Annotated in this window: 97 protein-coding genes and 3 pseudogenes (2 of these 100 running past the window's edge); 28 read left to right on the forward strand and 72 right to left on the reverse strand. The window is 45.7% G+C overall.

All coding sequences use genetic code 11. The features are described 5' to 3' along the window. Positions 1–1091: the 5' portion of an MFS transporter gene (locus H1230_RS22900; RefSeq protein WP_239712174.1), read on the reverse strand. Its footprint begins 85 nt before the window's first position; only the first 1091 of its 1176 coding nucleotides appear in the window; its start codon is at positions 1089–1091; its stop codon lies off the left edge, out of view. 101 nt (positions 1092–1192) lie between these two features. Here H1230_RS22900 and H1230_RS22905 point away from each other — a divergent pair, with 101 nt between their 5' ends. Next, positions 1193–1945, forward strand: coding sequence for a G1 family glutamic endopeptidase (locus H1230_RS22905; protein WP_239712175.1), 753 nt, complete (start codon positions 1193–1195; stop codon positions 1943–1945). A gap of 140 nt (positions 1946–2085) precedes the next feature. Here the strand turns inward: H1230_RS22905 and pyk are convergent, their stop codons facing one another. The 6 genes from pyk to H1230_RS22935 form a co-directional block, all read right to left on the reverse strand. Further along, positions 2086–3504 carry a pyruvate kinase gene (gene pyk / locus H1230_RS22910; RefSeq protein ID WP_239712176.1) on the reverse strand — a complete coding sequence of 473 codons (1419 nt, stop codon included), beginning with the start codon at positions 3502–3504 and terminating at the stop codon, positions 2086–2088. 331 nt (positions 3505–3835) lie between these two features. Beyond that, positions 3836–4837, reverse strand: coding sequence for an acetyl-CoA carboxylase carboxyltransferase subunit alpha (locus H1230_RS22915; protein WP_239712177.1), 1002 nt, complete (start codon positions 4835–4837; stop codon positions 3836–3838). A gap of 1 nt (position 4838) precedes the next feature. Next, positions 4839–5732, reverse strand: coding sequence for an acetyl-CoA carboxylase, carboxyltransferase subunit beta (gene accD / locus H1230_RS22920; RefSeq protein ID WP_239712178.1), 894 nt, complete (start codon positions 5730–5732; stop codon positions 4839–4841). A 77-nt stretch (positions 5733–5809) separates the two neighbouring features. Then, the gene (locus tag H1230_RS22925) at positions 5810–5998 is read right to left on the reverse strand and encodes a glutamate decarboxylase (RefSeq protein ID WP_239712179.1); all 189 of its coding nucleotides are present in this window, start codon (positions 5996–5998) and stop codon (positions 5810–5812) included. A 231-nt stretch (positions 5999–6229) separates the two neighbouring features. Beyond that, positions 6230–6730 carry a phosphatidylglycerophosphatase A family protein gene (locus tag H1230_RS22930; protein ID WP_239712180.1) on the reverse strand — a complete coding sequence of 167 codons (501 nt, stop codon included), beginning with the start codon at positions 6728–6730 and terminating at the stop codon, positions 6230–6232. 73 nt (positions 6731–6803) lie between these two features. Continuing rightward, positions 6804–10532 (reverse strand): DNA polymerase III subunit alpha, encoded by a 3729-nt coding sequence (locus H1230_RS22935; protein ID WP_239712181.1) that lies wholly within the window; start codon positions 10530–10532, stop codon positions 6804–6806. A gap of 146 nt (positions 10533–10678) precedes the next feature. Here H1230_RS22935 and H1230_RS22940 point away from each other — a divergent pair, with 146 nt between their 5' ends. The 3 genes from H1230_RS22940 to H1230_RS22950 all read left to right on the forward strand — a co-directional run bounded on the left by H1230_RS22940 (position 10679) and on the right by H1230_RS22950 (position 11924). Continuing rightward, positions 10679–11002: a YtrH family sporulation protein gene (locus H1230_RS22940; RefSeq protein WP_239712182.1), complete on the forward strand. Its 324-nt coding sequence runs from the start codon at positions 10679–10681 to the stop codon at positions 11000–11002. A gap of 5 nt (positions 11003–11007) precedes the next feature. Beyond that, the gene (locus H1230_RS22945; RefSeq protein ID WP_239712183.1) at positions 11008–11511 is read left to right on the forward strand and encodes a sporulation membrane protein YtrI; all 504 of its coding nucleotides are present in this window, start codon (positions 11008–11010) and stop codon (positions 11509–11511) included. Between the two features lie 101 nt (positions 11512–11612). Next, positions 11613–11924 (forward strand): YtpI family protein, encoded by a 312-nt coding sequence (locus tag H1230_RS22950; protein ID WP_239712184.1) that lies wholly within the window; start codon positions 11613–11615, stop codon positions 11922–11924. Positions 11925–12043: 119 nt separating this feature from the next. Here the strand turns inward: H1230_RS22950 and H1230_RS22955 are convergent, their stop codons facing one another. Further along, complete coding sequence (locus H1230_RS22955) at positions 12044–13378, reverse strand: DRTGG domain-containing protein (protein WP_239712185.1); 1335 nt, start codon at positions 13376–13378, stop codon at positions 12044–12046. A 172-nt stretch (positions 13379–13550) separates the two neighbouring features. Continuing rightward, entirely contained in the window at positions 13551–13832 is a 282-nt protein-coding gene (locus H1230_RS22960; protein WP_239712186.1) for a hypothetical protein, read from the reverse strand. Between the two features lie 207 nt (positions 13833–14039). On the opposite strand from H1230_RS22960, the gene H1230_RS22965 reads away from it, so the two are divergent. Beyond that, positions 14040–14615, forward strand: a complete 576-nt coding sequence (locus H1230_RS22965; RefSeq protein ID WP_239712187.1) for an LURP-one-related family protein — start codon at positions 14040–14042, stop codon at positions 14613–14615. Positions 14616–15094: 479 nt separating this feature from the next. Here the strand turns inward: H1230_RS22965 and H1230_RS22970 are convergent, their stop codons facing one another. Then, on the reverse strand, positions 15095–15436 hold the full coding sequence (locus H1230_RS22970; protein WP_154117975.1) for a YlbF/YmcA family competence regulator: 342 nt from the start codon (positions 15434–15436) through the stop codon (positions 15095–15097). A 323-nt stretch (positions 15437–15759) separates the two neighbouring features. Between H1230_RS22970 and H1230_RS22975 the strand changes: the two genes are divergently transcribed. The 6 genes from H1230_RS22975 to H1230_RS23000 are packed head-to-tail and all read left to right on the forward strand — an operon-like array spanning position 15760 to position 22449. After that, entirely contained in the window at positions 15760–17127 is a 1368-nt protein-coding gene (locus tag H1230_RS22975; protein WP_239712188.1) for a YheC/YheD family endospore coat-associated protein, read from the forward strand. 10 nt (positions 17128–17137) lie between these two features. After that, complete coding sequence (locus H1230_RS22980; RefSeq protein ID WP_239712189.1) at positions 17138–18304, forward strand: YheC/YheD family endospore coat-associated protein; 1167 nt, start codon at positions 17138–17140, stop codon at positions 18302–18304. A 13-nt stretch (positions 18305–18317) separates the two neighbouring features. Then, entirely contained in the window at positions 18318–19691 is a 1374-nt protein-coding gene (locus H1230_RS22985) for a YheC/YheD family endospore coat-associated protein (RefSeq protein WP_239712190.1), read from the forward strand. Next, positions 19688–20800, forward strand: coding sequence for a YheC/YheD family endospore coat-associated protein (locus H1230_RS22990; RefSeq protein ID WP_239712191.1), 1113 nt, complete (start codon positions 19688–19690; stop codon positions 20798–20800). The genes H1230_RS22985 and H1230_RS22990 overlap by 4 nt, the downstream gene beginning before the upstream one ends. Before the next feature lie 24 nt (positions 20801–20824). Next, positions 20825–21337 (forward strand): GNAT family N-acetyltransferase, encoded by a 513-nt coding sequence (locus H1230_RS22995; protein ID WP_239712192.1) that lies wholly within the window; start codon positions 20825–20827, stop codon positions 21335–21337. Continuing rightward, positions 21319–22449 carry a YheC/YheD family endospore coat-associated protein gene (locus H1230_RS23000; RefSeq protein WP_239712193.1) on the forward strand — a complete coding sequence of 377 codons (1131 nt, stop codon included), beginning with the start codon at positions 21319–21321 and terminating at the stop codon, positions 22447–22449. Before H1230_RS22995 ends, H1230_RS23000 begins: the two co-directional genes overlap by 19 nt. An 88-nt stretch (positions 22450–22537) precedes the next feature. Here H1230_RS23000 and H1230_RS23005 read toward each other — a convergent pair whose 3' ends face one another. From H1230_RS23005 to H1230_RS23055, 11 genes are all read right to left on the reverse strand, one after another. After that, positions 22538–24256 (reverse strand): type 2 periplasmic-binding domain-containing protein, encoded by a 1719-nt coding sequence (locus H1230_RS23005; protein WP_239712194.1) that lies wholly within the window; start codon positions 24254–24256, stop codon positions 22538–22540. A 63-nt stretch (positions 24257–24319) separates the two neighbouring features. After that, positions 24320–25198 (reverse strand): carbohydrate ABC transporter permease, encoded by an 879-nt coding sequence (locus H1230_RS23010; RefSeq protein ID WP_239712195.1) that lies wholly within the window; start codon positions 25196–25198, stop codon positions 24320–24322. A gap of 13 nt (positions 25199–25211) precedes the next feature. Further along, positions 25212–26132, reverse strand: a complete 921-nt coding sequence (locus H1230_RS23015) for an ABC transporter permease (RefSeq protein WP_239712196.1) — start codon at positions 26130–26132, stop codon at positions 25212–25214. 248 nt (positions 26133–26380) lie between these two features. Continuing rightward, positions 26381–28012 carry a response regulator transcription factor gene (locus H1230_RS23020; RefSeq protein ID WP_239712197.1) on the reverse strand — a complete coding sequence of 544 codons (1632 nt, stop codon included), beginning with the start codon at positions 28010–28012 and terminating at the stop codon, positions 26381–26383. After that, positions 28005–29732, reverse strand: coding sequence for a sensor histidine kinase (locus H1230_RS23025; protein ID WP_239717499.1), 1728 nt, complete (start codon positions 29730–29732; stop codon positions 28005–28007). Before H1230_RS23025 ends, H1230_RS23020 begins: the two co-directional genes overlap by 8 nt. A gap of 164 nt (positions 29733–29896) precedes the next feature. Next, entirely contained in the window at positions 29897–31885 is a 1989-nt protein-coding gene (locus H1230_RS23030) for a Na+/H+ antiporter (RefSeq protein ID WP_239712198.1), read from the reverse strand. 139 nt (positions 31886–32024) lie between these two features. Continuing rightward, complete coding sequence (locus H1230_RS23035) at positions 32025–32414, reverse strand: rhodanese-like domain-containing protein (RefSeq protein WP_239712199.1); 390 nt, start codon at positions 32412–32414, stop codon at positions 32025–32027. Between the two features lie 40 nt (positions 32415–32454). After that, positions 32455–32772 (reverse strand): rhodanese-like domain-containing protein, encoded by a 318-nt coding sequence (locus H1230_RS23040; protein WP_239712200.1) that lies wholly within the window; start codon positions 32770–32772, stop codon positions 32455–32457. Positions 32773–32810: 38 nt separating this feature from the next. Next, positions 32811–35294, reverse strand: a complete 2484-nt coding sequence (locus H1230_RS23045; protein WP_239712201.1) for an FAD-dependent oxidoreductase — start codon at positions 35292–35294, stop codon at positions 32811–32813. Further along, positions 35287–35583 (reverse strand): ArsR/SmtB family transcription factor, encoded by a 297-nt coding sequence (locus tag H1230_RS23050; protein WP_239712202.1) that lies wholly within the window; start codon positions 35581–35583, stop codon positions 35287–35289. Before H1230_RS23050 ends, H1230_RS23045 begins: the two co-directional genes overlap by 8 nt. Before the next feature lie 139 nt (positions 35584–35722). Continuing rightward, entirely contained in the window at positions 35723–36430 is a 708-nt protein-coding gene (locus tag H1230_RS23055) for a glycosyltransferase (protein ID WP_481857090.1), read from the reverse strand. A gap of 188 nt (positions 36431–36618) precedes the next feature. On the opposite strand from H1230_RS23055, the gene H1230_RS23060 reads away from it, so the two are divergent. The 3 genes from H1230_RS23060 (at position 36619) to H1230_RS23070 (ending at position 40646) form a co-directional block, all read left to right on the forward strand. Continuing rightward, on the forward strand, positions 36619–37686 hold the full coding sequence (locus H1230_RS23060; protein WP_239712204.1) for a glycosyltransferase family 4 protein: 1068 nt from the start codon (positions 36619–36621) through the stop codon (positions 37684–37686). Between the two features lie 42 nt (positions 37687–37728). Next, complete coding sequence (locus tag H1230_RS23065; RefSeq protein WP_239712205.1) at positions 37729–38496, forward strand: glycosyltransferase family 2 protein; 768 nt, start codon at positions 37729–37731, stop codon at positions 38494–38496. 146 nt (positions 38497–38642) lie between these two features. Then, positions 38643–40646, forward strand: a complete 2004-nt coding sequence (locus tag H1230_RS23070) for a glycosyltransferase family 4 protein (protein ID WP_239712206.1) — start codon at positions 38643–38645, stop codon at positions 40644–40646. A gap of 72 nt (positions 40647–40718) precedes the next feature. On the opposite strand, the gene H1230_RS23075 is transcribed toward H1230_RS23070, so the two are convergent. Then, positions 40719–41402 (reverse strand): HAD family hydrolase, encoded by a 684-nt coding sequence (locus H1230_RS23075; protein WP_239712207.1) that lies wholly within the window; start codon positions 41400–41402, stop codon positions 40719–40721. A gap of 230 nt (positions 41403–41632) precedes the next feature. Here H1230_RS23075 and H1230_RS23080 point away from each other — a divergent pair, with 230 nt between their 5' ends. From H1230_RS23080 to H1230_RS23090, 3 genes are all read left to right on the forward strand, one after another. After that, complete coding sequence (locus H1230_RS23080; protein ID WP_239712208.1) at positions 41633–42790, forward strand: YhgE/Pip domain-containing protein; 1158 nt, start codon at positions 41633–41635, stop codon at positions 42788–42790. A gap of 102 nt (positions 42791–42892) precedes the next feature. Continuing rightward, the gene (locus H1230_RS23085) at positions 42893–43408 is read left to right on the forward strand and encodes a PadR family transcriptional regulator (RefSeq protein WP_239712209.1); all 516 of its coding nucleotides are present in this window, start codon (positions 42893–42895) and stop codon (positions 43406–43408) included. A gap of 98 nt (positions 43409–43506) precedes the next feature. Then, on the forward strand, positions 43507–44898 hold the full coding sequence (locus H1230_RS23090; RefSeq protein WP_239712210.1) for an aldehyde dehydrogenase: 1392 nt from the start codon (positions 43507–43509) through the stop codon (positions 44896–44898). 211 nt (positions 44899–45109) lie between these two features. Here H1230_RS23090 and H1230_RS23095 read toward each other — a convergent pair whose 3' ends face one another. The 5 genes from H1230_RS23095 to H1230_RS23115 all read right to left on the reverse strand — a co-directional run bounded on the left by H1230_RS23095 (position 45110) and on the right by H1230_RS23115 (position 52962). Beyond that, complete coding sequence (locus tag H1230_RS23095; RefSeq protein WP_173138500.1) at positions 45110–45367, reverse strand: AbrB/MazE/SpoVT family DNA-binding domain-containing protein; 258 nt, start codon at positions 45365–45367, stop codon at positions 45110–45112. Positions 45368–45853: 486 nt separating this feature from the next. Then, a complete protein-coding gene (locus H1230_RS23100; RefSeq protein WP_239712211.1) occupies positions 45854–47950 on the reverse strand; it encodes a glycoside hydrolase family 36 protein in 2097 nt (698 codons plus the stop codon). Positions 47951–48069: 119 nt separating this feature from the next. Continuing rightward, positions 48070–49401, reverse strand: coding sequence for an ABC transporter substrate-binding protein (locus H1230_RS23105; RefSeq protein WP_239712212.1), 1332 nt, complete (start codon positions 49399–49401; stop codon positions 48070–48072). Between the two features lie 122 nt (positions 49402–49523). Next, the gene (locus H1230_RS23110) at positions 49524–51170 is read right to left on the reverse strand and encodes a response regulator (RefSeq protein ID WP_239712213.1); all 1647 of its coding nucleotides are present in this window, start codon (positions 51168–51170) and stop codon (positions 49524–49526) included. Next, positions 51163–52962 carry a sensor histidine kinase gene (locus H1230_RS23115; RefSeq protein ID WP_481857091.1) on the reverse strand — a complete coding sequence of 600 codons (1800 nt, stop codon included), beginning with the start codon at positions 52960–52962 and terminating at the stop codon, positions 51163–51165. The genes H1230_RS23110 and H1230_RS23115 overlap by 8 nt, the downstream gene beginning before the upstream one ends. A gap of 215 nt (positions 52963–53177) precedes the next feature. Between H1230_RS23115 and H1230_RS23120 the strand changes: the two genes are divergently transcribed. Both H1230_RS23120 and H1230_RS23125 read left to right on the forward strand, forming a co-directional pair. Beyond that, positions 53178–54068, forward strand: coding sequence for a carbohydrate ABC transporter permease (locus tag H1230_RS23120; protein ID WP_239712214.1), 891 nt, complete (start codon positions 53178–53180; stop codon positions 54066–54068). Further along, on the forward strand, positions 54068–54904 hold the full coding sequence (locus H1230_RS23125; protein ID WP_239712215.1) for a carbohydrate ABC transporter permease: 837 nt from the start codon (positions 54068–54070) through the stop codon (positions 54902–54904). Before H1230_RS23120 ends, H1230_RS23125 begins: the two co-directional genes overlap by 1 nt. 517 nt (positions 54905–55421) lie before the next feature. Here the strand turns inward: H1230_RS23125 and H1230_RS23130 are convergent. The 6 genes from H1230_RS23130 to H1230_RS23155 form a co-directional block, all read right to left on the reverse strand. Then, entirely contained in the window at positions 55422–56459 is a 1038-nt protein-coding gene (locus H1230_RS23130; RefSeq protein ID WP_239717506.1) for a CapA family protein, read from the reverse strand. 11 nt (positions 56460–56470) lie between these two features. After that, the gene (locus tag H1230_RS23135; RefSeq protein WP_239712216.1) at positions 56471–56935 is read right to left on the reverse strand and encodes a YfbM family protein; all 465 of its coding nucleotides are present in this window, start codon (positions 56933–56935) and stop codon (positions 56471–56473) included. Between the two features lie 86 nt (positions 56936–57021). Then, positions 57022–57681, reverse strand: a complete 660-nt coding sequence (locus H1230_RS23140) for a class I SAM-dependent methyltransferase (protein ID WP_239712217.1) — start codon at positions 57679–57681, stop codon at positions 57022–57024. A gap of 167 nt (positions 57682–57848) precedes the next feature. After that, a complete protein-coding gene (locus tag H1230_RS23145) occupies positions 57849–58871 on the reverse strand; it encodes an SDR family oxidoreductase (protein ID WP_239712218.1) in 1023 nt (340 codons plus the stop codon). After that, positions 58868–59725 carry an NAD-dependent epimerase/dehydratase family protein gene (locus H1230_RS23150; protein WP_239712219.1) on the reverse strand — a complete coding sequence of 286 codons (858 nt, stop codon included), beginning with the start codon at positions 59723–59725 and terminating at the stop codon, positions 58868–58870. Before H1230_RS23150 ends, H1230_RS23145 begins: the two co-directional genes overlap by 4 nt. 28 nt (positions 59726–59753) lie before the next feature. Further along, positions 59754–60692, reverse strand: a complete 939-nt coding sequence (locus H1230_RS23155) for an aldo/keto reductase family protein (RefSeq protein ID WP_239712220.1) — start codon at positions 60690–60692, stop codon at positions 59754–59756. 173 nt (positions 60693–60865) lie between these two features. Between H1230_RS23155 and H1230_RS23160 the strand changes: the two genes are divergently transcribed. Beyond that, a complete protein-coding gene (locus H1230_RS23160; protein ID WP_239712221.1) occupies positions 60866–61210 on the forward strand; it encodes a winged helix-turn-helix transcriptional regulator in 345 nt (114 codons plus the stop codon). 111 nt (positions 61211–61321) lie between these two features. Here the strand turns inward: H1230_RS23160 and H1230_RS23165 are convergent, their stop codons facing one another. The 15 genes and pseudogenes from H1230_RS23165 to H1230_RS23240 all read right to left on the reverse strand — a co-directional run bounded on the left by H1230_RS23165 (position 61322) and on the right by H1230_RS23240 (position 84632). Beyond that, positions 61322–61597, reverse strand: a complete 276-nt coding sequence (locus H1230_RS23165) for a PqqD family protein (protein ID WP_239712222.1) — start codon at positions 61595–61597, stop codon at positions 61322–61324. 3 nt (positions 61598–61600) lie between these two features. Then, positions 61601–62416, reverse strand: a complete 816-nt coding sequence (locus tag H1230_RS23170; protein ID WP_239712223.1) for a hypothetical protein — start codon at positions 62414–62416, stop codon at positions 61601–61603. Between the two features lie 23 nt (positions 62417–62439). Further along, positions 62440–63231, reverse strand: a complete 792-nt coding sequence (locus tag H1230_RS23175) for an ABC transporter permease (RefSeq protein WP_239712224.1) — start codon at positions 63229–63231, stop codon at positions 62440–62442. Position 63232: 1 nt separating this feature from the next. Continuing rightward, positions 63233–64018 carry an ABC transporter permease gene (locus H1230_RS23180; RefSeq protein WP_239712225.1) on the reverse strand — a complete coding sequence of 262 codons (786 nt, stop codon included), beginning with the start codon at positions 64016–64018 and terminating at the stop codon, positions 63233–63235. Beyond that, entirely contained in the window at positions 64015–64992 is a 978-nt protein-coding gene (locus H1230_RS23185; RefSeq protein WP_239712226.1) for an ABC transporter ATP-binding protein, read from the reverse strand. The genes H1230_RS23180 and H1230_RS23185 overlap by 4 nt, the downstream gene beginning before the upstream one ends. Beyond that, positions 64992–65729, reverse strand: coding sequence for a CPBP family glutamic-type intramembrane protease (locus H1230_RS23190; protein WP_239712227.1), 738 nt, complete (start codon positions 65727–65729; stop codon positions 64992–64994). Before H1230_RS23190 ends, H1230_RS23185 begins: the two co-directional genes overlap by 1 nt. A gap of 135 nt (positions 65730–65864) precedes the next feature. After that, on the reverse strand, positions 65865–66908 hold the full coding sequence (locus tag H1230_RS23195; RefSeq protein WP_239712228.1) for a hypothetical protein: 1044 nt from the start codon (positions 66906–66908) through the stop codon (positions 65865–65867). Between the two features lie 25 nt (positions 66909–66933). After that, positions 66934–67935 carry a radical SAM protein gene (locus H1230_RS23200; protein WP_239712229.1) on the reverse strand — a complete coding sequence of 334 codons (1002 nt, stop codon included), beginning with the start codon at positions 67933–67935 and terminating at the stop codon, positions 66934–66936. After that, the gene (locus tag H1230_RS23205; RefSeq protein WP_239712230.1) at positions 67935–68552 is read right to left on the reverse strand and encodes a histidine phosphatase family protein; all 618 of its coding nucleotides are present in this window, start codon (positions 68550–68552) and stop codon (positions 67935–67937) included. The genes H1230_RS23200 and H1230_RS23205 overlap by 1 nt, the downstream gene beginning before the upstream one ends. Positions 68553–68891: 339 nt before the next feature. After that, a complete protein-coding gene (locus H1230_RS23210; protein WP_239712231.1) occupies positions 68892–71771 on the reverse strand; it encodes an S-layer homology domain-containing protein in 2880 nt (959 codons plus the stop codon). A 279-nt stretch (positions 71772–72050) separates the two neighbouring features. Continuing rightward, positions 72051–76373 carry an S-layer homology domain-containing protein gene (locus tag H1230_RS23215; protein ID WP_239712232.1) on the reverse strand — a complete coding sequence of 1441 codons (4323 nt, stop codon included), beginning with the start codon at positions 76371–76373 and terminating at the stop codon, positions 72051–72053. A 279-nt stretch (positions 76374–76652) separates the two neighbouring features. Then, complete coding sequence (locus tag H1230_RS23220) at positions 76653–80105, reverse strand: S-layer homology domain-containing protein (RefSeq protein WP_239712233.1); 3453 nt, start codon at positions 80103–80105, stop codon at positions 76653–76655. A gap of 159 nt (positions 80106–80264) precedes the next feature. After that, positions 80265–82835 (reverse strand): winged helix-turn-helix domain-containing protein, encoded by a 2571-nt coding sequence (locus H1230_RS23225; protein ID WP_239712234.1) that lies wholly within the window; start codon positions 82833–82835, stop codon positions 80265–80267. A 796-nt stretch (positions 82836–83631) separates the two neighbouring features. Then, a pseudogene (locus tag H1230_RS23235) lies at positions 83632–84017 on the reverse strand (manganese catalase family protein); the annotation flags it as partial. A gap of 72 nt (positions 84018–84089) precedes the next feature. Next, complete coding sequence (locus H1230_RS23240; protein ID WP_239712235.1) at positions 84090–84632, reverse strand: TetR/AcrR family transcriptional regulator C-terminal domain-containing protein; 543 nt, start codon at positions 84630–84632, stop codon at positions 84090–84092. A gap of 165 nt (positions 84633–84797) precedes the next feature. Between H1230_RS23240 and H1230_RS23245 the strand changes: the two genes are divergently transcribed. Beyond that, positions 84798–85715 (forward strand): alpha/beta hydrolase, encoded by a 918-nt coding sequence (locus H1230_RS23245; RefSeq protein WP_239712236.1) that lies wholly within the window; start codon positions 84798–84800, stop codon positions 85713–85715. A 222-nt stretch (positions 85716–85937) separates the two neighbouring features. Here H1230_RS23245 and H1230_RS23250 read toward each other — a convergent pair whose 3' ends face one another. The 8 genes from H1230_RS23250 to H1230_RS23285 all read right to left on the reverse strand — a co-directional run bounded on the left by H1230_RS23250 (position 85938) and on the right by H1230_RS23285 (position 93585). Beyond that, positions 85938–86507: a manganese catalase family protein gene (locus tag H1230_RS23250; RefSeq protein WP_154118042.1), complete on the reverse strand. Its 570-nt coding sequence runs from the start codon at positions 86505–86507 to the stop codon at positions 85938–85940. Between the two features lie 58 nt (positions 86508–86565). After that, positions 86566–86832, reverse strand: coding sequence for a spore coat protein CotJB (locus H1230_RS23255; protein ID WP_154118043.1), 267 nt, complete (start codon positions 86830–86832; stop codon positions 86566–86568). A 3-nt stretch (positions 86833–86835) separates the two neighbouring features. Beyond that, complete coding sequence (locus H1230_RS23260; protein WP_154118044.1) at positions 86836–87051, reverse strand: spore coat associated protein CotJA; 216 nt, start codon at positions 87049–87051, stop codon at positions 86836–86838. A gap of 186 nt (positions 87052–87237) precedes the next feature. Further along, positions 87238–88590 (reverse strand): hemolysin family protein, encoded by a 1353-nt coding sequence (locus H1230_RS23265; RefSeq protein ID WP_481857092.1) that lies wholly within the window; start codon positions 88588–88590, stop codon positions 87238–87240. An 18-nt stretch (positions 88591–88608) separates the two neighbouring features. Beyond that, positions 88609–89739, reverse strand: a complete 1131-nt coding sequence (gene yfkAB, locus H1230_RS23270; protein ID WP_239712237.1) for a radical SAM/CxCxxxxC motif protein YfkAB — start codon at positions 89737–89739, stop codon at positions 88609–88611. A 248-nt stretch (positions 89740–89987) separates the two neighbouring features. Further along, positions 89988–91091 (reverse strand): HD-GYP domain-containing protein, encoded by a 1104-nt coding sequence (locus tag H1230_RS23275; RefSeq protein WP_239712238.1) that lies wholly within the window; start codon positions 91089–91091, stop codon positions 89988–89990. 147 nt (positions 91092–91238) lie between these two features. Next, complete coding sequence (locus H1230_RS23280) at positions 91239–92066, reverse strand: undecaprenyl-diphosphate phosphatase (protein ID WP_239712239.1); 828 nt, start codon at positions 92064–92066, stop codon at positions 91239–91241. Positions 92067–92148: 82 nt separating this feature from the next. Then, positions 92149–93585 (reverse strand): bifunctional metallophosphatase/5'-nucleotidase, encoded by a 1437-nt coding sequence (locus H1230_RS23285; protein WP_239717512.1) that lies wholly within the window; start codon positions 93583–93585, stop codon positions 92149–92151. A 140-nt stretch (positions 93586–93725) separates the two neighbouring features. Here H1230_RS23285 and H1230_RS23290 point away from each other — a divergent pair, with 140 nt between their 5' ends. Together H1230_RS23290 and H1230_RS23295 are read left to right on the forward strand one after the other, a co-directional pair. Further along, a complete protein-coding gene (locus H1230_RS23290) occupies positions 93726–94454 on the forward strand; it encodes a molybdenum cofactor biosynthesis protein (RefSeq protein WP_239712240.1) in 729 nt (242 codons plus the stop codon). A gap of 64 nt (positions 94455–94518) precedes the next feature. Beyond that, entirely contained in the window at positions 94519–95559 is a 1041-nt protein-coding gene (locus tag H1230_RS23295; protein ID WP_239712241.1) for an HD-GYP domain-containing protein, read from the forward strand. A 239-nt stretch (positions 95560–95798) separates the two neighbouring features. Here H1230_RS23295 and H1230_RS23300 read toward each other — a convergent pair whose 3' ends face one another. The 4 genes and pseudogenes from H1230_RS23300 to H1230_RS23310 all read right to left on the reverse strand — a co-directional run. Continuing rightward, positions 95799–97256 carry a glycoside hydrolase family 1 protein gene (locus tag H1230_RS23300; protein WP_239717514.1) on the reverse strand — a complete coding sequence of 486 codons (1458 nt, stop codon included), beginning with the start codon at positions 97254–97256 and terminating at the stop codon, positions 95799–95801. Between the two features lie 58 nt (positions 97257–97314). Continuing rightward, a complete protein-coding gene (locus tag H1230_RS31545) occupies positions 97315–97908 on the reverse strand; it encodes a PTS sugar transporter subunit IIA (RefSeq protein ID WP_345773443.1) in 594 nt (197 codons plus the stop codon). A gap of 111 nt (positions 97909–98019) precedes the next feature. Further along, positions 98020–98652: pseudogene (locus H1230_RS31550) on the reverse strand (PTS transporter subunit EIIC); the annotation flags it as partial. A gap of 80 nt (positions 98653–98732) precedes the next feature. Then, positions 98733–99170 (reverse strand): annotated as a pseudogene (locus H1230_RS23310) (CAT RNA binding domain-containing protein); the annotation flags it as partial. Positions 99171–99475: 305 nt separating this feature from the next. Between H1230_RS23310 and H1230_RS23315 the strand changes: the two are divergent. After that, the gene (locus tag H1230_RS23315; protein WP_239712244.1) at positions 99476–99724 is read left to right on the forward strand and encodes a DUF7667 family protein; all 249 of its coding nucleotides are present in this window, start codon (positions 99476–99478) and stop codon (positions 99722–99724) included. A gap of 97 nt (positions 99725–99821) precedes the next feature. Here H1230_RS23315 and H1230_RS23320 read toward each other — a convergent pair whose 3' ends face one another. From H1230_RS23320 to H1230_RS23365, 10 genes are all read right to left on the reverse strand, one after another. Then, positions 99822–101681, reverse strand: coding sequence for an ABC transporter ATP-binding protein (locus tag H1230_RS23320; RefSeq protein WP_239712245.1), 1860 nt, complete (start codon positions 101679–101681; stop codon positions 99822–99824). A gap of 6 nt (positions 101682–101687) precedes the next feature. Further along, positions 101688–103448: an ABC transporter ATP-binding protein gene (locus H1230_RS23325; protein WP_239712246.1), complete on the reverse strand. Its 1761-nt coding sequence runs from the start codon at positions 103446–103448 to the stop codon at positions 101688–101690. A gap of 466 nt (positions 103449–103914) precedes the next feature. Continuing rightward, positions 103915–105312, reverse strand: coding sequence for a Fe-S cluster assembly protein SufB (gene sufB, locus H1230_RS23330; protein ID WP_154118054.1), 1398 nt, complete (start codon positions 105310–105312; stop codon positions 103915–103917). A 25-nt stretch (positions 105313–105337) separates the two neighbouring features. Next, positions 105338–105769, reverse strand: coding sequence for a Fe-S cluster assembly sulfur transfer protein SufU (gene sufU / locus H1230_RS23335; RefSeq protein ID WP_239712247.1), 432 nt, complete (start codon positions 105767–105769; stop codon positions 105338–105340). Further along, positions 105756–106982, reverse strand: a complete 1227-nt coding sequence (locus H1230_RS23340; RefSeq protein WP_239712248.1) for a cysteine desulfurase — start codon at positions 106980–106982, stop codon at positions 105756–105758. The genes sufU and H1230_RS23340 overlap by 14 nt, the downstream gene beginning before the upstream one ends. Next, on the reverse strand, positions 106979–108280 hold the full coding sequence (gene sufD, locus H1230_RS23345) for a Fe-S cluster assembly protein SufD (RefSeq protein WP_239712249.1): 1302 nt from the start codon (positions 108278–108280) through the stop codon (positions 106979–106981). The genes H1230_RS23340 and sufD overlap by 4 nt, the downstream gene beginning before the upstream one ends. A 26-nt stretch (positions 108281–108306) precedes the next feature. Next, positions 108307–109089 (reverse strand): Fe-S cluster assembly ATPase SufC, encoded by a 783-nt coding sequence (gene sufC, locus H1230_RS23350; RefSeq protein WP_239712250.1) that lies wholly within the window; start codon positions 109087–109089, stop codon positions 108307–108309. A 231-nt stretch (positions 109090–109320) separates the two neighbouring features. Continuing rightward, on the reverse strand, positions 109321–109893 hold the full coding sequence (locus H1230_RS23355) for a DUF1802 family protein (RefSeq protein ID WP_239712251.1): 573 nt from the start codon (positions 109891–109893) through the stop codon (positions 109321–109323). A gap of 203 nt (positions 109894–110096) precedes the next feature. Beyond that, entirely contained in the window at positions 110097–110558 is a 462-nt protein-coding gene (locus tag H1230_RS23360; protein WP_239712252.1) for a Dps family protein, read from the reverse strand. A gap of 284 nt (positions 110559–110842) precedes the next feature. Continuing rightward, positions 110843–111145 (reverse strand): YunC family protein, encoded by a 303-nt coding sequence (locus H1230_RS23365; RefSeq protein ID WP_239712253.1) that lies wholly within the window; start codon positions 111143–111145, stop codon positions 110843–110845. A gap of 213 nt (positions 111146–111358) precedes the next feature. Between H1230_RS23365 and H1230_RS23370 the strand changes: the two genes are divergently transcribed. Beyond that, positions 111359–111862 (forward strand): hypothetical protein, encoded by a 504-nt coding sequence (locus H1230_RS23370; RefSeq protein ID WP_239712254.1) that lies wholly within the window; start codon positions 111359–111361, stop codon positions 111860–111862. Positions 111863–111953: 91 nt separating this feature from the next. Here the strand turns inward: H1230_RS23370 and H1230_RS23375 are convergent, their stop codons facing one another. After that, positions 111954–112337 carry a DUF423 domain-containing protein gene (locus tag H1230_RS23375; protein WP_239712255.1) on the reverse strand — a complete coding sequence of 128 codons (384 nt, stop codon included), beginning with the start codon at positions 112335–112337 and terminating at the stop codon, positions 111954–111956. A 173-nt stretch (positions 112338–112510) separates the two neighbouring features. Here H1230_RS23375 and H1230_RS23380 point away from each other — a divergent pair, with 173 nt between their 5' ends. After that, positions 112511–112924 carry a hypothetical protein gene (locus tag H1230_RS23380; protein WP_239712256.1) on the forward strand — a complete coding sequence of 138 codons (414 nt, stop codon included), beginning with the start codon at positions 112511–112513 and terminating at the stop codon, positions 112922–112924. Positions 112925–113060: 136 nt separating this feature from the next. Here H1230_RS23380 and H1230_RS23385 read toward each other — a convergent pair whose 3' ends face one another. Beyond that, entirely contained in the window at positions 113061–113525 is a 465-nt protein-coding gene (locus H1230_RS23385) for a hypothetical protein (RefSeq protein WP_239712257.1), read from the reverse strand. A gap of 210 nt (positions 113526–113735) precedes the next feature. Between H1230_RS23385 and yhbH the strand changes: the two genes are divergently transcribed. Together yhbH and H1230_RS23395 are read left to right on the forward strand one after the other, a co-directional pair. Further along, positions 113736–114899, forward strand: a complete 1164-nt coding sequence (yhbH, locus tag H1230_RS23390; RefSeq protein ID WP_239717516.1) for a sporulation protein YhbH — start codon at positions 113736–113738, stop codon at positions 114897–114899. A gap of 216 nt (positions 114900–115115) precedes the next feature. Next, positions 115116–115343 carry the 5' portion of a PadR family transcriptional regulator gene (locus H1230_RS23395; RefSeq protein WP_239712258.1) on the forward strand. The gene runs 102 nt beyond the window's last position, so the window shows 228 of its 330 coding nt (coding positions 1–228); it begins with the start codon at positions 115116–115118; the stop codon falls past the right edge of the window.

The raw sequence follows: 115343 nt of genomic DNA on the forward strand, positions 1-115343 counted from the left end.
GCACTCAACATACAGGACAGATTCATGGCCCCTACGCCCCCTTGTTTAAACAAGAAACCGTTCAGTAAATTCCCGACAATCCCTGCGAAGCCGGAGAAAACCATATTGAATATGCTTTGGCCCGTTGCCTGCATCTCGGAGGAAGTGATCTGGGAGACGTATTCGACCGCTGCAATATAAAAGAATCCGAAGGATAACCCGTGCAACACCTGCACCCCAATCATCACTGACGGATACGGGAAGGCAACCTGAATTCCCCAGCGCAGGACATAGATGATTGCTCCGAGCAGCAATGTACGTTCTCTGCCCAGCTTTTTGATGACCTTAGAGGCGTAAAGCATGGAGGGTACGTTAGTCACGGATGCAATGAACAGCGCTATGCCGGCATAACGGGTAGAACCCCCCACAGACTGAAAAGCGAGTACAAAATACGTACCGAAGGCCGTCATCGTCTGATTTACAAGAAAGCTCCCACCCAAAAAGGCCAGAAAGATCCGATTACCCAGCAGTTGTTTCACACCTTGGCTGAGGGACTGGCTCATCATATGATTTTCTTCCGCCTGCTTAGGCAATGTCATAGCTATGACTACCGCCAGCAGATTGAAAAAGAGAAAAGGTATCCAAATCGATGAGACAGAGAAAGTCGATACGTACAAGCCACCCCCAAAGGACCCTACAGCCGCTCCAATGCTGAGCATAAGCCGAATGCTGCCATAAGTCGAACCTGCCTTCTTCGCTGCCGCTATGGCGTAAGAATCAGCGATAGGGGCCTGTGTTGACGAGAAGATCGTTGAGATCGTGAAGACCAGCAGCAGCACCAGGAAATATTCAGAGCGATAAAAGACAGCCAGCAGTGCTGGCACAGCCACACTTAGGATAAGCACCAAGCGAGTCTGATTATACCGATCGGAGATAATGCCCCACATTGGCTGGATACATAAAGCAATCAGCGTCCCTGTGGCCATCAGTATGCCGACCTGTCCAGCGTCGAGCCCATTGTTGACTAGCAACAGTGTTAGATAAGAGCCAAATGAGCCGCCTGCCAGTCCTAAAAAGAGATAAAAGCCGCGCAGCTTCACTATTTTTTCCATTTATACTAAAATTCCTCTCCATGCCTTTTTTTACAGAATACCCATACAGCTCATCCCTTTATCGCATTAAATACAACAGAAACAATAAAGGCGGTGAACTGATGAATTTAAACAATACTATTAAGTTACATCAACCATGCGTTACTGACAAATCTAATACAGGAAAAGCAAAGAGTTCCGGCTTCGGCTGGTCATCCGGGAACTGGAGTGGTTACGCAATCACCGGTAAAAAAGGAGCATTTCAGCGTATTTCCGGCGAGTGGCGTGTCCCTTATGTAAGACCCACCTCCAAATCAACCTATTCCTCTGCATGGATCGGGATCGACGGCTTTAAGAACAGCAGCCTAATTCAGACGGGAACAGGCCATGAATACGTAAATGGCAATGCCCGTTATTATGCCTGGTGGGAAATTCTACCTGCTGCTGAGACGGTTATTCGGCAAACCGTTTGTCCGGGAGATCTGATGCGGGCGTCGATCGTTAAGGTTAGCCGCTGCAAATGGTCAATTACAATCAGCAATCTAAGCCGGAAATGGACCTTCCGGACGCTGCAGAGTTACAGCGGACCCCAAGCCTCCGCTGAATGGATCATGGAAGCACCACAGATTGATGGCAGCATTGCCAAACTCGCCCGTGTGTCGCCGACCTACTTTAACCGCTGTCGGATTAACGGCAGGAGTCCAAAGCTTACACCCTCTAAGGGAGGTATTATGATTCAGAATTATGTTACGCTTGCTGTACCCTCTTATCCCAATGCTAACGGTGACGCGTTTGTGGTCAAGCGGTTATACTCTAAAATGCCACCTCTTGTATATTCTAGAAGCCCCATTCTGATTTCTCCTAACCACAAGTAATAACTTTCATTACAATAGCATATATGGATTTGTCAAAACGTTCAATCTTGATTTATCCATCAAAAAAAGCAATGGCAGATTACACCATTGCTTTTGGTCATGAATAAAAAATTCTATCATGTCATTCTTGAAAGCCTTTATTATGAGATAGTCTCAACTTTAATCAGGTTAGTCGAACCGGAACGGCCCAGTGGGATACCTGCAGTAATAATAACTAGATCTCCAGTAGTAACCAATCCGGAATCTTTACCGCCTTTAATTGCTGTTTCCAGCAATTCGTCTGTCGAAGAAGCTTCTAAACCGAATACTGGAGTTACGCCCCATACCAGCGCCAATTGACGCATAGTTCTTTCCTGAGTTGTTACTGCAATGATTTGGGCTTTAGGACGGTATTTGGAAACAACACGTGCAGTGTGACCCGTAACAGTCGAAGAAATAATCGCTTTAGCATTCAAATCCAGAGCGGAAATGGCAACGGATTGGCTGATTGCTTCAGTAACAGTAGTCTCTTGTGCGATTTGTTGCTTCATGAAGATTTCACGGTGGTTCAGTGCAGATTCAGCCTTCTCAGCAATGCGGGACATTGTCAGTACGGATTCAACTGGATATTTACCGGCAGCCGTTTCACCAGAAAGCATGATTGCATCTGTTCCGTCAAAAATAGCGTTAGCTACGTCACTCGCTTCAGCGCGGGTAGGACGCGGGTTGCGCTGCATGGAATCTAGCATTTGTGTAGCAGTGATAACCGGTTTGCCGGCGATATTACATTTTTCAATCATCATTTTTTGAGCCAATGGCACATCTTCAGCCGGGATTTCCACACCAAGGTCGCCACGTGCAACCATCATGCCATCGGAAACCGCCAAAATTTCATCAAGGTTATCAACACCTTGTTGGTTTTCGATTTTGGAAATGATTTGAATGTGGGATGCATTGTGTTTCTCCAGCAACTCACGAATTTCCAGAACGTCGCTAGCTTTACGAACGAAGGAAGCGGCGATAAAATCGATGTCCTGTTCGATCCCGAAAATGATATCGTTGGTGTCTTTTTCCGTAATGCCCGGTAAGGAGATGTGTACTCCTGGTACGTTAACGCCTTTCTTGCTCTTGATCGTACCGCCGTTAACAATGCGTGTCTTGATTTCTGTACCCTGAATGTCGACAACTGTCAGACCAATAAGGCCGTCATCGATAAGGATAGTTGAACCCACTTGAACATCATTAGGAAGATTGCTGTAAGTGATCGAAATACGGTTTGCATCACCAAGGATTTCTTCCGTAGTCAATGTCAAATACTCATCCTGAACCAGTTCAATCGGTTCCACTTCCAGCTTGCCAGTACGAATCTCAGGTCCTTTCGTATCGAGCAGGATTGCAACAGTTTTGTTCAATTCCTTCGATGCTTGACGGATCGTTGTGATCCGGGCACCATGCTCTTCGAAATCGCCGTGGGAGAAGTTCAGACGGGCTACATTCATACCGGCCAAAATCAATTTTTTGATATTCTCCAACGATTCACTAGCAGGACCAATCGTACATACAATTTTACTTTTCCGCATTAGGTTTTCCTCCGTTTTTTCGTTCTCTCTGTCTCACTTTTTCCAACTACAAAATCTACTATAAGGCTTAATGATTAAATAGGAACTTTATCACATACACCTTTATCTACACCCCTATGAATATTACTGCAACTTGGACACAAAATCAATGTTATAGCGACTTTTCACTCTAATTTCAAGTCGAATTTTGTGCCTGCACGTTCACAATAAAAATAACCCCGGTAGCTTATCGGGATTATTTTTATAGAAAAAAATGTATAATTAGCCCATTTTTGAAAATAGAGCTGAATGATATTGCTATATGTGTTAAAGTGCAAATGAATCGGCCTATTTACTCTTCGCTTACAGCCTCTTCTTCAGGAAGCGTTAGCTCCTGCTGGGTCTCGGCAAACTCACCAATTTTACGGAATTTACGGTAGCGATCTTCTTTAAGCTCCGCAGAATCCAAAGTGGACAGTTCCTGCAAATGACGCCATAGAACATCCTTGATATTCGCTGCTGTAGTCTCGTAATCCCGGTGTGCACCGCCCTTAGGCTCCGGAACGATCTCCTCGATCACTTCCATACCCAGCAAATCATCAGCAGTAATCTTCATAGCTTCTGCTGCCTGATCTGCCTTTGAGGCATCTTTCCACAAAATAGACGCGGCTCCATTAGGGGAAATTGCCGAATAAATCGCATGCTCAAGCATCAGCACACGATTGCCGACAGCCAGTGCCAAGGCACCACCACTTCCGCCTTCTCCGATTACCACGCAGATGACTGGAACACCAAGCTGGGACATCTCCCGCAAATTACGGGCGATCGCTTCAGATTGGCCTCTCTCCTCTGCTGTATTGCCAGGATAAGCACCCTTCGTATCGATAAAGGTTATAATCGGACGCCGGAACTTGTCCGCCTGCTGCATCAGACGAAGCGCCTTGCGGAAGCCCTCGGGATGCGCGCTGCCGAAGAAACGCAAAATATTCTCTTTAGTATCTTTACCGCGCTGCTGGCCGATCACTGTGACCGGAATGCCATTCAGCTTGCCGATGCCGCCTACAACTGCAAGATCATCGCCAAACAGGCGATCTCCATGCAGTTCAATAAAATCAGTGAAGATCAGTCCTATAAGATCAAGGGATGTCGGGCGTCCCTGATGACGGGCCAAATGCATTTTCTGAGATGGAGAAATGTTAGAGTACAGTTCTTCTTCCAATATGCGGTAGCGCTCCTCCAGCCGGGCGACCTCATCGCTGAAATCAATCCCCTTCTCTTCTCCGAACTGTTTCAGCTCGGCGATCTTCTTGCGCATTTCAACCAGAGGCATTTCAAAAGGCAACTCTCCTGCCAACCTAAAATCCCCCTTTCACGTCATGCAATTCCAAAATCTTGGTCAGTGTTGCCCGCAATTCCTTGCGGTGTACTACTAAATCCAGCTGTCCGTGCTGCAGATTAAACTCCGCGGTCTGAAAATCATCCGGCAGCTTCTGGCGAATGGTCTGCTCAATCACAATCCTTCCGGCAAAACCAAAAACTGCCCCAGGCTCAGCAATATTAATATCGCCCAGGCTGGCAAAGCTTGCCGAAACTCCGCCGGTTGTCGGATCCGTAATGACCGAAATGTATAGTCCTCCTGCTTCGTCAAAACGAGCCAACGCTGCGCTCGTCTTCGCCATCTGCATAAGACTAAGGATGCTCTCCTGCATTCTGGCTCCGCCCGAGGTTGAGAAAATCAGCATTGGAAGCCGTTTCTCCGTAGCCACCTCGACAGCGCGGGTAATCTTCTCTCCAACGACCGAGCCCATGCTTCCGGAGAAAAATTCAAAATTCATCACAGCAACGATAACTGGATGACCGCCGATACTTCCCTGTCCGGTAATCACAGCATCAAGTTGTCCAGTTTTCAGTTGCTGCTGTTCCAGCTTGGAAGCATAGCCAGGAAAATGCAGTGGGTCTACAGATGTCATCTCGCTGTCAAACTGGGTAAAACCTTCAGGGTCTAGCATCATTGCAATACGCTCCGTGGCGTTCAGGCGCATATGATAACCGCAGGACGGACATACCTTTAGATTCTTCTCCAGCTCTTTGCTGTACTGAATCGTTCCGCACTTGTTGCACTTATTCATAAGTCCTTCAGGAATCTCCCGTTTCGGGCGTTCCCCTTCCGCCGGTCCACCGCTCCGCTCCAGACGTTCTGAAGGAATAGTCGCGTACTTTCGTTTTTTCTGAAATAAATCTTTAAACACAACCGCACCTCTTCAGCCGTTTATTTGCGTTATGCAGCTTGCCGCTGTCATGACTGCTCTCTAGATGGAATTTAAATTCAGGGATGCAGAATCAGATTAAGGGCTTCCTGCACTTCCTCAAGCTCACCCGAAGGAACCAGAACCTCAAACTGCTGCTTGGACATATTGATTGGACGGCATTCTACCAGAAATCCTTCTTCCATCAGCTTGCTCTTAATCATATCCGCCACTCTGGCGGTCGGAGCAATATATATTACCGTCCACATGCCCTGCGAGGCCTCCCTCATCTTAATTCCTAGCCGTATCCCGTATAATGGAATCATGATAACACAGTTTTCTTTTTTCCCGCAACAGGAGTTACAGGAAGGAAGCAAGACCGGGGCAGGCTGCGCTAGAGCTATATTTCCATACTGACCAGAAACGCTTGAATACAGTATTCATCTCGAAATTAGCTCATGAAGAACTGTATAATTAGGAGGCTAAATCTGGTAGAACCCTTATTCCGTGCCTGTGATATGTGGGTATACTTTCGCCCCTTCATGCCGATGCGCAATTCTAGCAGAAGCCGCTGCCGCTACACTTGCAACCAGGTCGTCCAGAAATACATGAATGCTACTCTTATCATCGTTCAGTTTGCCAATGATTCCAAGCTTTATTTTATCCAGATAACCGAAGCCGGTTAGTCCAATCATCCCATATACCCCTGTGATCCCTAGCGCCAGAGTCTCGTCCGCCCCGTAAAGTGACTCATCCGCCTCCATAACCGCTTGCAGCGGCTGTGGCAGCAACCCCTTCTCCGCCAGCTCATCAAGGGCAATCCCCGTCATCAATGTATACTGCACCTCTCGTTTACCAAGAACTGCTTTGACACTAGAAAGACATTCCTCTTCGGATAAATCGGAATAATAGGCCGACTGCAAGATATAGACGATCTCTGCAATAGAAGTAAGCGATACTCCTCTTCGCTCCAGCAGTTCCACTGCCATTTGATAGGACATGATGTAATTCCCCTTTCCGCACAGGAAGAACCCTGTGGTTCCCTAATGTATGCGGAAAGTAGGCAAAATGTGCTTATTTTATTCTCACTGTGCCTGTCCCAAGCATTGCCTCGATAGACGCGAACAATTTCTCTGAAGGCTTGATCCTATAGCTATCGCTAAGCGCCAGCAGCTTCTGCTCCCGCTCGTAGAACAGCAGAGTGGCGGCAGCGCCGGGATGGCTCTGCAGCAGCTCCTTGAGGCGCGACAGCAGCGCCGCATTCTCGGTAGCAGGCGTGATCTTGATAAAGACACGCTGCGTGTTCTGCGCGGCGGGAGGAAGCCGATCCGCAGCGCTCGCATTGGCGGTGGAGGGGCGGCGCTGGCCGGAGGCCACAGCCCCAGACGCCGCTGGCGGGGTTGTGGCAGGCGCTGGCGCTGCTGCGCCGCCGGCGGTAGGGCGGGCGCCGCTGGTCCCGGCGGCGCTGTGGTTGGCGGCGCTAGTGCCAGCGCCACCAACCCGGCCAGCAGGAGCCGCGCCAGGCGCTCCTGCTGGCCCTGCGCGGCCCTGGCCGGATGGCCGGGCCGCAGCCGCACTGCGGCGCTGCAGCAAGCCGCGGACGGCGTCCGCGGCGAGCGGCGCCACCTCCTCGGCCAGCAGCTTGAAGCCTTCGTCTTCTTGCTGCACCTTGGCGCGCAGTGCCAAGAGCGCGCCCTTCTCGATCAGGCTGCGGCTTCGCTTCCACACCTCGGGAAAGAACACGACCTCGCAGCGCTCGATCTGGTCCTCCCATACCACGAAGGCCATGGCTTTGCCCTGCTTCGTGGTAATTTCCTTGACGGAGACAACCATGCCTGCCGTCACTGTCCCACTCTCATCTGCAGCCTCGCCAAGATCCATCAGCCGCTGCATGCCAGGTTCCTCCAGCAGTACGGCGCTATCATCCAGCGGATGGCCCGAAAGATACAGACCGAGCAGTTCACGCTCCAGCTCAAGCTGCTGCCCTACCGTGAATTTTGGGATTTCCGGATAACGAATTTCCCAGTTTGGAGTTTCAATCAGATCATCAAAGAGCTGAATTTGCAGCTCGTCCCGCTCCTTGCGCCATTTGACCGCAGCATCAACCGTCTCATCCAGCATGGCCAACAGTTGGGCCCGATGCCCCGGCAGACGATCAAAAGCTCCGGCCTGCAGCAAAGATTCCACCACCCGCTTATTGCAGACGCGCAGATCAACACGACGGCAGAAATCAAGCAGGCTATCGAACGGACGCTCCTTGCGGACAGCAATAATGTTATCAACAGCTAATATACCAACGTTCTTAACCGCAGCTAGGCCGAAACGGATATGGCCCGTAGCGGTACCTGGTACCGGAGTAAACAACACGCCACTCTCATTCACATCCGGCGGCAATACACCAATGCCCGTGCGGCGGCATTCCAGCACATATTCTGCCACCTTGCGGTGGGTTCCCATCACAGCTGTAAGCATGGAAGCCATAAACTGCACGGGGTAATGAGCCTTCAGATAAGCTGTCTGGAATGCCAGCACGCCGTAAGCTGCGGCATGAGCGCGCGGGAAGCCGTAATCAGCAAACCGTACAATCATATCGTAGACAGCATTTGCATCTGTTTCGGTGTATCCCTGCTGCAAGCTGCCTTGTACGAAGTGGCTGCGCTCCTTGTCCAGCGTCTCACGTTTCTTCTTCGAAACCGCCCGGCGCAGCAGATCCGCCTCACCTAATGAGAAGCCTGCCATCAGGGAAGCAATCTGCATTATCTGCTCCTGATAGACGATAATCCCATAGGTATCTGCCAAGATTGGCGCTAGATCAGGATGCGGATATTCGACCTCGATTAGTCCATGCTTGCCTCCGATATACTTGGAGATAAACTCCATCGGGCCTGGACGATACAGCGCAAGCACGGATACAATATCCTCAAATCCGGTAGGCTTCAAATCCTTCAGGACCCGCCTTACGCCTGCAGACTCCATTTGAAACACTCCAGCCGTTTCGCCGATCCCAAGCATCTCGTAAGTCATGGCATCATCATCGGGAACAATACGGAAATCCGGAACACTTCCGGTCATTTCCCTGATCGAATTCATGCAGCGCTCGATAATTGACAGCGTGCGCAGACCCAGAAAATCCATCTTCAGCAGTCCGACACTTTCCAGATGCTCCATCGAATACTGGGTCAGAGCCGTACTTTCATTTCCTTCCTGCAGCGGTACGGCATCGGTTAGAGGTCCTTTGGAAATGACGATCCCGGCAGCATGCGTCGAAGCATGGCGCGGCATACCCTCGACCTTCATTGCCATGTCCAGCAGCCCTTTTATCTTGGAATTATTGTCATACAGCGCTTGCAGCTCCGGTGTGCTCGTCAGCGCCCGGGCAATGCTGATCCCAAGCTGCCCCGGAATAAGCTTAGCCGCCTTATCTACCTCGTTGTACGGAAGATTCAGCGCCCGTCCGACGTCCCGCACAGCGGCTCGCGCAGCCATCGTTCCAAATGTAATAATCTGGGCTACATGCTCTCTTCCGTATTTCTCCACGACATAGGCAATAACCTCTTCACGCCGTTCGTCGCTGAAGTCAATATCAATATCAGGCATTGAGATCCGCTCCGGATTCAGAAACCGCTCGAAGAGCAGGTTATATCGGAGCGGGTCCACATCGGTAATCCGCAGGGCATAAGCCGTCAGACTGCCTGCAGAGGAGCCGCGACCTGGACCAACAGCAATCCCTTTACGATGAGCATAGGCGATAAAATCCCAAACGATCAGAAAATAATCGCAAAAGCCCATTTTTTCAATAACACCCAGCTCATAGGTCAGTCGCTGCTCCGCGGTCTCCCGCTCTTCTGGAGATGCCCATAACGGCGTGTCAGCGTAACGTTCCTCCAGCCCTCGCCAGCACAGCTCACGTAAATAGGCCGCAGAATCCATGCCTTCCGGAAGCGGTGCATAGGCTGGCAATATATGATTGCCAAAGGTAAGCTCCAGATTGCATTTCTCAGCGATCAAGAGCGTGTTCGCCAGCGCCTGTGGCACATGCGGGAATAAGGCCGCCATCTGCTCAGGACTCTTCATAAACAGCTGGTCTGTTCCAATCTTAAAGCGTTCCTCATCATCCACCGTTTTGCCCGTGCCAATGCAGATCAACACATCCTGAACTTCGGAATCCTCCTGCTGCAGATAATGGACATCATTGGTGGCAACCAAAGGAATGTCGCAGGCAGCGGCCAGAGCAATCAGCTTCGGATTAACTCTCTTCTGCTCCCCAATACCGTGGTCCTGCAGCTCCAGATAGAAATCCTCTCCAAAAATCTCCTTATAGCGCAGCGCCGCCTTGCGCGCCTCCTCATCCCGTCCATGCAGCAGGTGCTGCGGAACTTCTCCGCCGAGGCAGGCACTCAGGCAGATAATACCCTCCGAATGCGCAGCGAGAACCTCCATATCGATACGCGGCTTATAATGCTGGCCTTCCAGATGACCGATAGAGATCAGTTTCATCAGATTTCTATAACCGATCTGATTCTTGACGAGCAAGATCAAATGATAAATCGGTTGATCCTTGCGGCTGCCCCGTTCACGGCGCGAACCTGCGGTTAAATAGGCTTCGCAGCCAATAATCGGTTTAATGCCCTTCTCTATGCACGCTTTATAAAAGGGGATGGCCCCATACATGACTCCATGATCCGTTAGCGCCAGCGACTTCATGCCATATTCGCCGGCTCGGCGCACAAGATCGGTAATACGCGCCGCTCCGTCCAGTAAACTGTATTCGCTGTGCACATGCAAATGCACGAAAGAGCTCATAACCCCACTTCCTTCCACTTGAGAAATCAACCATAAGATGTAACTATTTTATCATATTAGAGGGGGAACCGCCCATACAATGGATTAAGAGCATAGCATAGGGACAGGCAGAGCTGGCAGATGCCTTGTCTAAGAAAGGGGCCTCTATGAACATTTTTTTAAGCAAGGCTGTCCTCGATTTTTTTATTGCCTGCGGGATTGTGCTTGGCGGATCGATGTTGGGCGGCATAGGTGCAGTACTTTCTCTGCAGCCGCCGACAGAGACCATGCTCGATGTTGCTGACCGGATCAAGATATGGGCGCTGGCCGCTGCAGTCGGCGGTACGATCGACCCCATGCGGGTCATTGAGAGCAATATGCTTGGCGGCAATCTTTCCCCGGCCATCAAGCAAATATTGTATCTCGTCTTCGCTTTTTTAGGTGCCCATATGGGCAGTGAGCTTGTCAAATGGGTGTGCGGCAGGGGGTAGTTCTATTGAGGGTTCCGCCATTTCACCGCTTCCGCCAGTTCTCTCAGATTTCAGCTATATTCGTCCTCGGGATGGTTGTGGGAAGCGTTGTATACAATGCTATTTTTCATATGGGGTATAACATGCTGTGGCTGCATAATCAGGATCTGCGCGTGCAGATCGAGCAATATCAGAAGGATATCAAAACGCTCAAGAAATATAATAATACCTCTACCGTGATCAGAGAGATTAAGATCCGTGCAGAAGAAAACAAGATTAAAGAGAGCACGAGCGCCATGGACCCTGTGATCGCAAAAGAAATCATCAGTGAAATGGGCACAGACCTTGAACCGATGCGCGGTCGCAGCATGTTCGACATCGACACAGATGGCAAGCTGGCCCGGCTGCTGCTAAACGACAAAATATACATGGTGCGTGAAAAGGAGTATGCCGTTAGAATACGAACGATGCTCGTCATGGAAGGTGTATTGCAAATTTGGGTCGAGATCCATCCTTACAGACGCAACTGACGTTAAACCATGCTACAATAATGGACAGGTAAGACTTTGAATCATAAATGTATTCGTCATTCTTAAGCTTTGCATGACATGCTATAAGGAGCCGCCTGCCCATGATTATGCTCATTAAGTATTTGCTGTTTATCTTGCTGGTGGTCTTTGTCATTGGGGCCGCCGTGTACAGCCTTTCCTCTCGCCGGGCCTCAAACCCCCGAGACAAAGGACTGAAGCGGTCTGTCATGAATGTACTACTCGGAGCTATGCTAGTCACCTTAGCACTGATGTCCATGTTCCTGTTTCACGGATCTACGGTTAATATTATTGTAGAAGCAGCATTCCTCGTGATCGGCGCATTCAATATCTTCTCAGGACTGCGCAGCTACGGTTATTACAGCCGGACGAAGCCCGGAACTGAAGTGAAGTGAAAGACGGCACATGTTTCTCATATAAATAGACTATCCTCACTTAGAAAAAGCAGAGGATAGTCTATTGGACAGGTGAAATTCAGGCGTACTGCAGCTTTGATCTTCCGCCAATAAAGTTGCTATCCGTGGTCAATGGACTGCAGCATTAATACGGACTTGCCCACCAGGGTATCCAGATGGCTGATTTCAATTTCCAGTTTACAAGTCCGACGGCTAATCTCAAGCAGCTTCGGCATGACAATGACCGAGTGCTCAATCTGAACAGGCCGGATGAAATAGGTAGACATATTGTCCAGCACATAATCGTTTCCTGTTAGATCCTTAGCCGCCTTGAAAGCAGCAAGAGTCATGAGCGTAGAAAGTACACCTTCTGAGATTGTCCCGAGGTCCGTCGCCATCTGTGGTGTAATGAAGCCGTGAAAGAATAACTTGCCATTCTCATCCCGTTCATCCGCGAAACCATTCCAGATCAGATGATCAAACGTCTCCCCCAACTGAGGCTGGTTGCGGACATCGCGCAGACTTTGCAGCACCTCTTTGCGTGTAAGTGAACCCACCAATTTCCGGTTGCGATCCACGATTGGCAGGAAATCAATACCTTCCCACATCATGATCTGGGCGGCCGAAGCAAGCGACGTCTGCAGGACGGCTGTAATTGGACTGCGAATCATCGCTTTTTCAATGCTCTGCCCCTCCATGAGATCCTCCACATCACGGCGGCCGATGATTCCAATGACCCGATTCCATTCATCCGTTACGGGGAAACGCTGCTCTCCGGTTTCTTGTGACAGCTGGCGCAGTTCTGCAACAGTGCTTGCTATTTTCAAAGTATTCATACGGGGCTTGCTATCGACAATATCCTCAACAAGCATAATTTTCTTCTTAATGAGCCGGTCAAAAATCGCCCGGTTAATCATAGAAGCTACTGTAAACGTATCGTGTCTTGAGGAGATGACTGGTAAATCCAGCTCATCTGCCAGCGTCTTTACATCACGGCTTGTACCAAACCCGCCCGTAACCAGAACACCAGCCCCCTGCTCCAGTGCAAGCGAGTGCACATCGTCACGGTTGCCCACAATTAACAGGCTGTCAGCATCTATATAACGGATCATAGCGTCAACCTTCATAGCCCCGATTACATATTTATGAAGATGTTTTGTCAGACCGTTGGCTCCACCCAGAACATGACCCTCAACAATGTCTACCACATCTCCAAATGTAAGCTGCTCTGAAATATTACGGGGCGTTTTCTCGACACGAACTGTCCCGATCCGTTCCTTCGTAATCACAATTCCGAGATTTTCTGCTTCTTTAACTGCTCGATAAGCAGTACCCTCACTGACTCCCATTTCTTTTGCCAGCTTGCGGACGGATATCTTGGTACTTACCTTAAGACTTTCAATGTGCTGCAGCAGTTGCTCATGTTTGGTAATCGTATCGACTTGACCTTCCAACTGTTACACCTCCATGCTCCGATCTGTACTATACTGTACTCATTATAACGGAGAGAATAGCTCAGTACAACAGATTATCAAGCCATATCAAGAGAAAATAAAGAAACCCTGATCCGCCAAAAAAGCAGCGAATTCAGGGATTATTTATGTTCTTGCCACATTGAGTGTCTGCTTATCTTTGCGTAACCCGACCTTCTTCACTCCACTTGCCCGGCCACTGCTCGAGCTTGTGTTTACGTACAGCTTCCAGCCGTTTGGCCTTCTCCTCATCCACACCGATAATGAAATGCAAATGGGCAGCAATTACCAGAAAAGCGAAGATCGACCAGACCACACCAAAACCAAATACCCAGCTCGGCCCATTCGCGAGTGACAGCTTTGGCATTGCATACAAGAGCATGGCCAGGGCCACCAGCAGATATACCCCATGCTTAAACTTATTTCTTTTTCTCATGTGGGACAGCTCCTTCTAAAAAAGTTGATTCATGTGGAATCTATATCTCTACTCTATGAACGTTGTTCTTGAAATATGAGACAAGTCCAACAAAATTATGAATCACATTTGGTATTTTAGAGCCTTGTTGTTCATTTACAGGCATTTATATGGAATATACTGCTTATATATGAGATGATTGGTTTATTCTAGGGAGGCGACTTTGAATTGAATAATGCATTTAATCATACTCAATATACAATCCGCAAAAAAGTATTCTCTGTTCTAGGAGCAAAGCTGCATATTTATGATAGTGCGGAGGAGCTTGTTCTCTATTCGCAAATGAAAGCTTTTAAACTAAAAGAGGATATTGCCTTGTTCACCGATGAGAGCATGAATAAAGAGCTGTTACGTATCAAGGCGCGTAGTATCATTGACTTTGGCGCTACTTATGATGTGGTAGATACGGAAACCGGGGAACATATCGGCGCTCTTCGCCGCAAAGGACTCAAATCGATTCTGGTAGATGAATGGATTATACTAGACAAAAATGATCTGGAAATTGGAAAAATAAAGGAAAATAATGTTGCGCTTGCTCTATTACGGCGCTTTATCAGCTTCATCCCCCAGAGCTATAAGGTGGAGATGAACGGAAACAGCATTCCGATCTTCAAACAGAACTTCAACCCGTTCGTCACCAAAATCATGGCCGACTTCTCCGAAGATCAGAAAAGACTGCTAGATCGGCGTCTGGGTCTGGCTGCTGGTATCCTGCTCTGCGTAATCGAAGGCAAGCAGGACTAGTAGAGCCGAGTTCCTTTACGAATACTCTTGCAATTCATTGTGCCAGCCCATGCTCTGATGAGTCGAGGGCTGGCATTTTTTGGGGTAGCATAACTTGTTCGTTTACTGATAACTTATACCTCACTTATAGATGACCAGCAATCGATAATCCAACTTAATTAGTTGTCACGGGCTAATTGTAAAAAGTACAATTAAAAACAACTTTTATTCTTCTTGAAAGAGTTTAATTGCAGTTTGTGCAATTATTCACATGAGTTTAGGCGAATAAAGCGTTCCTCCTATTTTTTAGTTGTATAGAGTGCAATTAAAGTCAAATCCACGAGGTCAATGCCTGATATAGCTGCACAAACTACAACTAAACTTCACCTAACCTATCTACTAATGATTATTTATCGTGTGTAACCTATAAGTTATCATCTTTCAAAAAAAGGTGTCTCTTAAGCCAAGTGGCTCAAGAAACACCTTCATTTGGTTTGTCTTTATTGATTGCCATACAGTTGGGACAGGCTATCCGTAATAATTTTGTTTACATCCTCGATAACTACACTTAAGCGGCGCTCCGCATCGAACAAGCGACGGATGCCAAGGTTCAGATTCAACACCTCGAACAGTTTCTCCATCTTTTCCATTTCCTCGGGCGGAGGCATCTCTCCAGTCATCATCTGCTGCTGCAGATCTAGCTGGCTCTGCCGGAAGTTGTCCAGCATCCGTTTGCTATCAGGATCGGCATCCACAAGCTTCATCGCGCTGGTAATATCCGCGACCTCACTGCTCTCTTTAATCGCCCGTGCCAAATCATGTGCTTTGTCATAAACATTCATTATGATTCCTCCTAAAAGTTTTGTGAGCATCTGCTCCACTGAGTTACTTCGGACAAAACTGGCTTCGTAAGCATACGCTTAAGTTTTGTGAGCATCTGCTCCACTGAGTTACTTCGGACAAAACTGCTTCGTAAGCATACGCTTAAGTTTTGTGAGCATCTGCTTCACTGAGTTACTTCAGATTGCTTGATTTAATTCGGCAGCACGTTTTTTTAAAATATAGGTCAATCACCAAGGGTCAGATGTCTCCATATGATGAATGATATGTAACCCTTAGCTATCAAATTGCCGGCATCATGCTGCCTACCGGAAGGAGATCCACGATGTCCCAATTCAAGATCCCGGTCCATACGGTCCACTCGGGCATCCTGCAGGAAAACGCCGTAATGCTTGGCGAACGATCCATGAAAAGACTCAAAATCCCGGCACACGGAACTGTACAGCTGGCGTTCGGCTCTTTCCGACAGGAGGTTACCGTCATCCCAGTTCCCAAATCCGAAAATCTGCGTGTAAGTGAGGGGCTGGCGCGGCGGATCGGCTGGAATCCCCGACAGACACTAGGCGTTTCCTATAGCTCAGGAAACCGTACTTTGCGGCTGGGCCCGTTAATTGGAGTGCTAGTAAGTCGCGACCATCCGAATAATCCCGACAGGCTATTTGGCCCGATCACCCTGTTTTGCCGGGAATTAACGAATGCCTGCCAGGTACAGGGCGCCTATGTATACTTCTTCACTCCGGAGGCGCTGGAGCAACGCAGCTCTTCCATTCAGGGGTGGGTATACAGTGAGGGCTGGCGGAAGCTGAGTTTACCTATTGCCGACGTCATCAACAATCGGCTCACAACACGCAAAATGGAGAACAAACCTAGCGTACAGCATTTTTTGGCGGATGTAAAATCACGCTACGGAACTCATTTCTTCAACGAAAAGTTTCTCGACAAGACAGAAGTATTCGAGGCATTGGGCCATGATCCTGCCCTGCAGCGGTATTTGCCGGAATCCCATGCCTTAAGCGGCTTCGCCATCCTAAAAAAAATGTGCAACCACTACCCGAGCGTATTCCTGAAGCCAGTACGCGGCAGTCTCGGCAAAGGCATCCTCCGCATTTCTAAGGACGAAGGTGGAAGCTATCGGCTGTTGTCTACTACGCCGCTCGGTACACGCAAGCAGATTTATCCTAGTCTCACTAAGCTCTTTCAGGCCATTACACCCAAGATGAAGACCAATCGTTATCAGATTCAACAGGGTTTGCCTCTGATGGAGTTGGGAAGGCGACCCGTAGATTTCCGGGCGCTCGTACAGAAGAACGGCAGCGGCAAATGGGGGGTTACCTCGATTGTTGCCCGCACGGCCGGAAGTAATCATTTCGTGTCGAATTTGGCCCGAGGCGGCACCTTAAGCACGGTTCGTGAAGCGATTGGTAAAAGCAGTCTTCCTCCCGGTACGAAGGAAAGTGTGCAGTTGCAGCTGCCACGTGCAGCCTTGGCCATTGCGCGTGGTGTTGAAACCTATATTCCTGCTCATTTCGGAGAGCTTGGGATCGATCTTGCACTGGACCAATCTGGCCGGATTTGGTTGTTGGAAGTTAATTCCAAACCATCAAAGAATGATAATACACCACTTAACGATCAAAAAATAAGGCCCTCGGTCAAGCAAATGATTCTGTATTGCCGCTATTTGGCCGGGTTATAGGGAGGACATTATGACGGAAGCAGCAATGGGGTTCCTCGGCATTATGACTGGACATCGCCATGGAAATCCGCCTATCACAGAACCAGTCTTCTGCAGTCATTTATGTCGGGCAGCCCCGCTGTACAACCTGGATGTCCTCGTATTTCACCCAGATGGGGTAGCGGCAGACGGAAAAACCATAACCGGTTATTGTTGGAAAGACGGGAGCTGGCAAAGCACCCTCTCCACTCCGCCTGACATAGTGTATAATCGCTGCTTTTACGAAAGTCCGAGAGAACGAAGAAAAGCTTCAGCAGCACTCGCCGCTCTTTCCGAGTCTTTGCCCTGGTCACGCGGATTGCCCGATAAATGGGGTGTCTATGAAATATTAAGGGAAAACCGCAGAGCAGCTGTGCTCCTGCCGGAAACTAAGCTCTATACTGGCAGCCGTATTCTGGACACCATGCTCGCGGAAAGAGAATACGGCATCTTTCTGAAGCCAACGGCTGGTTCACATGGCAAACGAACTCTGCACGTTATACTGCAGAACAAGAGCTCTGGAGGCGCAATGAGAATAAAAGGAAGAGATGGGGCTAATACGCCCTTTCAATATACATTCGACACTCTGGAGGAAGGATTAGAGTGGATTCAGAACTTCATCGGCTCACGCCACTATATTATCCAACCCTATCTGCACCTAACCAGCAGTGAAGGACAGCCGTTCGATGTCCGTGTATTGATGCAAAAAAACGGCCATGGTGCCTGGAGTCTCACCGGTATGGTTGTCAGACTTGGAAGTCACGGCTCGCTAACTTCGAACCTGCATGGAGGTGGAACGGCTGTTCCAGCCCTGGCTTTTCTGAGTGCCGAGTATGGCCCTACTGGAAAATACATTATGGAGGAGATTGCCACAGAAGCAGCACTTCTGCCTCCCCTGCTGGAGGCTAGATGCGGCAGATTAGGCGAGCTCGGTCTTGATTTCGGTCTCGATCGCGGGGGCCGAATTCATCTACTGGAGGCCAATTCCAAGCCAGGACGAACGGCGTTCCGACTGACAGGCGACCGCCGGGCGCTGCGACTGGCCAATGAGAATCCGCTGCGCTACGCGCGCCATTTGCTGCTCACGCACCGGCGGATACCGATCCTGCCTGCGGACAGTTTTTGTTACAAGCAGGAGAATGATAACAATGGTTCCTAAGGAGGATTCATCAATGGGTCTCACTTTTTGCAATGTGCATTTCACCAAGCAGCCTCAAAGAGTTGTATACGTATCGGGTTCGCTGATGAAAAGCTTGAAGCTATCCGGGAAGAAGAACATCCGGCTGCGTCTAGGTAAAGATACGATACCGGCAATGATTAAACCCATCAAACGTGCCGGCAAGCATATGTTTCTCGCTTCGGGTGTTAAACGAGCAATCAAGGTTCCAAATACCGGCGGTATCTATCTGCGCAACCTGCAGAATGACGAATTCCAGCTTGGACCGCTGGTTGGTGTGTTATCTGACGGGCCTGCGTCCTCAGCCCAGCCCTTCGGCTCCCGCACGGGCTTTATTAAACAGTTGCTGCAAGAAGGAAGTAACAAGTGTTATATTTTTGCATTTATGCCGCGCGACATTGACTGGCAGCAGGAGCAGATAAATGGCTATTTTCTGACCGGAAGCGGTAAGTTTGAACGTAAAATAGTCCCTCTGCCTGATGTTGTATATAACCGTCTACCCAGCCGAAGGGCGGAGACATCACCCTATATTAACCAGCTCCGCGAACGATTTATGCGTAAGAAGATTCCTTATTTCAACTGGAGCTTTTTCAATAAATCGGATATTTACCGGCTTCTGGAAAATGATGGTGTAGCCAATGGTTTTGTGCCTGAAACGATTAGCAATCCGAGCACTGATAAAATGCGAGATATGCTGGACCGCCATCATTTCGTCTATTACAAACCTTCGGCGGGCAGTCTTGGACATGGAATCTACCGGCTTACCTATTTGCCAAAAAAAGGATATTTCGCCCGTTATCGCCGGGATGGCAAGAATGTACTGCTGCGCTTTTCAAGCTTTGACAGCCTGATGCGTATGCTGCGGGGCCGGCATGGTCATAGTCTGCAGAATTACATTGTTCAACAAGGGATTAGGCTGATCGAAATTGATGGCTGCCCCATCGATTTCCGCTTCCATATGCATAAGAATGGCAGCAATCAATGGGTCGTTGTCGGCATCGGTGCCAAGAAGGCGGGCCGGGGCAGCGTCACTACTCATCTTAAAAATGGTGGAGCCCTGCTTACGCCACAGCAGGCGCTTGGTCGTGTATTCGGCGCCAGAGCTGATGAAGTACTGCAGCGAGCCAAAGTAACAGCCGTCAAGCTGGCAGAATCGCTGGAGATTCAGCATCGGCATTTGTTGGGTGAAATTGGCTTTGACCTTGGGATTGATCAGGATGAAGATATCTGGATGTTCGAAGCCAATGCTAAACCGGGACGCTCTATCTTCCGTCACCCTTCCCTGCGTGCTGAGGGCAAAGCTTCCATCGAGCATATTCTGGAGCATTGTCTGTACCTCAGCAAATTCCGCAGGAGGGATGACATGTGAATACCCGCATTCCTGACGGCAGCAAACCTGTGATCGCAATATTGACAACCAGTGATAAACAAAGGCAATTTTGCGGAAACCGTAATAATTTCCGCGATATCATCCGTACTGGCAAAGATTTGGGATACCTAGTGTATGTAGTCACGGTCCGCGATCTAAAGCTGGATGAGCGGATCGTGAACGGCTATGTCCCTTCGCCTAGCGGCAGGGTATGGTATAGCATCCCGGTACCGCTACCGCAAATTGTCTATAATCGGATTCCTACCCGGGAAAGAGAAGAGCGGGAACCTGTTGTCCGCAAAATAGCTCAATGTCTGGAGCATCCAGATATACATCTATACAATCCGTTCTTTTTCAATAAATGGGACTTATTTGAATGGCTGAAAGGTTCGCGTGCGACGACTAAACATATTCCCAAAACCAGACGTCTACGCAGTTCTAATACGCTCTTGACCATGTTAAAAAATCATACCAGTCTTTACTTGAAACCGGAGGACGGCAAAGCAGGCAAGGGGATTATGAGACTTAGGTACAGAGACGAGGTCAGCTTGCCCTACCGTTTGCAAATCCAAAGCGGCAAAAGAAATGTGACTTACAAGGCGGCCTCCATGGACCGCCTCTGGGCACGCATCGGCAAAGAAAAAGGGGCGACACACTATATCGTGCAACAAGCTATTGAGCTGGCAACACACCGTGGACGCCCATTCGACCTCCGTGTATTGCTGCAAAAGAACGGTAGAGGCGCCTGGGCCGTAACGGGCATCGGTGCACGGTTAGCCGGAGCCCGCAGCATCACTACCCATGTACCGCGAGGTGGCAGCATCGAGGAGCCCGCCAGCATGCTGGAAGGAACCTTTGGTCCCGAACGGGCTGCTACCATCCTGAAAAACGTCCCTACAACTGCCTTGCTGATCGCTCGACAGATCGAGCGCGCCTCTGATTCCATTCTCGGAGAGATGTCCATGGACCTTGGAGTAGATGAGGAAGGAGGCCTCTGGTTCTTTGAGGCCAACTCCCGACCAATGAAATTTGATGAGCCGGCTATCCGCAAATTGTCACTGGAACGAATTTTTCAATACAGCCAGCATTTAGCTCGCCAACCCAAGTAGAAACTGTAAAGGAAGTGACGACGCATGCAGATATCCTCCATCTATGATACGCAATTCAAGCAGTGGAAGTCTCGTTTGACTGAACTACTCGATTTCCTTAGGCAATATGGGGAAAGGCGAATTACGCTTCATGGGTGTAGGGTTCTGGCAGAGCTCACACCTGATCAGTTGGCCTTGCCAGGTGTCTCGCTGCTGGTGGCTACCGTTCGCGGCCAGAATGGCCGCCAGCTTGCAGGCGTCAGCTTCGTATCGAACTTCGGCAAGGAAACCTGCCTTGTAGCTGTCCATCCGCTATATCGAAGCAAACACATCGGCACTGCACTGCTCGCCGCACATTTGGAACGTCTCGGAGCGCTGGAATGCTGTGTAGCCTGTGACGACATAGCCAGCTTGAAGATGTGCTTCAATGCTGGCCTTGCTGCCGTTGCTCTGACAACGAGCCCCAAGCCAACCTTACTGCTTAGAGCTCTGCAAAGTACCATGAGCCCAACCATTTCTCCACAAGAAGGTGAATTACTGTGCCACAGCCCGTCTTAGGCATCCTCACCCTGTACTTAAATAATGCTAAGCAGCTTGAAGAACAAAGTGTATACCGGAGAATGATTATTGAAGGCCAGCGAATGGGGCTGGATGTTTTTGTGTTTACCCCTGCCGATGTGCATGCCAGCAAGGAACAGATCCATGCGCTTGTCTATGATGTAAAAAGCGGAACCTGGTCGCGCAAATGGCGCTCCTTCCCGAATATGATCTATGACCGCTGCCGGATTCAGCGCAGCGAACGCTTCCAGCAGCTACTGCGCTTCCGTTCCCGCTACAATCATCTGACCTTTCTGAATCGTCCGCTGCGCAACAAATGGACGATTCACCAAACCTTTTCCCAGAAGCCCCGCTTTCGGCAGCATCTGCCGGAGACACTGCTCTACCAGTCCTCTGCCGACCTGCAACGAATGCTGAAGCATAGCCCGGTGATCTATGTTAAACCTGCCAACGGCACCGGGGGACGCGGCATCCTGAGAATTGAACGGCTGAAAGGTACCCGCAATGTATTTGATATTCAAGGCCGCCGCCAGGACCGCCGAATTATCGCGCCGCGAAAGGTTTCACAATCTCGACTCGAGAGCATTATCCGGCAATGGTGCCTCGGAGGACGTTTCCTGGTGCAGCAGGGCATCCCGCTGCGTCTGCCTAGCGGACGTTTCCACGACTATCGCATGCTGGTTCAGAAGAATGGCCAGGGCGTCTGGGAGCTAACCGGCATGGCTGGGCGCGTGGGTGCTGCCCGTAGTGTCACCTCCAATCTGCATGGCGGCGGACACGCCATTCGTGCAGAAATATTGCTGAAGCAGTGGCTGGGCAGTGAGGAAAAGACGGAGAAGGTGATGAAAACTGCGGAGAAGCTCGGCCTCGAAGCCGCAGCTTTCCTTGAAGACAGCTTCGGCGCGTTATGCGAACTTGCCCTGGACCTCGCCATTGACCGTGAAGGAAAAATTTACGTGCTGGAGGTAAATCCCAAGCCCGCCCGCGAAGTATTCGCTCGGTCTGGAGACAGCAGTACTTATCGCAAAGCATTGGTGCGTCCGTTAGAATATGCGTTATGGATGTATAAGAACAAGAACACGCCGAGTTCGGCGAAGACGGTTGAGGAATAAATGTAACAAACACAAAAGAGGCAGACCCGAGCAACCCATTCATGGCTGCCCAGATCTGCCCTTTTATTGTATGCACCTGCCTATTATCTTATTGCACGCCCTTCTTCTGCATATCTTCCAGGTGGCGCTGGTACATGACTTTCTCAGCTTTCTCAGCACCGACTTTATCCATCTGACTGATGAAATCTTTGTAGGCACTGTCGAAATCAGCATCGGATTCAGACAGAATCAGCTTAGGAATGGTTTTGTTCCAGAGATCCTTAACTTTGCCGTTTATAACGCCTTCAGGTGAAGATCCGTCCGGCTCCAGATTGTCCATACCCAGGGAGTAGCTATCGAAATTATATTTCTCCAGCAGTTTGGCAGCGGCAAATTGTTCTGGCTGCTGTTCCTGGAAGTCACGTGCGGAGGCATCATCCCAGACTTTACCAGCACGCATCAAGAGTGTCGAATCATTGAAGCCGTATTGAGCGTTAAAGGCGTTGTTGTCTTTAAGCGACAAATCGATGATTTCCTGCTTGTATTTCGGCAGACCGTCAACCATGTCGTAAGTTTCGCCTTCTTTACCGTAACGTGCATCCATTTGTCCTTCATCAGACCAGGCATACTCGGCAAAACGGATAATGCGTTCCGGATCTTTCGCATTCTTGGTAATGAAGAAGCCCTGCCAGCCCATCAGACGTGAAGCAGCATATTTCGGATCCTGGCCATTGGCTTGAAGTCCGCCGATAATGGTGTATTTCTGATCCGCACCAAGCGTGCTCTCAATCTTAGGATTGTATTGGGTATACATATTATTCATGTATTGGGAAGCGGTTGCATATTGCGCACCGTACAGCTTCTCTTCATACTGTTCCTGCTTGTAGATAAGCAGCTGTGAATCGAACAGACCATTGCGGTACAGCTGATTCATGTAGCGGAAGGAATCAATAAAGCCTTTATTCCGCATAGGGTATTCAACGATCTGCTGATCATCTTTGATCCGTTCCTCCAGCAAATTCGGTGCGAAGGAGCTGATCAGGAAGTTCATCGATAAGCTGCCGCCGAAGCCGTTCTTGGCAACATCGAAGTTTTCTACCCCAACCGGACTGACATCGGGATATTTTTCTTTGGCCAGCTTGAGGGCGTTCATCAGATCATCCGTTGTTTTAAGTTCCGGACTGCCGATAGCCTTGTAAATATCCGAACGGAAGAACCAAGGACGAATCGGTGTAATCGGCACGCCGCTTGTCAGTCTGTCGGCTGTCTCAAACAGGTTCGGCAGATACCAGAGCTTGCCGTTGATCGAATGATATTTCACCATATCCGGATCAAGCATAGTCTTGAGTTCCGGAGCATATTTATCCATCAGCTCATCCATGGAATATACCATACCGTTGTTGATCAGCTTCATAACAGCAGGGTTGTTCCAGTCCAGCATGATCGTATCAGGCAGGTCACCGGAGGCAATCATCGTGTTCAGATAGTCATCATCGTTCCCAGTGGCCAGCTTGCGGTCAATGGTCACGCCTGTTTTTTCTGTAGCGAGCTTCATGGCAAATTGATCTTTCCACAGATAAGCAGAAGCCCAGTTGCCGTAGAAATATTGGGTGAATTTAAACGGCGATGTATCCTGCTTCCATGATGCTTGCGCTCCAGCCGTGTCTGTTCCTGTATTCGCAGGTTCCGCTGAAGCATTCGCAGCCGGAGTATTGCCAGTCGCATTGTTGTCAGCAGCATTGTTACCGGTATTATTAGAACTGCAGCCTGCCAGCAGAGTGACAGCGAGTAAAGCAGCAGCCATACCTTTTGTGCCTTTCTTTCTCATACATTGACCTCCCATAAAATGAAATCTATATACTTAAACAGCCGAAGCCGTTAAAGCCGTGTTTTATCCTTTGACCGAACCAATCATGACACCCTGCACAAAATATTTCTGTACGAAGGGATAAGTAAATACGATCGGCAGTGTGGTAATGACCATGGTGGCCAGTTTAAGCGATTGCGCGGATACTGAGCCCAGGCCCAGGTTGCTGGCCATCAGACTGACGTTGCTGTTGGAGCTGATGATCTGCATCAGGATCTGCTGCAGCGTGAGCAGGTGGTCATTCCCGAACAACATAGCATCATACCAGGAGTTCCAGTGGAACACTGCATTGTAGAGAGCCACAGTAGCAAGCACAGGCTTGGATACCGGCAGGACCAGCTGCCAGAAAATCCGCAAATCGTTGGCACCGTCTATTTTGGCCGATTCTTCAATTTCCTTGGGCAGGGCCCTGAAGAAGGTCAGCATGATAATGGCATTAAATACATTGAAGAGATTCGGGATAATGTAGACCAGAAAGCTCCCTTTAAGATGCAGATACTTGGCCACGACGAGATAATAAGGAATAATACCGCCGCTGAAATACATGGTGACAATAGCCATCATCAGGAAAATACTCCGTCCCATAAGCTCTGTCTTCGATACACCGTAAGCAAAGGCAGCTGTAAACAATACTGCAGTTGCTGTTCCGGCAATGGTTCTGGCGATGGTGACCAGAAAGGCATGGCCCATCCGGTCGTCCTGGAACACTACTTTATAATTCTCCATGGAGAACACGCGCGGCCAGAAGGCAATCCCTCCGCGTGCAGCATCCGTGGGATCGTTAAGCGAAGTAATTACAATATTATAAAATGGATAGAGTGTCATAATGCAGAGTGCCAGCAGGACCACAACATTTAGAATATCGAAGGCTCGCTCCGGCCAGCTTTTTGAATAAGTTAACATGATGTTCCGCCTCCTAGAACAAGCTCTCTTTGGTTATTTTGCGTGAAGAATAGTTAGCAATATACATAAGCACGAAGGCTACGATGGATTGGAACAGTCCAATGGCGGTACCGTAGGAGAATCTGCCTGTAACAAGCCCAGTCTTGTAAGAATACACGGACAGCACGTTTGCTGCATCCTGGGTCATCGAATTCTGCATCAGATACATCTGGTCAAAGTTCGAGTTGATGAGACCGCCCACAGAGAGAATCAACAAGATAATGATCGTCGGCTTCAGCGAAGGCAGTGTAATGTGCCAGATCCGCCGGAACCGGTTCGCTCCGTCCACAATTGCCGCTTCATACAGCTGAGGGTCGATCCCCGCAATCGCTGCCAGATAGATGATGGAATTCCAACCGATGTTCTTCCAAACTTCTGTGAATACAACCAGTGTGAGAAAGGTGTGTGGGCTGCCCATCATCATGGTATCGCTTCCAATAATGCCGGTACTTACCAGCATCTTGCTGACAATCCCGGTCTCCGGATCAAGCAGGGTGTACATTAAGCCGACTACCAGCACCCAGGATACGAAATATGGCAAATAGGTCAGGGACTGAACAATCCGCTTGAACCGTTTAAACACCAGCTCGTTCAGCAGGATCGACAGAATGATAGGTGCTGGGAAACCAAATACCAGCTTGGCAATACTGATCTTTAACGTATTGGTCAGCGATTCCATAAACGTCGGATCATTGAACAATTCTCTAAAATTCGCCAATCCCGTCCAGGGACTGTTGATAAACCCCTGAAAAGGTGTATATTCCTTGAAGGAAATAATCACACCATACATCGGGATATAGTTAAAAATAATCATCCACAATACAGCTGGCAGCGTTAACAACATGAGATACCTCTGATGCCAAAACCGCTTGGATAAGGCAGGCAAACTGCTCATAAGATACATCCTTTCTCTGCTCTCGCATTCTCTTTTCTCTCTATGTCTTATTATAGAATCCCGCATTCCAGGGTTATATATCAAAAATGAACGCGGGTATCAGAATCCCACGATTTTTGAAAGCGCTGTCTTCATGAGGTGGCATATTCCTCTCGGCCAGTTGAATATCCGGTGCACAGCATGCCAAAAAGCCCCAATCGCCTTCCTGGCGATTGAGGCAACACTCAAATTCCATGCATGTTCAACCCTTAGCGTTGTACGAATTCCCTGTACTCTCCGGGTGTCATTCCATATACCTGTTTATACAGAAGTCCGAAATACGATGCATTCGGAATACCGATCTGTTCAGCAACTACAGAGATACGCTGCTTGGTGGTACGCAGCATTTCCTCTGCCTGTTGAAGCCTGAATTCCTGAATATATTCACTCGGCGTCTTACCTGTCTTCTTCTTGAATATCATGCCTAGGTGGTTAGGGGAGACAAAGACCTCACCGGCTAAATAGGCAAGACTCAGATCCTGGTTCCCGTACTGTTCCTCGATTAGCACAATGACCCGATTAATCAGATAATCATCCTTGCGGTTCCGCTTCTCTTCCGGAAGCCGGGCCATCTCATCCATTACTTCTGCAGTATAAGTTCTCATTTCCTTGAGCTGCTTACATGCCAGCAGAGCCTCCATATGATCAGTAGCTGCAGCCGTTGCAGTTTTGGCTGCAGGCATTGCAATGGATGAACAGCTCTCGATTACACCGCTGAGCAAAGACGCGATATAGGATCTTCCTGCTCCGGGGTGAACGGCAAGGCAACTGAACAGCTCATCCATTACCGGTCCGCCTGGTTTTCCGCTTCCGAGGTCATACCTTAAACGCTTGGCAAGCTCACGGAAATGGCTGGTGAACACCTCAGACCCAAGACTGAACTGCTTCCTGGCGAACTGCTCCTCATCTGCGGTAATCACTCCATACAGATCATTAAACACTGCATAGTTAAATGTGTTCTGTGCATCCCGGAATGATTCATAGATGAATTCCAGCTGCTCTACCGAAGAGCCGGTGCCCAGTGTCCATCTGTCTGGCCCCTCCTTCTCCTGTGCGGATTCCGCCCTACCCGCCACGGACAGGTTCAGCACTTGGAGAAGCTTACCGGCTAGCTGTGCCTGCTCCCCGGTTTCTGCATGCTGCAAGGGGATGAGCAGAGTGAAGGACACCTGCTCCCCCTGTCCGACTGAATATACAAGAACCTGCCGCCCCAGAATCCTTCCGGCAAGCTGCTCCATCTGCTGGGTATCCAGCATCAGTGAGTTGACTGGCTGCGAACAAATCCATACGGAGAAGGCTTCTTCCTCGAGGTAACCGCTGCTCCGCAACTCGCTGATGGTTTCCCGTTTCGCCTCCTCGTCCCCACGGCCCAGCAGCAGATCCATCACCCGCTGCCGCAGCGAGATCTGGTGAACCGCATCTTTTTCCAGCAACAGAAGTTCCTGTTCCCTCTGCTTCGTGCGGATCTCCTTACAGCTCTGAACGACTTTGAGCATCGTGCTGAGCATTTCTTCTTCGCCTACCGGCTTAAGCACATAATCCACAGCGCCAAACCGCAACGCTTCCCGGGCATATTCGAAATCATCGTAACCGGTCAGCACTACAATCCGCACGTCACGAAGCTGCTCCATGATCAGTTTGGCCATTTCAATCCCGCTGCGGCCAGGCATTTGAATATCTGTAATGATAATATCCGGCTTCATCTCCAGGGCCTTGTCCATTCCCTCGATTCCGTCCGAAGCAGTCTCCACTACAGAGATGCCTAAGGATTCCCAATCCAGAAATATGGCCAGACCTTCCCTCTCCCAACGTTCATCCTCGACAATAAGCATTTTAAGCATTTTTTATCCCCCTGGCTGTAAAAGAAAGGGTGATCACCGTTCCAATCCCCTGTCTGCTGTAAAGTTCAATATGCTGGGATTCCCCATAATAAGCTTGAAGACGCCTTTTAATATTGGCAATAGCAAATCCGCTTCCTTTGGTATTAATGTTTCTCCCTTCTATCACATCCTGCCTCATATCCGGCGACATGCCTACACCATCGTCGATGATGCGGATGACAACGAGATCGTCCTCCAGGGCTGCTTTTATGATAATCGTCCCGTGTGAACGCTTGGGTTCAATGCCGTGGATCAGCGCATTCTCTACAAGCGGCTGCACAATATTCTTCAGTGTATAGCAGCTTCTGACCTGCTCATCCACCTCAAAAACAGCATCAAACCGGTCTTCGAACCTGAATTTCTGAATTGCCAGATAAGCACCCACCATATCCAGCTCGTTGGCTACCAAGGTCTCAGAATTCCCCTTGTTCAGTACCAGCCGATAGAATTTGGCCATGGAATCCGACAGCTTCACAATATCCGGCACCTTGGCTTTGCGGGCAACCCAGGATATTGTAGCAAGCGTGTTGTACAGAAAATGAGGATTAATCTGGGATTCCAGCGCTTTTAATTCGGCATCTTTTTCCAGCAGCTCGGATTTGTACACGGTTTCAACTAGATCATGGATTCTGCTCGTCATATGATTGAAGCTGAGCGCCATCTGGGTGAACTCGTCATTCCACACAACTGGAACGGATACATCAATCGACCCTTCACGCACCTGCTTCATCGCTTTGAGCAGCACTTTCATGCGGGACAGCAGCTTCACTGTCAAATAATATACCAGCAGGCTGAGGATAATAAGTGCAGCAATTAACACAATGAAGCTGGTCTGGATCGACTGGTTCACTTTATCCACGAAGTTGCTGACCGGGAAGACACCTACAAGGCGGAGGTCCGGACCGGTAAGCGGGATGGAGATCACAATGGATCTTACCCCTTCTATTGTTGCCAAGGTATTCAGCTTACTGTTATTTCCGGGCAGCACCGCTCTGAGCTGTTTGGTCGTCTCATCGGACAGCTGGGTAGTATTATTGGAGGCAACCCGGCTATTACTGTCCATAACGAGAACGCTTCCAACATCCGGGTTTGCATCCTCCAGCGGCTGGAACAGCACGCTTTGTGTTACTTCAATCTCGACCAGGCCGTTCACCTCGTTATTGCGTCCGGAGAGAATCTTCCTGTTATACGAGAAGACATCCGCTTTGGCTTCCACGTCAGGCCTCGTGGTCAGCAGTTTCTCTAAATGCAGCCCCCGCCAGTTTGTGGATTTCTGGGAATCATGCATGAAACTTGTATACTCTTCATCCCCGCGCATCCGCTTCATACTGTAGAATCCGTCATAAAGCTCGAAGATTTCAGGAATCGTTGGATTATTCATATATACATGAATCGAGTGAATGTACGTGTTCTGCCTCATAATGTTGTCTACGATCGGGGCAACGTTATAGCGGTAGTCCTGAAGCTGAAAGCTCTCATTGATAAACGCACTGTCCAGCAGCGTTTGAATCCTTGAGTCAAAGGCGATAATCTGCGAGATGTTCTCGATCATGCTCACTTTCTCATCTATGCTGGTTTTTGTTTGAAGAAGGTTCTGTTCCATCACACTTCGCGCCTGAGAAATGGCCGAATTGTAGGCCTGGAAATAAAGGATAACGCCTGTTATTGTAGAAGAAAGCATTAAAATCAAAACAAAGACCCCTACAAACTTTGAGGTCACACTCCAGTTGTGAAAGACTCGGGTGATGCGCTTCATGAACCATTAGACCCCCATTTGTCCAAACTCCACCCTATCGTATCATCGGACTTGAGAATAGTAAATCCACCCTTACTTTGAGACACCGCTTAACTCGACTCTTCTCTTAGATCATGTTCCATTAAGGCTATATTGCGCTTCATTTCCTTCATGCTTGGTCTTAGAATCCGCCCAGTTTCGAACATTAACTGAATATTATCTCTTTCCAATTGAATCCCGAGCCTCGCCAACTCTTGCAATTCTGTGTCGAATTCCTGTTTGGTAGCAGAGACAGCTTCGCTTCCCTTTAATCTCCTCAATCTTCCTTCGTAATGCAAAATAAACGTGCTGACGATCTCAATATCAAGTTCATCTCTAATCAATAAATCTCTTAGCTGCTGCAGCACATAAGTAATATTTAGAATTCTTAATTTATCCAGTTCCGCGCGTCTCTCATGGATAGATAATCTGAATTGTTGAACCATCCCCATTCCCTCTTGCCAATACGTAACCGGAAGAGAACCTCTTTTGTACTGATCCTCATGAGTGAGCCTAAATAAAAATCTATTGATCGAATTTAATTGCCGATAAGCCATGTATGGATGTACTTCTTTGCTCTTCATAACAGATAGTGTATTCTCTATTTCCCAATTTAGAGTAGAAACCCACATTAATTTCTCGGCGTTGTTCTTATGTTCATTTCCCTTAATCATTCGAATTCTATCATTATATGTATTAATGATTTTGCCCATAGCAAATCTGTTCTCATCCGTTTTTTGTTCACTTAATCCGACAATGACATTCCGAAGAATATCAATCTTCGCCTGAATTTCGTCTTCATTTCGCTCAGCCACCGTTTCTCTTCCTACTAAAACAGGCAATAGGTAGTTGGAAGCAAGCAGCGTCCATAATATTACACCAGCAGCTAAAAAGATGATCAGATCCCTTTGTGGAAATGGATTTCCATTATCCAAAAAAAACGGCAATGACATGGTACTAGCCAGTGTTACTGTTCCCCGCACACCCGCCAAACTAAGGATGAACGCCTTCTTCATTTTATCTCTCCATGTATCCAGCAAGTCCACGCTTCGAGGAATATCCATAATTAGAATCCAGATCAAACGTAACCCTAATACAGCTACAGTTAATAACAAGGTGTAGGTGATCACTTGAAAATGTCCTATATCTGAACTGCTCCATATGGTCTGGATAATGTCTGGCAGTTGTGTACCTAATAGCAAGAATACTAGTCCGTTCAATACAAAAATAATCACTGACCAGGTGCTTTTGGATACTATATTCAGTTTCGCAACCTCTGGATTCAATTTCTTATAGCCAAAAGAATGTGCAACCCCTGCACTAACTACTGCCAGGATACCGTTTACTCCTAACTCTTCAGCCGCTAAATAAATAGCAAAGGGTGTTAATACTTCAATCAGCATATGAAGGGTTACATTTTCCATGCCCAGCTTTCGCAGCCATTTAACGATTATATATTTAACTAGTGTCAATAGGAGACCTAATATAATACCCCCAAAGGAAATATACACAAAGCTCAAACTGGCAGATTTTAATGAAAACATACCGGTGACCATAGCTGCTACTGCGAACTGAAAAGATACCAAACCCGATGCGTCATTTATTAAGGACTCTCCCTCTAGAATTTGCATGGTTTGATGCGGGATCTCAACCTTTTCGGCCAGCGAACCGACTGCCACAGCATCCGTAGGGGCAAGCGCCGCCGCCAGAGCAAAAGCAGCTGCCAGTGGAATGATTGGAATGATCCAATTCAGAAAATAACCCAAGGCTACTACTGTCAAAAAGACCAATCCCAGCGCTAATAAAAGAATGGGTTTCTTTAAACCCCAAAGCGCCTCTTTATCTGCATGCTTCCCATCATTAAACAGCAGAGGGGCAAGAAATAATAATAAAAATAATTCAGGATTTAATGTTAATTCGTAGTGCAGAGGCAGTAGTGTAATAACCATCCCGAGCAGGATTTGAATGATGGGTACAGAAACAGAAGGAACAAATCGATTCACTAAATTTGATACTGAGATAGCCGCTAGCATAAGCAAAATGTACTCAAACAATTCCAAGCGGTCTTCCCCCAATCTCTATTAAACTTGTTGTCATAATAAAATTCTATCATATATTGACCTATTGTGATTTATGCAAAAAAAACAGAAACATAAAAGGGACGGCTGAGTTCGTCAGCCGTCCCTTTTATTACACCTTCTAGCTCCGTGTCAACTTACCACTCCACGTACTGACTCCGCCTTGCAAGTGAGCGAGTCGGGTATAACCGTTCTTCTGAAGAACCCGTGCCGCATTCTTACTACGCATCCCGCTTTGACAGTAGAGAAGAATATTTTGCTCCATCGGGATCTCTCCGAGTCGCTGCTCTAACTGGGATAACGGGATGTTCTTCGCACTAGGAATATATCCTCGCTTGTATTCATTCTGTTCCCGGACATCGAGCAGCAACCTGTTCTTGGATTGTTCTATTTCGCTCTTGAACTCATTCGACTTTAGTGTTATTAATCCCTTAGCTGGCCGAAGGCGGGAATAGCCAAACCAGACAAGAAGTACTAAGAGCGCAATATAAATAAATGTACCTATTTCCAATTACTATTCACCCTTTCACTTCTATTTCAGAGAGTGTTGCCTACTCCCACAGCGATTCATCCGTCCAAGCACTCAGTCCGCCGGTCATATTGACAACATTATAGCCTTTCTCACTCAGCATCTCACAGGCAAGGCCGCTCCTACTGCCACTTCTGCACATCACAAGAGTTTCACGCTTCGGGTCCAGCTCACCCAACCGTTCCATTAACTGTCCAAGCGGGATATGTTTGGCGCCAACAATATGTCCATCCATCCATTCTACAGGCTCACGAACGTCCACCATCATCAGGGACTCTCCTGTCTTGAGACGTTCCACAACCTGTTGAGGATTAATTTCTTTGGGTATCTTAAATGCCATCGTTGTTCACTCCTTAACCATTTAGTTTTATCCGTCTGTTATATAAAAAGATTAATGCCAGCTTGATCTGCCTTGCCGAGGTAATAGCCCACTCCACCGATTAGAACGCCGTCAATCAGTTCCTGCTCCTTAATTCCCATAACATCCATAGACATCTGACAGGCCACGATCTCGACGCCTTGACCAATAGCTGTATCGATCAGTTCTTCAAGGGAAAAAACATTATTGCTCTTCATGACACCACGAATCATCTTGGCGCCCATTCCCAGCATGTTCATTTTGGAGAGCGACAATTTGCGGCTGCCCCGAGGCATCATGGCACCAAACATATGTCCAACGAGGCTCTTGGAAACTGGAACTTTTGCGGACTTCCGTATAACATTCAAGCCCCAGAAGGTGAAGAACATCGTTACTTTTTTGCCACTTGCCGCCGCACCATTCGCAATAATAAAGGAAGCGATCGCCTTGTCGAGATCACCGCTGAAGACGACCATCGTACTGCCTTCAGGCGTTGAGAGCGTTGGTTTAGACGAATCCTTCAGCTCAGGCGGTTCCTTGCATAGATAGGCTTCAATAATGCCATTAGCCGCTTTGCTTACCTTAATCATTCGGTTTCTAGACATAACAGCCCACGACTGAATATCTTCGTAAAATCCCGGGTCGGATGCGCTCACGTGCAGCACCTGTCCTGCCTGCAGCTGATCCATCTTCTGCTTCACCTGAATCAGGGGTCCAGGGCAACATAGTCCACAAGCATCCAGCTCCGCATCGACTCGAAGTGCCAATTCATTCACTTTGGCGGTATCCAGCTTTGTTTCTGTGAGAGCGGGTTGGAGGACTTGTTTAGGTTCGATGGGTTGGTTCATATGGCTACCTGGCTTGTAAGCGGCCATTTGGTAGGTTTTGTAACCCCCTGTAAGATTTCGTACCTTATATCCTTTTTGAGTGAGAATTCTAGAAGCCGTATAGCCCCGTAGGCCTACTTGACAGTAGACCCAAATTTCTTTGGCAGGGTCCAATTCTTGCAATCTGTCGCGAAGCTCATCTACTGGAATAAGCAGCGAACCGGGGATATGCCCATTAGCATGCTCAATCTCCGAGCGAACGTCTACCAATTGCGTAGCTTCCTCATTTCGCGTCTCTAAATCCTGTGGGACGAATACTTCCGTTTTGCCTGTCAGGATATTTTCTGCCGTATAACCAGCCATATTAACTGGATCTTTGGCAGAAGAATACGGAGGAGCATAAGCCAACTCAAGTTCTGTCAAATCCGTGACCGTTCCCCGAAACCGGATGACAGTGGCGATATCATCAATTCGTTTGTCTACGCCATCAAAGCCGACGGCTTGCGCTCCCAGCACCGTTCCTGCGTCATTAAACAGCAGTTTAAGGGAAAGCGGCGTGGCTCCAGGATAGTAAGATGCATGGGAATTCGGATGAACGTAGGTTACATGATAAGGAATTTCCAGCCGCTGCAAGGTCTTCTCATTATTTCCTGTGGATGCGCCCGTTAAGCCGAATACCTTGATAATGGAAGTTCCCTGAGTCCCCTTATAAGTCGTCTCCAACCCACACACGTTGTCCGCTGCGATTCGCCCTTGTTTGTTGGCTGGGCCGGCCAGTGGGATAGCGGTTTTCTGGCCATTCACGAAATCTGTGACTTCTACTGCATCCCCAACGGCATACACATTGTTCAAGTTTGTTTCCAACTTGTCATTGACGATGATATGGCCGCGAGGGCCCAATTCCATTCCACTGTCTCTTAAAAAGGCTGTGTCCGGCGCTACGCCGATCGCTAGAATAACCATATCGCTGACTAGTACCCTACCGCTTGCTAGATACACTTCGATCTGATCATCTGTGTCTCGGAACGACTGTACACTTTGCGACAACAATAGATTAACGCCATTCTCTTCCAATTCTTTGGACAATGCGGAGGACATTTCAGCATCAAAGGGAGCCAAAATTTGCGGTCCTCCTTCGATCAAAGTCACATCCAAACCAATTTCCTTTAAGTTCTCGGCCATTTCCACACCGATAAAGCCTCCACCGATAACCACAGCTGAGCGCGTTTTTTCTTCTGTTACACGTTTTTTAATTCGGTCCGTGTCAGGGATGTTCCGAAGTGTGTGAATTCGGGTACTTTCAATGCCAGGCAAATTTGGGCGAAGCGGTTTAGCCCCAGGCGAAAGAATCAAGGAATCGTAGCTTTCCATATATTCGCCACGTTCCTTGCTGCGGACACGAACTTGTTTGTTCACCGGATCAATCCCCGTCACTTCACTTTCAATTCGAACATCAATGTTAAAGCGTTGGTACATACCTTCAGGTGTCTGCACCAGTAACTTCGAACGGTCTTTGATAGAATCCCCAATATAGTAAGGGAGCCCACAGTTGGCGAATGAAATATAGGGATCTCGCTCAAACATCACGATCTGTGCGTCCTCATCCAAGCGACGTAGTCTTGCTGCTGCCGATGCGCCACCGGCCACTCCACCGACGATCAGAACTTTGTTACTCATTATTTATTTCCTCCTTGAACATGATTTCTATGATCTGCTTGACTCTTTCGTTTGTGACTGAATAGTTAACCTCAAGACCCTTACGATCTGCTTCAACGATTCCCAGACTGCGCAGCTTCTGCAGATGTTGGGATACTGTAGATTGCGGCAGATCCAAACATTCCTGCATATAAGAAACATTGCAGGACGACTTCTCGATCAGTCCTCTTACAATGCACAACCGAACGGGGTGAGCCAAAGCTTTTAATATATCAGCGGCTTCATTGTAGGCTTTAAAATTATTATCCATGGAGCTGTTCACCTCTTCGCAAAGAATCCTTATATCGTAATATTACGTTATAACGATATAAAAAGCAAGTTCTAACTGCTAAAATAACCTCCAAGTCCGTCTTATATGGCGAAATCGGAGGTTTTCGGGTGTGATATTTTTAATAATTCGCTAATAATTCCTGAAACTGCGTGAAATAGCTGGCCTTCACTTTCGCAAGTTCAATTTGGATGCTTTCCAAATGCAGGATTGTCCCCATCTCTTCGTGCCTGCGATATGCAGTTAGTGGTTCATTCATGTAATACATATTCTCCTTCTCTAATAGCAACCGCACCCAAAAGTCATAATCATGGGTATAGGTGAGCGTTTCATTGAAATATCCAATTTTCTGGATAATCGAACTTTTCATCATGACTGTACACCCATTGATTGGACAGTAGTTCGTAAATGCTTCTATAAATGATTGAAACGTTTGAAATTTTGCCGTCGCATCGTGCTGGATGATTTGACTTCGTTCATTAATGACATGGTAATCTGTATAGCAGAATGCCGCCTTGCGTTGTTCCATGAACTCAACCTGACGCTTAATTTTATCTGGGTAAAATAAATCGTCCGAGCTAAGCCAGGCCACATACTCCCCGTTAGCCGTTTGAAGGCCACGATTCAGTGCACAAGCAGTTCCACCGTTCATCTGTCTTATACAATGAATCCGATCTAAATAGGGGAATAATTTCTCTGTATACAACGTAGAACCGTCATCTACCAGAATGATTTCTATATCCGAGAAGGTTTGTTTTAATACACTATCTATAGCCTGATCTACATATTTACAGTTATAAAACGGTATAATCACCGATACTTTTGCCAATCCGTACACCTCTCTTATTTATCAAGTCTTATAACATATGCATAGTGCAGTTTATAGTTGTGGACTCGTAGCTGCTTTTGGATAGGAAGTTAAGAGCAACTTCTTTCACTGTATTGGTTATCCGTACATCCAATTCTTCTTGCCGCCACATATGGTATGGAGAAGCAGTCTACTAAGGAGGGAGCAGATTGAAAGTTCTATTAAGCTATATACTACCGAGTGGTGGTATGGACACCCTGAATCGAACTCGGACGGAAGAATTACGGAAGCAAGGCATTGACTGTCATCTTTTATATGAACGTTATGGAGCAGGCCTGCAAAATATTGCGACTTGCCCGACACTTGTGACCGAAAATGATAACGAGATTCGCCAATTGCTGTCTACAGAATCGTTTCAAGCCGTAGTTGTCTCCTCCAATTTTCTGTTATTGGAAAAGTTTCGTCTATTGGGTTATACAGGCCCTTTAATCTATGAAGTCCAAGGGCTTGGAACATTGGAGCAGGCGGAGAATGTCATCACGGTGGCCACGCCCTATATTTTAGCGCACGCAGATGCCTTGTTATATCCCCCTACTTCTCATTTGATCCAATTGTTATCCAGATTTCCGACAAAGCTTCATTTTTGTTTTTCTAATTGTTTGGATACGACTAAATTTCAATACCGTGAGCACACCCCCACTCCCTATCCCATCATTGGCTGGGTTGGACGACTTGAGCCTAACAAGAATTGGCAAGAGTGTCTGGAAATTGTATATCGAATTTCCAGACAGGAGCCTCGACTTCGTCTATGGATCTTTGAAGATTCGAATCTATCGCTAGAGTCGGAGCGTCTCGCTTACCTCAATACAGTAAAACGCTTGGGATTACGCAAAAAAATCGATATCTTCTCCAATATCGCGCATGATCAAATGCCTGATTATTTATCCATCATTGGTGAATCTCATGGCTTTTTGTTATCCACCTCCATTATGGAAGGCTTCGGGTATGCGGTTGCTGAAGCAATCAGCTGCATGTGCCCTGTTCTCAGTACTGACTCCGATGGTGTACGTTCATTTATTTCCCATAATGTAACCGGGAAGTTTTATCCATTAGGCAATTTCGAACAGGCTGTTCAAGAAAGTCTTGAACTCATGAGAGGACCGCTTCGGGAGTCCATCCGAACTCAAGGCAGAGCACTAATGGAGACCTCTTTTAGTCCCCACACGTATGCAACAAATTTCATAGGCATGCTGAAATACCTCGGGGTGTCTGTTTAGGCGCTATGATCACAAATATAAAAATAAGGTTGGAGGGAGCAGATGTTAGTCAGTATTGTTATTTTGACGTTGAACAACTGGAACTTAACCGAACGATGTTTGCAAAGTATAACGAATTATACGGAGATTCCTTATGAAATCATCTGCGTCGATAATGGATCTTCCGATGGGACTCAGGCTCATTTAAGAAACCGTGAGGATCTGTACTTCATCGAGAACGAACAGAATTTGGGATTTGCCCGTGGTTGCAATCAAGGAATGGCCGCTTCTTCCGGAGATTTTATTCTTCTCCTGAATAACGACACTGTCGTCTCCCATCGCTGGCTCGGAAATTTAATAACTGTGCTCACAAGTTCACCTGAGGTGGGTATTGTAGGTCCCATGTCAAATCTGGTGATTCCACAGCAGCGATATCCCGCCTCTTATCCAACCTATGAAGAATATCATCGCTTTGCCGAAACCTTCAACCGGTCCAATGCCTCAATATGGCGGGATACTACAGCTATCAGCGGATTCTGCATGTTATTCCACCAGCAGTTGTATCATCAGATTGGAGGCTTGGACGAATCCTTCCTGCGTGGGGGCTATGAGGATATTGATTTCTGCTATCGAGCTTTGAAAGCTGGAAAGAGACTAGTGATTGCTAGCGACACCTATGTTCATCATGTAGGCAATGCAAGCTTTCTATCCAACTCCATTGATATGAACTCTCATGCGATGAACAATCGCCGGGTATTTTTAAGAAAATGGGGGTTTAACCCGGACCGATTGATTTATACATTGGATGAGAATTCCCTACCCGACAGCTAAGTTTGAAGTGTACTCGTTGCGTAATTTTAGATGAACCGGCTCCCTTGGAGACCGGTTTTTTACCGAAAATGGGCAATTCTCCTGAGCAAACCGTCGTGTCGGGCGGAGATAGAGTCTACATATATTAAATTACTTATAAGAAGGAGGTGAAAAAGCATACTTGTGGCAACATGACAGGTATGCAGTCGGTGACCTCAAAACCAAAAGTCATGTTATTCTCCCATATCAGCGATCCAGGACGTATCACGGGTGCGGAGAAGATGCTTCTTTCCATCAGCAAAATATTGGCCCGCCAGCATGAGGTTTGGCTTGTTGTGCCTCAACCGGGCATCCTTTCGATCGAAGCTGAGGCCCTGTCCATTAATACCGTCATCGCGGGCTATCCCCTATCATGGTCGCTTTATCAAGCATCCGCCTCCACACAAAATGATCTGGATGCGCTCAAACAGAGTGATTATTATCACCATATGATAAATCTCCTCAACACGCACAGACCTGATTGGATTATTGTCAATACGATTGTAGCCGCTTTGCCAGCCTTGGCAGCAACACAAATTGGTATTCCTACAGCATGGATTCTTACAGAAGTGATGTATCCGGGAGAATATCAGATATCATCTGTGCAAACCGTTAATCAGCATTCTACTTATATCATTGGGATATCAGAAGCTGTCTTAACCCCGTATACAGGTGCTCAACTGGATGAGAAAACGCTGTTAATCAATCCAACATGGGATCGTTCAGCCCTAGATACAGAAAGATGCATTCAGCATCGCAATACATTTAGGGAAAAATACGGTGTGGCGCAGCAGGAGCTGCTGATCGGTGTTGTTACGGCAATGTTAGCTCCCCATAAAGGTATTGCCGAATTTATAATGATGGCTCATGTTCTGATGTCCAAATTCCCCAATACAAAATATCTTATTGTCGGCAGCCAGGAGTTGGCGAATCAGAATTATGTAGAGGAATGCAAACGGCTTATCGCGGCAACCGTTGACCCTTCACGATTTATCTTTCATCCTTTCGAACTGAATATTGATCAAATCTATCCGGCGCTTGATATTCTGGTTGTACCCAGCATTGGTGATGAAGGTTTTGGAATGACAGCACTCGAAGGGCTTGCTTTTGCGAAGCCGGTGGTTGCTTATGCATCGGGCGGGCTTTCCGAAATTATGATCCAGACCCATAATGAAGAGTTTCTGGTACCCAAGGGAGATGTGACCTTACTCTCCAATACAATGGCGAAGCTGCTCGAAGATCAGCAGCACTTAACTGAGATTGGTGCGCAAAACTTCTTGCAGGCTGAACAAGTGTTTGGTCTTGCTGCGTTCGAACGTAATGTCAATCATCTCAGCGGGACGATGGATCGTTTGATTCCTCCGGTCGATGTAAACAATCCACTTCAGAACGGCGATTTCTTCAAGGGTTCCGGACCAACTGTTTACTTGCGCCGGGGTGTGAATCTCCATCCCATCTCCTCTACGGAAGCCTTTGAACAAGTCGGCGGCCGCTTCGAGCAAGTGATCCAAATTGCCGACGAATTGATCCATAGCTCAGTTCTAGGTGATGTAATCTATTTTCACCAATCCCCAAGTGAATCAACTGCCTTGGAAGCAGAACAGACAGGAATTACTGAAGTTATGGCAGATGCTCAGGATGAATCTTTGAACAACCACACAGCATCTACTGTGGAATCGGCAGATGCTCAGCAAACCAGCAATGGTATTGCCTTAATTCCTGCGCATGTTGAAGGCAACGTTCAGGGGATGGAAATAAATGATCCAGTACAGGGACTTGTTCCAGTTCATCCAGGTGTACGTGCACAACCTCATGAACTGGCTTCAAACACGGGTGCTGCACTAAGCGATAACCTTATTGTTAAAGTTCCAGGGTTAGTCAATTCCTTTAGTACAACTACAGCTTCAAAGCCTAAAGTAAGAAAAAAGCGGAGAAGCAAACGAAGATTACGCAAATCTGCGGTAAAGCATAAGGCAATAAACACCTTGTTGAGTAGAACACTGAAAGGAAAACAAAAAAAATACCGAAAATCAAAAATGAATGTTGTGAAGAAAAAAATATTACAGCGTCCAAAGATACAAAAACAACGTAAACTACAAAAAATAAAAACCAGTCCGAAGAAAGCAGCCTAAGAAGTTGCGAGAATTCCCACACAAAAAAGCCCGTCCTTCTCACACTCTGAGAAGGGCGGGCTGGTTTAACTTCTACTCTGCACTGTCATACAATCCCGTCAGCTCATCAAAAGATGTAATGATCACATCAGAGCCTTTAAGCTCATCCTGCTTCCCAAAGCCCGCGTAGCTACAACCGATTACAATCTGCCCGTTCCCTTTGCCTGCTTCCACATCGGACGAGCGGTCACCGACCATCCAGGCATTGCTAATTCCTTGCTCCTCAAGCAGAATCCGCAACAGATCCACCTTGGTTGCCGTGCCTTGTCCTCCCGCGCTGTACAATCCCTCGAACAGCTCCTTCATCTCATGAACCACTACGATGCTGTGAATGTAATCCTGCAGTCCGTTGCTGGCAACGAACAGCCGTACTCCGCGTCCTTTAAGCGCGCTCAATGTTTCGACCACCAACGGATACAGTTGTGTCTCCCCTGCCTCAAGTCCTTCGATCTCCAGCTGCAACAGTAGTTGATCTGCCCGATGGTGCACTGCTTCATCTGCTTCCGGCATTACATTCTTCCATATTTGCGACAGTAACATGCCTAAGCTGCCCAGAATGCGTTCCTCCGGTGGTGTGGGTCCTGAATACAGGCCTTCCTCCCGCAGAATATCAAACATCTTATAGTATGCAGGCAATAACAGACTTTCTGTCTGGAACAATGTACCATCCATATCGAATATTATAGCTTCTGGCTTCTTTAGCTTCAGGTTGGTCATCTAATGAATCTCCCCTTCTCAACTTCCTTGGTGGTCGGTAACAATCATATCCCTTGAGACATCCATTACATGCCCTATGATATAGGAAATCACTTTGTATTGTCTAGGCTACGCCAAGCTCAAGCATTACGGATACAGTAAATTTCAAAGTAAACCTTGTCATTTATATATCAGTATGATATATTTCGTATTATAATATTACAACTTGATATATAAAGGAGATGATTAATATGAACAGTAAATTATTGTTTCAGTTTCTTAAGCAACCGGTCACTATAGTCGGTATCATCACAGCAATATTATTCCAAGTCTTTTTCAGTTTAATCTGGATTACGGGTTACGATCATGTAACAGATCGGGTGAATCAACTGCCCATAGCTATAGTGAATGGAGACGGCGCTGCTGCACAGCCTATTGCTGACGGAATTTCCGAGTCGTTGAAGTTCGAGATCAAGAAGGATCTTACACTGGCTGAAGCAAAGGATGATCTGGAAAGTCGGGAAATTCGTCTGATCATCAACATCCCACAAGGATTCACTGGCCAGATCAGCGATCCTTCCGGCCAAGCAGAGATCCGCTATTTCTTAAATGAATCGAATCCGCAAATGGTAAGCAATGTCATGCAGACCGTGGCGCTTAAAGTTACAGCGGCTCTGAATACGGAGAGTAGCAGCGCCTCCCTGAACCAGACCTTAATCGGAATGAAGCTTCCTGAAGCTCAGGCGAATATAATCCGGAACAGCACGGGTGACCGGGTGACTTCTGATGTACAAATCATCAATCCTGCGACCAATTTCGCACAAACCATGGTCCCCTTAATGATTGTTACGGCTTCCTTCACCGGATCTATGTTATTAGCCATGAATCTGAACAGAGCCTCCTTGAACTTGTCACTGCAAGCAGGAAAGTGGCAGAGACTGACCGCCCGTTTCATTTTGCTCGGGGCAACTGCCTGTATAACTTCCTTGATAGGCACTTCAATGATTCATTGGCTTGGCATCCCCTCTAGTCTCGGCTTCATGGCGATGTGGATGTTTGAATTCATTGTGATTATCTCCTGTATGAGCATTGCCCAACTCAGTCTTATTCTGCTCGGAGATGCCGGTGCTTGGTTAAATATCGCCCTACTCTCCATTCAGATGTTATCCTCGGGAGCAACCATCCCCCGGGACTTACTATCACCCTTTTATAGCTGGATTGGACAATTCTTCCCCGCTTACTATGCAGTAAATGGAATGCTTGACCTCGTCATTGGAGGGACAGGAGTCGGGCAGAATGTGCTTGCCCTTATTTCTATCGGTGCCGTGGCTGCAGCAATCAGCATCTTCCTAACTTTCATCCGCCGGGAACCTCAGCTCACCCAAGAGCCTGTACCCGCAAATGCTTAATGGTGCTACTGCTGTTTCTGCTGTGGTTCATGATCTATCAAATTGAGGCTAACTACGGAGTTGTGATATGGTAATGAATATAGAAAGGAGCGGCAGTCTATTATGAACATACAAGATGTCATTCTCGGAATATTAAATAATAAGCCCCATTCCGGCTACGAGATCAAGCAGCATTTCGAGGAATATTTCTCCTTCTTCTTTGATGCCAGCTATGGTACTATCTATCCTACTCTGAGCAAAATGGAAGGTCTTAAACTGATAACCAAAAAATCGGTACGGCAAGAAGGCAAGCCCGACAAAAATGTATTTACCATTACAAGTACAGGAACGGAACGCTTTCAGACCTATCTGCATGGGCCGGTAGAGAAGGAAGTGCTGCGTTCAGACTTTTTTATGCATCTGTATTTTGGAGACATGACCGACAGAGATACTGTAGAGAAGATGCTTCGGCAGGCCATGGAGGAGAAGCAGACCATGTTCGACGATCTGGAGCAAAAGTTAAAAAAGTTGGATACTAAACTAGGCACTTACCAGAAAATGTGCATGGAACTGGGTTTGGCACAGTATGCTGCTTTTATCAATGAGATACAACGAGTGTTGGAGCTTGATTTCGCTTAACCTCCCAAAGGAAATGTTCGAGGTCATATCATTGAACTGGTTGAAGAACACTAAATAAGAAACGCTATTAAGCGAGAGCATTAGGTGGAGGGATATAAATGATACCACAGACTTCCGAGAGCATCGACAAGATGCTTGCAGAGCATAAACAGTTCTACAACGGCGGGCGTACGAAAGAAATCAACTTCCGGCTTCAGCAGTTGCAGAAGCTTAAAGACAACATTAAGAAATACGAGAGTCGAATCATTACTGCCTTACATCAGGATTTGCGCAAAAGCGAGTTTGAGGCCTATGCCACAGAAATTGGCTTCACGCTGGACAGTATTGGTTCTATGATGAAGCATCTAAGACGCTGGGCCAAGCCGGTAAAAGCCAAATCCCCACTACATTTGTTCCCTTCCAAAAGTTATGTAATTAGCGAGCCCTATGGAACAGCGCTTATTATTGGCCCCTTCAATTATCCGTTTCAATTGTTGATTGAACCGTTAATTGGTGCGATCGCCGCCGGGAACTGCGCCGTACTCAAGCCCTCCGAGAGTACACCCAACGTCTCGGCAGTAATTGAGGAATTGATCAAGGAAGCCTTTGAGCCACAGTACATCCGGCTTGTGCAAGGCGAGAAAGAAACGACACACTTATTGATCCATGCCAAGTTTGATTATATTTTCTTTACCGGAAGTGTGCCGGTTGGCAAGCTGGTAATGGCCGCTGCTGCACGCAATCTTGTACCCGTAACGCTTGAGCTTGGCGGGAAAAGCCCAGTTATTGTCGATAAGACCGCAAATCTTGACGTAGCCGCGAAACGAATTGTTTGGGGAAAGTTAGTCAATGCGGGTCAGACCTGTATTGCACCAGATTATATGCTAGTGCATAGTGAAATCGCAGGCGAGCTAATCTCCAAAATCAAACAATGCATCACCCATTTCTATGGAATAGATATTCAACAGAATCCTGATTATGGCCGCATCGTGAACGAGCGCCAGCTGCACAGGCTTGAGCGCATGATTGAAGCAGACCGAACGAAGGTTATTATGGGCGGCATCGTCGTAGAAGCGGATCTTTATATTGAACCCACTCTTCTCTACCCTGTGACCTGGAATGACAGTTCAATGGAGGATGAAATCTTCGGGCCAATTTTGCCTATTATAGAATATAGCGACCTGGATGAAGCCATTCAGAGTATTAACGATCACCCGAAACCACTGGCATTATATCTATTTACAGAGGATAAACAGGTAGAGCAGGAGGTGCTTGACCGGGTTTCTTTCGGGGGAGGTTGTATTAACGATACGATCTCGCATGTTTCGAACACTTATATGCCCTTTGGCGGCGTTGGCCATTCGGGCATCGGCGGATACCATGGGCAACATAGTTTTGCTGTATTTTCCCATCGTAAAAGCATCGTGAAGAGAAGCACTAGAATAGACTTCGGCATCGTTTACCCACCCTATGGCAACAAAGTTAAGCTGGCCCGGAGGCTTCTGAAATAAGAATACCTCATCTCCCTTAAACCCAACCTATTCCATAACAATAAAATGGCGTTGGATCCTATCGCACCTGGTTGCTCAAGGAAGTCCAGCCGTTCTGGCGTTTCCACGAGCTAAGCAGAACAAGAAAAAGGACCGGCCCACAAACACATCTCTGTGCTTGCAGCCGGTCCTTTTCTGCATAATTTATGCTCGTTAATAGTCTAAGGTATACTTAAATGTTGTCAAAGCTTGAGATCAGTTCATCGAGAACATCTTTACTAACCATCTTACCTTTGAAGTTGATGAGATTCTCTGCACTACCGGAGAAGATACAAGTAGGCTCGTATTTTCTAAGAATGATTTTTTCTCCATCCACGAAAATTTCGAGCGGGTCTTTTATGTCAATTCCCATCGTTCTGCGTAGTTCAATCGGAATCACGATACGTCCCAGTTCATCCACTTTTCTTACAATACCTGTCGCTTTCATCATTATGCATCCTCCTTGAAATAATACTTATATAATCATTCGTGTTAAAAGCTTTCAAAGCTTCTATAAAGTAGTAATGATTATGCCATACCTGCATTGTAAAGTGCTATTTCTTTCCTGTCAATTTTATTTCTACAACTTTTGATATATATCGACAAAATATTCAAAAAGTTTAGCTTTAATTCGACAAAAATAAATTTCATTTTCCTTCATCATGCTTCCTTAAATGACAAATTGATCACTAGACCGTATGAACAACATTTATAAATTGATTAAAATAAATTTATTTTAAGTTATACATGAAGGAGCTATTTAACTACGGGAATATTGGGACTCCAGCCGCTGTTGTCTCCAAATCCCCCCTTCGTTAATCTCCTCAGAAGTTACTTCTTATCTTTCCATAAAAAAATACCCTGTCTCCCATGGCTTCTGCTGAGGCCTAAGTAGACGGGTATCCTTTATCAAATATAGAAATTACTGATTACTGATTTAGGAACGAAGCTCAAACAATCTGGCCGTCTTCCCTACCGGAAGAGTAACGCTTAGGATACCCTCTACCGTATTCCAATCCCAAGTGGAGCCATGCTCCTGTGGGTAGGCACAGATCACGGACACATCAAGTCCCTTCAACTCTGGAATGGGCAATTGGATATCCGCACCTTCGCCAGCGATCCGCCATACCGCGAGATAACGCCGTTCGCCGTGCCGTAATCCGAAGCTCACCCACTCCCCGGCTGCATCAGGCAAGCCAAGCGGCCAAAATGGTGTAGACAATGCAATGTCTCCACGGATGATTTTGTAATAATCCAAAGCTTCCTTCACCAGCTCTCTGCGCCGCGGGCTCAGCTCGGCCAAATGGCCACTCTGATGCACACGAAGCAGCAGCGCGTTGACCATATTAAAGATAACTTCCTCGTCGTCACCTTCCCGTAAAGGATAGGACCATACCGCTGACTGTTCTGGAGTCAAAGCAGCAGGAGAAGCAGCGGCAATTGCCGCATACTGCACGTAATCCTCTTGGTCGCTGGTAGACTGGATGCTGTGCCGGCTAAGCATGGCATAATCCATTCGCATCCCGCCGCTCGAACAATTCTCTATAACAAGTTTAGGATAACGTGCAAAGATGCTATCCAACCAGCCGAGATAGGCCCGATTATGCTGCAGCAGACCATCTCCGAAGCTATCCGAATTGGTTTCCGTACCAATGCCTGAGTTAATGTTGTAATCCATCTTGATATAACCCACACCGTATTCTTCCACTAATCTCGTAATTACACTATTCGCATGGTCAATTACACGCGGATTGCGGTAATCCAACTGATAGCGGCTGCGATCCTTAACCCGTTTGCCATGGCGCATAAAGAACCAGCTGTCATCTGTCTCGGCCAGCTTCGGACTCTGAATGCCCATAACCTCCAGCTCCAGCCATAGGCCGGGAATCATCCCTTTGCTGCGAATATAATCCAGGACATATTTGATTCCTTCCGGGAAACGCTCAATTGACGGTTCCCATTGCCCAACCCCATCCCACCACTCTCCAGGTGCATACCAGCCTGCATCAATGCAGAAATATTCGCAGCCCACATCAGCAGCAGCATCAATCAACGGCAGGAGCTTCTCTGTCGTGGGATCACCCCATAGGCAGTTCATGTAATCATTGAAAATAATCCGTAATAGCTCATTATCCTCATTAGGTCTACGAATAACACGACGGTAAGCGGTAAGCTGTTCAATCGCAATCTGAAATTCACCTTGAACAGATCCGACAGCAACAGGCACTGAAGTGAAATCTTCGCCCGGCTCAAGATTCACCCACCAATGGTTGTCACTTTCGGTCGGTCCGCTTACAAGAAGGGTTAGCTGATCGAATTGATCCGTTAGCTCCCAGTGCCAGGAGCCGTTATGCTCAATCTGCCAGAACAGGCTTGTCCCACTATCTTTATTATGCAGGACGGCCATAGGCAGCAGCTCTGCCGCCGACCAAGAGCCGGTATTACTGCAGGCAATCCGTTTCGAACCCCGGTCAGACAAGTGAGACATACCCAGCTCCGGCAGACTATAGGTCCGCCATTGCAGCTCGCTCTGCCAACCGCTGTGAGCGATAGTTACCTCTATTTTGTCGTTGCGGTCCTCAGATCCCTCTTTATCCACTCCAGTAAGTGCGAAGGAAGAGATATATTCAACCGCTGTAGCAGCTTCCCCTTCATTACTCAATACCGTCCAACAACGAACGATTTGTATGCCTTGATAGAACTGAAAATGCTGGACCGCCTTCAAACGGGTAACGGGATCGATCAGCGCTAGTTCAAACTTACGTCCAAGTTCATTCACAGTGTCACTATGACTGTTATAAATCATGCGAAGTCCAGGATAGGAGGCACGATGGGTTCGCCCGTGATATTCAGCCCGATCCTCCCCCGATAATTGCAGCTCCAGCAGCCGGAAACCCGGTTTATGCTTATCTGCTATGACCCCAGTCTCCAGAGGTCCAGCTCCGAAATGGAGCAAGTGAACATCTTGGTCTGCGGTAATCTCAATAACAAGATAAAGTCCATTTTCCGTTATTTCAATCCTATTACTGCTCATAATTTAATCTTGACCTCCCAAAGTTGTTCCAAAGTTATTCTCATTATATACATAGAAAGAGGCGGTTCTCCAGTAATGAATCTTACTTGGAGACCGCCCCGAATCTTAACGAATATTATTTATTGTGCAGCTGATCCGAATTGAATCCAAGCTTTTTGAATTTCGGTGATAGCTTGTTCTTTAGTCTTGCTGCCACCAATATAAGCCTGCATCAATTCACCGAATTTCTGGTGGAACGTATCCAGAGAGTAGTTAACCGACAGGTCGCCGGATTTCTCTGTTTTCAGAATTTCCGCCATTTCTTGTGGCATTTGCAGGTCTGGCATCGGAGCATCCTTGATTGGAGGAATAACCTTTGCTACAGTTGAGAACCAATTCTTGCCGTATTCAGAAGTATACAGCCAGTTAAAGAATTCAATCGTTTCAGGAGCTACAGCAGAATCTTTGTTAATGCGCAATGCCTGATCGGCACCAGTAATGATTTGGGACTGTTCCGCTTTGTCGCTGACAGGGTAACCCATGATTCCCAGATCAAAGTCAGGCGTAATCTTCTTGATTGCTTCTTCATCCCATGCGCCTTTACCTGTCATAAATGCTGCTTTGCCAAGTGCAAAGTCGCTGACTTCAGCATTACTGTCCCGTTCCAGTGGTTTGTCTGTTCCGTGTTTGACAGTAGTATCAATGAAACTGAAGAAGTTATCGTTCAGCACAGGGTGATCCGCAAAGGTAGTCTTTCCAGCGATGAAATCGCCTACCAGTGTTTTAGCGTCCATACCGGCATCAGTGGCTGCTGCATCAACAAAGTGTTGGAAGATGTGCTTCCATACCCACCACTCTTTATAGGCGTTGGCAAAAGGTGTAATTCCTTTCGCTTCTAGCTTAGTAATCGCATCATCCATTTGAGCAGTTGTTTTTGGAAGCTCAGTAATTCCGGCATCGGCCAGAAGTTTTTTATTGTACATCAGTACGAACAAGTTTCCTTTAACAGGAAGTCCAAGTACCTTACCGTCTTTTGAACTCATGTTAGCGCGAACTGCATCGGTCATAGCCGCTGCCAGTGGTTCATTAGTAAGATCGGCACTGTATTCAGCAAAAGTATCGATATCGCCACCAGCCGTAGTTTGGAATACGTCAGGCGTACTTCCGGCAGCAATTTTGGATTTAAGTACTGTATTGTAGTCGGCCTGCATAATTTCTAGATTAATCGTTACATTCGGCTTAACCTTTTTGTACTCAGCAATGTAAGCATTAAAAGCATCCGTGTATTCAGGAGAAGCGGTAAACATATTGATCGTAACCGGCTTGGTAGAATCTGTCGCTGCAGTGTTCTCTGCTCCAGCTCCATTAGTTGCGGCCGTATTATTAGCAGCGTTATTATTTCCTCCGCAGCCGGCCAGCAGACCGCCAACGAGCAGCAAACTTGCAGATAGTGCTGTAAATCTCTTTAACATGATGTTGCCCCCTTTTCCTTATGCATCTTGTGGTCTTGGTGTTATTCTAATGAAAATGAAAAAGGATAAGAATGTACATAAGTGAACTTATAAGGGTAAAAAAGTGTGTTCATGTAACCGTTTCACTTTTCTACCCCTAAAAGCTGGATTCGATATTCAGTAGGCGAACATTCGTAGTAATTCCGGAATGCCTTACTGAAATAGTTCTTATCCTTGTATCCCAGCATTTCGGAGATGTCCTGAATTTTCAGGCTGGGGTCAGATAGCATATCCTTCGCCTTGTCCATTCTCACCTTTTGTACATACTCGTGAATGCCGTACCCATACTGACCCTTAAACAGCTTCATCAAGTACTCTCTGCTCAGGAAATACTTATCCGTAAACATCGATATTTTAATATTCTCAAAATAATGGTTATCAATGTATGCTTTAATATTTTCCAGCACACTGCTACGGTTTCCAGCAAGCGATTTATTAAAGCTGTTAGCATAGCAATCCAGAAGTTCATTCAACACGATCTCAAATTGTCCAAAAGAAGCAAAATCGAGCGTGATGCCAAGACCGTGCAGTCCCTTGTCTTTCCCGCTCTGGAGCTGCTCGGGCACAGCATCCATATCTATAGCGATATCATTTAGCAATACAAAGAATTCCTGAATAGTTTTGTCCGCTTCCCCCAGACTAAAATGCTCCGAGGAATTCCATTTTTTAGTAAATTCAAATAAAATACTTTTAGCATGGCTGATGTTCCCGTTCTCCAGGGCATTGCGGATTAGCGGCATACGACCTGTCAGCGAAGGGCTATCTTTAGTAAGTGATTTATCAGTACTGCTGTTCATGACTGCAGTCCCTTTTAGCTTAATCAGATCAATTCCATCTAAGGAAGCTTTGGCACTTTCATAAGAATCGGCAATATCCGTGATATCGCCATATGGCTCGCCAATTCCACCCACAGATATAATACCGAATAGCTCCTTTAGAGTGGAGGTCACTTTCTTCATATGATGAAGGGAGAGAAAAGCTGCATCCTTCACATAGCCGCCTGTCATCGTGAAGATAACGATAAATTCCCGTTCCCCCTTATGGCTCGCAAAGCTAAAGGCCTTAAATTGTCCATCGTTATTCTCATTAATCACATTGGTCACGGCAAAATGCAGCAAATCACGGTCCTCATGAAATCGGTCTTTACGCACCTGCTCCAAATTAAGCACACGCAGCACACCTGCTGCGAAATAATTGCCTGCTCTATCTGCGCCAATTAGCGGCAGGAAGGCTTCATTGGACTGATTCTTGAAACTGCGGCCAATGATCGAGAGATACATCTTCTCCTTTAGCTTCGGAATGGACATATTGAGCGTAATGTTCTTGTTAATGAACTCGCTCTCTTTCTCGCGTTTAGCCTCCAGCATATCAATTCCTTTACGCAGTGCGGCATTGAGATCCACACGATTAACCGGCTTCAGTAAATAATCGACAACCTTGGAGCGAATAGCTTGGCGTGTATATTCAAAATCATTATAACCACTGACCACAATCGTCAGCAGATTTGGAAATTCAAGTTCTATAATCTGCAGAAGTTCACTCCCATTCAGCTCCGGCATCTTCATATCCACCAAGGCAATATCAATCTTATGCTGGCGCAGCATAGATAGTCCAACATTGCCGTCCGTAGCCTCAAGCACTTGATCGACGCCAAGACCCTTCCAGTCGCCCAGAATATTTATCGCTTCGCGCAGCGGCTCTTCATCATCTATGATTAGTATTTTATACATGTCCCAGCCCTCCCCGCGGTAATCGCATTTCCATATTTGTCCCATACTGATTACTCGTAATGAACAATCCAGCCTCTGCTCCATATAGAAGCTTCAACCGAGCATTCAAATTCTTCAGTCCAATACTTTGCATGTCATTATCAGCCACACTGTCTTCTTCCTGATCCTCCCATTGACGCTGCAATGAATTCCGCACTCGTTCCAGCCGTTCCCGGCTGAAGCCTGGCCCATCATCCAACACAGATATGATAGAGTGGTTGGCAGTAACACGTGCCTCAATTGTGATAGTGATTGTACTCGAGACTTTCTCAAGCGCATGCTTAATGCAGTTCTCCACCAGTGTCTGAATAGACAGCTTCGGGATTTCCAACCCCATTAGGTTCTCATCCCAACGATAGGCCACCTGCATTCTATTCCCAAAACGGGCCTTCTGCAGAGCCAAATAGCGTTCAATATGCTTTAATTCTTCTTTGGCTTGAACAACATCCTTGCCGCTCACACAATATCTTAAGGTTAAAGCCAGATTATCAACCATATCGACAATATCATCATTGTTATTTTTAAGGGCCATCGTAGAGATGGCTTGAAGCGCGTTATATAAGAAATGGGGATTAATCTCCGCTTCCAAGGCTTTTAATACAGCGTTTTTCTCCACAATCTTCATCTTGTAACGTTCATTGATCAGTTCATTCGTCTTCTCCACCATCTTATTGAAGTGGCGTGACAGATAAGCAATCTCATCATTTCCCTCCACCAGCGCCTCAGCCTCGAAACTGCCTGTACTAAATCGCTTCATCTGTAGCGACAGATTCTTTAATGGATTTGTGATTTTGTTGGATGTGTAGCTGACCAAGACTACAGAAACAATCAGAAAGAGGAAACCTATTAGGTAATTTAATTTACGAGTCGTTGTCGCAGCTTCATAAATCTCCTTATAGGGAATGGGCTTAATGAGCTTCCAGTTCTCTTTTTTACTATTGTTATAAATAACCAGATACTTTTGTTCGCTATCTGACCATGTAAAACGTCCACCAGGAGCCGCAGTTAGATGAGTAAGCAGTCCCGCCGCTTCGCTCTGCTTATAGAATTTCAGATCATCTACAAAAAAAGGCTGATTATCCGGGCTGACATACATCAAATGCTGCCCCTTACTAAAGGGAATATCCTTCATTATCTCATTCGTAACCGTAGAATTGAAGTAAAGAGATAAAACCGCCTGCGGCTCTCTGGAAACGATGGAGCGTAGCACCCGATGGTAGCCCATGAAGCTTTTATTTGTATTCACGTGATAATCTACACTATTCTGCGGAGACTCTTGTTCCACGAAAGACTGGTAAGCACGGTTAAACGGGCTTTCCAGTGCTCTTTTATACCAAGGAAGGTTCTCGATGGAGGGATGGTCTGCCACACGCACTGTAATATTGTAGTTCTCTTTGGTGACATAATAATATTTGTGCTCCTTGATCACATACAGATAGATGGATTCCAGATCCTCACGGGAGAAGTACAGCTTCTTCAAATAATCCTCCACATACATCTTCGAGGCATAATCCTCCGATTCGTGCAGAATCGCGTAGGTAATCTCATCGTATGATATTTGCGGCAGGGACAATTGCTCGATCCCATCCAGGTAGCTTTCCAGATTGCGTCCGACCAGCAGCAGATTGTTGCTTGTACTGGCAATACTGTTATTCACCGACTCCTTCTGCAGCATTCCGTAGGAGATAAAAGTCAATGAGGTCACTACCATAATAATGATTATGGTGAACAGGAGAATCAGCTTATTCGCCAACCTGCGTGACACACGCTCCAGTAAAGGTTCAAACAGCTTCAGTATCGAATTCTTAATAATGACAGGCAGCCTCCTTGCTCTCTCAAATTTGAGTTCACCTTTTTACCCCTAACTGTACTCTTAAATCCATTTTTGCGTATAGGGGACTGCTCTATAATACACAATATAGACTAAACGGAATACTCCCACCCAACAAATCAAGAAGAGGTGCATCCATGTTAAAAACACTCGGCAGAAAATGGCGCGAGAAAATAGAGTTCGGGATATTCACACTCCCGGTTCTGATCTGTATCGCTGTAGCATTCTACATTCCGTTTGCCATGACCATCCGCTATTCCATGACTAAATGGAACGGAATCTCCAAGAATCCTGTATTCGTTGGACTTGATAATTTCAAACAAATCTTTACGGGAGATACGAATTTCGCCGATTCGGCCTGGTTCACTGTAAAGTATGCGGTACTGTACATTGTTCTCGTTAACGTACTCGCTATTCTGCTTGCAGTCGTCCTGGATATGAAGCTTAAGACTACACCTTGGCTGAGAGCAGCCTTTTTCATTCCTTATATCCTGAGTCTTGTTATTGTCGGCTTCATTTGGAAGTTCATCTTCATGCAGGGCTTCAACTCGCTCGGAGAAAGTACAGGCTGGTCTGTATTCGCCCTAAGTTGGCTGGGGACGCCGGGACTTGCCTTCATCTCCATATTACTTGTTTCTATTTGGCAGTCGATCGGTTTTTATCTGGTCATCTACATTGCCGGCTTACAATCTGTACCTGAGGATCTCAAAGAAGCGGCCACCGTTGACGGTGCGGGTCCGATTAGAAAATTCTTCAGTATCACGCTGCCACTGCTGGCACCATCGATCACCATTTCGGTGTTCATGGCCCTAACCAACTCCATTAAGGTATTCGACGTCATTCTGTCACTGACCGGAGGCGGCCCTGGTGGAACAACTTATAGTATCGCTTACGATATTTACCGGGATACCTTCCAGAATAATCTGTACGGATACGGTACCGCTAAAGCGTTAATCCTATTCTTAGCCGTGCTGGTTGTTACCATCCTGCAGTTGGCATTCTTCAAACGAAGAGAGGTTGAAGCATAATGAATAAAAATAACAACAAGACAGGTCGAATCGTTGTAGAGGTTGTTATGGTCCTTCTCTCTCTTCTGTTCTTATATCCACTGTTCCTGACCATTCTCAATTCCTTTAAAAGCTTTAGCGAGGTTATGACCGATGTAATCGCGCTGCCAAAGCATCTGGTGTTCAGTAACTATTCATACGTATGGCAGTTTATCAACTATCCAAAACTGTTCATGAACAATATGGTGATCACCGTTATCGGTCTACTGGGCATCGTGTTCGTCTCTTCCATCTCTGCCTATAAGCTGGCCCGAACGAAATCCAGACTAAGCGGAATCTTCTACTTCCTGTGCATTATGCCGATGCTTATTCCGTTTCAGTCCATCATGTTAACAGTGCTGCAAATCGCCAAAAAAATTAATTTATCAGAAAGCACCTGGGGTCTGGGCTTACTGTATTGGGGCTTTGGCGCTCCACTCGCGGTGTTCATCTACCATGGCTTTGTCAAAGGGATCCCTTTAGAAATTGATGAAAGTGCGACGATTGATGGAGCTTCCGGCTTCCGCCTGTTCTTCAGTGTCATCTTCCCGCTGCTGAAATCCGTTACAACAACTATCGTCATTATCGACGTAATGTGGATCTGGAATGACTTCCTGCTCCCACTGCTTATGGTCAACGGCTCGCCGGATACGAAGACTCTGACGCTGGCCGCCTACACCTTCGTTGGACAATATACCTCGGATTGGCAATATGCGATGACCGCCATGGTAATGGCTGTGCTGCCATCCATCGTAGTGTTTATCTTCCTGCAAAAGTATATTGTTAAGGGTGTTGTGGCTGGGGCTGTTAAGGGTTGATCTTTAAAACTTAGGAATGTGTTCTGAGCGGACGCTCCGCGAACGGAACGTTGCTTCAATCGCTGTTGTCTCCAGATTTATTGAATTATCCCTTAGCGGTCTAAATCCGGAGACAAAGGCGACCGCTGACGCTTTTCCGCAATCGTTCCGTTCTCTCCGCTGCTTTCAGCGGAAAGCATACCTAAATCTTAAATAAGCAAGTCTTAACCGCCCAAGAGGAGTTATCCTCCTACAAAATGAGGCATAGCCTCTCCTTTTAAACTGATTACAAAAAACGGCAAGTCTCCTATTACTGGAGACTTGCCGTTTGGCTTTTTAATGCTTCAGTTTGCTTTCCCGACTCAAACTTGATTCCTAAAACAGAAAGCTACTTCATTTTAATGAAGGTTGAATTACTTATTGTAAGATTTAAGATTAGTCAAACTGATGTCAGTGGAGACAACAGCGATTGGAGCAACGTTCCGTTCTCGGAGCGCCCGCTCAGAACACGCATCTTGTACATGGCCACTTGTCCTCATTAAAGCTTCTTTTCAGTCACGTTACCGTTACCATCAATAATTGCGTTGAAAGAGAGTTTGTTCATCAGCTTAATGGTCTCTTTATTGTAAGCAGCGCCCATGAAATTGGGCTGGCCGCCTATGATTTTGACGGGTGTAATCTTGCCGTTCAGCTTGGAACCGTCGATGGCGATATTTACCAGCATGGAATGCAGCGTCTTCTCTCCACCACGCGTAGAACGGTTAAATACAAAGTTGCCTAATGAATAATAGATCGGCTTATGCTTATAGAATTCAACACCCATCAGGCAGTGGCTATGTGCACCAACGATAATATCCGCTCCGCTGTCAATCATCTGTTTAGCCAACTTTCGAGCGTATTGCTCGGGATAATCCTTAAATTCTTCATTCCAATGGATGTACACGATTGTATAATCATTGTCTTTAGCCGACTTCTTAATTGCACTGAGCATAGGTTCAGGTGTATAGGCCGAAGCCGCACCGGGATTGTTGGCACCAGCGTACCATGAAGCATTCGACAATACACGACTTAAACCCAGAATAGCAACCTTTTTTCCTTTTACCGTCTTGATGTAGGGTTTATATGCCTGTTCTATATTTCGGCCAGCGCCTGTATGAGCAATCTTGTATTTATCCAAATGTATCAGAGTATCCAGCATGGCGTCTTTACCAAAATCCAGAATATGATTATTGGCAAGAGACACTCCGTCAATTCCTGCATAAACCAGTCCGCTTAGTGCTGTTGGTTTAGAGCGAAAGGCAAATGTTTTCTCGGCCGGTTTGCCTCTTGTCGATACAGGTGTCTCCAGATTGGCAAAGGCGATATCAGCCTTTTGTAAAGTTGGTGCAACTTTGACGAATGGAAAGTTCGCTCCGTATCTGGCAATTTGTTCACCGACAAAACCGTCCAACAGAATATCGCCTACAAAAGTAATATTAATACGGTCTGCCGATGCTGCCGATGCCTTGCTTGATGACATAGCTGCAGGAAAAATCAGTAACAAGATAACTGTAATGATTGTAAATCTCCGCAAGATTTAGACCCCTTTTATAAAATATAAAATATAATATTCTGTTCTTCGGCAGCTGTTAGAGTATAAAAATCCCGGATAGCCACAAAATTCTCATAAATATAATCAAAAAACTCCTCAGAGTCGTCATCCTCCGTTAGTGGATAGACCCCTTGCTCTACCATTTCAGCGAAATTGTATTGTTCCCGCAGCTCGGCTGCCGTAATCTGCTCTACCGCAGCCAGAGCTTCCCTGATCTGTCCCGGATTCAGAGCAAACGCCTCAACATCCGATAAATGTCCGATATAATTACTGGATATCGGGATGATATACCCAAGTGGCGGCTCACCTTCAGCAATACTGCCACACAATACATAATGTAGTGCCTGCCAAGATTTATCGATATCTAAACCTACTTCAAGGCTATGAATGCTTAACTCCTGACTCTTGATTGCCTGAAGCACTTCCGAGCTTACAGCTATAAATTGACCTGTCATCCCCATGAGCATTAGCCTCCTATCATCAGTATCTACTAATCTATTCTACTATACTGGGAGGAGGTATCCTAATGAGCGCTAATACAAGTATCTTAAACTCCTGATTTTTTCAGCACAGCCCGGAAGCAATTCAGTCCACCCCAGGAGTTCGTATGCACTGCATCGTCAGGCAACTCAAAATCGGTCTCGCCCCAGTACTGAAAGCCGGCCTTCATTAGAAGATCATTCATAAGCGGAAGGTTGATCGTTGGATAATCAAAGGTCAGCACCAGCAAGCCCTCTCCATTTAATGTTCTATGGAATTCCTGCAACGTTCGAATTGTATCCTCAAGCGTCAGGTGTTCCAGCACGGAGATGCAAAAAATAGTGTCAAAGCTCTCATCATCGTAAGGAAGTGCGGTCAGATTGGCTTGTATCAAGTCCAGATTAGGAATGTGTTCTGCTTGAACAAGCCTCGCTGCTTCAAGTCCAATATCATAGGTGATTTCCTCCAAGATAGCCTCTCTTGAGACAATCCTGCTGTCGATATCACAAGCATGAACTTCGGCGCAAACTCCGGCAAGATAGAACTTCAGGGGGTGAGAAATGCCGCAAGCGGCATCCAGTACTACTCCATGAGGTGAGATGAAATTAATGCACCACTCGTATTCAAAAGGGCGGCTCCACCATGATTCCGGCAAATCAAAAATCAAATGATCACGACGTGCATCGGAGTTCACAAAAAAACGGGAGACGTATGGGTGTGTTGGCATGGCCAGGACTCCTTTTACGGGGAATTTCGGTAGTGAAAGTATATTCGGATTTCTTTGATTCATACCATAACCTTACATAGACCATGGACAATAAAAAAGACAGCTGATTACCCTTGGAAGGGATCTGCTGTCTTTTGCACCTTATATGAATTAGCTAAGTCTGAGTTCTAATTGTAGTAAGAAAGCGGCTTTGCTTCGACACCATGTTTCTGAATCAGGTCATCTAGCTGTGTGGCCCATTCCGGATCTACGGTACACAGCTCCGGATGATCATCAAACCAGGCAATGGTCTGCTTGACTCCTTCAGCAAATGGGACTGTAGCCTGAAAGTCCGGCACCAACCGTTTAATCTTGCTATTATCAAATACACTGCTTACTGATTTGTCACCAATCAGCCCGTCTATTGTGTCATCAGAGGTGAAAGCAGCGATGAAATCTGTGGACATATGCACAACCTTAGGTTCTGCTCCGGCTGCTTCTCCGATAGCTGCATAAATCTGATTCCAATTCAGAACTTCGTCTGAGGTGATATGAATGGCCTCTCCGATAGCGTCCGCATGTCCCAACAATCCGACAAACCCTTTGGCAAAATCCGAGTTATGGGTCAGAGTCCACAACGAAGTGCCGTCACCATGAATGACGAGGGGCAAGCCCTTGCGAATGCGGTCCACAAGTGCCCATGGATGCTCCCAACTGGTGAGTGACGCCGGTATCGCTGTATCTCCATAAGTATGAGAGGGACGAACAATGGTAACCGGAAAATTGCTGCTGTGGTATGCTTCCAGCAATAATTCTTCACAGGCAATTTTATCACGCGAATACTGCCAGTAAGGATTCTCAAGCGGGGTCTCTTCCGTAATGAGATAGTTCCGTTGTGGCTTCTGGTAGGCAGAAGCGGAGCTGATATAAATATACTGTTTTGTTTTGCCAGTAAACAGTTCAATATCTGTCTGCACATGATCCGGTGTAAAAGCGATCCAGTCAACGACAACATCGAACTCATAATCCTTGAGCGCTTCTGCAGACTCTGCCTGATTGCGGATATCGCCTCTGATTACCTTCGTACCTTCCGGTACGAACTCGTCACGTTGGCCTCTATTAAATAAATACAGCTCCACCCCGCGCTCCACGGCTAGCCGTGATACTGCTTGGCTGATCAATCCCGTGCCGCCGATAAATAATACCTTCATGCTTCACTCTCCTTAACATAATCCCGCCAAGCATGCTTAGGCTGCCAGTTCAGCAGCTTCTTGGCTTTCGCATTGCTGAGTAGCGTCTCATAACCCTCAAATGGCTGACGGAAATCTGTCACCTCTGGAAAACGTGCGGCCATTAAATCTCGGCTTGAAACTGCCATGCTCGTATCATCCGCCGCTATATTAAGTGCCACAGACCCCAGTCCTTCGGCTTCGATCGCCAACTGGCAGGCCTCTGCAACATCCCTTGTGTCAATATAGCTCCACAGAATCCGGTCACGCTGCTCAGGATCATGAATAAAGGACGGGAAACGTTCGTAAGCCGAAGGATCAATAACATTTCCGATTCTAAGCGAAACGACCTGCATACCCGTTCTGTGGTGGAACATATCTGCCGTCTGCTCGTTCACAATTTTGGACAGACCGTAGCTATCTTGGGGCAACTGAGGATGATCCTCGTCAACCGGCACATATTGTGGACCAAAGCGATTGACTGCAAAAACAATCCCGTAGGAGGATTCACTAGAAGCGATAACCGCTTTTCGAATACCGAGCCCTGCAGCAGCCTCCAAAATATTGTAAGTAGACATGACATTATTCTGGAATGTGACCTCGTTCGTCTTAATATGTGCGGCCGGTATGGCAGCCAAATGCACCACTGCATCAGCACCTGCCAGTACACCATACACTTCACCCAGATTATTTAAATCAGCAACGAGGGTATGGCAAAGTGGGTCAGCAGGTTTTTGCGTATCTACGTTTACAACCTCATAGCCCTGCTCTACAAAATGCCGCACTACCCATTTCCCCAACATTCCGCTTCCACCAGTAATAACAACCTTAGTCATGTTCTTATTCTCCTTTTGTAGGATAAGACTAACTAATAATATCCTCAATTTGCTTCAACACTTCATCTGTAAGCTCTATACCAGAAGCTTTAACATTCTCCTCAACCTGTTCTGGACGACTCGCACCAACAAGCGCACTGGCTACATTCGGCTGACGTAAGATCCAAGCCAAGGCCAGATTTCCGACTGAAATATTCAGTTCAGCAGCAATTGTGCCCAACTGGCGGACTTGTTCGATCTTTTCTTCTGTAATGCCTTTGCGCATCCAATCCAGCTTAGCCGCACGGCTATCTGCAGGAATGTCAGATATGGAACTGTATTTACCAGTCAGCAATCCTTGCGCTAGCGGAGAGAACACAACCTGTCCAATACCCTTCCGCTGCCCAAGCGGGATAATCTCTTTCTCGATATAACGCTCAAACATATTATAAATAGGTTGATTGACGACAATGTGATCGAGCAGGTAACGATCCGCTACAGCCAGCGCTTCCGCCATTTGTGCAGCCGTCCATTCACTAACACCAATGTAATACACTTTGCCTTGGCGAACCAGATCATCCAGTGCACGCAAGGTCTCCTCTATCGGAGTCTCCGTATCATAACGGTGGCAATAGAGAATATCCACATAATCTTCACCGAGCCGCTTTAAGCTGGCATGACACTGCTCTGTGATATGCTTACGGGAAAGTCCACGATCATTAGGTCCTTCACCCATATCACCATATACTTTTGTTGCCAATACATAAGATTCGCGCGGATATCCACGTAATGTCTCACCCAATACCTTTTCCGCTGCACCCTTCTCATATACATTAGCTGTATCGAAAAAATTAACACCTAATTCGTAAGCGGTTTCAATGGCTTTGACAGCATTCTCCTTCTCTACATATCCTCCGTATGTCAGCCAGCTGCCTAAGCTGATTTCACTAACTTTAAGACCGGTTCCACCTAGTCTGCGATATTTCATCCGTATTGCTCCTCTCAATATCCTACTGTTATCATTAGTAGGGTTGCTTCAAGTTCATATTCATTCTAGAATAGTTTATATATAATAGAAAGAAGTGAAAAATAGTTTATTATATGATCCCTAATATAGTTGCTATACTCTAGTATAGTAACACCGGAGCAGGAGGAGATTCCTTGAAAACGGTTAAATCTGCCAGTAATTATATCCCCAAGAGCCCTGTTACAATTGAATGTAATGTGGAAAAAACACTAAATGTGCTAGGTGGAAAATGGGCGTTCCTGGTTCTGCGAGAATTGTTCGATGGAACCCAGCGTTTCGGAGCGCTGCAGCGCAAAATTGACAATGTCAGCCCTCGTGCCCTGACTACTACTCTGCGCCATCTAGAGGAGCAAGGTGTACTTGAACGCCATGTTTTTCCGACCGTCCCAGTCACAGTAGAATATTCCTTAACGCCAAAAGGCGAGGATTTGCACCAAATCCTGAAAGAAATGAAGCTGTGGTCAGCCAAATGGACGTAACGGCCGCAAACCTATCTTTTTAATAATTCAAAAAATCCCCTTCGAGTAACAGTTGCTATACTGCTGACTCAAGGGGGTTTTTCGATACATGAAATCATATAATTATTCAGCTTAAAGGGCCTGCTCAGATTCTAGAATAGCATGAATTTCCAAGAAAAAAGCAAACAACTCCTCAACATCATTTACCGCTTCGATATAATTGCAAGAGTAGGCCTGAGTCATATTCTCCGCGATTTGAGATGCCTGATTCAGACCATTAATATGATCCCATATGGTTACGGCAGTATCATTGAGCGTATAGGCTTTACCATTACCGAATAATATCGTTTGCCCTCCTATAACTCGTTTGCGAAAATGTATTGATTTCTTATAAAGAATATCATCCATCAATTAGAATTCTCCCTTCTGCCCGATCCCGTCAATTATAAAATTAATAAACTCTAACAGCCGCTCTGCCTGTTTTCCAATCTCCTGTCTATCCATATTTGAACAATGAAACAAGAGCTGATTTACTCTTTTGAGAATAAAGGCAGCCTCAGGGTCCTCTAGAGCCAACGAATTCAAAAGAATATAGGTCCACTTTTTCTTGTCCAACGTCCGTTGTTTAGAGAATAAGAATGCCTGCACTGCTTTGAAAAGAGCGTCATGTGCAATAATATAAGCGGTCTCGAATTGTGAGATTTCCAGATTTCCCAGAATATCATCATAGTCATTATCAATACTATTAATCAGCTTTCTACTCATAAATTTGCAAAACTTCGCTTGATCCAGCCGATTGCGAGCTTGAAAATAACTCTGCTGATTAAAAATAGGCTTACTTACAATAAAACGATGTAATAACGATGTCACATCATCAAGAGAGTAGCCAACAATATCAATTTGATTATTAGTCCTTATACTCAAATCTTCGAAATTCAGTGCCTTTACTTGTTTAAGCAAACTTTCTACCACGGCCTCCGGCCAATATTCGATATCGCAATTGACTCCTTGTACCGTAACAAAAGTGGTCTTCACATCGTCGTTGTTATAGACAATTTCTTCGATATCGTTTAAGGAGTGAAATTCTTTCTTAATAACAAACACATCTAGATCTGATTTTGAATTACCAATTCCTTGGATCAGCGATCCACTCAAAAAAACATAATCCTCATCATTAAGAGCAATCGCTTTTAACAACTCCTCTTTAATCTCATCAATATTAAGCATCCGGTTAGCTCCTTAACTTAAATTTAGTAGGAATCCAAGCTAGCTCTGACTTTGGATATTCGCTCAAATAAATGGAGAAGTAAATAGCCCAAACCAAAGTAACCTAGGCCCAAAAGAAGCTCTTTAATGATATGGCTGAATACAAGTGCTGAAAACCCATCACTATTTAATAATTGACAAGCAACAATCCCGTTAGTAAGCGGCAGGAAGCCCGAGATATGCTGAATCCATATGGGAAGATGTGACAGAGGAACTACAGCACCGCTGAACAGCCAAAGAACAAACATGCATAGATTCATAATTAAATTCAGATCCCGTACAATATAACCGGCTGAACCGATTAATAGACCAAATCCCATTGCAGAAAACATACTGCATAAAATAATGATCGTTAGAAATCCAAAATCAGGAGTAAACACATTCACATGAAAAACTAGCAGGCTAAAGATAAATCCCATTAATACGGATAAACATCCATCAATAATATGCATAAATGCTCGTCCTATAAATACAAAGAATTTATTAGCCGTGGAGGCTATGACCAGGGTTAATGTGCCAAAGCGCCTTTCCTGCGTAATCACAAAACCGACCCCGAATAATGCATTATAAGCACATAATAAAAAAGAATTTCCGATTATATAGCTAGTCATTTTTTCGTCGCCGTAAATATACCGGGATAGCAGCACCAAAAAAGATAGCTGGCAGAGGGGGTTTGCTATCTTGATTAGAATAAAAGTTTTGAAATCCATAAAACCGTACAATGCTTTATAGGATAATAACGATTGCCGAAAAAACCTTGCAAGATTAGTCCCCATCTCAATGCACTCCCAGAGTTCCTTTTTCTCTTATTAAACTATTGAAATTTTTATAGAACAGTACCATTAAAGCTAGATATATCACATTCAGCAAACTAAATACGCTTAACTTCCATATGAAATCCGGGTAGCTCAGATTGCCTGACATACTCTCTTTTAGCAGATCCGTGGACCAGGTTGGAGATAAAATATAAGAAAACCATTGCAACCCTTTGGGCAAAAGTGTAACGGGGAATACAACTCCACACAAAATAAAAACAGGGTACTCTAAACAGTTCATAAATACTCTGGAATTCCTCGAAAGAGTGAAAAGTAAGGCTAACAGTAGGGAAATAATGATAAAGGATAAAATAGTTACGATAGCGGATGAGATAAAAAGCAGTGGCTGTCCTATTGTGACCCTAAACCCTAGCAATCCCGTTACACAGACGATACTAATCACAACGGAGAACAGACCTAAGGCGATGTTTCCCAATACCTTTCCCAAATAAATAATTCTGAAATCACTTGGCACAGTGTATATCGTTTCTAAAGTACCCATATATCTTTCACGTTCAATATCACTTGCAGAGGAATAAATCATTGAACTCCACAGATTCATGATCCCGGTTCCGATAATAATACGTTCACCGATGTCTGAAAGCTCGGAACGATTATACATAAAGTAAAGCAGTAGGGAATAAAACAATGGCTGTAGAATAATGACAAACCGGAAGGTAGGTCTGGAGAAGCTTTGCTTCATGTGGATAATAAAGCTAGCACAAATTGTCCTTAATATGTATTTCATGAGGACTCCTTGACATAACTGATATAAATGTCTTCCAAACTAGCCTCTTTCATTTCTATTCCTTTGATTTCGTAATCAGATAAATAACCGATTATTGCTTTCATTACGGCTGAAGGGTTAACCGAAAGTATTTTAAGCAGATCCCATTCGTCTTTCCTCTGTCTCTGCACAGAAGAGGATTCTCCGATTTCGGATATAATTTGTTCAACAGTTGAATCCGATAATGGACTCACCTTAATTTCGAGCATTGAAGCCTCATTTTTACCCTTTTTTATATTCGCAGTCGTGTCCAGGGCAAGTATTTTCCCTTTATCCATGATTGCGAGTCTATCGCACAATTCATCAGCCTCATACATGTAATGGGTTGTAATAACAATTGTTTTGCCTTTTTGGGATAGATTCTTCACAATATTTCTCAGTTCCTTGGCACCCACTGGGTCTAGGCCTATCGTAGGTTCATCCATAAACAAAATTTCAGGATCATTTACAAGACCTCTCGCAATTTGCAATCTTTGCTTCATGCCCTTAGAGAAATTTTCTACTCGTTCGTCTCCCCGTTCCTCCAACCCAACCAATTTAAGCAATTCGGGAATCCTCTCTTCTTTGACCTTTTTCGGGATCTTATAAAGATCTGAGAAGTAGAGCAAATTATCCCTCGCGCTGAGTCTCCAATACAGATTGCGTTCCCCACCATATATGAAATTAATAAGGGGTCTAAGCAGCTTTTCTTCACCAAACGGCTTATATCCCAGCACTTCGACTTCCCCTCCTGAAGGAGCAAGCAGGGTTGTAAGAATCTTAATGGTAGTTGTCTTTCCCGCCCCATTAGGTCCAAGTAAACCAAATATTTCTCCTCGTTTTACCTCAAAGGAAATATCATTGATTGCATGCGTAGTCTTTTTCACTTTTTTAAAAATACCATTATTGAACGTATAATCTCTTTTCAAATTACGAACCTTAATTACAGTGTCCATCACAACAACTCTTTTCTATCAACGTTGACACTGAAAATATGTATATACCTTAAATTAAGGATGATCCTCGGCGAATTATAAACCAAATGCGCCAGAATAGATGGCAGCAAAGAATGAGAAAGAATAAATAGTTCGCCAGAGGTTAGCCCAAACAGAATCTGGATAATAAAATCATACGAACTAAAACGGTTAGACCACTGGGTTCCATAATGTGAGAGAAAGAAGAGAAAAGCACCTAAAAACAAATTAATCACATATAACTCTCCAACCGTGATCATAACAAATCTAAAAAAATACTCTTCAGCAACTGGTGCAGCAATTAGCAAAATGATCGTTGACCACAGATCAATTCGTTCTTTGACTGGTGATAAAGCTATAAAATCAGCGGATAATATGACTTTCCATTCCTTCAACTTAGGCAAAATAAAGGCTAGTCCAATAATTATTCCCACGCCAGACCAGATAGTCCAATATTCAAAATACGTCTCCGGATATTTACCTATTGCCAACGGTACCAGCATAGGAAGGATATAAAAGCTTCTTCTAATCAAAAGTGAACTTGCTCTATACTTCTGGGAGCGAATTCTGCGCACATTGCCCATAATTAGAATCTGTAGCGTCCATAGTGCACAAAATTCACTATATCCAGAATCTGATATGGACATTAGCAGCAATAAAAAGATACTTGCCCATAGCAGATTTTCTCTACCGTTCATATAGTTGCTTTCCTTAATCATTTCACACCCCCAGAGAACAACTAGGGTGACAATAATAGCATATCGCCACCCTGGTTATTCCTTCTGCTAGTTACTGCTCATGCATAAGAGCAGCTGGAATTTTGATCTCAGTTGCCTTTGGTTTATTATACTTTTTCATGTTATCACCCCCTTTTGGGATTCGATCAGTTCAAATAGCTTAACAATAGTTGTCTGTATATCCTCGTCTACTTCCAAAAAAAGAATGTTCGGAAAAGCTTTGAGCCTATCGAACATATTTAAACAATTAGAAAAAGACATCTGTTTATCCTGTTGCAGGCCATGCCAGTTCATTGAATAGGTATCCTGCGGCGTGAAGCAGTTCAAAGCGAGAATATCCTGCAAATCTGCAGATTCATTCTTATTGAGCAGAACTATCATGTAAGTAAGAGGTGAGCTGGAGACTCTTCTGTCCACGCCTATTTGTGAAGGCAGCAGCTGCAACTTCGAATGAATTCTTCCCAACGTGGTATCATCAATCTCTGCATAATCAGTTGGAAAGAGATGAGTAGTGTGCTCAAAGTTCTTAATGGTTTTATAGGTCAAATTATAGTAAGTTGGCCACCCATAAACTGTGAACTTCCCTTCCTGTTCCTGTAAATATATACGGTCTCTGGAGACTTCCGAATATCCATAATCATAGATTAAATTCAAAGACAAGGTAGTTTTCCCCTTCCCTTTATCTCCCATAAAAATAATTCCTTCATTGTTACTGTTCATGACTGCAGAAGCATGGTACATTATGGCTCCTGTTTCTTTTTCAATCATAACTTTCACAAAATCTCTGGTAACTCGGATTCCGTCTCTGGATAACATGGAGATATCTTTATTCAATATTTTGATATGTTTTGTGAAATAATTCACTATATAGACGCTTTTGGTGAGTTGATTATAAACATATCGAACATACCCTTTATCTAAGTAAAATCCTTGTTCATTAAAAGCAGGCTTATCGCTACTATGAATAGAAATCCGTTCACCTTTCTCCAAGATAGTACCTATCTCTGGCGAATGTTCCTCTAGCAGCTCCACTATGAAATGACATTTCCCTTCTGTTTCTGACGGTTTAAAGTAGTCCTCCAGAAATGGAAATATGAATGCTTCCAGAGCTTCAGAACAAACAAGTCCCCAGATGATACTGAGGTAAGACAACCTTTTCATCTGATCCATCATCTCCTAAGAAATCCTACTTAATGTTGGCTCGAAACGCTTTGTAATCGGGAATGTGGTAACTCGGATAAGTAATTGATCCATCCTCCAACCCTCTTTTTACTCCAAAGGATTGAAGAAATTTGTCTAGCTTCTCATCGTAATTGGAATTTGCAATGTTGATGGTCGGAAAGCCTGCTGTGTAACAAGCTGCTAAATCGCCTCCGGGACTGATACGAAGAGATTTGCAGTTCTGCTTAACACAGAAATAACCTCTTGTATGGTGGTACACTATTGCAATAGGAGTTTTATAATTGTTTACTGTCCAATAATCACAAGCCCAATTATTACCTTTCACATTGTTGGCAGGCATAAGACTTCCGAGTTCCTTTTGCAGAAACTCTTCCAGCTCACGTTTGGAGACATGGTTGTCCAGAAAGAAGTCACCCGGCTGTTCGGACGTGGAGAATGGAAGTAGTTCCATTAAGCGCAGAATAATTTCATGTTCCTGACAAAACTCGATCATTGTTAATATTTCATTGAAGTTATACCTTCTCAGAACAACCATATTTATCTTTATAGATTCAAAGACTGATTTACTTATAGCAATACCTCGGAGCACCTTTTCTAAATGATCCGTTTGGCTGATATTATGAAATATATCGGGGTTAATGGAGTCAACGCTTATGTTTACCCGCTTTACTCCAACTTCACTTAAATCCTCGGCGTATTTATACAGAAGTGAACCATTTGTTGTCAAATAATAATTAAGATGATGACCGTTATTCTTGACCGTTCTTAACACTTCTACAAGTGAAGGTAACAGTAAAGGTTCACCACCCGTAATATGCACGTCTTTAATTCCCAGTTCGGCCGAAATCGTTAGAATTTCAATTAAATCTTGAGAGGTTAAATCATTCTTTTGCCCACATTCTCCTTCAGGATTACAGTACACGCAGCGGTAATTACACTGCGGTGTAACCCCAATTCGTAATAGATAACCTATTCCCACTGCTAATTCCTCTGCACACTTTGCCATTACAACTCGCTCCTCTTCATCACAAATCCTTGTTTATATTCCTTCTCGTGTATTCTGGAATAACAAATCTTATTCCCTTCTATGCAATAGATATATTCATTAGGTACGTCCATAGCCAAAACCTTATCTATATCCAGGTTACAGAGCAGCTTAATTAGAATTTTGTTGATTGCTTTGTGTGCTACAATCACTGCGTTTTCCTTAATATAAAGTCTTGAAATCTGGTCGGTAAAATATTGCAGCCTTCCTTCCAAATCTTCGTAGTTTTCCCCGCCGGGATAACAGAACCTATAACGGGATAGCTTATCCGAATCTTTTTCACTTCTTCTTGAAAGTTCGGATTTGTGAACTCCCTCTGCTGTACCACAGCATTTTTCCGTCAGACAATCTTCAAGTATGATAGGAATCTGGTGCCTACCCGAAATGAATTTCGCTGTATTATAGGCTCTGCCAAGTGGACTGGAGAACAATGCATTCACCTTTATACCATAAAAGAAGTGTGACAGTAGTATTGCTTGTTGAATACCTTCTTTTGTTAATTCAGAGTCCTTTCTCCCTTGAACAATATTTTGTGATGACCACCGCGTTTCTCCATGTCTTGCAATATAAATAGCCAAGTTTACCCCCTTAAGTTAAAGCGAAAACGCCTTAAATCGATGAAATGTTTTTATTTACCATATTATACATTTGGTACACTGTATTTCAATATATTTATTTGTATTTTTATGTAATAAAAAGTAAATAAAAGTCGAAAGTAAAGACCATTATGTGAACTGAATTTAGTTATATATTTGTGGAGCACGATATCAATGGCTTCTGTTACTAAAACACAAATAACAAGGCAACTTCTCACTCTTTTCTGATAGTTAATCTTATCCACAGCAAAAAGACTGTCCCAAATCTATAATAACTTGGGACAGCCCCTGAGACCCTTTTTTCTAATACATGTTCCTAATTCACTTGTTCAGTTGTGCCAATAATTTCAGCAGCACCGTCACAGCCTCAGCTCTTGTAGCAGAGTCTTGAGGGGCGAACTCGTTGTCCCCTTTTCCTTGCACCATCCCGGCTTGCTTCACGAAATCCACGCTGGCTTTCGCCCATGCTGGAATATCTTTGTCATCGGCGAAGCTTGTGGTCAGCTTGACTTCGGTAGACTCACCCAGCGCTTTGGCGAGGATGACGGCCATCTCGGCGCGTGTAATTTCTGCATTCGGACGGAAACCGCCGTCCTCATACCCTGTAATAATGCCTGCTCGCACCGCTTGTGCGATTGCCGTCTGCGCCCATGCTCCGATTTTTGCTGTATCTGTGAAGGTCAATTGAGCTCCTGCGTCTTGCGTTTTCAGCACTTTCATCAGCATCACTGCGAATTCCGCACGTGTCACCGTACGATTCGGCTGGAACGTTCCGTCTAGGTAACCCTTAACCATCCCAATGCTCAGCGCTTGTTTGATGCTTGCTTCTGCCCAATGTCCTGCGACATCGCTGAAGTTGATTTCCGTAGGTGTGTCTGTTACGGGCTCGTTTACTGGTAATCCCGTCGCTTTGTCTACACTAAGTACTGCATATTTCCCTAAATGATTGACCTCTATTAGGATGTGATTCCCTTCGATCTTGCCACCTGCTACTTCAACCCATGCTTTCCTCACTTCGTCATAGTAGAATACCGCTGCCTTCTGGTTGCTGTTCATGAGAGTTGGATCAAACGTAAAGTTCATTGTGACCGGTTTACTGAAGTCCTCCGCAAAGTTTTTCGTAATCTCGTACATAGGGCTGAGTAGGATCTCGTTATTCGCGAAAAGAATTTGAGAGTCCAATACTTTTTTGATCGTTAATATCAGCTCTTTGTTTATCGCTCCTACGGGAATAGAGATCTTAATAGCATCCTCGAAACTAACCTCGCCTGCTTGGTTTACAGGAAGCGTTAATGTGCCATTCGTGCTGGTAACGTTGCTGTTGCTTGGTGTTGTCGAAGTACTGCCAGTGCTAATAAGCTGTGTTGTTGGGAAAACGGCAGTCACAACACCCGAATTTGCTATGTTCGTCGTTGTTGCTCCAACTACACTGAAGAAATTAGCAGGCACTCCCGTTAATGTATATCCTTCCTTTGGAGTGATGGTAATCGTTGCAGTGTAGGCTGTTCCTTGGGCAAATAGTGTCGTCGTTGGCGACCAGCTAAGTGTTGCTGTGTATTCTGCTGAATACGTTACGGTAGTTACCGGCTTTGCTCCGGTTACTGGCGCTGTTACTCCAGCTATGACTCCTGTTGTGATAAGCGCTGCTGTTGCCGGGAATACCGCGGTTACAACTCCTGAATCCGCTTCATTCGTCGTTATTGCTCCAGCTACAGTGAAGGAGTTCGCAGGCACTCCTGTTAATGTATATCCTGCCTTTGGGGTAATTGTAATTGTCGCGGTGTACGCTGTTTCTGGGACAAATAATGTCGCCGTTGGCGACCAGCTAACCGTTGCGGTATATTCTGCCGAATACGTTACGGCAGTTACTGGCGTTGCCCCAGTTATTGGCGCTGTAACTCCATATATAGCTCCTGTTGGGATAGGTAAGATCTTGATATTCTTGGCATCTACATTCCGAATTTGTTCAGTAGACTCCTGTTGATTAGTTGTTTCTTTTACTCGAACATAAATCATATCACCCAACTCGACAACAATATTGTCCACGCTTGTATCTGTAATCGACGTGTACGTACCTGTGTTTACTTTATACTCCATCCCACTCGTCACGCCGGTTAACTTTGTTGTTCCTGCATTCGTTCCTGGTGCCAAGGCTATAAACGCCCATAATTTGGGGTATTCGCCTGAAAGCATATACCAATCTTCGCTAAAGTTCCAATCACTAAATGTGTTTGGAACTTGCATTTCTTCGGTTGTTTTACCAGTGCCATTCCCTGTATCCGACTGCCCCGTTGTGCTGCTATCGTAGAAGCTGTAGTTAACTACGACGCCATAGCTGTTGTTATAACCAAGCAACCCACCCACATATCGATTTCCACTCACACTTCCTGTAGCGTAACTGTTGTTGATAATTCCGAGTCTGTCGTAACCAGACAAACCGCCCACAAATTGATCTCCACTCACACTTCCTGTGGCGTAACTGTTGCTGATAGTTCCTTCGTTTTCACTAACCAAACCGCCCATATAGGCAAATCCACTCACACCTCCTGTGGCGTAACTTTTGCTGATGGTTCCGCCATTATAACCAACCAAGCCGCCCATATTTCTATACCCGCTCACACTTCCTGCGGCGTAACTGCTACTGATGGTTCCGCTGTTAAAGCCAACCAAGCCGCCCGCAGTACTATCTCCTTCCACACTTCCTGTGACATAACTGTTGCTGATAGTTCCGAGGTTAAAACCAACCAAGCCGCCTACGTATGTCCCACCTTTCACATCAATATCTTTCAGATTCATATTGGTCATAATCCCCCCAATTGCTCCGAATAACCCGATGTAATATCCTTGCTTATCAATCTTCAGGTTTGTGATTGTATATCCATTGCCATTCATGTTCACCACAAACAAATGAACGATATTTTGATTTGTTGTTCCTATCGGCTCCCAATTTGCATAACTACTCAAATCAATATCCGCTGTCAACTCAAAAAAAATATCCGCGTCTACATGATTTCTAACTTCATTAAGCTGATCAGCCGTAGCGATCTGATAGGGATCGCTTGCTGTACCCGTTCCTCCAGCGAAGTCCGCCGTTGCAGCATAAGCCTTCCCTCCGCTTGGCCCAATAACTCCCGACATTCCACCCATTACCATTAATACCACCAGGAACATCGCCAATCCTTTTTTATACACCCTATACATTGCTTTTCCTCCTCTATAACTACTTAACTTCGTATAAATTTCACGAGAAAATCTGAACTCCTATGCTCCATTGTGTTATTTATCATTGTGTCACCCTACTATAAGCCTTTCAGCGCAAAAAAGTACCTCCCCATTTGGGGAGGTACACGTAAAAATTTGCGATTCCTCAGATAATCTAACTAATTTTTGGAAATTGACTCGTCTTGGAGAGTACCCTGCTTGATGATTTATGAAATATACCCTATGCATTCCAGAATGATGTTCGCTATATTTTCTCTGTTAGTTACTCAGTTGTGCCAATATTTTCAGCAAAACCGTTACTGCTTCAGCTCTTGTAGCAGGGTCTTGAGGAGCAAACTCGTTATGGCCTTTGCCTTGCACAATACCGGCTTGCGTCACGAATTCCACACTGGATTTCGCCCATGCTGGAATATTCAAATCGTCAGAGAAGCGGAAGGTCAGCTTAACTTCGGTTGATTTACCCAGCGCTTTGGCGAGGATGACTGCCATCTCGGCGCGTGTAATTTCCGCATTCGGACGGAAAGCGCCGTCCTCATAGCCTGTAATCATGCCTGCTTGCACCGCTTGCGCGATTGCTGTCTGCGCCCAAGCTCCAATTTTTGCTGTATCGGTGAAGGTCAATTGCGCTCCTGCGTCTTGCGTTTTCAGTACATTCATCAGCATCACCGCGAATTCCGCACGTGTCACCGTACGATTCGGCTGGAACGTTCCGTCTAGGTAACCTTTGACCATTCCAATGCTCACGGCTTGTTTGATGCTTGCTTCTGCCCAATGTCCTGCGACATCGCTGAAGTTAATTTCCGTGGGGACGTCTATTGTTGGCATCTCAGTCGCTTCGTCTACAGCCAATACCGCAAACTTCGTAAAGTGATTGCTATCTACAGTGATTTTATTACCGCTGATCTTGCCGCCAATCTCCACCCAAACCTTTTTCAATTCGTCATAATAGAATACGGACGCCTTTTGGTTGCTCTTTAGTTGGCTTGGATCAAACGTAAAGTTCAGCGTTACCGGTTTATTGAAGTTCTCCGAGAAGTTTTTCAGCATTTCGAATACAGGGCTGAGGAGAATCTCGTTATTCATGAGAAGCCTCTGAGTGTCCAGTACCTTATCGATCGTTAATTTCAGTTCTTCATCTATCGCTCCTACGGGAATAGAGATCTTAACGGCATCCTCAAAGTTAACTTCGCCTGATTGGTTTAGTGGAAGCGTTAATGTACCATTCGTGCTGGTAACCATGGGGTTACTTGGTGTTATTGAAGTACTGCCAGTGCCAGTGCCAGTGCCAGTACCAGTGCTAACAGGCTGTGTTGCCGGGAATACCGCCATCACAATGCCCGAATCGGCTGCATTCGTCGTTGTTGCTCCGGCAACGGTGAAGAAGTTTGCAGGCACTCCTGCTAATGTATGTCCTGCTCTTGGAGTGATTATTATTAATGCTGTATAGGCTGTTTCTCCAACAAATAATGTCGTCGTTGGCAACCAAGTAAGTGTTGCTGTATATTCTGCCGAATAGGTTACCATAGTTACCGGTGTCGCCCCTGTTACTGGTGCCGTTACACCAGCTATCCCTGCAGTTGTGATGGGAACTATTGTCACAGGAACTTCTGTGACCGGTGTTGCTTCTGTCGCCGGAAATCCTACGACTACAACACCGGAATCCGCTCCATTCGTCGTTGTTGCTCCGGCTACGGTGAAGAAATCGGCTGGCACTCCCGTTAAGGTATATCCTACTCTGGGAGTGATTATTATTAATGCGGTGTAGGCTGTTCCTCCAACAAATAATGTCGTCGTTGGTAACCAACTAAGTGTTGCTGTATATTCCGCTGAATACGTTACCGTAGTTACCGGCGTTGCCCCTGTTACTGGCGCTGTTACACCAGCTATCCTGGCAGTTGCAATAGGGACGGTTATCACAGGGACTTCTGTGACCGGTGTTGCTTCTGTCGCCGGAAATTCTGCGGTAACAACACCGGAATTCACTCCATTCTTCGTTGTTGCACCAGCTACAGTGAAGAAGTTTGCTGGCACTCCCGTTAAGGTATATCCTGCTCTGGGCGTGATTATTATTAATGCGGTGTAAGCTGTTCCACCCATAAATAATGTCGGCGTTGGCAACCAAGTCAGTGTGGCTGTATATTCAGCCGAATTCGTTACCATAGTTACTGGCGTTGCCCCTGTTACTGGCACTGTTACACCACCTATGGCTCCTGTTGCGATAGGTAGCGCTGCCGTTGTCGGAAATTCCGCAATCACAACGCCTGAATCCGCATCATTCTTCGTTGTTGCTCCAGCGACAGTGAAGAAGTTTGCAGGCACACTCTTTAAGGTATATCCTGCTTTGGGGGTGAGGGTAATCGTTGCTGTATAAATTTCTACTCCTGCAAATTTTGTATCGACTGCAGGCGACCAGGTTATTGCGGCTGTATATTGTGCTGTATCTGCTATTGTCGTTACGGGCGTTGACCCTGCAATTGGCGCTGTCACACCAACTATGGCTCCTGTTGTAATTGGGATGGCTGCCGTGGCTGGGAATTTCGCGGTTATAACGCCTGAATCCGCATCATTCGTTGTCGTTGTTGATCCGGCTACGGTGAAGGCGTCTGTAGGCACACCTATTAAGGTGTATCCCGCTTTGGGGCTGATGGTAATCGTTGCTGTATAGATTTCTGCTCCTGCAAATGTTGCCTTTACTGCAGGCGACCAGGTTAGCGAGGCTGTATATTGTGCTGTATCTGCTATTGTCGTTACTGGAGCTACCCCTGCAATTGGCGCTGTCACACCAACTATGGCTCCTGTTGCGATAGGGACCGCTGCCGTGGCTGGGAATTTTGCGGTTATAACGCCTGAATCCGCATCATTCTTCGTTATTGCTCCAGCCACCGTGAAGGCGTCTGCAGGCACACCCGTTAAGGTATATCCTAATTTGGGGGTGATGGTAATAGTTGCTGTATAGATTTCTGCTCCTGCGAATTTCGCATCCACTACAGGCGACCAGATTAGCGAGGCTGTATATTGTGCCGTGTCTGCTATTACAGCTACTGGCGTTTCCCCTGCTACCGGCGCTGTCACTCCAATAATGGCTCCTGTTGCGATAGGGAGCGCTGCCGTTGCCGGGAATTCCGCATATACCATGTTGGAATTCGCTCCATTCTTCGTTGTTGCTCCAGCGACGGTGAAGAAGTTTGCAGGCACACTTGTTAAGGTATATCCTGCTTTGGGAGTGATGGTAATCATTGCTGTATAGGCTACCGCTCTGGCAAAAATTGCATCTCCAGGGAACCAGGTTAGCGAAGCTGTATATTGTTCTGTGTCTGTTATTGTAGATACTGGCGTTTCCCCGGCTACGGGTGCCGTCACTCCTTCTATGGATTTTATAGCTATAGGTACTAAGGTTTTTGGGAAAATGGCTGTTATAACGCCTGAACCAGCTTCATTCGTTGTGATTGCTCCGTCTACGGTGAAGAAATTTTTAGGCACACCCTTTAATGTATGTACGGAGTCAGGCGTAATTATAATCGTTGCTATATATTCTGTTCCTCCATCAAATACTGTAGTCGTTGGCGACCAGCTAATGGTTGCTGTGTATTCTGCCGTAGCCTTTATTACGGATACTGGCGTATCGCCTGGTATTGGCGCTGATATGCCAGCTATCGCTGCTGCAATAGAGTTAATTGGAGTTTGAGTAGTATTATCGAACCCAACCAACCCACCCACTGAAGCTGTTCCACTTACACTTCCGGTGGCATAACTATTGCTGATGGTTCCGAAATCATCTTGAAACCCAACCAATCCACCTACAAGTAAATCTCCACTCACACTTCCGGTGGCGTAACTATTACTGATGGTTCCAGAGTTATTACCGACCAATCCACCTAATGTTGCATCTCCACTCACACTTCCGGTGGCGTAACTGTTGTCGATGGTCCCATAATTAATACCAGCCAAACCTCCCGAATTATAAGGCTTATCACCATTCGGTTGCAGAATGCCATTCACAGTAACTGTGGCGTAGCTATTGCTGATGGTTCCACCCCCGTTGTTTAGAGACACCAACCCACCTGCCCCACTAGATCCACTCACATGTCCTGTGACATGGCTATTGCTAATGGTTCCATTGTTCATTCCTGCCAATCCGCCCACTGCTTGACCTTTAACCTCTACATCTTCCAATATCATATGAGAAACCTCAGCATACTGGTTTATTGCTCCGAACAATCCTGCAGCAACATATCCTGTACTTTCTAACTTCAGATTAGTGATTGTATACCCATTTCCATCCATTCTCCCTTTAAATGGGAACCCAACAACATAACCTATCGGTTCCCAATTTGCGTAACTACTCAAATCAATATCCGCTGTCAACTTAAAATAAAGGCCCGCACCTAAATAATCTCTAACCAAATCTAGCTGATCAGCGGTTGCGATCTGATAAGGATCGCCTGCTGCACCCGTTCCTCCAGCAAAGCCTCCCGCAGCATAAGCCGTCCCTCCACCAGATACTATCACTCCTGATATTCCACCCATTACCATTAACAACACCAGAATGATTGATATTCCTTTTTTAAACACTGTATTCATTCTACTTCCTCCTCTAAAACTACTAAATACTGAATATATTCATATAAAAATCCTAATAACCCATTCCATTGTGTCATTCCTCATTGCACTCACCTCACTATAACTCTATTCGCACAAAAAAATACCTCCCCATTTGGGGAGGTAAGGGTAAAAAATTTATGATTTCTAAGAAGATTTTACTATTTTTTGAAATCCGCTAGTCATGGAGAATATTCTGCCTGATGATTTAATTCAATTCACCCTAACCATTCTTGAATGATGTTCGCTATAGTTCCTCTATCACTTGTTCAGTTGTGCCAATAATTTCAAAAGTACCGTTACAGCCTCAGCTCTTGTAGCAGAGTCTTGCGGGGCGAACTCATTGTCCCCTTTTCCTCGCACTATTCCCTCTTGCTTCACGAAATCCACACTGGATTTCGCCCACGCTGGAATATCTTTGTCATCGGCGAAGCTTGTGGTTAGCTTAACTTCGCTAGACTTACCCAGCGCTTTTGCGAGGATGACTGCCATCTCGGCGCGTGTAATTTCTGCATTCGGACGGAGACCACCGTCCTCATAGCCTGTAATCATGCCAGCTTGCACCGCTTGCGCGATTGCTGTCTGCGCCCACGCTCCGATTGTTGCTGTATCTGTGAACGTTAGTTGTGTGCCTGCTCCTTGTGGCTTGAGCACATTCATCAGCATCACCGCGAATTCCGCACGGGTCACCGTATGATTCGGTTGGAACGTTCCGTCTTGGTAACCCTTGACCATTCCAATGCTCACGGCTTGCTTGATGCTTGCTTCTGCCCAATGTCCTGCGACATCGCTGAAGTTGATTTCCGTAGATGTGTCCGTTACTGGCACTCTTACTGGCAATCCCGTCGCTTCGTCTACACTAAGTACTGCATATTTCCCTAAATGATTGACCTCTACAATAATGCGATTCCCTTCGATCTTGCCACCTGCTACTTCAACCCACGCTTTCTTCACTTCGTCATAGTAGAATACCACTTCCTTTTGGTTACTTTTTACAAGGGTTGGATCAAAGGCAATGTTCAACGTAACCGGTTTACTGAAGTCCTCCGCAAAGTTTTTCGTAATCTCGTATACAGGGCTGAGCAGGATCTCTTTATTCGCCAAAAGAATCTGAGTATCCAGCACCTTGTGGATAGATAATATCAGTTCTTTGGCAACTGCTCCTGTGGGAATAGAGATCTTAACGACATTCTCGAAGCTAACCTCGCCTGCTTGGTTTACCGGAAGTGTTAATGTACCATTCGTGCTGGTAACGATGCTGTTGCTTGGTGTTGTCGAAGTACCACCAGTGCTAATAAGCTGTGTCGCCGGGAATACGGCGGTCACAACTCCTGAGTCCGCTGCATTCGTCGTTGTTGCTCCGGCTACACTGAAGAAATTAGCAGGCACTCCCGTCAATGTAAATCCTGCCTTTGGAGCGATTGTTATCGTTGCGGTGTAGGCTGTTCCTTGGACAAATATTGTCGTTGTTGGCGACCAGCTAACCGTTGCGGTATATTCCGCCGAATACGTTACCGTCGTTACCGGTATTACTCCGATTACTGGTGCTGTCACTCCAGCTATCCCTGCTGTTGCGATGGGGACGATTGTCACAGGTACTTCTGTGACAGGTATTGCTGCCGTCGCCGGGAATACGGCGGTCACTATGCCTGAACCCGCATCATTCGTTGTTGTTGCTCCGGCTACGGTGAAGAAGTTGGCAGGCACCCCCGTTAAGGTGTACCCTGCTTTGGGGGTGATTGCAATTGTCGCAGTGTAAGCTGTTTCTGGGGCAAATAATGTCGTCGCTGGCGACCAGCTAACCGTTGCGGTGTATTCTGACGAATACGTTACGGCAGTTACTGGCGTTGCCCCGGCTATCGGTGTAGTCACTCCAGCTATGGCTCCTGTACTAATAGATACTGTGGCGGTCGCCGGGAATTCGGCGATCACAACGCCGGAATCCGCATTATTCGTTGTCTGTATTGCTCCAGCTACAGTGAAGGAGTTCGCAGGCACTCCTGTTAATGTATATCCTGCTTTGGGGGTGATTGTAATCTTGGCTGTATAGGCTACTGCTCCTGCAAAGGTTGCATCTACTGGGGACCAGTCTATCGATGCTGTATATGTTGTATCCGCTATTGCCGTAACTGGCGTTGCCCCGGCTACCGGTACAGTCACTCCAGCTATGGTTCCTGTTGCAATTAATTTCATGATATCCCCGGCATCTACATTCAACATTTGTTCATTGGAAGCCGGCTGAATTGTTGTTTCCTTTACTCGAATATAAATCCGATCCCCTACCTCGACAGCAATGTTGTCGACGCTTGTATCCACAATCGTCGTGTACGAGCCTGTGTTGACTTTATACTCCATCCCACTCATCACGCCGGTTAACTTCGTTGTTCCTGGAATGGCTGTTCCAACCGTCAACACCGCTGTTTGTGGTGCTGCTGCTGACTTAATATTTATTTTTTCGGCCGTGAATATTTTTGCGATTGAATTAGGTGATGCTACACGGACGAGGATCTCATCACCTGAATCCACAGTAATATTATCGACAGAACTACCCGAAATTGCCGTGTAATTGGCAGCGTCCATCGAATACTCCATACCATTCGGAATATTATTCAACTTCGTTGTTCCCGCATTCGTTCCTGGTGTCAAGACTATAAACGCCCATAATTGAGGATATTGACCTGAAAACATATACCAATCTTCACTGAAATTCCAATCACTAAATGTGGTTGGATTTTGCATTTCTGCGGTTGTTTTACCAGTGCCTTTATCTATATCCGACTGTACTGTTGTGTCGCTATCATAGAAGCTGTGGTTGATGGTTGCATAGCCAGATTTGATACCAACCAAGCCGCCCACATATTGATTTCCATTCACTTTCCCTGTGGCGTAACTGTTGCTGATGCTTGTAAAATAATCGAGTATACCAACCAAACCGCCCACATATTGATTTCCATTCACACTTCCGGTGGCGTAACTGTTGCTGATACTACATGGAATATTATTTATCATAGTCCTACCAACTAAGCCGCCCACGGTGTTATATCCTTTCACAATTTCCGTGGTGTAACTGTTGCTGATATTTCCAACGTTAATGCCAGCTAAGCCGCCCACATTGTCACCTCCACTCACATTTCCGGTGGCATAACTATTACTGATAGTTCCAGGGTTATCTCCCACCAAGCCGCCCACACCGTCACCTCCACTCACACTTCCGGTGGCGGAACTATTACTGATGGTTCCTTCGTTAATTCCCACTAAGCCACCCACACTGGATCCGCCTTCCACCATAATATCTTCCAGAATTACATTGGAAATTTTCCCTATATTCGCTCCGAACAATCCGCTACCACCTCCTGCTTGGTTTACAATCATCAAATTTGTGATTTTAAATCCATTGCCGTCCATGTTCCCATAGAACCTTAAATTAAAGTTGTATGAGTCATATGTTCCTATCGGCTCCCAATTCGCATAACTACTCAAATCAATATCCGCTGTCAACTCAAAATAAAGCCCCGCCTCTAAATGATTCCTAACCTCATTCAACTGATCCGCCGTTGCAATCTGGTAGGGATCACTTGCTGAACCATCTCCTCCAGCGAAGCCTCCCGCAGCATGAGCCGTCCCTCCATTAGGTGCAACTACCCCCGATACCACACCCATTACGATTAATATCACCAGGAAGATCGATATCCCTTTTTTATACACTCTATGCATTCTATTTCCTCCTCCATCACTACTTAACTTCGTATAATTTTCATGATAATTTCCAAACTGTAAGCTCCACTGTGTCATTTCTCATTGCATCCACCCCACTATAAGCCTTTTCGCGCAAAAAAATACCTCCCCATTTGGGGAGGTACGCATAAATATTTATTAGTCCAAAATCATTAATTCTTTGGCACGTTGCAGGGCTTGTACCCGATTGTTCGCTCCAAGCTTTCTGTACACATTCCGAATATGGAACTTTACGGTTTCACCTGTGATGTTTAGATTTGACGCAATCTCCTTATTCGTCAATCCTCCTGCAATCAACAGTAGAACCTTCGTTTCCTGATCTGTCAGTATTTCTTTACGAGACTGTTCGTCTTGTGACACTTCCTGGATCATGAGCTGCATAGCTTGAAGCAGTTGCTTTACATAATTAGAAGAAACAAGGGGTGCTTCCCTCAATTCACTACCCTGCTGCCTCTTTCCATAAACCGATAGCAGTTCTGCCATCACAGGGCCTTCATCTAAAAAGCTGCGGATGTACCCCTCTGGCTCTGCCAAATGCAGAACCTTCTCTAACTGATGGAGCGCAGCCTCCGTTTGACCCGAGCGCTGCAGCGTTATACTTTGTAGAATGTTTACCTGAATACGATCCCGGAGACGATCTTCCTTGTCAAATAAAGAATTCAATCGTTCCAATAGGTACAACGCTTCATTCATACGTTCAGACGCTACTAGAACTCTAGCCAAAGTTAGATACTCAGCTACACGACTCAGTGATACCTCATCCGTATGCGCCAGACCGCATCTTTGCAACCAATCCATAGCCTCTTGAAGCGATCCTTGCCGCAGAGACAGACAAGCTTGTTCCGCTTCGATTCTGAGCATAAATAATTCGTTATCCGGAGAGTCAATCTGCAATTTCAATTGGACGAGCAGCTCTGATGCCTGAATTGGATTTCCTTTGGCTTGCTGAATCCGTGAAGCGCTAATGGAAATTTGCATCATAATCCTCGCAAAAGGCCGCATATCCTTACGTCCAAGAACCATAGCAGTATACGACTCCGCCTCTTCCAACTGATTCCACTCGTACAATAACTTACTGTAGGAAGCACACAAGAATCCGAGAAAAGGATATTGCTGCTTGTTGCGCCACACTGTAATCCATTTCAACAGGAACACGTCCGCTGCATGAAGATCGTTGATATGTGCCAATAGATCATCAGAAGAATCATACCCTTGATATCTATTGCGCCCCACCGTTTGAAAAAAACTGCCTTCCGGCATATACCGTTCTACTAGCGCGAAGTATTCTGACGTTCGTTCCAAATCTTTTTGAAGATAAGAGGTAATCGCTTGAAAAAAGTAGATATTGCCCATAGCCTGCTTCCATTCCACATCAGTTACTCTCTTCTCCAATGCTTGAAACCGGATCGTAGCTTGTTCCACTCTTTGGAAAGCTGGTTTCCATTCACCAACGCCCAGTAAGACGGATATGTAAAACAGTTCGATCATGGGCTTCTCCGCAAAGGAGTTTTCCGGTAAAGCAGAGACCCAGCGGATTAATACAACACTTTTCGTTTGCACTAAATTATGTAAATTTCTCTCAATCAACCGAACAGCATCATGCACCTGTTTACCCTCTAAATAATGTTCCACCGCTTCAATGTCCAACCCTTGATTCTCTAACCCAAGCGCCGCATTAACATGCACCTGCACCCAGCGATCCGGGTCTGTTCTGAATAATTGCTGTTGTAGAAAATCAGACAGTAAATGATGATATCTATACCAGTTCCTATGATCATCTAGGGGGACAATAAATAAGTTTATTTGCTCTAATCTTTCCAACTGGGCTTGACCGTTGCGTTGACCGGTTACGGCCTGGCACAACGAAGAGTTCATACGGCTTAAAATAGACGTTTCCAATAAAAAAGTACGCGTCTGCTCCGATTGATGACGAAACACTTCCTGTAATAAATAATCGGAGATATGATGCTGATGACCACTGAACTGCTGAATGGTCTCGGCAATATCACCACTACGTTTCAAAGAGATCGCCGCCAGCTGCAGGCCGCTGATCCAACCTTCAGTTTGCTGGAACAGCTGTGTCACTTGCTCTTGGGTTAATCCTAAATCGGTCGTCTCCCGAAAAAAGACAAGTCCCTCGTCTAGTTGAAACCGCAAATCCTGCATCATGATTTGATGTAATTCACCTTTGGCTAGAAGCCTGGCGGTTGGTATGGCTAGATCTGTACGACTGGCAATATATAGATGAATATGAGGAGGCAAATGTTCAAGTAAATGGATCATAGACTGCTGGATAGTGGGAAGTTCAATGACATGATAATCATCGAGAATAATCACCAGTTCGCGGGGGAAGCGATTCAACTCATTCAAGAGTTCTGTGATTGCCGGCTCCACAGACGGTGAAGGTCCTAATTCAAGAAGAGAATGGACCGCCAAGCCAAAACCCGGCTCTCTCTCCTGAATGGAAGCTGTGACATAACCCCAGAACTGAATCCAATCATTATCCTGCTTATCCAGCGAAACCCATGCCACAAGGCTGTTACATTGTTTCACCCATTCACTTAACACCGTAGTTTTGCCATAGCCAGCCTGCGCAGAAACTAACGTCAACTTGGCCTCCATCCCCTCATTCAGCTTAAGAATCAACCTCGGACGGGATACCAAAGATTTACGCACATGAGGGATGTGAAGTTTTGTACTTACAATCAAGGAATACCCCTCCATATATAAATTGAATTGAATTTATGAAAGTCATGCTGGAATTCGTTTTACATCCGCATTGCGTCTTTTAACTCAAATTATATCAGATATGAAAGCCCTATACACTGAGTGGTAAGGCAGCCCCTGTGGAGGATTCACAATAGATTCTTTCAAAAGGAACTAATGGTCACTGAAAATTATTGCTCATCTCCCTAAATTCCGAGGAAGACCGGAACCAATCGCTACTTTAAGTTCCCGGGCAAACTCTAATCACTCTACGGATTACCAATCTGCCCTTCATGCGTGTCCTAGTTTATAAAGCGTACTCTGAATATAAAGAAGGTGGCATCTGGGGAGGCATTCCCAATTACCACCAATTCTATCATCCAGCTTGCTTTACAGCTGTATTCGGCATCACGTATGCTGACTTTTTCTTCATCTTTATAGCACACTGCAAATCGGTCGTATTACCATTCCTTGCAATACATCCAGCGCCAGCTCTTCGGTAATTTTATCCGTCATACAGATTTCTACGCTGTTTGTAGATACTGCAAAAGTACATTAATTCTCTATTAAGAGTCTAGCATTAAAGCAAGAACAAGAATATTTAACTTGGGCCGATGTTGTCACTTTTATTTATTCTATTTGGTGGACTGGCTTGCCAGCTGTTTAATTAGTGATTGATCAATAATTAGATGTTTTACAGCTAACTAGCATTCTTGTACTGAAGTGTTCCTCTGCGGAAGAATTCAAAAGGAGTAAAGCTTCCCCCTCGGGACTGCTTTACTCCTTTCAGTTCATTTCTTCAATACACTCGCTTATACTCCCGATCCTCAATAATAATCTGCACCGCTTCCTTAAACCGAATAGCATGAATAATCTCACGTTCCCGTAGGAACTTGAGGCTGTCCTGCAGATATCCACGTCATCCGTCATATCAATCAGCCACTGATATGTAGCCCGGGCCTTTTCCTCGGCGACAATATCCTCATATAAGTCAGCCAGCGGATCGCCTTTAGCGGCGATATAGTTAGCGGTAAACGGAACCCCAGCGGCGTTGTTATAGAATAGTGCATGATCGCGGGTCGCATAATTCGGACCAAGTCCAGCGGCCTCCAACTGCTCAACCGTGGCGTCTTTGGTCAGCTTATAGATCATGGTTGCGATCATCTCAAGGTGGGCGGACTCCTCCGCGCAGAGAGGTTATACATCATCCTACATTCTGAAACTCCAACTCAATAAAACCATGAAAAGAAAAACATTTTAGTTTATAAGCTTCTCGAATAACTGTACCACTTGCTTTGCTACATCTTCAATATCACTATCTATTTCCTGCAGTACATAAGCCTCCAATACACCCATGGTTGCTGTTGCCAAAAACTTTAAGAAAATCGTCTTATCAATTAGGGGGTGCGAGCCCTCATGAATTTTGTTGTCAATCTCGCCTGTAGTAAATAACAGCAGTTTACTGCGAAATGCTGAAGCATGTTTGCTTTTAAATAAAGCAGCGAAAAACGGTTTATGCTGCTCAACATACGAGAACCATAATATCGAGCCCTCTAAAATCCCCAAATCTTTTTTTTGATCACTTATCTTTTTCATTTGCGCGATATGGTCATCTACAATCTTATCTAACAGATCGTATTTATCAACATAATGAAGGTAAAATGTCTTTCGGCCCAAATTGGCTTGTTCTGTAATATTTCTGACCGTAATCTCGTCAAACCCTTCCTTGACTAACATTTGCAAAAAGGTCGTTTGAATGGCCTGCCTGGACTTCACAATTCTTCGATCAACTTTCTCCACACCGGAATCCTCCTCTCGTTGCTACACACATATAACGGAATGTGTAATAACACTCATATCACATCATGTGGTTATTGAATAAACGGATCATTCAGAATAACATAAGTATACACAAAGCGATTAAAACTCACTAGTGTAATAAAATAACAAAGGTGGTATACAATTATGACAGTGATTCAAAAAAAGGTATCGTTCCCCGCGAATAGACTGCAAGTAGCGGCGATCTTAAATATGCCAGAGCAAGCTGAAGAGAAGAAGCAATTCCCAGCTATTGTCTGTGTTCATCCGGGCAGCAGCTGTAAAGATCAAACGGCAGGCATTTATGCAAAAAAACTTGCTGAGCTAGGGTATGTTACCATTGTATTCGATGCATCTTATCAAGGAGAGAGCGAAGGTGAACCTCGTCACGCCGAATACCCCGCTGCACGGGTTGAAGATGTTCGCTCTGCGGTGGATTACCTGACTACGCTAGATTGCGTAGACGCACATCGTATTGGCACATTAGGGGTTTGCGCAGGAGGCGGATATGCTGTAAATGCTGCAATGACAGAGCGGCGCATCCAAGCCGTTGGTGCGGTTTCTGTGGCGAATATAGGACGTGGATATCGTGAATACGATCCGATCCAAATGTTAGAACAAGTTGCCCAGCAACGCACTGCCGAAGCACGTGGAGCCGCACCACTTATTACAGAGTGGGTGCCTGGCAGTCACACCGAAAGAGAAGCAGCAGGCATGACTGAGCTTGACCTTGTAGAAGCTGTTGATTACTACAGAACACCAAGAGGCCAGCACCCTAACTCTCCGAACAAATTGAAATTCACAAGCGTAGACTCCATCATCGCCTTTGATGCCTTTCATTTGGCAGACATTTTACTGACTCAGCCTTTACAGATTATTGTGGGTGGCGTACAAGGAGCATTTGGTTCATACCGTGACGGCCACGATCTATATAGCCGAGCAGCCTCTAAGAAAAAAGATTTATTTATTGTTGATGGAGCAAGCCACTATGATTTGTATGATAAGCCAGAGCCCGTAAGTAAAGCTGTTGAAAAACTAAAAGCTTTCTTCAAAGAAAACCTTTAGTAGCTTCGCTGCCACTGATCCAATTATTGAATAGCCTCGGACAAACCAGGGTCTATAAACGACCAGGAAAATCCGAGGCTTTATGTCGCCTAACATCATCGCGAATATCAAATAGCCCCACCTAACGGTAGGGGCAGAATTTGAATATACTGTAATCAAAATGTCCTAGAAACTGAAAGTAGATATCGCAAAAAGAAGTCAGTTTGACCTCACTCTACGAAATTAGAATACCTTCTTCTTCTCCCGATCCTCAATCAATATCTGCACCGACTCCTTAAACCGGATCGCATGAATAATCTCCCGCTCCCGCAGGAACTTGAGGCTGTCCTGCAGATCTACGTCATCCGTCATGTCAATCAGCCACTGATATGTAGCCCGGGCCTTCTCCTCGGCGGCAATATCCTCATATAAGTCAGCCAGCGGATCACCTTTGGCCGCGATATAGGTAGCGGTAAATGGAACCCCAGCGGCGTTGTTATAGAACAGTGCATGATCGCGCGTCGCATAATTCGGACCAAGACCAGCAGCCTCCAGCTGCTCAATAGTAGCGTCCTTGGTCAACTTATAGATCATGGTTGCGATCATCTCAAGGTGGGCGAACTCCTCGGTTGAGATATCATTTAACACACCAATCACCTTATCCGGTATACTATACCTCTGGTTCATATAGCGCAGCGCGGCTGCCAGCTCACCGTCTGCACCTCCATATTGCTCCATCAAATAACGTGCCATCCGGACATCACATTTGCTGACACGCACTGGATATTGCAGTTTTTTCTCATATATCCACATTCAGGAACTTCCCCTCCTTATAAACTTAAGTGGTCAGCTACTACTATTCCTTCTTTCTTTATACCTGCCAAGGCCATGGGCTCTGGTTCCATTCCCACGGACATTTGGAATACGCCCGGCCAAAGTTCTGCAGCGGTCCGTACAGCTCCTGAAACTGCTTTGCTAGCCTGGTGCGCTCCTGGGTCAGCTGGTTGAATTGTTGTATGCTTCTTAAATCCTCCGGATGAGTATTCAAGTACAGATTGAGCTCTACCAGGGCAAAATCTAGAATCTGCAGCTGTTCCAGCATCTCATAATAACGGGGCTCGCAAGGGTTTGCCTCCATATCCTAGTTCTCTCCTCTACACTTGGACTCATACGGACTGAATAGCGCCGGCCAGAGCGTACCCGCTCTCAACGCTTCAGGTAAACTAAACTGCTGCAGATCGGGCGGCTGAAAAGTGATGAATTGATTTGGGGGTACAACAAACGTCTTGAACGGTACAGGCGGGCAGGGATCAAACGGCCCCCTATACGGTGTGTACACACGTTCCTGTGAATTCAAGGTTACATCCTCCTAGTGGTTCAGAATATCTGTTTCAGTAGCTGTTATTCTGAACCTTATCCTTTATACCTAATTTATGACGGGTGCCCAAGGATTAAGACGGATAACAAAAAAAAACCTTATCCTGCAAAAGCGACATTCGCTCTTGCAGGGTAAGGTTGATTCGTGTGTAACCCCTATGCATTCTTAATCCTCATCCGTCCCTGAGGAGTTATCTTCTTCCCGGGCAGGTGGTTCACGATGAATATTAATTCTCGTAATCCGCAGTCTTGTTGATTCCTCTACTTCAAAAATAACATTCCCAACGATAACTCGTTTTCCTTTGGCAGGGTTACCTTCAAGCTCCTTGAATAGCCATCCACCAATGGAATCTACTTCCTCATCCTCAATAACCACGCCGGTGATATTGTTGACATCCTCAATCAGCATACGGCCTTCCACGGAAATGTATTCACCATTCCGTTCGACACTTGGCCGCTCATTCTCGAATTCATCATGCAAATCGCCAACAATCTCTTCCATGATTTCTTCCACTGTCAACAGGCCGGCTGTACCGCCATATTCATCCACTACAAGTGTAAGTTGGGCTTTGTTCTTCTGCATCAACCGCAGCACATGGCTAATCTCCATAGACTCCGGCACATTAAGGATAGGACGAACAAGTGACGCGAGATCATTCTGCTGCTCAGGTGCCGCAAACAGCAAATCGGTAATATGAATAAAACCGATAATCCGGTCCTTATCCTCCAGCGCAACCGGATAACGAGAATGCTTCGTTTCGATGATGATATTCATATTCTCTTCCAATGTAAGGTTACTGAATAACACATCCATATCCGTACGCGGAAGCATAACTTCCCGGGCCAACAGATCAGAGAATTCAAAGATATTGTCCATGAGCTTCATTTCATCTTTGTCGATGACCCCGCTCTTGGCGCTCTGATTCATCAAAATACGGATTTCTTCCTCAGAGTGAGCCGCTTCGGCTTCATTCGCAGGCTCAACACCCACCATTCGCAACAGTGCGTTCGCCGATGCGTTAAGCACCCAGATAAAAGGCATAAACACATTATAGAAGAACATCAGCGGTGCGGATAACACCAGCGCGGTGCCTTCAGTTTTTTGAATAGCCAGGGACTTCGGTGCAAGCTCACCCAGCACTATATGTAGAAAAGTAATAATCGAAAATCCGATAATAACAGATACAGTCGCAATCACTGTAGAGTCGGTGACCCCAAAATTGTACATTAGCGGTTCAACCAGCAGCTCCGAAATGGCTGGCTCGCCTACCCAGCCCAGTCCAAGTGAAGCCAAGGTAATCCCAAACTGCGTAGCGGATAAATAAGAATCCAATCTTTTATTGACCTTTAATGCGTAACCGGCCATTTTGTTGCCTTCACTGACCAATTGCGTCAACCGAGACTGCCTGACCTTAACCAACGAAAACTCCGCCGCCACAAAGATACCGTTCAATAACACGAGCACCAGAACCAGCAAAAGATTAAGCAGCAATCTTCCTACTTCAAATTCCGTATGCACTATAATAACGCCCCATTTCTACAGAGTGATCGCTTTTCTTGCTTTAAAATCAACATTCGGGTAATACATATCTGCCACTAAAAGATTAGGTCCACAACAGCTAGCTGCGTCACAGTGACAATTCACCAACTGATTAAGTGGATGTTTAGTCTGCCACTCTATAAATATGTCATCCAGCTTACGGCCTGCAATATTTCCAAAAGCGGCAATATCGGCAAAATCCGTCACAAAAACATCCCCTGTAAACAGGTTTACGTTCACTCGATTCCGTCCATCCGGATCATTGCGAAGCGTAACGTTCTGCTCGGTCCGTAATCTGCGCAGCAGCATCTGATCCTCTTCCAAGGAACTGCAGGCAAAGAAAGGAAGCGTTCCGAACAGCATCCACATTTCTGGATCACGGTTGTCCAGTAGATCATGAATGGCGGCAGCCATTTCCGGCAGCGAGAGCACCGGCAGTGCAGAAGCAAAGCTAGTAGCATACATCGGATGTACCTCATGCCGCTTGGCTCCCATGTTACGAATCAGCTGGTGAATCTCCGGCAGCTTGGTATGCGTACGATAGTTAATCATGGTTTCGGCAGAAATGAACATTCCATCGCTGCTTAAGCGACGAGAATTCTCGATCATAGTGTCATACACTCGGTAGGCCGCTGGTTTAGAAACGGAATGACCGCTGTTTGCAAAGCCCACCTCATGAAAATCGTCGCCGTTCACATAATTGAATGAGATATGCATAACGTCCAGATAGGGAAGCAGCAACTCATAGCGAGAATATGGCATCGTCAAATTGGAATTAATCTGTGACTTCAGGCCACGTTCCTTAGCGTATTTCAACAGGGGTACTATCGTATTCTTTACGGTTTCAGCCCGGAACATCGGCTCTCCGCCTGTGATACTAATCGTCTGAAGATGCTCCACTTCCTCCAAGCGGTCAAGCATTTGCTTAAGCGGCAGCATCTCTCCTTCTTTAGCAGTCAGAGCATCACCTACAGCACAGTGCTCACACCGCATATTACATAAATTTGTAACTGTCATCTCCACACTTGTCAGTACATGTCTCCCCTGCTGGCGGAGAGAAGTAATCGGATCCCATGGATCGTAGCTTGGCGACAGCTCCTTTATTGATGATGATCTAATTACATTCATTAGTGATTACTCCTTCAAAGCTTATTCCTTAACTCATTCCTTATTATTAACCCAAAATAGTCCCGAACGAACGCTGACTTACCCTATATCATACCACGTTAAGCCAAAAAACTGCATTTCTATGTGTTCAGGACAAGTCATATTCATATTTCGGCAAAAAAACAGAAAACAGCGGGAATGAAATCAGGTCCCGCAAAAATAGCGAATCACCCTGACGTCTCTCCACGCTGCATGCTCAATAATGATATTCATGTCGGATTCCGAACAGGCTCGCCTTGATCTGCTACATCAATGATGACAATGGAGAGCGCCTTGCCCAGATCTCGTTCGAACGGAACAACTTCCTCTCCTTCAACACCTCTAAAAATACGCACCACTGGTCTGTGTGGTGTAGTAGGATCTATCTTGACCACCACACCGCTCTCTCCAGTACTGAGAGTCACAGTAAGACCTAATGGATAGATCGCTACGCGATCTCGAAATAGTTCAAGTTGCTTTTGCTCATAAAGCGTTCCGGAACCTACATAAAGCGCCTCGACTGCCTGGTGTGGCAGCATCGCTTTTTTGTAAATACGGTTCGAGGTCATAGCGTCATAAGAGTCCGCCACTCCAAGCCATTTGGCATATTCATGAATTTGCGGCCCAGTCAGGCCGCGTGGATAGCCGGAGCCGTCAATACGCTCATGATGCTGCAATGCGCAATGTGCAGCGAGCAGCGGGATATTAGGTTCCTCTTTGAGAATCCGATAGCCGATCTCCGTATGCGCCTGCATGTGACGAAATTCCTCATCGCTGAGCAAGCCCGGCTTCTGTACAATTTTGATCGGAATTTGTGTTTTACCAATGTCATGCAACAGAGCACCCAAACCTATGACTCTGAGTTCCTCTTTGCTGTAGCCATGAGCTATTGCCAGCACAAGTGTATACAGACATACATTTAGTGAATGAACATACAGATAGTTGTCCGTCGTATGCATATCTAGCAGCATAATCATCGGATCTTCCTGTAAAGACATATCATCTAATATATTGTCCATAAGCTTGGAGAACTTTTTGTCCAGATGATAAAAACCCTTAGTAATGCCGGAAGCACCAGACATTTGCTGAAACTGGTTTCTGATCACCTTAAGCGCTTGGTTGCGCGTCTCGTCCTGCAGCATTCCTGAAATAATAACATCTTCCGTGAACGAATCCTCAATGTAGATGTAGCCGATATCGAGCTTAGCCAAACGCTTAATCAGCGGATCACTCAGTTCCACACCATCTGCGAGCAGAATCAGGCCCTCATCATTATATATTTTTTTGCCCAGCTTCATTCCCGCCTGAAGCCGATTCACGGATACTAATCGCACCTTGGCTCACTCCTGCCTTTAACGGTAAATTACTATTCTGTTGTAAAATCCCTGGGTTATACACTTTGTCTATACCGTTACCTCAAGAGAACAGGCAAGCTCTCCTCAAGAACAATTCTGATTCTGTACCGTGACCACTAAATGGTATTAACGCATAACCAACAACCAGAATAGTGCCGCTAGAATAAATCGATAAATTGCGAAATGGGTCAGTCTGATTTTTTGAATCCATTTCATAAATATAATCACCACAATATAGGCTACTACAAAAGAAACCAGAAATCCAATAATAAAGTAGGTTATTGTCTCACTCGTGAAGTAACGATAGGAATCCAGCAGCTCATAACCCGAAGCAGCACACATAATCGGAATCGCGATGAGAAAGGAAAAATCCGCTGAAGCCTTATAGCTTACTCCGCTCAGCATACCGCCTGAGATTGTAGAACCCGAACGTGAGAATCCAGGCCATAGCACTGAAATAATCTGATAAAAGCCGATAGCCAGCGCCTGTCCATAGGATAAATCGTCAAGTTCATGTGCCGTGATACGAATCTTGCGTTTGTTTACCCATTCAGCGATGATCATTAAAATCCCGCCGGCAACAAGAGCCCAAAGTACCGTAGTAGCCCCAAAAAGACTTTTAATAAAATCACGAGCGAAGAAGGCTACCAGAAGTGCCGGGGCGATACCCAGAATCACATGGATCAGATTCAACCGGGAAGTCGGCATTACACCACCTCTGACCTGACGTTTTCGCCCTATACCAAGTAAATTGAGTATACGCTGGCGGTAGACAAGGGCAATGGCTAGAATCGCACCTAGTTGAATTACAATTTCATAAGTCTTCATTATCGGTGTCTGATCCGAAAAACCTAAGAGCTGAGCCGTTAAAATCATATGTCCTGTGGAAGAAACCGGAATAAACTCAGTGATACCCTCGACAATCGCCAGAATTATTGCTGTAATAGTGTCCATAAAATCCTCCTGATCTGTGGGAATTAAAATATTGCAAGCTGATTCTCAAATGTTCACTTACTTAGTAGCAGGGTCACTCTGCTTATGGGGACTTACTCACCCAGCGGGTGATCACGCATTCGTCTAGACTTTCGGGACGTTGCAGTTCCATCTGCAGCAGATCGCGCAGGAAATGGGGCAACAGAAACAGTGCATCCTTTCCATTCATAATGGTCTCATATCCAGCACCAAAAGTGAACATGTCTAGCGTCCCGACATTATACTCGCGATTGTCATCCAGAAGCTCTCCTTCGACAAAAACTGCAATACCGCTATCATACGGCATTTTTAAGGGATCGTACAATATTTTTATGCCATCTACTGCTAAACTACCCAGCTGATGACCTCGAAAACCATATCCATAAATTACTTTATTGCGAAATTCTTCGGTAAGGCTTTGTTCCAGAGCTATACGAATATCTCGTCCCTCCAGCTTTACTACACATGAGTTAATCGGCGAAGGACATAGAGCATGCAGCATTCCGGTAGTGATCTCACCCTCTGGCAACGAACCTAATAGCTGGCCTGTATTCACCAGAGATAGCGAGCTCCCTGTAAAGCGGCGCACTGCCTGTGCCAACAAATTGCCAAAGGGTGATTCTCCTTGCAGGTTAATCGGCAGCTCTCGGTCAGTTATTGCAACTGTCTCCAACATTACTGCACAGGCATGCTCCAGATGAACACCAACAGCAGGACTGATAATCTCTTCGGAAAGCGTGGGATCAACCGGAATACATTGACCTGTCACCAGCTTAAAGTCTGTTTCGTCTCCTTGGCGTTCAAAAACAAGCCGGCCGACATAACGTCCGAATTTCCCGGCACCACATACAGCTGTGCCGTTAATCATTAACGGTTCCTCCAGCATATGATGGGTATGCCCACCAAGTATAGCATGCACCCCTTCCAGTCTCTCAGCCAGTAATTGGTCTGCTGGAAGCCCAAGATGAGATAAAATAATCAGAACGTCTACCTGCGGAGCCAGAAGAAGACACTGTTCGCGGAGCGCAGTCTCAGGGTCCAAGGCATCCCATCCCAAGAGTGAATAGAACGCTGTGAATGCAACTGTAGCACCGGTCACTCCTATTCGAAGTCCATCCTTCTCCAGAATAGCATGACGTTTCATCCAAGACGGTGGTTCTCCTGTTGAACTCTCCACAAAATTACAACAAACTACAGGGCATTGCAGACCCGTAAAGATAGCACTTAATATCTCCGGAGAAAAGGTTAGTCCTTCGTTATTCCCGATAGTGACGGCATCATACCCTGTCAGGTTCATCACATCGATATTTGCCTGACCCATAGTTCCTTCTGTCTCCACTGCAGCCCGATCCATATGGTCACCCACATCCAGCAGCAGCAAGGGTTCTTGTCTCGCTGCAGTCTTTTGCGCGGCAATCACTGCGGCCAAGGGACTCATCATTTCAAAATGGCTATGTATATCATTGGTATGAAGTATGGTTAATCTTTGCGGCACGGGCATCACAGCAACATTCCTCCCACCAGTAAGGCCACTCATTATTGAAGCAGCTGGCACATGATCTTATACAGCCTAGCATAACATTTCCAAGCTTAATATGGTATATTGGAATCATTATTAAAATAATTACGAGGTGAATAAGTATGCAAATTACAATCCGTCTATTCGCTGGGTTGGCTGAAATTTTCGGTTCCTCATCACTGTCCTTTGATGTTGCGGAGAATACTCTAACTGCAGGTAAATTAAAGGAACTCCTCTCTGCCTCCTATCCGGATGCAGCCCCCCAAATTGCAGTTTCTTTAGTTGCCATTGACCGGGAATATGCCCCAGATGATTCACCCATCTCCGCAACTGCAGAAGTTGCGCTTATTCCTCCCGTTTCCGGGGGCGAAACCGGTTCTGTAACCGAGAGTACAGCCGACGGGCTTTACACGATAACGGATCAACCTTTGGTCGCTGAGAAGCTTCTGGATAAAGTACTAGATGCTGCTCACGGAGCCTCGCTGATATTTGTAGGAACGACACGCGAGATGACGCAAGGACGGCGAACAACCGCGCTCTTTTATGAAGCTTATATTCCCATGGCCCTGAGCAAACTTCAGGAGATTGGCAACGAAGTTCAGAAGCGCTGGAACGCTCATTGCGCGATTTCTCATCGCATAGGCTATGTGGGTCTAAAGGAAGCTAGCGTTATCATTGCCGTATCTGCTGCTCATCGTGATACTTGTTATGAAGCTAGTCGGTTGGCGATTGAAATGCTGAAGCAGGCCGTCCCCGTCTGGAAAAAGGACATCAATGAATCAGAGCAACAATGGTTAGGCTCTGATCAGCTGGCTGCTGCTTTCGAAAATATATCATCAACTACTCTTTGATCATTGAATAATTCCAGCTTTGTTGCTATGCTGAAAAAAATCGATAGTTAAGGTGGCATAGGCATTGAGAGTACACGTCACGGATCTAAAACCCGGTCATTTCTTGGGAGAAGATACCTTTAGCTCCAGAGGACTTCACGTATTACCTAAAGGTACAAAACTTCGGATAGAAGAAATCGCCAAGTTGATGCAACACAGCGTAGACTATGTTGATATCGAGGTAGTAACCGAAGAGCCTGCCCCTAAAGGCAGAGCGTCTATTATTAAAGCCGTGACCGGAAATTTTGACAATATGATTGACGGTTTCGAATCTGTATATATGGAGGCGTTGACTCAAGGACGTTTTAATCAATCACTTGTAGATGATGTACTTCAACCCTCGCTGCAATCACTGGACAAACATAAAGATGTCGTCTCTTTGCTACTGCTGCTTGACCGTGAAGATGATTATACCTATAATCACTCCTTACAGGTAGGCATGCTTTCTTACTATATAGCAACTTGGCTCGGATATTCTAAACGGGAATGCTACGAAATTGGCCGAGCCGGGTATCTGATAGACATAGGCAAATGCCGAATTTCACCGGCTCTACTCAACAAGCCAGGAAAGTTAACTTCACTAGAGTTTGAGGAAGTTAAACTCCATACTACATACGGTTACGAGATTATCCGCAATTCCATGGATGACAAACATACAGCTCTGGTTGCCCTTCAGCACCATGAACGTGAAGATGGTTCCGGCTACCCCGGTAATCTGACTGCATCCGAGATTCACCCTTACGCCCAAATCGCAGCTGTAGCTGATATTTACAGTGCTATGACCACACCAAGGGTTTATCAGTCCAAGCAGGAATTGATTTCAGTTCTACGTGAAATCCACAATCTCAGCTTCGGCAAGCTCAACCCAAAAACAGTACAAGCCTTTATCCAGCATTTAATGCCCAACTTCATCGGCAAGCGCGTATTACTAAGCACAGGCGACATGGGTGTAATTGTTCTAAACAACCCCATTGATGTCTTCCGCCCACTAGTGCAGAGCGGTGGGAAGTTCCTCGACCTGTCCCGTGACCGCAATATCGCTGTGGTGGAGATTTATATGGAATAACCCTTCCAAGGGAGGGCTCAGAAGGGCTCCGCCCTCTGGACGCCTGGAAGCTTGGCGGAACATCGCGGTTATTGTGGACGAATGGGACTATGGATCGTCAGCCCGCCTTGAGTCACCCTGCTTTGCTGCGCAAAGGGCGGATGGCTCAAAGCTACATTAAATAAGGGTAACCTAACAGTCATGTGATTTAATGACTGTAGGTTACCCTTTTTCCTAGAGAGATACTCTAGCTTTATCTTTTACAGTTGCTCGCCATTGCTGGCGATAACCTTTTTATACCAATCAAAGGAATCCTTCTTGGAGCGCGCCAGCGTCCCGTTTCCATCATCATCCAGATCGACATAGATAAACCCGTAACGTTTGGACATTTCGGAGGTGGACATGCTCACTATATCGATGGGTCCCCAGCTAGTGTAGCCAATCAGCTCAACTCCATCCAAGATTGCCTCTTTCATCTGTATAATATGTTGGCGATGATAGTCAATCCGGTAAGAATCATGAATGGAACCATCCGCTTCGACTTTGTCATACGCACCCAGACCGTTTTCTACGATAAACAGCGGTTTGCGATAACGATCATACATCGTATTCAGCATAATGCGCAGACCGATCGGATCAATCTGCCAGCCCCACTCGGAAGCTTTCAGGTACGGATTCTTAACTCCACCAAACAGGTTGCCTTGAGCTCGTTCCCCCTCTGGGTTTGTGGACACAGTTAAAGTCATGTAATAGCTGAAGGCCACATAATCAACTGTATTCTTCCGCAAAATCTCATCGTCGCCCGACTCTTTTTGAATGACGATATCATTCTCAGCAAAATAACGCTCCATATATCGTGGATATTCGCCAAGGGAGTGCACATCTGTAAAATACAGATTTAGCTGGTTCTCATGCTGATTCAGCCGCACATCCTCGGGATTGCAAGTATTCGCATAGCTTTCCATGCGGGCTAGCATACAGCCCATTTGTGAACCAGGAATGATCTCGTGAACCAGTTTAGTCGCCAAGGCGCTAGCTATAAATTGGTGGTGCAAGGCCTGATAGATCGTCTGGAGTTTATTCTCGGATCGGTCGATCACAACGCCGCCGCCGGTAAACGGACTAAGCGTCATCATATTAATTTCGTTAAAGGTGATCCAATGTTTCACTTTAGCTTTATAGCGTGTAAATACAGTCTCAGCATAGTTGGTAAAGAATTCAACCACTTTACGGCTGGCCCAGCCGTTGTATTTCTGCGTCAAGCCAAGCGGAGTTTCATAATGAGCCAGCGTCACTAGCGGTTCGATTCCGTATTTATGCAATTCGTCAAAGACATCATCATAAAATTGCAATCCAGCCTCATTCGGCTCAGCATCATCACCATTTGGGAAAATACGTGCCCAGTTAATGGACAGACGGAATACTTTAAAGCCCATTTCGGCAAACAAGGCAATATCCTCTTTATAGCGGTGGTAGAAATCGATGCCTTCACGTTTCGGAAAACGGGCCTCGAACTCTCCCGACAGTATTTGCTCAATACGCTCCGAACTGATTTCAATAGCGTGGTCGTTAGTCCGCTCTGCCTTGGGTATATAAGCAACCATATCTGCACTGGACAAGCCCTTGCCGTCAGCATCGAACGCGCCTTCTAATTGATTGGCTGCCGTGGCGCCTCCCCATAAAAAGTCTGATGGAAATCCTTTAATGCTCTTATTCATACTGTTGCTCATGCTCGATGTGCTCCTTTTTCAATGTGATTGATGTAGCCTTAGCTATCTAGTTAACCACTGTTAATAGGTATTCCCCATTTTCCACATTCATCTCAGCGCTTTTGAGGACATCCAAATAATTAGCCGAATTGGTTACTATAATTGGTGTAGCCGTTATGAAACCCGCTGCCCTGATCGCTTCTACATCAAATTCTAGCAGCAACTGTCCTTGCTTCACCTTATCTCCTTCTTTTACCCGTTTCTCGAAGAACTTACCCTTTAGCTTCACTGTATTGACGCCAACGTGGATTAAGAGTTCAGCCCCTTCATCGGAAGTGATGCCGATTGCATGTCCTGTTGGAAAGATCGTCGTAATAGTTCCGTTTACAGGTGAAGTCAACCTGCCGGAGGAGGGTTCAATCACAATCCCTTTACCCATTGCCCCTGAGGCAAAGGCTTCATCTGGCAAAGACTCTAGCGATTGAAGGCTGCCCGACAAGGGACTGACAATTACTTCTTTTTCAATTAAACTATTCGCTGTATAAGTTGGAATTTCAGGGGTTTGCTCTGGACTGGCTACGGTTGGATCATCAAAGCCCAAGACAAATACAAGCAGAAGTGCAAGTACAAAGGACACGACTAAACCGACCACAACCCACACAAATCCGGTTCCAAAATAAGTCGGCAAGGCCAGCAGACCTGGCAGGGAGAATGCTAAAGCTCTTGCTCCGCCGACAGCTATAATAGCGCCGCCTATTGCGCCGGAAACACAGGCATAGATAAATGGTTTTTTTAATTTAAGCGTAACCCCATAGATTGTAGGCTCTGTGATACCAAACACCGCAGCCAGGGTTGATGACCCTGCTAAAGCTTTCATTTGCGAATTTTTCGATTTCAAGAATACCCCGAATACTGCACCCGCTTGAGCAAGGACTGCTGCAGACAGGATAGGCAGCATCGTATCGTAGCCCAGACTGGCTATATTGCTCAGCATGATCGGGACAAATCCCCAATGAACACCAAAGATTACAAAAACCTGCCAGAATGCTCCTGCGATTGCACCCGCCGCCAGCGGACTAAGATTATATAGCCATGTATAACCTGAAGCCAACCCGTCACTAATCAGGGAACCTACAGGACCAAAGGCTAGAAATGTCAAAGGAATCACAATCAGCAACGCGAACATTGGTACAAGTATATTTCTAACCGATTCATGAATAAAGGAACGAAACCATTTCTCTATATAAGATTGCACCCAAACCGCTAGGATAATTGGGATTACACTAGAGGAATAATTCACAAGAATAATAGGTATCCCGAGAAAACCCAATGAATCTGTACTGCCAACTGCAGCAATAATTGACGGATAGATTAAGGCCCCTGCCACCGCAACGGAAACAAATTGATTAGTCTGGAATTTCCGGGTGGCAAAATCGACGTTTCTTAACGTTCATTTTACCGTGAGTTCAGGTTTTTCTTGAAATATAAGGCAGTATAGTTGTGAATAAATTTGAGCGCATCCATCCCGATTGAGAATTCTTTCTGATAGAAGCGTTTAATTTCGAACAACATCGCATTTTTGAGCACGATTCCTTTTTCGTAGCGCTGAACGGCAAAATGGATATGATCGGTTAAGGTCAAATAAATATTATCACTTAGCTCAGTCCCTAGAATCTCATTTGCATAAGTAACAATTTCATTCGCCAATTCCAAATGGGCCACAGGAATATCGTTCAAAAGCTCGGTTAGCTTGGCCGTGAACTCATTCTCATTTAGCAGAAAAATTTTATCTACCTTGTCGGGATCGACGTAATCACCCGCTACCTTGTTAAAGGATATCCCTCTACCCATCACAATGACTTCCTTACCTTTTTGGTTCTTGGTCAACAAGACATTGTTGTTGAGGACTTTCTCGATAATCATCAATATTTCACCTCCTGCATCATATTTTGTACAAAAAAAGCCTAAGTTGATCCCAATATCATTTAGAAAATGATACTCGAATCAGCTTAGGCATTGCCCACGTTAGCGGTCACAATCCTGTATTAATAATATTGTAGCATAAAATTAAGCGATTACAATATTTTTATTCGCCGATGACGAATTAGTGGATATAACCGTTGTTGATCTTTCCAAGGTTTAACATCTTTAATATTGGGTTAAACTGATCTGTGCATGAAATCAACAACAGCCCTGCTATACATTTTTCGAAAAAGAGGCTGATCCCAATGCTAACCGTTCATGAGCGTCTTGCTGAGCTATTCATTCTAAGCCGTCAACGCCGGCTTACTACAACTGAAGAAGCCGAGCAGCAGCAGTGCTTACAAGTAAATGCTATGTATTACTGGGAGCTGGCGCGCCTAAACAATGAAGCTCTTCTGGCCGCTCGTACCGAGGATGCCGAATGGCAGCACGATATTGGTGCACAGCTGTTTGAATTACGCGTAACAGGCAGAGTGTCCAGACGCCGAAAGTAAGTAATCTCCTTGGCAGCTTGTAATGAAATAACAGCAGCCCGCTCCCCTATTGATTCTGCAAAGGGAAGGGGACTGCTGCGTTTGAACTAACTTTTAATTATAGAAACCTGAACTGCGCTTCAATCAGACCGTTATAAACTCCGTCATGGGAGGTTAGTTCACGATGGGTTCCTTCTTCTTTGATCTCACCATGATCCAGAACGACAATTTTGTCGGCATGTCGAATCGTTGATAATCGGTGAGCGACGATAAATGAAGTTCGGCCCTGCAGCAGAATCTTAAGCGCATTCTGAATCTTCAGCTCCGTCTCCGTATCAATACTCGCTGTCGCTTCATCCAGGATCAGAATTCGTGGATTGGCCAGCAGCGCCCTAGCAAAAGACAAAAGCTGCCGCTGTCCCATGGACAACGCACTGCCACGTTCTTCAACCTCCGTCTCATAACCTCCGGGAAGCTTGGTGATGAAGTCATGTGCATCCACCGCTTGAGCAGCTTCCTCCACTTCCTCGTCGGTGGCATCGAGCCGCCCAAAGCGAATATTATCCCGAATCGTTCCCGAGAAAATAAATGTGTCCTGCAAAACGATACTGACCTGCGTGCGCAGACTTTCCAACGTGACCTCACGAATATCAGTGCCGTCAATCGTAATTCGGCCGTCCGTAATATCATAGAACCGGCTAATGAGGTTAATGATAGTACTTTTACCGGAACCTGTATGACCGACAAGCGCGATCGATTGCCCCGCCTGGACGTCGAGACTAATACCCTTTAAAGCTGCACGCCCCTTTTCATATTCAAAAACAACCTGATCAAACTTGATGTCGCCACGAATCGTTGGCAGTGGTTTCGCTCCAGGCTTATCTTGAACCGATGGCTGCTCATCCAAATACTCAAAGATCCGTTCTGAGGAAGCCATCGCTACCAGCAACTGATTATACATCTGCCCCAGACGATTGATAGGGTCCCAGAAATTACTCACATAAGTACTGAAAGCGACTAGAAAACCTATGGTAAGTTCACCCGATTCGATAAGATGAGCTCCATACCAGAACAGAATCATGGTTCCGAAGCCGCCGGTGATCTCAATAATCGGACCAAACGCTTGGTTCATCGCCGAAGCCTTATTCCAGGATTTTCTGCTATCAGTATTCATTGCATCAAAATAATTCATATTTTCCTGTTCTTGCGTATAGGCCTGCGTAACTCTTATCCCTTGAATCGATTCATTCAGATGTGAATTGATCCTGGAGTTCTTCATCCGCACATCCTGCCAAGCAAGCCGAATCTTCTGGCGCAGCTTGGTCGAGACTAAGAACATGACCGGAACAGTAATCATCACCGCAAGACCCAGCTTCCAGTTAAGCAGCAGCAAAATAACCATAATACCAAGTAGTTGCACACAATCGATCATCAAATTGACGACCCCGTTCGTGAACAGATCCTGCAGCGAGTTGATATCATTCGTTACCCGTACCAATACTGAACCAGCCGGACGTTTATCGAAAAAGTTGAAGGACAGCTTCTGAATATGTCTGAACAAGTCCGAGCGCAGATCATAAATAACTCTTTGTCCGATCACATTGGTATATTTAATCCGGTAAACACCAGCGATCCATTGTATTAAATATAAGACAACTACACTAGCCGTAAGCGTGTAAAGAAGGGTCAGACTTGGGTGTCCATCCTTGGGAGCAATCGCCTTGTCTATGGCGAGACTCGTCAGGAAGGGGACCGTCAGCTTGGTAATCGTCCCGAGAATCATCATGATCGACACGAGCGGAAGCATCTGCCTCGCATATGGCTTCATGTAGCCGAACAGTCTGGTGAACTGCTTCCAGTCGAATGCCTTGTCAATCAGATCATCGTCTTTATATACAAAACGCTCATCAAGAATTTCTGCTTGTGTTTTCTTATTCTTCGAACCCCTGGCTACATTATGATTAGCTTCAAGTTTCATACGGCCTCACTCCCCCACTCTTCCGGCATCTCTTGCCAAATAATCAGCGTATTGAATCCGGTAGACGTCTTGATAGGGACCGGGCACCTCGATAAGCTCTTTATGTGTACCTCGCTGAATCATACGACCTTCATTCATAACAACGATCAGATCGGCATGCCGCAACGAGGAAATCCGGTGGGCAATAATAAGTGTTGTGCGCCCTCGCATAACCTCTTGGAAGCCTGCTTGAATCTCATGCTCTGTCTCCATATCAACAGCGCTGGTCGCATCATCGAGTATAAGAATCCGCGGATTCTTCAGCAGAGCTCTAGCGATCGCAATCCGCTGCTTCTGTCCGCCGGAAAGACCCATTCCGCGTTCGCCTACAACCGTTTCGTACCCCTCCGGCATCTCCATTATAAATTCATGTGCTTTTGCTAATTCTGCAGCCCGGATAATCTCATCCATCGTCACATTCTTCAGACCGTAGGATATATTATTGCGAATAGAGGAAGAGAACAGAAAGGTCTCCTGAAATACAGTTGCAATTTGCGAACGCAGGCTGCGAACATTGTATTCCCTAATATCAATACCGTCCAGCGAAATACTCCCTTCATTAACGTCATAGGCGCGCATCATCAGCTGTGTAATCGTTGACTTACCGGAGCCTGTGCCCCCGAGAAACCCGATAACTGCACCTGAAGCTGCTTCAAAATGAATGTTTGTAACCGCCGGCATTTTGTTCCCATAGGCGAAGGTTACGTGATTAAATACAACATCTCCTTTGACTTCTGCAGCGATAAGTTCACGGGCAGTATCTTGATCCTTCACATCTATCTGCTGGTTAAGCACCTGAAGCACACGTTCACCTGAAGCCTTGGATTGTGTGTAGTTATTAATATGGAAGCCGAGGCCCCATACTGGCCCGATAATATACCAGATCAAGCTGAAGAAGGCAACCAGCTCTCCTAGCGACATGTCTTTATTAATGACGAGCGTTCCGCCTACTCCCAGCAGGATCGCCACGCTGACTGAAGCCAGCAGCTCCATGACTGGAAAATATTTGCTCCATAACTCAGCGGCAAAAATTTGGTTGTTCTTATAGCGTTCATTACGGTGTGAGAACTTCTCTACCTCGTAAGCCTCTCTGGCAAACGATTTGACGGTCCGTACACCAGTTACATTCTCCTGAACAGCCGTGGTTAGCGAGCTTAGTGCAAGCCGCATCTCCTGAAAGGCCGGATGAATCTTGGACTCAAATCGAAAAGCTACAGCAGCCAAAAATGGCATGGTTATCAAAGTGACTAGTGTTAGCTGCCAATTAATCGTGAACATCATGATAGAACCAAAAAACACCATAAAAAATACATTCAGTAGCTGGGCGAAACCAAAACCAATAAATAAGCGAATCGCTTCCAGATCCCCGGTCAGCCGGGACATCAAGTCACCTGTCTTGGCCGTATCGTAATAACGGAAAGACAGAAACTGCAACTTCTCATAGCAGGCATTGCGCAACCGGTAGGCGAGAAAGTTACCTAGCCGCCCGCCAAAAAATCCGTGTGCAAATTGCAGACATGCTTTCACGAATACTACAGCCAGCACACTGAGTGCTAATACGGGCACCTCTGTGAACTTCATAGGTACAATAACATCATCAATTAACCTTCTTAACAAGTTCGGGGTTATGAGCCCCACTGCAGTTGCCGCGGCCAAGCATACAATTGAAAGAATCAAAAAATGTAGCTTTTCCCGGTAAAAGCCCCGCAGTTGCCTGAGAACTTCCATATCTCTCCTCCTATAAGCTTTACGAAGTAAAGCTAGCTTCGTAAGCATTGACTTAAGCTTTACGAAGTAAAGCTGGCTTCGTAAGCATTGACTTAGCTGGAACAGCATAGCTTACATCCTAAGCTATATTTTTTAGCGCTTTCATTTTAGGGACTTTAAGCAGTTTATCATCCATAATTTAATGCGGCAAAGCGGAGAATGGACCGTTTTCATCGGTTTATCGGAAAAAGCCCACTTAAGATAGGGGAAATAGAGGCCTATATCTTAAATTGCTCCTAATTACTCGTTAATGCTGATGAATTATGCATAAGTATAATTTCGCGGAAATCTCACCTTGCGGAAAGCGTCCTTTTTACGGATTAATTCCTATAATATTCTATTTATTAATTCTTTATTTTCGGGAAATGGCAAACAAAAAGCGTATCCAGAATTCGGACACGCTTTTATAGTTAATATTTGTAAATGGTTAACCGATAGAACCTTCCATCTCCATTTTTATGAGACGATTCATTTCTACTGCATATTCCATCGGCAACTCTTTAGTAAAGGGTTCAATGAACCCCATAACGATCATTTGCGTCGCTTCAGCATCTGTCAGGCCGCGGCTCATCAGATAGAATAACTGCTCTTCAGATACTTTGGAGACCGTTGCTTCATGCTCAAGCGTAATGTTATCGTTCATAATCTCATTGTAAGGGATCGTATCCGAAGTGGATAGATTATCCATAATGAGCGTATCGCATTTAATATTCGACTTGGCACCATCCGCATTACGGCCAAAGGAAGCAAGTCCACGGTAAGTAACCTTACCACCATGCTTGCTGATCGACTTCGATACAATCGTGGAAGTGGTATCAGGAGCCAGATGAATCATCTTCGCACCCGCATCCTGATGCTGGCCTTTACCTGCTACCGCGATGGAAAGCACTGATCCCTTAGCTCCACGGCCCTTAAGCACAACTGCAGGGTATTTCATGGTTAGCTTGGAGCCAATGTTGCCATCGACCCATTCCATTGTTGCGTTCTCTTCAGCAACTGCACGTTTGGTAACGAGGTTGTAGATGTTCGGTGCCCAGTTCTGAATAGTAGTATAACGTACACGCGCGTTCTTCATACACAAGATCTCAACAACTGCACTATGCAGGGAGTTTGTGCTGTAGATTGGAGCTGTGCAGCCCTCTACGTAATGTACGAAGCTATCTTCGTCAGCAAGAATCAGGGTACGCTCGAATTGTCCCATGTTCTCGGAGTTGATACGGAAGTAAGCCTGCAAAGGCACTTCGCATTTAACACCCTTAGGAACATATATGAAGCTTCCGCCTGACCAGACCGCGCTGTTTAATGCAGCAAATTTATTATCAGCTGGAGGAATGATGGTTGCAAAATATTTGCGGAATAATTCCGGATATTCACGCAGTGCAGTATCGGTATCCGTGAAGATAACCCCTTGATCTTCCAGAGACTTTTGCATGCTGTGGTATACAACCTCGGACTCATATTGAGCCGAAACGCCGGCTAGGAACTTTTGTTCCGCCTCGGGGATACCCAGTTTGTCAAACGTTTCCTTGATCTCGGAAGGTACTTCTTCCCAGGTCTTTCCTTGTTTCTCGGATGCTCGTACATAATACTGAATATCCTCGAAATCCAGATCGTCCATGTTGCCGCCCCAATTAGGCATCGGCATCTTCCGGAACTGCTCCAGGGATTTCAGGCGGAAATCCAGCATCCACTGAGGTTCGTTCTTGATTGCCGAAATTTCTCTAACAATTTCGGCCGTCAATCCTTTACCAGACTGGAATATCGACTTGTGCTCATCACGGAACCCGTATTGGTATTCCTCCATTTCAGGCGCTTTCTTAGCCATGGTGTCAGCCTCCTTGTTTCTAATTTTATTTGTGTTGCTGTTCTATATCTATTCCTTTACGAAGCGCGTTCCATGCCAGTGTGGCACATTTAATCCGCGCCGGAAATTTATTAACACCGGAAAGAGCCTCTATATCCTCATAATCTCCGAAGTCTACAGTTTCACCCTTCATCATAGAAGAAAATTGCTCAGCAAAGTCAAGTGCTTCCTTTACGGTTTTGCCTTTGACTGCTTCTGTCATCATGGATGCTGATGACATACTGATCGAGCAGCCTTCACCGCTATATCGGGCATCCTTGACAATTCCATCCTCTACCTTGAGCTGCAGCGTAAGGCGATCGCCACAGGTGGGGTTATTCAGTTCAATTTTCAGAGCATCATCGTCGAACGAACCACGATTCCGGGGATTTTTATAATGATCCATAATTACGCGTCTATACAAATCATCCAAGTTCATAAGCGAAATACTCCTTTGTCTTGATTAAGGCAGCGACCAGCAGATCTATTTCACTCTCGTTGTTATAAAGATAAAAGCTGGCCCGCGCCGTTGAGCTTACTTCCAGCCAACGCATCAGCGGCTGACAGCAATGATGACCAGCACGAATCGCAATCCCTTCAGCATCCAATACCGTAGCCACATCATGGGGATGTACATCACCCAGATTAAAGGTTACTACGCCAACTTCACGGTTACGCGGACCATAAATGCTCAGTCCACTAATTTCGGATAGACGGTGCTCAGCGTATGCTGCAAGTTTGGTCTCATGACGATGAATTTCATCCAATCCAACCTCCTGCAGGAAATCAATAGCTGCTCCGAGTCCGACAGCACCAGCAATAATGGGTGTACCTCCCTCGAATTTCCAGGGAAGCTCTTTCCAAGTAGACTCATAGAGACCGACATCGTCAATCATCTCTCCGCCGAACTCTACAGGCTCCATAGCCTCCAGCAATGCTTTCTTGCCGTAGAGTGCGCCAATACCGGTTGGAGCGAGCATCTTATGTCCCGACAGTGCATAGAAGTCACAATCCAGGTCCTGTACGTCCACCTTCATATGAGGAGTGCTCTGTGCACCATCCACAACGATGACTGCTCCATGACGATGAGCAATAGCGGCGAGCGCCTTAACTGGATGAGTAACTCCCATCACATTGGATACATAAGCAATAGCCACGATCTTGGTTTGATCCGTAATCGTCTTCTCGGCATCCACTAGTAGGATCGTTCCGTCTGGCTGAAGCGGTATATATTTCAAGGTCGCGCCAGTCTTCTTGGCTAGCTGCTGCCACGGAATAAGATTGCTGTGATGCTCCATCTGTGTAATGACGATCTCGTCGCCTTCACCGACCACTGAAGGGCCATATGAAGAAGCTACAATATTTAAAGCGGTTGTTGTCCCACGTGTAAAAATGATTTCTTGAGTACTGCGAGCGTTTATGAATTTAGCTAGTTTCTCCCGTGCTCCCTCATAAGCATCCGTTGCACGGCTGCCCAGCGTATGAACACCACGGTGTACATTAGCGTTATCCCACTCGTAATAAGACTTAACAGCCTCAATTACCTGCCGCGGCTTCTGCGAAGTAGCGGCATTATCCAGATAGACCAGCGGGTGCCCGTTGATATTCTGATTCAATATGGGAAATTGCTCCCGGATAGAACTGCTGATCATTGGCCTAACTTCCTTTCCACCAGAGATTGGAGCTGTTTGCGCAGTCCCTCAAGTGGAATTTGTGACACGACGGGAGCTAGGAAACCGTAAATGACAAGTGTTTCCGCATCATGCTTGGAAATTCCGCGTGACATCAGGTAATAGACTTGCTCGGGATTGACCTGCCCTACAGAAGCGGCATGGCCTGCTGTAACATCATCTTCGTCAATAAGCAGAATCGGGTTAGCATCTCCACGAGCTTTTGGACTCAGCATAAGTACTTTTTCAGTCTGCTGGCCGTCTGCACGGGTTGCGCCTTTCTCGATTTTGGTGATGCCGTTGATAATAGATGTAGCTGAATCACGCATAACCGCACGTGTGATCATATTACTTGGTGTATTTCTGCCAAAATGCTGCGCCTGTGTAGTGTAATTAAGCTTCTGCGCTCCAGAACCAACCGCGATTATCTTGGCATTGGAGGAAGAACCATTGCCTTTAAGCACAGACTTCGTATCACTCGCTGTATTACCATAGTTCATCTCACCGACAATCCAGTCGATTATTCCGTCGTTCTCTACAACAGCGCGGCGGTAAGTCACGTCTGTCGTGTCCTCACCCAACTGATGTACGGAAGCGAATTGAACTTTGGCACCAGCTCCTACAAAAACTTCTACCGCACCATTGTGCAGCCCGGCTTCCGTTTTGTCGGATACATAGTTGTCAACATAAGTTACAGAGCTATTCGCTTCAGCAACAATCAGAATATGCGGGACAAATACGGCTTCTGCATCGTCTGTTAACAGAACTGCCTGTATCGGTGTGCTGACAATGACATTCTTCGGAATATAGAGGAAGATTCCCCCACTCCATAATGCCGCATGAAGTGCAGCAATAGAATGCTCATCCGGTTGTACAGCCTTATGCAAATAACGCTGCACCAAATCACCATGTTCTTTAACCGCTGTCTGCAGATCAGTGAAAATAACGCCTTGCTCTACAAGCTCAGGGGCCAATCTTGTGTATACAACTTCCGAATTCCGTTGAATAATCAAACTTCCTGCCTCTTGACCCTTAATTAGGGCGGCAATGGAAGCAGGGGCTTCATTCAGTGCTGTGAAGGCCTGACTTGCCTTATAGGTACCATAGGTATTTAAATTCCAACGATCAAGTTTCGTCTTTTCCAGTCTTGGCAGTGTAAGGCTAGCTGCCAATTCCAGTGCTTTCAAGCGGCTTTCTTTCAGCCAGCCCGGTTCGCCGCTTCTCTGCGATAATTCGCTTAAGTGCTCAGCGTCCACCGGAAGAATGGTTTGTGTCGTCATAAGTGGTCTCCTCCCTCCTGGCGTCTCTATGCTTCCTGTCCTACAGTTTCATCTTCGATTCCGAGTTCCTCTTTAATCCACTCGTAGCCATCTGCTTCCAGGCGCTCCGCAAGTTCTGGACCACCGGATTTCACGATTCTACCCTGCATCATCACATGTACAAAATCAGGGGTAACATAGTTCAGAAGGCGTTGGTAATGGGTGATCACTAGGAAACCGCGACCTTCACTACGCATAGAGTTGACACCCTCAGCAACAATCTTTAAAGCATCAATATCAAGGCCGGAGTCAATCTCGTCCAATATAACGATTTTGGGGTCCAGCATCATCATTTGCAGAATTTCATTACGTTTCTTCTCTCCGCCAGAGAAACCTTCATTTAAGTAGCGGTGCAGGAACTCAGGGTTCATATCAAGGTCCTTCATCTTGGCTTCCATCTGCCGAATAAAACGGATCAGCGAAATTTCGCTTCCCTCTTCACGGCGGGAATTAATGGCACTGCGCAGGAAGTCAGAGTTCGTGACCCCGGAAATTTCACTTGGATATTGCATCGCCAGAAAAAGACCCGCACGTGCACGTTCATCAACAGCCATCTCCAGTAGATTTTCGCCTTCCAGCGTAGCCGTGCCTTCCGTAACTTCATACTTTGGATGTCCCATTAGAGCAGAAGCCAAAGTACTCTTACCAGTACCATTTGGTCCCATGATGGCGTGAACCTCGCCACCTTTCATTTGAAGGTTAATCCCCTTCAAAATCTCTTTCCCTTCAATCGATGCTTTCAGTCCCTCAATGATAAATTCTGCGGCCATAATTAATATTCCCTCCATTGATCGATTTTGCGAAATCAGAAAGCTGTATTTTAACAGGTTATCCCTGATGCCAGCATAATTAGATTCTATATCACATTATAATTATTATAAATTGAAACTCGTTGATTATCAATGATTCTCACTAATTTTATAACAAACAATGTTTTTTTACAAACATCTATTTGCACATTTCACCATACCAAGAGCGATAAAATCCTTTTATAAGGCTGATTATTCTCTTAATGCAGTCATTATAATATTTGATTGCCGTTGAAACTCTTCATCACTGAGAACAGGACGGAATTTCCCTACATCAGGCAGAGAGGTTAATTCTATCCATGAGCGGCAGCCAGAATATTCCGGAAGTACTTTAATCTCCAATGGCTCTTCCAATATATAAACCCGAAGTAGTAAAATATGCAGGGGTTCTGTGGCTTTCCAGCGTAATCTTTCGCTAGCTAAGCCTTCACTCCACATATGATAAGGATACAGCAATTCCAATTGTTCCAAAGTACGGACTTCTAAATCTGCAACAGCCTCAGCATAGGCGTTCAGTCTGATCGTTGGTGCATTTGGGTGATATGAAACGAGAGATTGTTCGACATAGTGGCGGTCTTTTTCCTTCACCAGTTCAGTGCGCTGATGCTCAAAGGTTGGGTATAAATAGAAGGAATGACTCTTAAGTTCAAAGCGCCGCGTCTCTTCCTCAATTCCACCTTTACGAAGCACCATAATTTGCTTTCCTTCTATAAGAGCATCTATAGCCGATGCCCACTCTTTTAAAGCTATAGAATTAGTATTCACAGTGAAGCACTCCTCTCCATCGCATATCGTATTAAGATGATTAATAAGCATTATATCGTCTGCGACAAAAGTCTACAAATTATACAAGAATCCCTCAAGAAAGATCAGTATTCCGCGATATTTGCGTATAAAGAAAAATAAAGCCTCCGTGTTAAGGAGGCTTTATTGGCTACATATAGTGCTGATGCATGAAAGCTATTTATTCAGCCCAAGAAAGAACGCAGCATCCATTGATGTTTCTCGAAATCGCTACGAGTCTTGATGAACAAATCTGCTGTAGGTTGATCTGTAACTTGTTCCGCAAGCTCAATGCCTTCAGTTAACTCCTCGGAGATCGTTGCAAAGTCTTCAATCAGACTCTGAACCATTGCTCTTGCATCTTCCTTGCCTGTAGCTTCTTGAATAGTAGAAAGTTCCAAATATTCTTTCATAGTTGCTGCTGGGCTGCCTTTGATGCTTAACAGCCGTTCAGCTACCTCGTCCATTTTGACTGTAACTTCATCGTACAAATTTTCGAATTTTACGTGAAGGGAGAAGAATTGCTCGCCTTTAACGTACCAATGAAAATTATGAATCTTAACATACAATACATTCAAGTTTGCGACCTGACGATTCAGAACCTGCTCCAGAGAAGCAGTATTTACTTTGTTAGATGCTTTAGCCATAATAATTATCCCTTCCTTATCCTTAAAATTTAGCCGGTTGTATTATTGACGGTCCGGCCTTGCGGTTGTCTATATTCATTTTACCCTCTAGCATCTAAGACGAAACAAATTTCTTACCATCCTTGCTTCTACAATTCTTCCTGTTGCTATTTTGTAGGATGAGCTAAGAAGCCTTGCATTATGCTCTGTTCTAAAAATTAGATTGTGACACCTATACGTTCTTATATTCAGGCAAAAGAGGCCCTTAGGCCTCTTAAATTTTACAAAATGTTGAATTTTTCTAATTACAGCATTCGAAGTAGCGCGTCTGCACCGCTCATACCTGGGACAATGCCAAGACTTTCCGCTTCTATAGTAACAGACTCCATCGGGGCAGCCAGCAACTGCGACAATGTGCGCACACCTACAGCACGTCCGGCTATGATATGGCGGTCAGCAAGCTGCTCATTAAGCAGTCCTACATCTAACGCACCGCACATAATATACCCCCGGCTTGTGCTTATGGTCAGCAGCGTTGTTTTCGGCAGCTTGACCTCAACCCCGACCAGAGTATGATCACCTACCTTAATAGGTTCTATGGTAACCAATACCAGCACCTCCTAATTTCTTGATTCTCGATGTATGTGTATGCATCTCCACCAGATATTGTGTGGACTATAAACCTATACTTTTGGAGATAAATGGTTCCTAAGTCCCGATACCTCATTTACAGGTATATGATTATTTCGAATTTAATGATATAGTTTATCTACTTTCTTATATTCAGCAATAACGTTTCTAACAATAAAGCTGGGGGATTTATGGACAAAAAACTACAAAATACAGACGGAAATTATCTCTTTAACGTCGACATCCTGATTAATGCCCGTACTAACCCGCTAGCATTGCAATATTTGCTTGAAATGTTGAACAGCAATGACAAAACAACTGATTTCAACATTAATTCAGGTCTTGAATTAGGTAGAACCATCGATACTCTTCTACGCTCTGCCAAATTAGCCATGAATCAAGAAGTAGCTCCTGCCAATTCATTAAAAATACCGATGAAATATTCCAAACAGCAAGCAGAACTCCCTCCAACACAAAGCATAATTGAAACACCAGCTGATGCCTATGGTAAGATCCATGAATATATTCAAAGTAAACAATTGGTTCGCCTCAGAACAAATCGTCATGGTAAGCAAGTGTCCATGCCCTGCCGTATTTTGAATTTTGATGAAGCTGCCAACTCGCTGAGTGTTTACCATGTGGATGAGAAACAGGTCTATACCTTTAACTTGAATGAGATCGACGAATTTCTGTAAGCGTAAGCGAATACAAACAAGCACCCTCCTTTTATTCCTAGGATAGGGTGCTTGTTTGTTTGGGGCAGTTGTTCGGAATGCTATATCCGGCTCAGGTTTCCGATCTGCGTGAGAGTGCCTCCAGGGCCAGAAATATCCAGCCAGCAATAAAGCATACTCCCCCTAGCGGTGTAATCGCACCCAGAACCTTAACACCCGTAATGCTCAGTACATATAAGCTTCCGGAGAAGAGTACGATGCCACTGCACAGAAGCCAACCTGCCCAACGCAATCGTGTACTTTCTCCCCACTGTCCCACTACAAGTGCAATCAGAATCAGTCCCAGCGCATGGATCATCTGATAATGCACGCCAGTCTCATACACCTGCATGTAGTCCTCGCTAATGATTGATTTCAGCAAATGTGCTCCAAATGCACCAATAGCAACACCTAACATAGCCAGTAACGCTCCCCAAGTCATAAATGTTCGTTGCATGGTTATACAGCTCCTCATGTTGGACTTTTCCTATCTTAACGTATCGACATGTCATATTTCCAGCAGGCCGGATAATAAATTGCAAATTTTTCCGGCTAGAACTTGCATTTACAGTCTCAATATGAAAAAGTGAATATTAACTATTCATTCTAAACTCTCAAGGAGTGCTGCTCATGGACTACAATTCTTTGTCGAAATCAGATTCACCCGAACCACCCTACGTCTATGAAGAGATGAAACAGAACTTTAAACATTCTGGACCAGGTATTGCTTCTTTCGTCATCAGCTTAGCAACGCTTCTTGGCTACGCCGTTTCCTTCTTAATTGTAGGCGGAATGGCATCTTCCATCATGAATGAGGCGGGTAATCTATCAACCGATTCATCACAAAGTATTATGTTCTTGGGGCTATCCGTTCTGATCCTTGCTGCTCTTAATGTAATCGGGGTAGTCATCGGAATTATCGGTATTTCTCTGCGGAAGCGTCGCAAAGTATTCGGAATTATCGGCACTATCATCAACGGGCTTATTATTTTGCTCTTTATGTTGCTTGTCGCTGCAGTGCTGGTGAACGCCGGAGCAGTTTAAGAACAAGCTACTTCATAAAGTTAGTTTTGATATGTACAAAAAACCTCTTCTTTGCTAAATGGTCCAAGCTTCTACCATTATACAAAGAGAGGTTTTTTGGTGCTGTTCATATGAAAGAAAAGTATGCCAAGGCCAATTATCGATTGAGAATAAGCTTGGTGAGAATCCGTTGCTTGAGCGTAGCATCGCCTGCCACTGCTTTTTCCACATATTCAAAAGCTACAGGATCATCCGTATTCAAGGTATCCGGTGCGCTCTCCGTTCCTGCTCCCAGTTCAAAGGCTGTTGCACCTTCGGCAGTATCGATTTCGACGGAATGATTATCAATTTGGCCCACGTAGTTGCCTGTACCTTTTATTACCTTCCCTTCCTCATTCGGGGATGGGCTAGGCGCTGCCGTGACGGTAACCGGGGGCTCCGTAGCTGCAGGAGAAGAAGAAGCAATAATCGCACTCTCTGTAGGGGCCGGAGAACTAGTAGCTGTAGCTGTGGCTGTGGCTGTTATGGGTGCTGCTGCCGGAGTGTTCCCGCCGCAAGCGGTCAAAACCAGCCCAAATACAGCGACTGCCGCTATTGCGGATAATGAACGTTGTTGTTTCATGTTGACTGCCTCCTCCAATGGGTTACGGTACTTTCAGAACGTTCAGGCTTATCCTTATAAACGTTTAAACCACCCATGAGGTTGCAAAAGAATTGCCGTGGGACATTCATTCAGGGAGTTTATACTTTCTGCCATTCTCACATATCCCCCCTCCCCATGAATATACTTTAGTTACAACTACCGATTTATATTCCATGGGAGGTGGTCATCCTGTCGCAATCATCCGGTCCTTATTCCTTCGTCGTATCAAAAGAAGACTGGTCCCTTCACCGCAAAGGCCATCAGGATCAGGAACGTCATCAGCAGAAGGTCAGAGAAGCCATCAAGGATAATTTGCCTGACTTGGTTACTGAAGAGAACATTATCATGTCTGACGGCAAACAAATTGTCAAGGTGCCGATTCGCAGTCTGGATGAGTACCGGATTATTTACAACTACCGCAAGCAAAAGCATGTGGGACAGGGAGACGGTGACAGCCAGGTTGGCGATGTGCTCGGGCGCGATTCGCAGTCAGCGCAACCGGGCAAAGGAGATAAGGCCGGCGATCAGCCTGGACAGGATACAGTGGAAGCAGAAGTCGATCTGGAGGATCTGGAGGACATTCTGTTTCAGGATATGGAGCTCCCTCATTTAAAACCCAAGGATAAAGAACAAATTGAGGTTAAATCCATTACCTTCAACGATATCCGCAAAAAAGGCATGATGTCCAACATCGACAAGAAGCGCACCTTGCTGGAAAATCTACGGCGTAACTCTAGCAGAGGTACGCCTGGCATTCACAGCATCAGTCCCGACGATTTGCGCTACAAAACATGGGATGATATTACCATTCCTCATTCTAACGCCGTTATTATTGCGATGATGGACACCTCAGGCTCAATGGGATCTTTTGAAAAATACTGCGCCCGCAGCTTCTTTTTCTGGATGACCCGCTTTCTGCGCCGCCAGTATGAGAAGGTAGAGATTGTTTTTCTTGCCCATCATACGGAAGCCAAGGAGGTCAGTGAGCATGATTTCTTCACCCGCGGCGAGAGCGGAGGCACAATCTGCTCCTCGGCATATCAGAAGGCACTGGACATTATCGACGCTCGCTATCCGCCTGCCCAGTATAACATCTACCCTTTCCACTTCTCCGATGGCGATAATATAACTTCCGACAACGAACGTTGCGTAAAGCTGATTGGTGAACTGCTGAAAGTAAGCAATATGTTCGGCTACGGCGAAGTAAACCAATATAACCGCAGCAGCACTCTCATGTCCGCTTACCGTCACCTGAAGCATGAACAGTTCATGCATTATGTCATCAAGGATAAAAAGGAAGTGTATCAGGCGCTAAAGACTTTCTTCGGCAAAAGAGCGCATATACAACAATAACCGCTGAAACCCTGTGCGCATTCCCGTAAAACTGAAAAAACCTCTGTCCCGCAATATAGGGATAGGGGTTTTTGGCAATGTCCCCCCTCGTTCCCCGCTAAATTCAGCGGACGGCAAGAAATATCTCTGTTGACATTTATATCGGCCAGTGATACATTTTTTATATCGTCAGACGATACATCGTTGATTGATATAACAAGAGAGTGGTGAGAGAGTTTGCCAGAGATCAAAGATCATGGAGCCTTGACGGAAGGTGTATATTATATTCTTTTATCCCTGCTCACCCCAATGCATGGCTACGGAATTATGCAGAACGTGAAGCTGCTGAGCCAGCAGAGGGTTGAGTTGGGTGCAGGCACATTATATGGCGCGCTTGGCACCCTGGTGGAACGAGGCTGGATAGAGCCGCTGCAGGGCATTCAGAATTCACGAAAGAAAGAATAC

This window comes from Paenibacillus sp. 19GGS1-52 (assembly GCF_022369515.1).
Lineage (GTDB): Bacteria > Bacillota > Bacilli > Paenibacillales > Paenibacillaceae > Paenibacillus_AQ.

Bases quoted from the DNA above. Each gene is read 5' to 3' on its own strand.
- H1230_RS22905 (WP_239712175.1), top strand. From the start codon at position 1,193: ATGAATTTAAACAATACTATTAAGTTACATCAACCATGCGTTACTGAC.
- pyk (WP_239712176.1), bottom strand. From the start codon at position 3,504: ATGCGGAAAAGTAAAATTGTATGTACGATTGGTCCTGCTAGTGAATCG.
- H1230_RS22925 (WP_239712179.1), bottom strand. From the start codon at position 5,998: ATGTGGACGGTAATATATATTGCTCCGACCGCCAGAGTGGCGGATATG.
- H1230_RS22930 (WP_239712180.1), bottom strand. From the start codon at position 6,730: ATGTCCTATCAAATGGCAGTGGAACTGCTGGAGCGAAGAGGAGTATCG.
- H1230_RS22935 (WP_239712181.1), bottom strand. From the start codon at position 10,532: ATGAGCTCTTTCGTGCATTTGCATGTGCACAGCGAATACAGTTTACTG.
- H1230_RS22940 (WP_239712182.1), top strand. From the start codon at position 10,679: ATGAACATTTTTTTAAGCAAGGCTGTCCTCGATTTTTTTATTGCCTGC.
- H1230_RS22950 (WP_239712184.1), top strand. From the start codon at position 11,613: ATGATTATGCTCATTAAGTATTTGCTGTTTATCTTGCTGGTGGTCTTT.
- H1230_RS22960 (WP_239712186.1), bottom strand. From the start codon at position 13,832: ATGAGAAAAAGAAATAAGTTTAAGCATGGGGTATATCTGCTGGTGGCC.
- H1230_RS22970 (WP_154117975.1), bottom strand. From the start codon at position 15,436: ATGAATGTTTATGACAAAGCACATGATTTGGCACGGGCGATTAAAGAG.
- H1230_RS22975 (WP_239712188.1), top strand. From the start codon at position 15,760: ATGTCCCAATTCAAGATCCCGGTCCATACGGTCCACTCGGGCATCCTG.
- H1230_RS22980 (WP_239712189.1), top strand. From the start codon at position 17,138: ATGACGGAAGCAGCAATGGGGTTCCTCGGCATTATGACTGGACATCGC.
- H1230_RS22985 (WP_239712190.1), top strand. From the start codon at position 18,318: ATGGGTCTCACTTTTTGCAATGTGCATTTCACCAAGCAGCCTCAAAGA.
- H1230_RS22995 (WP_239712192.1), top strand. From the start codon at position 20,825: ATGCAGATATCCTCCATCTATGATACGCAATTCAAGCAGTGGAAGTCT.
- H1230_RS23005 (WP_239712194.1), bottom strand. From the start codon at position 24,256: ATGAGAAAGAAAGGCACAAAAGGTATGGCTGCTGCTTTACTCGCTGTC.
- H1230_RS23010 (WP_239712195.1), bottom strand. From the start codon at position 25,198: ATGTTAACTTATTCAAAAAGCTGGCCGGAGCGAGCCTTCGATATTCTA.
- H1230_RS23015 (WP_239712196.1), bottom strand. From the start codon at position 26,132: ATGAGCAGTTTGCCTGCCTTATCCAAGCGGTTTTGGCATCAGAGGTAT.
- H1230_RS23020 (WP_239712197.1), bottom strand. From the start codon at position 28,012: ATGCTTAAAATGCTTATTGTCGAGGATGAACGTTGGGAGAGGGAAGGT.
- H1230_RS23025 (WP_239717499.1), bottom strand. From the start codon at position 29,732: ATGCTTTCTTCTACAATAACAGGCGTTATCCTTTATTTCCAGGCCTAC.
- H1230_RS23040 (WP_239712200.1), bottom strand. From the start codon at position 32,772: ATGGCATTTAAGATACCCAAAGAAATTAATCCTCAACAGGTTGTGGAA.
- H1230_RS23045 (WP_239712201.1), bottom strand. From the start codon at position 35,294: ATGAGTAACAAAGTTCTGATCGTCGGTGGAGTGGCCGGTGGCGCATCG.
- H1230_RS23050 (WP_239712202.1), bottom strand. From the start codon at position 35,583: ATGGATAATAATTTTAAAGCCTACAATGAAGCCGCTGATATATTAAAA.
- H1230_RS23065 (WP_239712205.1), top strand. From the start codon at position 37,729: ATGTTAGTCAGTATTGTTATTTTGACGTTGAACAACTGGAACTTAACC.
- H1230_RS23075 (WP_239712207.1), bottom strand. From the start codon at position 41,402: ATGACCAACCTGAAGCTAAAGAAGCCAGAAGCTATAATATTCGATATG.
- H1230_RS23080 (WP_239712208.1), top strand. From the start codon at position 41,633: ATGAACAGTAAATTATTGTTTCAGTTTCTTAAGCAACCGGTCACTATA.
- H1230_RS23085 (WP_239712209.1), top strand. From the start codon at position 42,893: ATGAACATACAAGATGTCATTCTCGGAATATTAAATAATAAGCCCCAT.
- H1230_RS23090 (WP_239712210.1), top strand. From the start codon at position 43,507: ATGATACCACAGACTTCCGAGAGCATCGACAAGATGCTTGCAGAGCAT.
- H1230_RS23095 (WP_173138500.1), bottom strand. From the start codon at position 45,367: ATGATGAAAGCGACAGGTATTGTAAGAAAAGTGGATGAACTGGGACGT.
- H1230_RS23100 (WP_239712211.1), bottom strand. From the start codon at position 47,950: ATGAGCAGTAATAGGATTGAAATAACGGAAAATGGACTTTATCTTGTT.
- H1230_RS23105 (WP_239712212.1), bottom strand. From the start codon at position 49,401: ATGTTAAAGAGATTTACAGCACTATCTGCAAGTTTGCTGCTCGTTGGC.
- H1230_RS23110 (WP_239712213.1), bottom strand. From the start codon at position 51,170: ATGTATAAAATACTAATCATAGATGATGAAGAGCCGCTGCGCGAAGCG.
- H1230_RS23120 (WP_239712214.1), top strand. From the start codon at position 53,178: ATGTTAAAAACACTCGGCAGAAAATGGCGCGAGAAAATAGAGTTCGGG.
- H1230_RS23125 (WP_239712215.1), top strand. From the start codon at position 54,068: ATGAATAAAAATAACAACAAGACAGGTCGAATCGTTGTAGAGGTTGTT.
- H1230_RS23135 (WP_239712216.1), bottom strand. From the start codon at position 56,935: ATGGGGATGACAGGTCAATTTATAGCTGTAAGCTCGGAAGTGCTTCAG.
- H1230_RS23140 (WP_239712217.1), bottom strand. From the start codon at position 57,681: ATGCCAACACACCCATACGTCTCCCGTTTTTTTGTGAACTCCGATGCA.
- H1230_RS23145 (WP_239712218.1), bottom strand. From the start codon at position 58,871: ATGAAGGTATTATTTATCGGCGGCACGGGATTGATCAGCCAAGCAGTA.
- H1230_RS23150 (WP_239712219.1), bottom strand. From the start codon at position 59,725: ATGACTAAGGTTGTTATTACTGGTGGAAGCGGAATGTTGGGGAAATGG.
- H1230_RS23155 (WP_239712220.1), bottom strand. From the start codon at position 60,692: ATGAAATATCGCAGACTAGGTGGAACCGGTCTTAAAGTTAGTGAAATC.
- H1230_RS23165 (WP_239712222.1), bottom strand. From the start codon at position 61,597: ATGGATGATATTCTTTATAAGAAATCAATACATTTTCGCAAACGAGTT.
- H1230_RS23170 (WP_239712223.1), bottom strand. From the start codon at position 62,416: ATGCTTAATATTGATGAGATTAAAGAGGAGTTGTTAAAAGCGATTGCT.
- H1230_RS23175 (WP_239712224.1), bottom strand. From the start codon at position 63,231: ATGGGGACTAATCTTGCAAGGTTTTTTCGGCAATCGTTATTATCCTAT.
- H1230_RS23180 (WP_239712225.1), bottom strand. From the start codon at position 64,018: ATGAAATACATATTAAGGACAATTTGTGCTAGCTTTATTATCCACATG.
- H1230_RS23185 (WP_239712226.1), bottom strand. From the start codon at position 64,992: ATGGACACTGTAATTAAGGTTCGTAATTTGAAAAGAGATTATACGTTC.
- H1230_RS23190 (WP_239712227.1), bottom strand. From the start codon at position 65,729: ATGATTAAGGAAAGCAACTATATGAACGGTAGAGAAAATCTGCTATGG.
- H1230_RS23195 (WP_239712228.1), bottom strand. From the start codon at position 66,908: ATGAAAAGGTTGTCTTACCTCAGTATCATCTGGGGACTTGTTTGTTCT.
- H1230_RS23200 (WP_239712229.1), bottom strand. From the start codon at position 67,935: ATGGCAAAGTGTGCAGAGGAATTAGCAGTGGGAATAGGTTATCTATTA.
- H1230_RS23210 (WP_239712231.1), bottom strand. From the start codon at position 71,771: ATGTATAGGGTGTATAAAAAAGGATTGGCGATGTTCCTGGTGGTATTA.
- H1230_RS23215 (WP_239712232.1), bottom strand. From the start codon at position 76,373: ATGAATACAGTGTTTAAAAAAGGAATATCAATCATTCTGGTGTTGTTA.
- H1230_RS23220 (WP_239712233.1), bottom strand. From the start codon at position 80,105: ATGCATAGAGTGTATAAAAAAGGGATATCGATCTTCCTGGTGATATTA.
- H1230_RS23245 (WP_239712236.1), top strand. From the start codon at position 84,798: ATGACAGTGATTCAAAAAAAGGTATCGTTCCCCGCGAATAGACTGCAA.
- H1230_RS23250 (WP_154118042.1), bottom strand. From the start codon at position 86,507: ATGTGGATATATGAGAAAAAACTGCAATATCCAGTGCGTGTCAGCAAA.
- H1230_RS23255 (WP_154118043.1), bottom strand. From the start codon at position 86,832: ATGGAGGCAAACCCTTGCGAGCCCCGTTATTATGAGATGCTGGAACAG.
- yfkAB (WP_239712237.1), bottom strand. From the start codon at position 89,739: ATGAATGTAATTAGATCATCATCAATAAAGGAGCTGTCGCCAAGCTAC.
- H1230_RS23280 (WP_239712239.1), bottom strand. From the start codon at position 92,066: ATGGACACTATTACAGCAATAATTCTGGCGATTGTCGAGGGTATCACT.
- H1230_RS23285 (WP_239717512.1), bottom strand. From the start codon at position 93,585: ATGCCCGTGCCGCAAAGATTAACCATACTTCATACCAATGATATACAT.
- H1230_RS23290 (WP_239712240.1), top strand. From the start codon at position 93,726: ATGCAAATTACAATCCGTCTATTCGCTGGGTTGGCTGAAATTTTCGGT.
- H1230_RS23300 (WP_239717514.1), bottom strand. From the start codon at position 97,256: ATGAATAAGAGCATTAAAGGATTTCCATCAGACTTTTTATGGGGAGGC.
- H1230_RS23315 (WP_239712244.1), top strand. From the start codon at position 99,476: ATGCTAACCGTTCATGAGCGTCTTGCTGAGCTATTCATTCTAAGCCGT.
- H1230_RS23320 (WP_239712245.1), bottom strand. From the start codon at position 101,681: ATGAAACTTGAAGCTAATCATAATGTAGCCAGGGGTTCGAAGAATAAG.
- H1230_RS23325 (WP_239712246.1), bottom strand. From the start codon at position 103,448: ATGGAAGTTCTCAGGCAACTGCGGGGCTTTTACCGGGAAAAGCTACAT.
- sufB (WP_154118054.1), bottom strand. From the start codon at position 105,312: ATGGCTAAGAAAGCGCCTGAAATGGAGGAATACCAATACGGGTTCCGT.
- sufU (WP_239712247.1), bottom strand. From the start codon at position 105,769: ATGAACTTGGATGATTTGTATAGACGCGTAATTATGGATCATTATAAA.
- H1230_RS23340 (WP_239712248.1), bottom strand. From the start codon at position 106,982: ATGATCAGCAGTTCTATCCGGGAGCAATTTCCCATATTGAATCAGAAT.
- sufD (WP_239712249.1), bottom strand. From the start codon at position 108,280: ATGACGACACAAACCATTCTTCCGGTGGACGCTGAGCACTTAAGCGAA.
- sufC (WP_239712250.1), bottom strand. From the start codon at position 109,089: ATGGCCGCAGAATTTATCATTGAGGGACTGAAAGCATCGATTGAAGGG.
- H1230_RS23360 (WP_239712252.1), bottom strand. From the start codon at position 110,558: ATGGCTAAAGCATCTAACAAAGTAAATACTGCTTCTCTGGAGCAGGTT.
- H1230_RS23370 (WP_239712254.1), top strand. From the start codon at position 111,359: ATGGACAAAAAACTACAAAATACAGACGGAAATTATCTCTTTAACGTC.
- H1230_RS23375 (WP_239712255.1), bottom strand. From the start codon at position 112,337: ATGCAACGAACATTTATGACTTGGGGAGCGTTACTGGCTATGTTAGGT.
- H1230_RS23380 (WP_239712256.1), top strand. From the start codon at position 112,511: ATGGACTACAATTCTTTGTCGAAATCAGATTCACCCGAACCACCCTAC.
- H1230_RS23385 (WP_239712257.1), bottom strand. From the start codon at position 113,525: ATGAAACAACAACGTTCATTATCCGCAATAGCGGCAGTCGCTGTATTT.